This is a genomic window from Natronorubrum amylolyticum, from assembly GCF_052040145.1.
Taxonomy (GTDB): Archaea; Halobacteriota; Halobacteria; order Halobacteriales; family Natrialbaceae; genus Natronorubrum.
This window is the reverse complement of the sequence record NZ_JBPPFW010000002.1, coordinates 619,080-732,016: the sequence shown is the minus strand read 5'-3', so window position 1 is coordinate 732,016 and position 112,937 is coordinate 619,080. Positions and strand designations below refer to the sequence as shown.

Annotated in this window: 103 protein-coding genes and 1 pseudogene (2 of these 104 cut by a window edge); 58 read left to right on the top strand and 46 right to left on the bottom strand. The window is 64.4% G+C overall.

Annotation, left to right across the window (positions count from 1 at the left end; translation table 11 throughout):
* Positions 1 to 554 carry the 5' portion of an electron transfer flavoprotein subunit alpha/FixB family protein gene (locus ACSFDB_RS09830; RefSeq protein WP_440770817.1) on the bottom strand. The gene continues 403 nt to the left of window position 1, outside the view, so only the first 554 of its 957 coding nucleotides appear in the window; its start codon is at positions 552 to 554; its stop codon lies off the left edge, out of view.
* Positions 551 to 1,342, bottom strand: coding sequence for an electron transfer flavoprotein subunit beta/FixA family protein (locus ACSFDB_RS09825; protein WP_090311337.1), 792 nt, complete (start codon positions 1,340 to 1,342; stop codon positions 551 to 553). Before ACSFDB_RS09825 ends, ACSFDB_RS09830 begins: the two co-directional genes overlap by 4 nt.
* Positions 1,343 to 1,568: 226 nt before the next feature.
* Here ACSFDB_RS09825 and ACSFDB_RS09820 point away from each other — a divergent pair, with 226 nt between their 5' ends.
* The 10 genes and pseudogenes from ACSFDB_RS09820 (at position 1,569) to ACSFDB_RS09775 (ending at position 11,859) form a co-directional block, all read left to right on the top strand.
* Complete coding sequence (locus ACSFDB_RS09820; protein WP_440770816.1) at positions 1,569 to 2,066, top strand: TRAM domain-containing protein; 498 nt, start codon at positions 1,569 to 1,571, stop codon at positions 2,064 to 2,066.
* A 118-nt stretch (positions 2,067 to 2,184) separates the two neighbouring features.
* Complete coding sequence (locus ACSFDB_RS09815; protein WP_440770815.1) at positions 2,185 to 3,183, top strand: MBL fold metallo-hydrolase; 999 nt, start codon at positions 2,185 to 2,187, stop codon at positions 3,181 to 3,183.
* 367 nt (positions 3,184 to 3,550) lie between these two features.
* Positions 3,551 to 4,429: an NAD(+) synthase gene (gene nadE / locus ACSFDB_RS09810; RefSeq protein WP_440770814.1), complete on the top strand. Its 879-nt coding sequence runs from the start codon at positions 3,551 to 3,553 to the stop codon at positions 4,427 to 4,429.
* A gap of 192 nt (positions 4,430 to 4,621) precedes the next feature.
* Positions 4,622 to 5,119 (top strand): hypothetical protein, encoded by a 498-nt coding sequence (locus ACSFDB_RS09805; RefSeq protein ID WP_440770813.1) that lies wholly within the window; start codon positions 4,622 to 4,624, stop codon positions 5,117 to 5,119.
* Between the two features lie 111 nt (positions 5,120 to 5,230).
* Positions 5,231 to 5,689: a Tfx family DNA-binding protein gene (locus tag ACSFDB_RS09800; protein ID WP_440770812.1), complete on the top strand. Its 459-nt coding sequence runs from the start codon at positions 5,231 to 5,233 to the stop codon at positions 5,687 to 5,689.
* Positions 5,690 to 5,826: 137 nt separating this feature from the next.
* A complete protein-coding gene (locus ACSFDB_RS09795; protein WP_440771100.1) occupies positions 5,827 to 6,462 on the top strand; it encodes a DUF6517 family protein in 636 nt (211 codons plus the stop codon).
* Between the two features lie 150 nt (positions 6,463 to 6,612).
* Positions 6,613 to 8,634: a bacterio-opsin activator domain-containing protein gene (locus ACSFDB_RS09790; protein ID WP_440770811.1), complete on the top strand. Its 2,022-nt coding sequence runs from the start codon at positions 6,613 to 6,615 to the stop codon at positions 8,632 to 8,634.
* Between the two features lie 27 nt (positions 8,635 to 8,661).
* A pseudogene (locus ACSFDB_RS09785) lies at positions 8,662 to 9,162 on the top strand (transposase domain-containing protein); the annotation flags it as partial.
* Positions 9,163 to 10,042: 880 nt separating this feature from the next.
* Complete coding sequence (locus tag ACSFDB_RS09780; protein ID WP_440770810.1) at positions 10,043 to 10,948, top strand: HFX_2341 family transcriptional regulator; 906 nt, start codon at positions 10,043 to 10,045, stop codon at positions 10,946 to 10,948.
* A gap of 149 nt (positions 10,949 to 11,097) precedes the next feature.
* Positions 11,098 to 11,859: a LamB/YcsF family protein gene (locus ACSFDB_RS09775; RefSeq protein WP_440770809.1), complete on the top strand. Its 762-nt coding sequence runs from the start codon at positions 11,098 to 11,100 to the stop codon at positions 11,857 to 11,859.
* A gap of 28 nt (positions 11,860 to 11,887) precedes the next feature.
* On the opposite strand, the gene ACSFDB_RS09770 is transcribed toward ACSFDB_RS09775, so the two are convergent.
* The 3 genes from ACSFDB_RS09770 to ACSFDB_RS09760 are packed head-to-tail and all read right to left on the bottom strand — an operon-like array spanning position 11,888 to position 15,125.
* On the bottom strand, positions 11,888 to 13,240 hold the full coding sequence (locus ACSFDB_RS09770) for an acetyl-CoA carboxylase biotin carboxylase subunit (protein ID WP_440770808.1): 1,353 nt from the start codon (positions 13,238 to 13,240) through the stop codon (positions 11,888 to 11,890).
* 17 nt (positions 13,241 to 13,257) lie between these two features.
* A complete protein-coding gene (locus ACSFDB_RS09765; protein WP_440770807.1) occupies positions 13,258 to 14,223 on the bottom strand; it encodes a 5-oxoprolinase subunit C family protein in 966 nt (321 codons plus the stop codon).
* Positions 14,223 to 15,125: a 5-oxoprolinase subunit B family protein gene (locus tag ACSFDB_RS09760; RefSeq protein WP_440770806.1), complete on the bottom strand. Its 903-nt coding sequence runs from the start codon at positions 15,123 to 15,125 to the stop codon at positions 14,223 to 14,225. Before ACSFDB_RS09760 ends, ACSFDB_RS09765 begins: the two co-directional genes overlap by 1 nt.
* Before the next feature lie 186 nt (positions 15,126 to 15,311).
* Between ACSFDB_RS09760 and ACSFDB_RS09755 the strand changes: the two genes are divergently transcribed.
* Both ACSFDB_RS09755 and ACSFDB_RS21040 read left to right on the top strand, forming a co-directional pair.
* Positions 15,312 to 15,557 (top strand): acetyl-CoA carboxylase, encoded by a 246-nt coding sequence (locus tag ACSFDB_RS09755; protein WP_440770805.1) that lies wholly within the window; start codon positions 15,312 to 15,314, stop codon positions 15,555 to 15,557.
* An 80-nt stretch (positions 15,558 to 15,637) separates the two neighbouring features.
* Positions 15,638 to 15,940 (top strand): DUF8011 family protein, encoded by a 303-nt coding sequence (locus ACSFDB_RS21040; protein WP_502260887.1) that lies wholly within the window; start codon positions 15,638 to 15,640, stop codon positions 15,938 to 15,940.
* Positions 15,941 to 15,991: 51 nt separating this feature from the next.
* Here the strand turns inward: ACSFDB_RS21040 and ACSFDB_RS09750 are convergent, their stop codons facing one another.
* The 4 genes from ACSFDB_RS09750 to ACSFDB_RS09735 form a co-directional block, all read right to left on the bottom strand.
* Positions 15,992 to 16,864 carry an FAD binding domain-containing protein gene (locus ACSFDB_RS09750; RefSeq protein ID WP_440770804.1) on the bottom strand — a complete coding sequence of 291 codons (873 nt, stop codon included), beginning with the start codon at positions 16,862 to 16,864 and terminating at the stop codon, positions 15,992 to 15,994.
* Positions 16,864 to 19,251, bottom strand: coding sequence for a xanthine dehydrogenase family protein molybdopterin-binding subunit (locus tag ACSFDB_RS09745; protein WP_440770803.1), 2,388 nt, complete (start codon positions 19,249 to 19,251; stop codon positions 16,864 to 16,866). Before ACSFDB_RS09745 ends, ACSFDB_RS09750 begins: the two co-directional genes overlap by 1 nt.
* Complete coding sequence (locus ACSFDB_RS09740; RefSeq protein ID WP_440770802.1) at positions 19,248 to 19,727, bottom strand: (2Fe-2S)-binding protein; 480 nt, start codon at positions 19,725 to 19,727, stop codon at positions 19,248 to 19,250. The genes ACSFDB_RS09745 and ACSFDB_RS09740 overlap by 4 nt, the downstream gene beginning before the upstream one ends.
* A gap of 299 nt (positions 19,728 to 20,026) precedes the next feature.
* Entirely contained in the window at positions 20,027 to 22,630 is a 2,604-nt protein-coding gene (locus tag ACSFDB_RS09735; RefSeq protein ID WP_440770801.1) for an efflux RND transporter permease subunit, read from the bottom strand.
* Between the two features lie 152 nt (positions 22,631 to 22,782).
* Between ACSFDB_RS09735 and ACSFDB_RS09730 the strand changes: the two genes are divergently transcribed.
* Entirely contained in the window at positions 22,783 to 23,418 is a 636-nt protein-coding gene (locus tag ACSFDB_RS09730; RefSeq protein WP_440770800.1) for a DUF8102 family protein, read from the top strand.
* Here ACSFDB_RS09730 and ACSFDB_RS09725 read toward each other — a convergent pair.
* Together ACSFDB_RS09725 and ACSFDB_RS09720 are read right to left on the bottom strand one after the other, a co-directional pair.
* Positions 23,399 to 24,217, bottom strand: coding sequence for a sensor domain-containing protein (locus tag ACSFDB_RS09725; RefSeq protein WP_440770799.1), 819 nt, complete (start codon positions 24,215 to 24,217; stop codon positions 23,399 to 23,401). The genes ACSFDB_RS09730 and ACSFDB_RS09725 overlap by 20 nt on opposite strands.
* A gap of 91 nt (positions 24,218 to 24,308) precedes the next feature.
* On the bottom strand, positions 24,309 to 25,142 hold the full coding sequence (locus ACSFDB_RS09720) for a DUF4097 family beta strand repeat-containing protein (RefSeq protein WP_440770798.1): 834 nt from the start codon (positions 25,140 to 25,142) through the stop codon (positions 24,309 to 24,311).
* 274 nt (positions 25,143 to 25,416) lie between these two features.
* Here ACSFDB_RS09720 and ACSFDB_RS09715 point away from each other — a divergent pair, with 274 nt between their 5' ends.
* Together ACSFDB_RS09715 and ACSFDB_RS09710 are read left to right on the top strand one after the other, a co-directional pair.
* The gene (locus ACSFDB_RS09715; protein ID WP_440770797.1) at positions 25,417 to 28,203 is read left to right on the top strand and encodes a valine--tRNA ligase; all 2,787 of its coding nucleotides are present in this window, start codon (positions 25,417 to 25,419) and stop codon (positions 28,201 to 28,203) included.
* A 283-nt stretch (positions 28,204 to 28,486) separates the two neighbouring features.
* Positions 28,487 to 28,858: a DUF7344 domain-containing protein gene (locus ACSFDB_RS09710; RefSeq protein WP_440770796.1), complete on the top strand. Its 372-nt coding sequence runs from the start codon at positions 28,487 to 28,489 to the stop codon at positions 28,856 to 28,858.
* Between the two features lie 14 nt (positions 28,859 to 28,872).
* Here ACSFDB_RS09710 and ACSFDB_RS09705 read toward each other — a convergent pair whose 3' ends face one another.
* Positions 28,873 to 29,559, bottom strand: coding sequence for a DUF1405 domain-containing protein (locus ACSFDB_RS09705; RefSeq protein WP_440770795.1), 687 nt, complete (start codon positions 29,557 to 29,559; stop codon positions 28,873 to 28,875).
* A 501-nt stretch (positions 29,560 to 30,060) separates the two neighbouring features.
* Here ACSFDB_RS09705 and ACSFDB_RS09700 point away from each other — a divergent pair.
* The 3 genes from ACSFDB_RS09700 to ACSFDB_RS09690 all read left to right on the top strand — a co-directional run bounded on the left by ACSFDB_RS09700 (position 30,061) and on the right by ACSFDB_RS09690 (position 32,751).
* Positions 30,061 to 30,846, top strand: a complete 786-nt coding sequence (locus tag ACSFDB_RS09700; protein ID WP_440770794.1) for an acetoacetate decarboxylase family protein — start codon at positions 30,061 to 30,063, stop codon at positions 30,844 to 30,846.
* Positions 30,847 to 30,963: 117 nt separating this feature from the next.
* Complete coding sequence (pdxS, locus tag ACSFDB_RS09695) at positions 30,964 to 31,875, top strand: pyridoxal 5'-phosphate synthase lyase subunit PdxS (protein ID WP_440770793.1); 912 nt, start codon at positions 30,964 to 30,966, stop codon at positions 31,873 to 31,875.
* 93 nt (positions 31,876 to 31,968) lie between these two features.
* Positions 31,969 to 32,751 carry a hypothetical protein gene (locus ACSFDB_RS09690; protein ID WP_440770792.1) on the top strand — a complete coding sequence of 261 codons (783 nt, stop codon included), beginning with the start codon at positions 31,969 to 31,971 and terminating at the stop codon, positions 32,749 to 32,751.
* Between the two features lie 20 nt (positions 32,752 to 32,771).
* Here the strand turns inward: ACSFDB_RS09690 and ACSFDB_RS09685 are convergent, their stop codons facing one another.
* From ACSFDB_RS09685 to ACSFDB_RS09675, 3 genes are all read right to left on the bottom strand, one after another.
* Positions 32,772 to 33,122: a hypothetical protein gene (locus ACSFDB_RS09685; protein WP_440770791.1), complete on the bottom strand. Its 351-nt coding sequence runs from the start codon at positions 33,120 to 33,122 to the stop codon at positions 32,772 to 32,774.
* A gap of 28 nt (positions 33,123 to 33,150) precedes the next feature.
* Positions 33,151 to 34,032, bottom strand: a complete 882-nt coding sequence (locus ACSFDB_RS09680; protein WP_440770790.1) for a homoserine kinase — start codon at positions 34,030 to 34,032, stop codon at positions 33,151 to 33,153.
* A gap of 328 nt (positions 34,033 to 34,360) precedes the next feature.
* Complete coding sequence (locus tag ACSFDB_RS09675) at positions 34,361 to 37,474, bottom strand: methyl-accepting chemotaxis protein (RefSeq protein ID WP_440770789.1); 3,114 nt, start codon at positions 37,472 to 37,474, stop codon at positions 34,361 to 34,363.
* A 275-nt stretch (positions 37,475 to 37,749) separates the two neighbouring features.
* Here ACSFDB_RS09675 and ACSFDB_RS09670 point away from each other — a divergent pair, with 275 nt between their 5' ends.
* From ACSFDB_RS09670 to ACSFDB_RS09660, 3 genes are all read left to right on the top strand, one after another.
* Positions 37,750 to 39,072 carry an ABC transporter substrate-binding protein gene (locus ACSFDB_RS09670; protein ID WP_440770788.1) on the top strand — a complete coding sequence of 441 codons (1,323 nt, stop codon included), beginning with the start codon at positions 37,750 to 37,752 and terminating at the stop codon, positions 39,070 to 39,072.
* A gap of 256 nt (positions 39,073 to 39,328) precedes the next feature.
* Positions 39,329 to 40,696, top strand: coding sequence for an ABC transporter substrate-binding protein (locus tag ACSFDB_RS09665; protein WP_440770787.1), 1,368 nt, complete (start codon positions 39,329 to 39,331; stop codon positions 40,694 to 40,696).
* Positions 40,697 to 40,857: 161 nt separating this feature from the next.
* Positions 40,858 to 42,219, top strand: a complete 1,362-nt coding sequence (locus ACSFDB_RS09660) for an ABC transporter substrate-binding protein (protein ID WP_440770786.1) — start codon at positions 40,858 to 40,860, stop codon at positions 42,217 to 42,219.
* 219 nt (positions 42,220 to 42,438) lie between these two features.
* On the opposite strand, the gene ACSFDB_RS09655 is transcribed toward ACSFDB_RS09660, so the two are convergent.
* Together ACSFDB_RS09655 and ACSFDB_RS09650 are read right to left on the bottom strand one after the other, a co-directional pair.
* Positions 42,439 to 43,677 (bottom strand): polysaccharide deacetylase family protein, encoded by a 1,239-nt coding sequence (locus ACSFDB_RS09655; RefSeq protein ID WP_440770785.1) that lies wholly within the window; start codon positions 43,675 to 43,677, stop codon positions 42,439 to 42,441.
* A gap of 151 nt (positions 43,678 to 43,828) precedes the next feature.
* Positions 43,829 to 44,422: a DUF6149 family protein gene (locus ACSFDB_RS09650; RefSeq protein ID WP_440770784.1), complete on the bottom strand. Its 594-nt coding sequence runs from the start codon at positions 44,420 to 44,422 to the stop codon at positions 43,829 to 43,831.
* Between the two features lie 270 nt (positions 44,423 to 44,692).
* On the opposite strand from ACSFDB_RS09650, the gene ACSFDB_RS09645 reads away from it, so the two are divergent.
* From ACSFDB_RS09645 to ACSFDB_RS09615, 7 genes are all read left to right on the top strand, one after another.
* On the top strand, positions 44,693 to 45,931 hold the full coding sequence (locus tag ACSFDB_RS09645; RefSeq protein WP_440770783.1) for an NAD(P)/FAD-dependent oxidoreductase: 1,239 nt from the start codon (positions 44,693 to 44,695) through the stop codon (positions 45,929 to 45,931).
* A 157-nt stretch (positions 45,932 to 46,088) separates the two neighbouring features.
* Positions 46,089 to 46,316 (top strand): DUF7979 domain-containing protein, encoded by a 228-nt coding sequence (locus tag ACSFDB_RS09640; protein WP_440770782.1) that lies wholly within the window; start codon positions 46,089 to 46,091, stop codon positions 46,314 to 46,316.
* 839 nt (positions 46,317 to 47,155) lie between these two features.
* Positions 47,156 to 47,566: a DUF7124 domain-containing protein gene (locus tag ACSFDB_RS09635; protein ID WP_440770781.1), complete on the top strand. Its 411-nt coding sequence runs from the start codon at positions 47,156 to 47,158 to the stop codon at positions 47,564 to 47,566.
* Between the two features lie 115 nt (positions 47,567 to 47,681).
* Positions 47,682 to 48,596, top strand: coding sequence for an ArsR/SmtB family transcription factor (locus ACSFDB_RS09630; RefSeq protein ID WP_440770780.1), 915 nt, complete (start codon positions 47,682 to 47,684; stop codon positions 48,594 to 48,596).
* A 155-nt stretch (positions 48,597 to 48,751) separates the two neighbouring features.
* Entirely contained in the window at positions 48,752 to 49,669 is a 918-nt protein-coding gene (locus tag ACSFDB_RS09625; protein ID WP_440770779.1) for an ABC transporter ATP-binding protein, read from the top strand.
* Positions 49,666 to 50,538 (top strand): ABC transporter permease, encoded by an 873-nt coding sequence (locus tag ACSFDB_RS09620; RefSeq protein WP_440770778.1) that lies wholly within the window; start codon positions 49,666 to 49,668, stop codon positions 50,536 to 50,538. Before ACSFDB_RS09625 ends, ACSFDB_RS09620 begins: the two co-directional genes overlap by 4 nt.
* 66 nt (positions 50,539 to 50,604) lie before the next feature.
* The gene (locus ACSFDB_RS09615; RefSeq protein ID WP_440770777.1) at positions 50,605 to 51,141 is read left to right on the top strand and encodes a DUF5815 family protein; all 537 of its coding nucleotides are present in this window, start codon (positions 50,605 to 50,607) and stop codon (positions 51,139 to 51,141) included.
* 61 nt (positions 51,142 to 51,202) lie between these two features.
* On the opposite strand, the gene ACSFDB_RS09610 is transcribed toward ACSFDB_RS09615, so the two are convergent.
* Together ACSFDB_RS09610 and ACSFDB_RS09605 are read right to left on the bottom strand one after the other, a co-directional pair.
* Positions 51,203 to 53,434 carry a PAS domain S-box protein gene (locus tag ACSFDB_RS09610; RefSeq protein WP_440770776.1) on the bottom strand — a complete coding sequence of 744 codons (2,232 nt, stop codon included), beginning with the start codon at positions 53,432 to 53,434 and terminating at the stop codon, positions 51,203 to 51,205.
* A 171-nt stretch (positions 53,435 to 53,605) separates the two neighbouring features.
* Positions 53,606 to 56,494: a PAS domain S-box protein gene (locus tag ACSFDB_RS09605; protein ID WP_440770775.1), complete on the bottom strand. Its 2,889-nt coding sequence runs from the start codon at positions 56,492 to 56,494 to the stop codon at positions 53,606 to 53,608.
* Between the two features lie 236 nt (positions 56,495 to 56,730).
* On the opposite strand from ACSFDB_RS09605, the gene carB reads away from it, so the two are divergent.
* Positions 56,731 to 59,961: a carbamoyl-phosphate synthase large subunit gene (carB, locus tag ACSFDB_RS09600; protein WP_440770774.1), complete on the top strand. Its 3,231-nt coding sequence runs from the start codon at positions 56,731 to 56,733 to the stop codon at positions 59,959 to 59,961.
* Positions 59,962 to 60,000: 39 nt separating this feature from the next.
* Here the strand turns inward: carB and ACSFDB_RS09595 are convergent, their stop codons facing one another.
* Both ACSFDB_RS09595 and ACSFDB_RS09590 read right to left on the bottom strand, forming a co-directional pair.
* Positions 60,001 to 60,657: a hypothetical protein gene (locus ACSFDB_RS09595; protein WP_440770773.1), complete on the bottom strand. Its 657-nt coding sequence runs from the start codon at positions 60,655 to 60,657 to the stop codon at positions 60,001 to 60,003.
* 108 nt (positions 60,658 to 60,765) lie between these two features.
* Complete coding sequence (locus ACSFDB_RS09590) at positions 60,766 to 62,424, bottom strand: hypothetical protein (protein WP_440770772.1); 1,659 nt, start codon at positions 62,422 to 62,424, stop codon at positions 60,766 to 60,768.
* Positions 62,425 to 62,642: 218 nt separating this feature from the next.
* Here ACSFDB_RS09590 and ACSFDB_RS09585 point away from each other — a divergent pair, with 218 nt between their 5' ends.
* Positions 62,643 to 63,431, top strand: coding sequence for an ABC transporter ATP-binding protein (locus ACSFDB_RS09585; protein WP_440770771.1), 789 nt, complete (start codon positions 62,643 to 62,645; stop codon positions 63,429 to 63,431).
* Between the two features lie 73 nt (positions 63,432 to 63,504).
* Here ACSFDB_RS09585 and ACSFDB_RS09580 read toward each other — a convergent pair whose 3' ends face one another.
* Positions 63,505 to 64,158: a DUF3267 domain-containing protein gene (locus tag ACSFDB_RS09580; RefSeq protein ID WP_440770770.1), complete on the bottom strand. Its 654-nt coding sequence runs from the start codon at positions 64,156 to 64,158 to the stop codon at positions 63,505 to 63,507.
* Between the two features lie 161 nt (positions 64,159 to 64,319).
* On the opposite strand from ACSFDB_RS09580, the gene folP reads away from it, so the two are divergent.
* A complete protein-coding gene (gene folP / locus ACSFDB_RS09575; protein ID WP_440770769.1) occupies positions 64,320 to 66,872 on the top strand; it encodes a dihydropteroate synthase in 2,553 nt (850 codons plus the stop codon).
* 122 nt (positions 66,873 to 66,994) lie between these two features.
* Complete coding sequence (locus ACSFDB_RS09570) at positions 66,995 to 67,744, top strand: hypothetical protein (protein WP_440770768.1); 750 nt, start codon at positions 66,995 to 66,997, stop codon at positions 67,742 to 67,744.
* Between the two features lie 93 nt (positions 67,745 to 67,837).
* Here the strand turns inward: ACSFDB_RS09570 and ACSFDB_RS09565 are convergent, their stop codons facing one another.
* The gene (locus tag ACSFDB_RS09565; protein WP_440770767.1) at positions 67,838 to 68,104 is read right to left on the bottom strand and encodes a hypothetical protein; all 267 of its coding nucleotides are present in this window, start codon (positions 68,102 to 68,104) and stop codon (positions 67,838 to 67,840) included.
* A 154-nt stretch (positions 68,105 to 68,258) separates the two neighbouring features.
* Here ACSFDB_RS09565 and ACSFDB_RS09560 point away from each other — a divergent pair, with 154 nt between their 5' ends.
* A complete protein-coding gene (locus ACSFDB_RS09560; protein ID WP_440770766.1) occupies positions 68,259 to 69,365 on the top strand; it encodes an aldo/keto reductase in 1,107 nt (368 codons plus the stop codon).
* 66 nt (positions 69,366 to 69,431) lie between these two features.
* Here ACSFDB_RS09560 and ACSFDB_RS09555 read toward each other — a convergent pair whose 3' ends face one another.
* Both ACSFDB_RS09555 and ACSFDB_RS09550 read right to left on the bottom strand, forming a co-directional pair.
* On the bottom strand, positions 69,432 to 69,701 hold the full coding sequence (locus ACSFDB_RS09555; protein WP_440770765.1) for a hypothetical protein: 270 nt from the start codon (positions 69,699 to 69,701) through the stop codon (positions 69,432 to 69,434).
* Between the two features lie 93 nt (positions 69,702 to 69,794).
* The gene (locus ACSFDB_RS09550; RefSeq protein WP_440770764.1) at positions 69,795 to 70,571 is read right to left on the bottom strand and encodes an SDR family oxidoreductase; all 777 of its coding nucleotides are present in this window, start codon (positions 70,569 to 70,571) and stop codon (positions 69,795 to 69,797) included.
* Positions 70,572 to 70,908: 337 nt separating this feature from the next.
* On the opposite strand from ACSFDB_RS09550, the gene ACSFDB_RS09545 reads away from it, so the two are divergent.
* Together ACSFDB_RS09545 and ACSFDB_RS09540 are read left to right on the top strand one after the other, a co-directional pair.
* Positions 70,909 to 71,049, top strand: coding sequence for a DUF7560 family zinc ribbon protein (locus ACSFDB_RS09545; protein ID WP_440770763.1), 141 nt, complete (start codon positions 70,909 to 70,911; stop codon positions 71,047 to 71,049).
* A 136-nt stretch (positions 71,050 to 71,185) separates the two neighbouring features.
* Complete coding sequence (locus ACSFDB_RS09540; protein WP_006089815.1) at positions 71,186 to 71,644, top strand: NUDIX hydrolase; 459 nt, start codon at positions 71,186 to 71,188, stop codon at positions 71,642 to 71,644.
* A gap of 32 nt (positions 71,645 to 71,676) precedes the next feature.
* Here the strand turns inward: ACSFDB_RS09540 and ACSFDB_RS09535 are convergent, their stop codons facing one another.
* The 3 genes from ACSFDB_RS09535 to ACSFDB_RS09525 all read right to left on the bottom strand — a co-directional run bounded on the left by ACSFDB_RS09535 (position 71,677) and on the right by ACSFDB_RS09525 (position 73,826).
* Positions 71,677 to 73,116, bottom strand: a complete 1,440-nt coding sequence (locus ACSFDB_RS09535; RefSeq protein ID WP_440770762.1) for a ribonuclease FAU-1 family protein — start codon at positions 73,114 to 73,116, stop codon at positions 71,677 to 71,679.
* 52 nt (positions 73,117 to 73,168) lie between these two features.
* On the bottom strand, positions 73,169 to 73,546 hold the full coding sequence (locus tag ACSFDB_RS09530; RefSeq protein ID WP_440770761.1) for a DUF7532 family protein: 378 nt from the start codon (positions 73,544 to 73,546) through the stop codon (positions 73,169 to 73,171).
* A gap of 115 nt (positions 73,547 to 73,661) precedes the next feature.
* Positions 73,662 to 73,826: a hypothetical protein gene (locus ACSFDB_RS09525; RefSeq protein WP_440770760.1), complete on the bottom strand. Its 165-nt coding sequence runs from the start codon at positions 73,824 to 73,826 to the stop codon at positions 73,662 to 73,664.
* Between the two features lie 128 nt (positions 73,827 to 73,954).
* Here ACSFDB_RS09525 and ACSFDB_RS09520 point away from each other — a divergent pair, with 128 nt between their 5' ends.
* The 3 genes from ACSFDB_RS09520 (at position 73,955) to ACSFDB_RS09510 (ending at position 77,888) form a co-directional block, all read left to right on the top strand.
* Positions 73,955 to 74,962, top strand: coding sequence for a PrsW family intramembrane metalloprotease (locus tag ACSFDB_RS09520; RefSeq protein ID WP_440770759.1), 1,008 nt, complete (start codon positions 73,955 to 73,957; stop codon positions 74,960 to 74,962).
* A 91-nt stretch (positions 74,963 to 75,053) separates the two neighbouring features.
* On the top strand, positions 75,054 to 77,438 hold the full coding sequence (locus ACSFDB_RS09515) for a DUF8593 domain-containing protein (RefSeq protein ID WP_440770758.1): 2,385 nt from the start codon (positions 75,054 to 75,056) through the stop codon (positions 77,436 to 77,438).
* Positions 77,439 to 77,537: 99 nt separating this feature from the next.
* Entirely contained in the window at positions 77,538 to 77,888 is a 351-nt protein-coding gene (locus ACSFDB_RS09510) for a hypothetical protein (RefSeq protein WP_440770757.1), read from the top strand.
* A gap of 9 nt (positions 77,889 to 77,897) precedes the next feature.
* Here the strand turns inward: ACSFDB_RS09510 and ACSFDB_RS09505 are convergent, their stop codons facing one another.
* Complete coding sequence (locus tag ACSFDB_RS09505) at positions 77,898 to 78,503, bottom strand: riboflavin synthase (protein WP_440770756.1); 606 nt, start codon at positions 78,501 to 78,503, stop codon at positions 77,898 to 77,900.
* 136 nt (positions 78,504 to 78,639) lie between these two features.
* Here ACSFDB_RS09505 and ACSFDB_RS09500 point away from each other — a divergent pair, with 136 nt between their 5' ends.
* Complete coding sequence (locus ACSFDB_RS09500) at positions 78,640 to 78,927, top strand: DUF7533 family protein (protein ID WP_440770755.1); 288 nt, start codon at positions 78,640 to 78,642, stop codon at positions 78,925 to 78,927.
* A 243-nt stretch (positions 78,928 to 79,170) separates the two neighbouring features.
* Here ACSFDB_RS09500 and ACSFDB_RS09495 read toward each other — a convergent pair whose 3' ends face one another.
* The 4 genes from ACSFDB_RS09495 to ACSFDB_RS09480 all read right to left on the bottom strand — a co-directional run bounded on the left by ACSFDB_RS09495 (position 79,171) and on the right by ACSFDB_RS09480 (position 82,863).
* Positions 79,171 to 80,328 (bottom strand): M24 family metallopeptidase, encoded by a 1,158-nt coding sequence (locus ACSFDB_RS09495; RefSeq protein WP_440770754.1) that lies wholly within the window; start codon positions 80,326 to 80,328, stop codon positions 79,171 to 79,173.
* Positions 80,325 to 82,196, bottom strand: a complete 1,872-nt coding sequence (locus tag ACSFDB_RS09490; RefSeq protein ID WP_440770753.1) for a UvrD-helicase domain-containing protein — start codon at positions 82,194 to 82,196, stop codon at positions 80,325 to 80,327. Before ACSFDB_RS09490 ends, ACSFDB_RS09495 begins: the two co-directional genes overlap by 4 nt.
* A gap of 105 nt (positions 82,197 to 82,301) precedes the next feature.
* Complete coding sequence (locus ACSFDB_RS09485) at positions 82,302 to 82,460, bottom strand: DUF7563 family protein (RefSeq protein ID WP_440770752.1); 159 nt, start codon at positions 82,458 to 82,460, stop codon at positions 82,302 to 82,304.
* Between the two features lie 217 nt (positions 82,461 to 82,677).
* Entirely contained in the window at positions 82,678 to 82,863 is a 186-nt protein-coding gene (locus tag ACSFDB_RS09480; RefSeq protein ID WP_440770751.1) for an HVO_0416 family zinc finger protein, read from the bottom strand.
* 169 nt (positions 82,864 to 83,032) lie between these two features.
* Here ACSFDB_RS09480 and ubaA point away from each other — a divergent pair, with 169 nt between their 5' ends.
* The 5 genes from ubaA (at position 83,033) to ACSFDB_RS09455 (ending at position 88,793) form a co-directional block, all read left to right on the top strand.
* Positions 83,033 to 83,875 carry an SAMP-activating enzyme E1 gene (gene ubaA / locus ACSFDB_RS09475; protein ID WP_440770750.1) on the top strand — a complete coding sequence of 281 codons (843 nt, stop codon included), beginning with the start codon at positions 83,033 to 83,035 and terminating at the stop codon, positions 83,873 to 83,875.
* A 384-nt stretch (positions 83,876 to 84,259) separates the two neighbouring features.
* Positions 84,260 to 86,149, top strand: a complete 1,890-nt coding sequence (locus ACSFDB_RS09470; RefSeq protein ID WP_440770749.1) for a DUF4013 domain-containing protein — start codon at positions 84,260 to 84,262, stop codon at positions 86,147 to 86,149.
* Positions 86,150 to 86,340: 191 nt separating this feature from the next.
* On the top strand, positions 86,341 to 87,006 hold the full coding sequence (locus ACSFDB_RS09465; RefSeq protein WP_440770748.1) for a hypothetical protein: 666 nt from the start codon (positions 86,341 to 86,343) through the stop codon (positions 87,004 to 87,006).
* Between the two features lie 3 nt (positions 87,007 to 87,009).
* Positions 87,010 to 88,137: a PrsW family glutamic-type intramembrane protease gene (locus ACSFDB_RS09460; RefSeq protein WP_440770747.1), complete on the top strand. Its 1,128-nt coding sequence runs from the start codon at positions 87,010 to 87,012 to the stop codon at positions 88,135 to 88,137.
* Positions 88,134 to 88,793 carry a hypothetical protein gene (locus ACSFDB_RS09455; RefSeq protein WP_440770746.1) on the top strand — a complete coding sequence of 220 codons (660 nt, stop codon included), beginning with the start codon at positions 88,134 to 88,136 and terminating at the stop codon, positions 88,791 to 88,793. The genes ACSFDB_RS09460 and ACSFDB_RS09455 overlap by 4 nt, the downstream gene beginning before the upstream one ends.
* A 136-nt stretch (positions 88,794 to 88,929) precedes the next feature.
* On the opposite strand, the gene ACSFDB_RS09450 is transcribed toward ACSFDB_RS09455, so the two are convergent.
* Positions 88,930 to 89,877 carry a hypothetical protein gene (locus tag ACSFDB_RS09450; protein ID WP_440770745.1) on the bottom strand — a complete coding sequence of 316 codons (948 nt, stop codon included), beginning with the start codon at positions 89,875 to 89,877 and terminating at the stop codon, positions 88,930 to 88,932.
* 155 nt (positions 89,878 to 90,032) lie between these two features.
* On the opposite strand from ACSFDB_RS09450, the gene ACSFDB_RS09445 reads away from it, so the two are divergent.
* Both ACSFDB_RS09445 and ACSFDB_RS09440 read left to right on the top strand, forming a co-directional pair.
* Complete coding sequence (locus ACSFDB_RS09445; protein ID WP_440770744.1) at positions 90,033 to 90,812, top strand: endonuclease/exonuclease/phosphatase family protein; 780 nt, start codon at positions 90,033 to 90,035, stop codon at positions 90,810 to 90,812.
* 77 nt (positions 90,813 to 90,889) lie between these two features.
* The gene (locus ACSFDB_RS09440; RefSeq protein ID WP_440770743.1) at positions 90,890 to 91,546 is read left to right on the top strand and encodes a phospholipase D family protein; all 657 of its coding nucleotides are present in this window, start codon (positions 90,890 to 90,892) and stop codon (positions 91,544 to 91,546) included.
* 7 nt (positions 91,547 to 91,553) lie between these two features.
* Here the strand turns inward: ACSFDB_RS09440 and ACSFDB_RS09435 are convergent, their stop codons facing one another.
* The 3 genes from ACSFDB_RS09435 to ACSFDB_RS09425 all read right to left on the bottom strand — a co-directional run bounded on the left by ACSFDB_RS09435 (position 91,554) and on the right by ACSFDB_RS09425 (position 94,243).
* Complete coding sequence (locus tag ACSFDB_RS09435; protein ID WP_440770742.1) at positions 91,554 to 92,339, bottom strand: SDR family oxidoreductase; 786 nt, start codon at positions 92,337 to 92,339, stop codon at positions 91,554 to 91,556.
* Between the two features lie 87 nt (positions 92,340 to 92,426).
* The gene (locus tag ACSFDB_RS09430) at positions 92,427 to 93,902 is read right to left on the bottom strand and encodes a sodium:solute symporter family protein (protein WP_440770741.1); all 1,476 of its coding nucleotides are present in this window, start codon (positions 93,900 to 93,902) and stop codon (positions 92,427 to 92,429) included.
* Positions 93,899 to 94,243, bottom strand: coding sequence for a DUF3311 domain-containing protein (locus ACSFDB_RS09425; RefSeq protein WP_440770740.1), 345 nt, complete (start codon positions 94,241 to 94,243; stop codon positions 93,899 to 93,901). The genes ACSFDB_RS09430 and ACSFDB_RS09425 overlap by 4 nt, the downstream gene beginning before the upstream one ends.
* Positions 94,244 to 94,418: 175 nt before the next feature.
* On the opposite strand from ACSFDB_RS09425, the gene ACSFDB_RS09420 reads away from it, so the two are divergent.
* From ACSFDB_RS09420 to ACSFDB_RS09410, 3 genes are all read left to right on the top strand, one after another.
* Positions 94,419 to 95,285, top strand: coding sequence for an ArsR/SmtB family transcription factor (locus ACSFDB_RS09420; protein WP_440770739.1), 867 nt, complete (start codon positions 94,419 to 94,421; stop codon positions 95,283 to 95,285).
* Positions 95,286 to 95,437: 152 nt separating this feature from the next.
* Positions 95,438 to 96,865, top strand: coding sequence for a DNA primase DnaG (dnaG, locus tag ACSFDB_RS09415; RefSeq protein ID WP_440770738.1), 1,428 nt, complete (start codon positions 95,438 to 95,440; stop codon positions 96,863 to 96,865).
* A gap of 155 nt (positions 96,866 to 97,020) precedes the next feature.
* Positions 97,021 to 97,290, top strand: a complete 270-nt coding sequence (locus ACSFDB_RS09410; protein ID WP_440770737.1) for a hypothetical protein — start codon at positions 97,021 to 97,023, stop codon at positions 97,288 to 97,290.
* Between the two features lie 1,202 nt (positions 97,291 to 98,492).
* On the opposite strand, the gene ACSFDB_RS09405 is transcribed toward ACSFDB_RS09410, so the two are convergent.
* A complete protein-coding gene (locus ACSFDB_RS09405) occupies positions 98,493 to 99,845 on the bottom strand; it encodes a DUF92 domain-containing protein (RefSeq protein WP_440770736.1) in 1,353 nt (450 codons plus the stop codon).
* A gap of 256 nt (positions 99,846 to 100,101) precedes the next feature.
* Between ACSFDB_RS09405 and ACSFDB_RS09400 the strand changes: the two genes are divergently transcribed.
* Positions 100,102 to 100,707: an undecaprenyl diphosphate synthase family protein gene (locus tag ACSFDB_RS09400; protein ID WP_440770735.1), complete on the top strand. Its 606-nt coding sequence runs from the start codon at positions 100,102 to 100,104 to the stop codon at positions 100,705 to 100,707.
* Positions 100,708 to 100,782: 75 nt separating this feature from the next.
* Here ACSFDB_RS09400 and ACSFDB_RS09395 read toward each other — a convergent pair whose 3' ends face one another.
* Positions 100,783 to 101,229, bottom strand: a complete 447-nt coding sequence (locus tag ACSFDB_RS09395) for a DUF7344 domain-containing protein (protein WP_440770734.1) — start codon at positions 101,227 to 101,229, stop codon at positions 100,783 to 100,785.
* A gap of 89 nt (positions 101,230 to 101,318) precedes the next feature.
* The gene (gene uppS, locus ACSFDB_RS09390) at positions 101,319 to 102,275 is read right to left on the bottom strand and encodes a polyprenyl diphosphate synthase (RefSeq protein ID WP_440770733.1); all 957 of its coding nucleotides are present in this window, start codon (positions 102,273 to 102,275) and stop codon (positions 101,319 to 101,321) included.
* 145 nt (positions 102,276 to 102,420) lie between these two features.
* On the opposite strand from uppS, the gene ACSFDB_RS09385 reads away from it, so the two are divergent.
* The 4 genes from ACSFDB_RS09385 (at position 102,421) to hemA (ending at position 106,080) form a co-directional block, all read left to right on the top strand.
* Positions 102,421 to 102,825, top strand: coding sequence for a DUF5778 family protein (locus ACSFDB_RS09385; protein ID WP_440770732.1), 405 nt, complete (start codon positions 102,421 to 102,423; stop codon positions 102,823 to 102,825).
* Between the two features lie 107 nt (positions 102,826 to 102,932).
* Positions 102,933 to 104,024, top strand: a complete 1,092-nt coding sequence (ahbB, locus tag ACSFDB_RS09380) for a siroheme decarboxylase subunit beta (RefSeq protein ID WP_440770731.1) — start codon at positions 102,933 to 102,935, stop codon at positions 104,022 to 104,024.
* A gap of 29 nt (positions 104,025 to 104,053) precedes the next feature.
* Positions 104,054 to 104,710, top strand: a complete 657-nt coding sequence (locus tag ACSFDB_RS09375) for a precorrin-2 dehydrogenase/sirohydrochlorin ferrochelatase family protein (RefSeq protein ID WP_440770730.1) — start codon at positions 104,054 to 104,056, stop codon at positions 104,708 to 104,710.
* A complete protein-coding gene (gene hemA, locus ACSFDB_RS09370) occupies positions 104,707 to 106,080 on the top strand; it encodes a glutamyl-tRNA reductase (protein ID WP_440770729.1) in 1,374 nt (457 codons plus the stop codon). Before ACSFDB_RS09375 ends, hemA begins: the two co-directional genes overlap by 4 nt.
* 81 nt (positions 106,081 to 106,161) lie before the next feature.
* Here hemA and ACSFDB_RS09365 read toward each other — a convergent pair whose 3' ends face one another.
* On the bottom strand, positions 106,162 to 106,341 hold the full coding sequence (locus ACSFDB_RS09365; protein WP_006089840.1) for a hypothetical protein: 180 nt from the start codon (positions 106,339 to 106,341) through the stop codon (positions 106,162 to 106,164).
* A 120-nt stretch (positions 106,342 to 106,461) separates the two neighbouring features.
* Here ACSFDB_RS09365 and ACSFDB_RS09360 point away from each other — a divergent pair, with 120 nt between their 5' ends.
* The 4 genes from ACSFDB_RS09360 (at position 106,462) to ACSFDB_RS09345 (ending at position 108,177) form a co-directional block, all read left to right on the top strand.
* The gene (locus tag ACSFDB_RS09360) at positions 106,462 to 106,743 is read left to right on the top strand and encodes a 4a-hydroxytetrahydrobiopterin dehydratase (protein WP_440770728.1); all 282 of its coding nucleotides are present in this window, start codon (positions 106,462 to 106,464) and stop codon (positions 106,741 to 106,743) included.
* A 22-nt stretch (positions 106,744 to 106,765) separates the two neighbouring features.
* Positions 106,766 to 107,149, top strand: coding sequence for an LWR-salt protein (lwrS, locus tag ACSFDB_RS09355; RefSeq protein WP_440770727.1), 384 nt, complete (start codon positions 106,766 to 106,768; stop codon positions 107,147 to 107,149).
* Positions 107,150 to 107,221: 72 nt separating this feature from the next.
* Positions 107,222 to 107,869, top strand: coding sequence for an HAD family hydrolase (locus tag ACSFDB_RS09350; RefSeq protein ID WP_440770726.1), 648 nt, complete (start codon positions 107,222 to 107,224; stop codon positions 107,867 to 107,869).
* Positions 107,870 to 107,973: 104 nt separating this feature from the next.
* Complete coding sequence (locus tag ACSFDB_RS09345) at positions 107,974 to 108,177, top strand: hypothetical protein (protein WP_440770725.1); 204 nt, start codon at positions 107,974 to 107,976, stop codon at positions 108,175 to 108,177.
* Between the two features lie 115 nt (positions 108,178 to 108,292).
* Here ACSFDB_RS09345 and ACSFDB_RS09340 read toward each other — a convergent pair whose 3' ends face one another.
* The 5 genes from ACSFDB_RS09340 to ACSFDB_RS09320 all read right to left on the bottom strand — a co-directional run.
* On the bottom strand, positions 108,293 to 109,852 hold the full coding sequence (locus ACSFDB_RS09340; RefSeq protein WP_440770724.1) for a glycosyl hydrolase family 28-related protein: 1,560 nt from the start codon (positions 109,850 to 109,852) through the stop codon (positions 108,293 to 108,295).
* Between the two features lie 2 nt (positions 109,853 to 109,854).
* Positions 109,855 to 109,995 carry a hypothetical protein gene (locus ACSFDB_RS09335; RefSeq protein ID WP_440770723.1) on the bottom strand — a complete coding sequence of 47 codons (141 nt, stop codon included), beginning with the start codon at positions 109,993 to 109,995 and terminating at the stop codon, positions 109,855 to 109,857.
* A gap of 105 nt (positions 109,996 to 110,100) precedes the next feature.
* Complete coding sequence (locus ACSFDB_RS09330) at positions 110,101 to 110,364, bottom strand: glutathione S-transferase N-terminal domain-containing protein (protein ID WP_440770722.1); 264 nt, start codon at positions 110,362 to 110,364, stop codon at positions 110,101 to 110,103.
* A 92-nt stretch (positions 110,365 to 110,456) separates the two neighbouring features.
* Positions 110,457 to 111,110: a helix-turn-helix domain-containing protein gene (locus ACSFDB_RS09325; RefSeq protein WP_440770721.1), complete on the bottom strand. Its 654-nt coding sequence runs from the start codon at positions 111,108 to 111,110 to the stop codon at positions 110,457 to 110,459.
* Between the two features lie 127 nt (positions 111,111 to 111,237).
* Positions 111,238 to 112,937 carry the 3' portion of a molybdopterin biosynthesis protein gene (locus ACSFDB_RS09320; protein WP_440770720.1) on the bottom strand. Its footprint extends 184 nt past the window's final position, so the window shows 1,700 of its 1,884 coding nt (coding positions 185-1,884); its start codon lies beyond the right edge, outside the window; the stop codon is at positions 111,238 to 111,240.

Here is a 112,937-nt window from a genome sequence, read left to right as displayed (position 1 = left end):
ACGGTCGAACCGACGGCGTCTTCATCGATCTCGGCGTCAAACGCCTCGACCGAGGCGTCGCCGGTGCCCTCCGCAGCGGGCCACTCGGCGCCCCGGATCGTCGCGACTGCGGGACCCTCGAGTTCGTTGGTCGTCTCGACTTTGCCACCGTACATCTCGCGGGTGGCGATCAGCGTCTCACCGTCGGTCTCGAGGCCGATGGTGTCGGTGACGACGGGGAGATCGAGCGCGTTGGCGATGGCGGGCGCGTAGTCGAGGCCGTTGACGCTGTTGGGCGTCAGGACGTACTGCGGCGCCAGGTCGTCGTACAGTTGGGTGATCGCCTGCGTGTAGACGTCGTGGTTGAACTCCTCACCGTCGGAGACGGTGTGGATGGCGTCGACGCCTTCGCGGTTGAGTTTCTCCGCAAAGTCGTCGACGGTGCCGCTGATGACGGCGAGGTGCAGGTCGCCGCCGGTCTCGTCGGCCAGTTGGCGGCCCGCGGTAATGATCTCGTAGCTGACGTCGCGGAGTTCGCCGCGGCGGTGTTCCGTGACTGCGAGGACGTCCGTCATGGCGCCACCCCCTTGTTGCGGAGCATCTCACCTAACTCGGCGGCGGTCTCTTCGGGGCTCCCCTCCCAGATCGTCGCGTCGCTCTCGCTTTCGGGTTCGTACATGTCCGTGAGCGTGAGGTCGCCTTCGATCTCACCCTCGTCGACGCCGAGGTCTGCGAGCCCCTGCACGTCGAGTTCCTTGCGCTGGGCCTGGCGGATGCCGCGCAGGCTCGCGTAGCGCGGCTCGTTGATACCCGTCTGGATCGTCAACACGGCCGGAAGCTCGATGTCGGTGAGCTCCTCGACGCCGCCCTCGAGTTCGCGTCGGACGGAGGCGACACCATCGTCGAACTCGTGCTCGAGATGGTTGACGACGGCGCCCCACTGGGCGCCGATCTCTTCGGCGACGGAGACGCCGGTCGCGGCGAAGCTGTCGTCGCCGGCCTGGACGCCCGTCAGGACGAGGTCGGGATCCTCTTCCTCGACGACGGCGCTCAGGATCTGGGTCTTCGCGTTGACGTCGAGCAGGTCGACGCCCTCGAGTGCATCGTCCCAGACGCGGACGGCGCGGTCGGCACCCTTCGCGAGCGCCTGACGGATCGTTTGTTCGCAGTCTTCCGGACCGATGGTAACCGTGACGACTTCGTCGGCGACGCCGGCCTCCTGGAGCTGGACGGCCTCTTCGATGGCGTAATCGTCCCACTCGTTGAGGTCGGCACCGAGGTACTGATCGGCGATCTCAGTACCCTCGATCTCGAACTCGTCTTCGACGGTCGCGACTTCTTTGACCGTAACGAGGATTTTCATCATCAATCACTGCAACGTCCGTACCGTAAATCTTTTCGAAACGCGCTTTCAGATGGGAGCCGTTCATTTTCCAGTCATCGACGAGTCACCCGTTACGTATTACGCTCCCCGACGAACAGCTGGGGAGACGTTACCAGCGTTTTCTACAGCGAACTCTTCGATCGGTGAAACGAACGTCGATCTGCGAGACGGAAACGGTTTAACGACGCCACTGGTAGTACGCGCTATGGCAGACTGTCCACTTGCCGACGACTGTCCGAGCTTCTCCGAGCGGATCTCGGGAATGGGGTGTAGCCACTACGGTGATCGGGGTGGCAAGGAGTGGTGCAATCACTACGGCCAGCCGATCCAGGACCTGAAGACCCAGCCCGTCAAAGCGGGCGAGGAAGTCGTCGTCGACGTCGTCGACATGCACGAAAGCGGTGCCGGCGTCGGTCGAACCGAGGACGGGTTCATCGTCATGGTCGACGGCGTCCTGCCGGAGGCTCGCGCTCGCGTCGAAATCACGCGCGTACACAGCAATCACGCCCGCGCGGAGGAACTCGAACTCCTCCCGATGGACCCGGATGCAGAGGGCGAGGAGACCGAAGACGTCGAGGAGAGCGACGATTCCGACGACGATGAGGACGGAGACGCGTCGATGGAGGGAGGAGACGACTCGAGGGAGTCCGCGGCGGAGAAACGCGAACGCCTCGGCAGCCGCGAGAACTTCTGGGGCTCGTAAGCCGCTGTGCGTTTCGATGAGTGGACAGTCATCGAGCAGTCGCCGTTTTCGCCGTTTTCGCCGTTCGTGAACCGCCGCGGTCACAACAGTTTTCTCATCACTCGTGCGATACTATCTCATGGATCGGATTTCGTTGTCGAATTCGGCGTTCGAAGGTGACAACAACGCGTATCTCTTCGCGGACGGGCGGGAAACGGTGCTGATCGATACCGGGGACTGGATGGAGACGACGCGCGAGCAACTCGAGGCCGCCTTCGACGAGCGCGGACTCGCGTTCGCGGACGTCGATCGAATCTTCCTCACGCACTGGCACGGCGACCACACCGGGCTGGCGGGCGTGATTCAGGCCGAGAGCGGGGCCGAAGTCTACGCGCACGAGGCCGACGCGCCGCTGATCGAAGGCGACGAGGACGCCTGGGAGTCGATGCACGACCTGCAAAACCGATACTTCGACGAGTGGGGTATGCCGGAGGAGAAACAGGCGGTGCTCCAGGAGCGGATGGCGTCCGCCGGCGGTACGAACGAGTCGCCGACCGTGACGTCGTTCGAAGACGGCGACCGGTTCTCGCTCGAGGGCTACGACCACGACCTCGAGGCCGTCCACACCTCCGGCCACGCGGCCGGCCTCTCGATGTTCGAGACGACGCTCGAGGGCCGCCGGGAGGTCGTCTCTGGTGACGCACTGTTGCCAGTGTACACGCCGAACGTCGGCGGCGCGGATGTCCGGGTCGACCAACCGCTCGAGAAGTACCTGCAGGCGCTACAGGGGATCGTTGACGCCGACTACGACCGGGCATGGCCGGGCCACCGCGACCCGATCGACGACCCCGCGGGCCGGGCCCAGTACATCATCGACCACCACGAGGAGCGCTCGTTTCGGGTGCTCGACGCGCTGGATCGCAAGGGACCCTGCGACACGTGGACCGTCAGCGCGGACCTGTTCGGCGAACTCGAGAGCATCCACATCCTCCACGGACCCGGCGAGTCCTATGCCCACCTCGAGCATCTCGAGCGCGCAGGAACCGTCGTTCGCGAGGGGGACGAGTACCGGCTGGCCGACGGCGTGAGCGAGGTACTCGCCGCGAAGGACGAGGAGCGCTGGACGCTCGAGTACTGACACCCGTCTTCTTCCGTCCCGTTTTCGGCCCCGGCTTCGCCCCCTATCGTCCCGTTTCGACCCTTATCGTCCCGTTTCGACTCTTATCGTCCCGCTTCGCCGCCTCTCCAGCCGTGCGACCTCGCCGTCATCCAGGTGTATGAATATCATACTAAGTATGGAAACACTGTCCAATTGTGGAATGATGTGGCTAGGAAATGCCTATGTGGTTTGGGGAACGGTGTTCGAAGTGAATGAGCATCTCTTCGACAGTCCCACGGGGGTACGGTCATCGGTTCGTCCGTGATCCCTCTTCGAGTCGCTCGCAACGATCTGCCGACCGCTACGAGGTCGAGCAACCGTCGCAAACACCGCGGGCCGCTCAGCGATGACGGACGACGCCGCTGCGGTTGGTCGCACTCGAGCCGACGGGCTCCCGCGGGACGACGACGGACTCGCGATCGGTTCCGACGCGCTGGCGCGACTACAGGAGGTCGTCCCGGCGTTTATCGAGGAACAGGTCGACGACGCGGGGGCCGACGGCGTCGTGATCGCCCTCGACGGCGAACTCGCGTCGACGGTCACCGCTACGCTCGCCGTCGATGCGCTCGGCTCGGACCGCGTTACCGGTCTCGTCCTGCCGGCCTACATGAATCAGGAGGCGGCGGCGCGGGACGCGGAGGCCATCGCCTCGGTACTGGGTATCGAGTACAGCCGCGTGCCGCTCCAGCCGTTGCTCGCCGCGTTTCAGGAGGTCGTCGGCGCGACCGCTCAGCCGGCCGACGATCTCGTGGCGATGGAGAACGTCGCAGCCCGACTGCGGATGGCCTGTTCGTACTACGTCGCGAACACGACGAACGCGCTGGTCGTCGGGACGGCGACGCGAACCGATCGCTTCCTCGGGACGCTGACGAAACACGCCGATACAGGGGTCGACTGCCTCCCGCTGGGTGACCTGTACGCGACCGAGGTTCGAGTGCTCGCCGACGCGCTCGAGATTCCCACGGATCTCGTCGCACCGTCCGCGTCCCCTGGTGTTGGCGCAGGTCAGTCCGCGGGTGATGAACTCGAGATCGAGCCGAAAACCGTGGACCGCGTCCTCCGATTATCGGTCGACGAGGGAGTGGACGTCGCGGCCGTCGCCGAACGGGTCGGTGTCGACGCTGCGGCGGTCGAACGGATCGCCGACTGGTACGCCAGCATGCGGCACAAACGGCAGCTCCCGCCGACGCCGGCGACTCGAGCGGGGTCCGAACGTCCGTTCTAGCGATCCCGAACAACTCGGCTGGCGCACGTCCTCGCAGGTGTTGGCGGCCTCGAAACCGGTACGACTGCTGGCAGTCGTGCAACTGGTATTTGTGTTCGGCCGGTTCATCTGCCGTCGACTGGGTCGCCTCTCCCCTCTCAGCCATCGAAAAATGACGTACTGTTAACTCGTTTCGCCCGTACCGTCTACTCGATGTCCGATTCGATCTGCCGGCGCTTCGGTCCCGGCCGACTGCCGTACGCGTCCAGACGCGACGTCGGCGCCGGGATCGCGATGGCGGCCACGGGGGTGCTCGCGATCGCCATCTGGTTCGTCGCCACCGGCCTGTTGCTCGTGACCGACGCTGTCCCCGCGCTCACCGGCGGGGGTGACCTCGAGTTCGCCGCCGCGTTCGGGCTCCTCTTCGCCCCGTTCGGCGTGGTGACGTCGTTCGTCGTCGGAACGCTCTGCTGGCGCACCGTTGACACGGATGCACCGAATCCGACTCTCGGCGCACTGCTCGGTGCGTGTACGGCGGCCACCGGGATGGTCGGCGGGTCCCTCGGCGTCTCGCTCGTGTTCACCGTCGTCGTCTCGGTCTCGGCACTCCTGTTCAGCGCGGTGTTTGCCGGCTGGTTGATCGTCCCGCTCGGGGCGTTCGGCGGCTGGTACCACGAGCGGGCGCGGGCGACCGCGACCGACGGCACCTGATCCGTCGGATCGGGAAAGCTTTGATCCCGCCGCCGGCTTAGTGTATCGTATGAGTGCACGCGAAACCGAACTCGGGGGTCTGCGGTTGGTCGAACGGACACGGTGGTCGCCGTGATCGACGAGGTCGAGGAGCTACTCGAGGAGATCGGGTTCGACGCCGAGACGAGCGTGTTGACACGCCGACAGGCGCAGGTGCTCGCGCTTCGCGAGCGCGGCACCTCGCAGGCAGATATCGCCGACGCGCTCGGAACGTCGCGGGCGAACGTCTCCTCGATCGAGTCGAGCGGCCGCGAGAACCTCGAGAAGGCTCGCGAGACGGTTGCCTTCGCCGAGGCGTTGCGAGCACCGGTTCGCGTTCGCGTCCCAGAGGGGACCGACCTCTACGACGTGCCACAGCTCGTTTACGAGGCCTGCGACGAGAAGGGTGTCAAGGTCGACCACACCGCGCCGGACCTGATGAAGGTCGTCAGCGACGCCGCGGGCGCCGCGGTGTCGGGCCGCGAGATCGCGACGCCGCTGATCGTCGGCGTTACCGCGGACGGCACGGTTCGCGTGCGCCACCAGCAGTGACCGGCGTCACTCTCCGACAGCGATCGACGCGAACGGGCTGAGTCTCTCGAGTGCACCCGAATCGCTTACCGTGTGGTGATTCTCTCGATTCGAGACGACCGCCAGAGCGAAAGGCGATGGCCGCGTACGTGGGAGCGATGACGATCGACCTGCCGGCGTCGCTGGCCGACTCGTGGCGAGCGCTGGGAACCCGGACTGGCGAATCGAGCGTGCTTCTCGCGTCGGTCACCGCCGAGACGACGGTGTACGAACCGACCGACGCGGCCGACCGACTGGCGGCGCTGGGCGCGAGCGAGATTCCGGTCCGCTCGCTGTTCACCGTCGAGGTGACGTTCTCCCCGTCGCTCTCGGATCTCGGCATGGCGCCAAAATCGGCCTTCGAGAAGGCCGCACCGAAGGCGAAGTCGCAGTTCGTCACGACCCTCGAGGACGAGGGGCTGCGCGTCGACGGGACGCGAAACACCCTCGAGTTCGAGGCGACGAACGGCGCCGAAGGGAGTTGGTTCGTCCTCGACGCGGACTACCCCGTCTCCCCCGACCTGACGGCGGGCGAGAACGAGTGGCTCGACGCGGAGGCCCACATCGCCGTCTGGCCGACCGAGGCGAGTTTCGGAATGGCGGGCGGAATGTTGCCGCTCGAGGACGGAAGTGACGTCGTCGACGGAGCTGATGCGATCGACGGGGGCGAACTGCCGGCCGAGCTCGAGGTCGATCCGGAATCCGACCGAGAGACGGTCGCGGACCTGATTCGGACGATCGAGCCCGCCGGCTGAGATGAGGCGCCCACCGTAACCACGTGTTTCCCGACTCGGCCGGGTGATTCGACGACTGATTCACTAACTGTTACCGTGTTGAATGATACCGCTATTCAGAAAAGTAATATTACCCGCTACGCTTATTGAGTGGGGCTCACAGTGGCGAACATGGGCGACGAGTGGCGAGCGGTCGAGACCGAATTCGAGGTGATCCCGGACGAGCGGAGCGAACTCGAGGACGCGTTCGCCCGCATCTCCGACGCCGTCTACACGCTGGATGCCGACCTGCGGTATACGCTCGTCAACGAGCGAGCCAGATCCCTCTTCGACCGGTCCGTGGCCGCCACAGTCGACGAACCCGCGGACACAGATGAGGCCGAGGACGGCGTGGGTGTTGGGCCCGTGACCGGCCGCCTCGAGTCGCTGTTCGGCGATGCACACCAACGCGCGTTCGATCGCCAGCGACAGATCACCGTCGACGCACACGACGAACGGACCGACCGCTGGTTCGAAGCGCGGTGTCATCCCGACGAGTCCGGCGTGACCGTTCTCGTCGCCGACGTGACCGAACGCAAGCGGCGCGAGCGGCAACTCGAGGAGGGTAACCGGCGGCTCCGATCGATCTTCGAGGACGCACACGACGCGATCCTCGTCGGCGACGAGAACGAGATCGTCGCGGCCAACCCGGCCGCGAGCGACCTGTTAGGGATCGATCGGTCGGAAATCGCCGGCCGTTCGCTCAAGGAGTTTATCCACGCCGATCACGACGTCAGTTCGGCCTGGGAGACGTTTCTCGAGCGGGGGCGGCTCCGCGGTTCGTTCTCGCTGGTTCGACCCGACGGGACGGAACGGATCGTCGAGTACAACTCCGTCGCGAACGTGTTGCCCGGAACGCACCTCTCGGTTCTCCGGGACGTTACCGAGGCCCGACGGCGCGAAACGGAACTCGAGCGCCAGCGCGAGCGGCTGGCGGCGCTCGATCACGTCAACGGCGTCGTTCGCGAGATCAACGACGCCATCGTCACCGGATCCACGCGGGCCCACCTCGAGCGCGTCACCTGCGAGTCGTTGGCCGACTCGCCGTCCTACGAGTTCGCGTTCATCGCGGACGTCGACGTCAGATCGAAGTCGATCACCCACCGCGTCGAAGCGGGGATCGACGGCTACATCCAGTCGATTTCCCTTTCGACCGCGTCCGACGATCCCGCCGGTCGCGGTCCGGCCGGAAAAGCGATTCGAACCAGGGAGATGCAGGTGTCGAACGACGTCTTCGCGGACCCGGATTTCGAACCCTGGCGCGAGGACGCCCGCGAACACGGCTACGAGTCGGCCGCTGCGATCCCGATCACGTACGACAGCGTGCTGTACGGTATCCTCGGAATCACGAGCGCACGTCGAAACGCGTTTACCGACGAGGAACGCGACGTCGTCGCCCAACTCGGCGAGATTCTGGGCCACGCCATCGCCGCCCTCGAGCGCAAACGGGTCCTGCTCGGCGACGAGCTGATCGAACTCGAACTCGTCATCGACGACGCCGTCGCGATGTTCGACGGGCCCGACATGACCGGCCACTCGGTCTGGTTCGATCGGGTCGTCCGAACCGGCGACGAGCAGTTCCTCGAGTACGGGAGGACGGCAGCCGAGACGTTTCCGCTGCTCGAGGAGATCGTCGAGTGCGTTCCCCACTGGAACGAGGTGTCGGTGCTTCAGCGAACAGCCGGCGACGTGAAGTTCGAGTTATCGATTACGTCTCCGCCGATGTTCGGGGTCATCGACGCCTACGGCGGCTACGTCGAGGCGGCGGCGATCCACGACGGCAAGTACACCACGACGGTCCACTTCCCAACCGGGACGGACGTTCGTGCCGTCATGGACGAGCTAACGGACGTCTATTCGAGCATTCGAACCGTCGCTCGGCGCCGAATCTCCCCCTCGAGCGAGTCGCTGGACCAGCTCCACCACCGGCTCGCGGAGGCGCTGACGGACCGACAGCGAACCGCCCTCGAGATGGCCTACTACGGCGGCTACTTCGAGTGGCCTCGCGACAGTTCGGGTGAGGAGGTCGCCGACTCGATGGACGTGACGGCCGCCACGTTCCACGAGCACCTCCGGGCGGCCCAGCACAAACTCATCTCGATGATCCTCGACGACGCGGAGACAGCGGGGGAGCAGTCGGCTGGCGATCGTTGAGCGTCGAGACCGTGGCATGGACGGCGAAAAAAGCGGCTGTATGCCGCAATCGACACAGAATCGAAGTTATTGCTGGACATCGACGTCTTCAGCCGTCCCCAGAACGCTTTGCGTTCTAGTGTCCGAACGAGACGCTGTGCGTCTCGTCAACGGCGCGGGACCGGCCCTGCGGCGGCGTTCCTACACTGACTCACCGAGAAACACGATCTCGACGAAACAGAGTTTCTCCTTGATACTGGCAGCTATCTGTCTACCCTTGCTCACCATGGATTGAGCGGTCGGATCAACTACAGCGAGCGAAACCATGTCTAAAAGTGGTTTCAGACCGTCTCAATGCGAAATGACTGCTTTCACTCGTTCTTGCGGGGTAGTCCAGCCAGCGCCCGCCAGTAGTTCAGACACTTCAAATACCACTACAACCTTGATCGACCGAATCAGGTGCTGAATGGCCGAAGCCGAGGAGATGCTAAACTAAACAGTGCCGATGGAAGTTCGACGTACTACCCGACAGACACTGTTCTACACTGAAGGGTACCTACCTTCTATTATACGACCGTTGTGGTCACAGTATCATGGATCGAATTCCGCAGGATAAACTTCTTGAATTACTCCACAAGCAACGAGAATTATATTGGACAAGAAATGGTTATTTTTTCTTGTTCCATGGCCTGTTAGGGACGTCCTTGTCGTTGGGGGAGCAAACACCCGTCCTCTACATTATATTTGGCCTGTTTGGAGTGCTATTTTCTATATCATGGCTCACAATAAATATGAGGTCTTATGAGAATATAATCATGTGGATCTATGAACTCAGCAGTGACGCGAACGAAATTCATTCAGATCTGGTATTACACTACCATATTCTCGGAAAAGAGGTCCCGATTGATTCTCCGTTGCCTGCTCTGACACTACTGTTTTGGAGTGTTATTTTGCTGTACGGCCTACTTCAAGCGTAGGTCCTCTACGCTAAAAATGGGGCGGAGGGCTCTGTCTATAGTAACAACTGAAACGATTCACACACTGATCGCACAGCCGTCTTGCAATCAGGTGTGGATTAATTTTCAGTGGCTACTAGAGTTTCACATCACCTAAGCTGGTGTTCTTCTGTTGAGAGATTGGTGTGATTTCTGATGAATATAGTAATACACAAACGGTTCATCCATTTGCGTGCACTTGACAGACTGCCTACCTACGAGTTATGAAAGCGGTTGAGACGAGTTGTGGGGGTATGGAACTACTTTTCAATGAGGTTTCGATCAGTATAGTCCACCGATCGTTCAACTCTCAAACTGGCTCAACTAGCCAATATCGAAAATCCAAGACCGGGGGAAGGGGCAACAATGACGATCTACAATTGTGTGGTCCGAAGTCTGGTAGTTTTTATAACTACCACTACCACGTCCCACACATGCAAACCCACATCGTCCCGGTCGGTTTCGACTACGACCGGCTGATCGCGCCGCTGGTGCGCGATCAGATCGACGTCGACAGCGTCATCTTGCTCGAGGGCGCCGTCGGGAGCGAGGCCAACGTCGAGTACTCCCGGCATCTCTCGGAAAAGCTCGAGACCGACTTCCGGAATCTGCTCGGGGCGAGCACGGAGCGATTCGTCCTCGAGGACGTCTACGACTACGACGCGGCCTTCGAGCAGGCCTACGAACTCATCACGGGCGAGCTCGACGCCGGGAACGAGGTCTGGGTGAACGTCGCCGCGATGCCCCGAACCGTGAGCTTCGCGTTCGCCAACGCCGCCCACTCGCTGATGGTCGAACGCCAGGAGGACCGCGAGGGGATCCACACCTACTACACGGCCCCAGAGAAGTATCTCGAGACCGAGCTCGCCGAAGAGCTTCGCGAGCAGATCGCTATTCTCGAGGATCTAGGGGCGCAGGAAGCGGCTATCGACGGCGATCGGATCGACGCTCGCTTGGAGAGCGCCCGCGACCTCCTCTCGGAGTTCGACGAGCGCGGGACGACTATCGGGGCGAAGGAGATCGACGGCAAACATATCGTCGAGCTGCCGGTCGCCTCCTTCTCGAACGTCAAACCATTCGAGGAGCTCATCCTCTACAAACTCGGCGAGGACGGCGAGTTCGACTCGGTCTCGGAACTGGCCGAAGCGCTGGCCCGCGAACTCAACGAGGAGTACACCGATAGCTTCCGCTCGAAGGTGATCTACAACGTCGACCGATTAGGTCCCGGCGGGAAGGGCTACATCGAGCGCGAGGAACACGGGAAGTCCTACCGCACCAGACTCTCCAGGATCGGCGAGCTGTGGGTGCGAGCGCACTCCGACAGCGGTTCGGAGTCGTAGTACTGCGCGAAGTCGGGCGTTTTCGCGACCGTTCTCGAGCGCTGGTAAGTGTCGATTGCCGTCGCGGACGAGCGGGTCCCCAACCCGGTTCGGCCACGATACCTCAAGTATATTGGCGACGAAAGACGTGATACGGGACCAATCCACCGATGACAGCAATCGACATCAACTGCGACATGGGCGAGAGTTTCGGCAACTGGACGATGGGACGCGACGACGAGGTGATGCCCTATATCACCTCCGCGAACATCGCCGGCGGCTACCACGCGGGCGATCCCCACGTCATGCGCGAGACCGTCGAACTCGCGGCGGAACACGACGTGGGGATCGGTATCCACCCTGGCCTGCCAGATAAGATGGGATTCGGTCGCCGGACGATGGACGCGACGCCCGAGGAGGTGCGCGACTACGTCGTCTACCAGTTGGGCGCGCTATTGGCGTTCGCGAAACGCCACGGGGCGACGGTCCAGCACGTCAAACCCCACGGCGCGATGTACTCGATGCTCTCCGAGAGCGAAGCGCACTGTCGGGCCGTCATGGAGGGCATCCTCGAGGTCGATCCCGATCTCATCTACCTGGCAACCGATATGAATATCTACGAGGTTGCCAAGGAGTACGACGAACTGGACGCCGTCTTCGAGGGCTACGTCGACCTCGACTACAACCCCGACCGCACGCTGATCGTCGAGAAATCGGTCGAGCCGAAGGACCCGGAGCTGGTCGCGGATCGCGTCGTCTCCATCGCGACCCGCGGCGAAGTCGAAGCCGTCGACGGCACGACGATCGACGTCCCCGCGTCGTCGATCTGTATCCACGGCGACGGCCCGAACGCGGTCGAACTGCTCGAGTCGATCCACGAGCGACTCGAGGCGGAAGGAATCGAACTGGCTCGCCTCGACGAACTGGTGTGAGCCGGAGGCGTGGCGACACCCCGGTGGTTCAGGCCTCGTCCAGCCCCTCGAACTGTTCGTCGAGGTACTTCGTCGTGTGCTCGCTGTCGACGAACGCGTCGTCTTCGAGCACCGCGAGGTGGAACGGAATCGTCGTCGAGATGCCCTCGATATCGGTCTCCTCGAGAACCCGTTTACTCCGTTCGAGGACTTCCGTTCGATCCTGTGCAGTGACGATGAACTTCCCGACGAGCGAGTCGTAGAACGGACTGATTCGGTCGCCCTCGTTGACACCGTCGTCGACGCGGACGCCCATTCCCGTGGGCGGTCGGTACGTCTCGAGGGTGCCCGGCGTCGGCGAAAAGTCGTTGTACGGGTCCTCGGCGTTGATTCGGAACTCCATCGCCGCTCCGCGGGTCTCCACCTCGTCCTGCTCGAACGAGATTTCTTCGCCCGCGGCGACGCGGAACTGTTCTTTGACGATATCGATCCCCGTTACCGCCTCGGTGACCGTGTGTTCGACCTGAATCCGGGCGTTGACCTCGAGGAAGTAGAAGTCGCCGTCCTCGTAGAGGAACTCGACGGTGCCGGCGTTGCTGTAGCCGGCTTCGGCGACGCCGGATCGGGCGGACTCACAGAGCTCTTCTCGCGTTTCGTCGTCGAGCACCGGCGAGGGCGTCTCCTCGATGAGCTTCTGCTGACGGCGCTGCACCGAACAGTCGCGTTCGTAGAGGTGGCGGACGTTCCCGTGTTCGTCGCCGATGACCTGCACCTCGATGTGGCGCGGGTTCTCGAGGAAGCGTTCGACGTAGACCGCGTCGTTGTCGAAGTAGGCTTCTCCCTCGCGTTTCGCATTTTTGAAGGCCTCTTCGGCCTCTTCGGGAGTATCGACGACTTTCAACCCGCGACCGCCACCGCCGCCATCGGCCTTGATGGCGACCGGGTAGCCGTGTTCGTCGCCGAAGGCTTTCACCCGTTCCGGGTCGTCGATCGGTTCGTCGGTTCCGGGAACGATCGGGACGCCGGCGTCGGCCATGATGGCGCGGGCCTTCGTCTTCTCGCCGAAGTCGGCCATCGCGTCCGCCGGCGGCCCGATCCAGATGAACTCCGAATCTTCGACGCGCCGGGCGAACGACTCGTTCTCCGCGAGGAAGCCGTAGCCCGGGTGGATCGCGTCGGCGCCGGTCTCGCTCGCCGCCTCGAGCAGCGACTCCTGGTCGAGATAGCTCTTGCCGGCGACGGAGGAGCCGACGTGGGCGGCTTCGTCCGCGCGCCGGACGTGTTTGGCCGTTTCGTCGGCGTCGCTGTAGACGGCGACGGTATCGATTCCGAGTTCGGTCGCCGCTTGCATCACGCGGACCGCGATTTCGCCGCGGTTCGCAACGAGTACTTTGTTGATCATCTATTGGTGAATTCGCACTACAGCGACTCCTGAATGTTCGTAAGTAGTTCGTCTCGCTCGCGACGGATCTCGAGTGCCTCCTCCACGTCGACCGCGTTGAAGTCGACGGTGCTGTGCGTTCGACACTGCGAGAGCGCGCCGCGGTCGGGGCTGACGATCGTTCCGACGGTGGTGTAGCCGCCGCCGGTGACGGCGTCTCGCATCAGGATGATCGGCTGGCCGGCCATCTGGATAGAGCCGACGGGGTAGCCGAGGTCGACGACGTTAGTGACGTCCGTCCCGGCGCCGAACGGCTGCTCGCGCTCCTCGAACATATCCCTGATATCGGGCCCCTCGAACCGGTAGCCGACGCGGTCGGCCTCGTCGGAGACCTTCCAGTCGGCGTCGAGGAAACGCTGTCGGCCCTCGTCGGTGAGCCGATAGTCACAGAGCCCCATCACGACGTTGATCTCGTTCGTCGAGTAATCCGGTCGGTCCGCCTCGTCGATCGAGTTCCCGATCACGTCGTCGACGTCCGCCGACGGCTCGCCGATCGGCAGTTCGTCGCCCGCCTCGAGCGAGCGACCCTCGTGACCACCGATGCCGATCAGGGTGTACGTCGACCGACTCCCCATCACCGGTTCGATGTCGACGCCGCCGGCGACGGCGAGGTACGTTCGCGCGCCTTCCATCGCGAACTCGAGGCTGAGCGTGTCGCCCGCTTCGGCTCGCACGGCCGTCCACGTCGGGACCGGTTCGTCCTCGAGTGTTGGCTCCATATCCGCGCCCGTAACGGCGAAGACGGCGTCGTCCTCGAACTCGACGTCCGCGCCCATGTAGGTCATCTCGAGGGTCGCATCGGACTCGTCGTTGCCGACGAGCCAGTTGCCGACCTTGTGGGCGAACTGATCCATCGCGCCGGAGGGCGGCATGCCGATGTGGTAGTGGCCGTGGCGGCCGGTGTCTTGGACCGTCGTGACGAGTCCGCCGTCGAGAATCCGCATTACTCGAGCACCTCCAGGAGCCGCTCGTTGTAGCCGTCTGGATCCTCGAAGAACGCCTGGGGCTCGAAGTCGACTCGATCGTAGTTGTACTCGTAGCTGCCGTCCTCCACGTCCGCGCGGATCGCGTCGTACTCCTCGCGATCGATCTGGCGGAAGTTGAGGATGTCGCCCGGGTTGGGGAGCACCATCGACTCTTCGAACGCCGACAGCTCTTGGTCGACATCGAGCACTTCGACCGGCGTTCGACCGTAGAGCTGGTAGCCGCCGGCCCCGGGGACGGGGTAGATAGCCGTAAATGCGCCGCCGAAGCCGATCGCTCGGCTCGGCGTCGCCGTCCGCGGCTGTTCGTACTTCGGCACCTCGATCTGCTCGTTGCGGGGCACCATCTGGAAACAGAACGGGAGTCCGGGGACGAAGCCGATCATCGTCACCATGTGCGGCGCGCCCGAGTGGTGGTCGATAAACGCCTCGACGGAGTCGAAGCCGTTGAGCTCCGCGGAGTACTCGAGGTCCGTCGCGTCCGGATCCTGGTGGCGCTCCCGGAAGTCCATCAACGTGTCGTGGGTCCACGGATCGTCGTAAAAGACGGGGATGTCGAACACGCGGGCCTCCCACTGGTAGTCGGAGACGTCGATCTCGTCCTCGAGCGATTTCAGCTCCTCGATCAGTTCGTCGGGGTGCAACACGGCCGGATCGAACTGGATCAGATAGGAGGCGTTCGACGGCGCGACTTCGACGAGTCCCTCGAGGCTGTTCTGGCGGATCTCCTGCGTGATCGCCTGTGCCTTGAAGTTCGCGTCGAAGCTCATCGCCTCGTCGAGTTCGACGAACACCCAGTCGTCCCCGCCGTACTCGTACCGCGGTGACGGTAGCTCCTGTCTCGTGATGGTTTGCTCGCTCATCCTACGTTCAAAGAGAACGGTTACCACTGTATAGGTGCCGACTAGAGTCAGCCGGATCACGTACTAAAACAATTACATGTTTTCGTAAACTATGGTTGATACTGTGTTTACGGTGATGTTCGAGGAGGTATAGGTTTGTCAAAACCTATATGCTCGGAGACCCTATGAAATAGTAAGATTTCATAAATGACGACAGAACGTATCCAATCACCGATGCCCGGCGTCTACTACACGCGTCCCGATCCCGACGAAGCGACCTTCGTCGACGAAGGCGACGAGGTTTCGGAGGGAGACGTCGTCGGACTGGTCGGCGTCATGAAGAACTTCCACGACATCACCGCTCCGGCGGACGGCACAATTACCGAGTTCGTCGCCGAGAACGAACAGGAAGTCGACGCCGGTGACGATCTGCTGGTTCTCGAGACCAACTGACGGCCAGTTCGATCGCGTTCGGTCACCGTCTCGCCGTCGACTCATGCTATTTTTATAGACTGTTCACCGTCTCTAGAGCTGTGTTCACCCGAATCAAACGGTACCTATTCCGCGAGTCGGACGGGAGGTCCGAGGCGCTGCTGTTCTTCGTCTTCTCGCTCGTCTTCGTCGGTCTGTACGTTTCCTTTGGACGCCCGCTACGCGGCGGGTCCGCGAGTACACTCATCGTCGCGGTTGCGTTCGGCCTTGTCGGGTTCGCCGAATCGCTCCCGAAGGATCGCCGAATTTTTTCCGGTGTTTTGCGGATACTCGCTCTCTGTCTTCTCGTCACACTCGTCGCCCTCTCCGTACTTGCTCCGGAGGTGATACTGGGCGAGCGGTAGCGCCGGAACAGTTCTTTCCCTTCTTTCTCGAGCGAAAGTGACGACGATCGGTCACTGACCGACGTCGAGCGCATCGGATAGCGCGCGCTCGGTGTCGATCGTCAGCAGGTGCTCTCGGTACTCTGCGCTGGCCTGTACGTCCGAGACGAACGCGTCGGCGTCCAGCGCGGTGCCCGCCTCGGCTGCCGCTGCGGTGATCGTCTCCTCGCTCACCGCGCTCCCCTCGAGTTCGTCCTCAACCGCCGACAGTCTCGCGGGGGTCGTCGTCGCACCGGTGACGGCGACTCGAGCCGACTGAATCGTCTCGCCGTCGGTGCGGAGCCAGACGCCGACGCCGACCATCGCGTAGCCGGAGAGCGGATCCCGTCGTTTGCGGTAGCCGCTCACGGCATCAGCGTCAGTCGGAATTCGAATCGCAGTGACGACCTCGTCGTCGGCGACCGCCGTTTCGAAGTGTCCCTCGAAGAGTTCGGTGGCGTCGATCGTTCGCTCGCCGTTCGAGCCGCGGACCTCGAGGGTGCCCTCGAGCGCGAGCAGGGCGGCCGGCGGATCCGAGCGCGGGTCGCCGTGGGCGAGGTTGCCGCCGATCGTGCCGCCGTTTCGGACCGGCGGATCGCCCAACTCGGAGGCGGCGTCGGCGAGCGCGGTCGCGTGTTCGCGAACGATTTCGGAGTCGGCGATTTCGGCGTGGGTGGCGAGTGCCCCCACCGAGATGCCGTTCTCGCCGTCCAGTTCTTCGATCGCGTCGAGCCCGCTCAACTGCCCGATGTCGATGAGCGCCGGGGGCGACTCGTCGCCGGTCTTCATCCGCGGCAGCAATCCGTGCGCGCCGGCGACCAGCTCGGCGCCGTCGTGGTCGCCGAGCAGTTCGACCGCCTCCTCGACGCTGTCGGCGCGGTGGTAGTCGAAGTCGTTGGTGTACATCAGTTGTCACCTCCCGTGGCCCGCCAGACCGACTCCGGCGTGATCGGCATGTCGAGGTGGTCGACGCCGAACGGCTCGAGCGCGTCCGCGACGGCCGAGACGATCGTTGGCGCCGCCGCGATGGTCGCCGACTCGCCGACGCCTTTCACCCCGATGGGGTTGTGGGGACTCGGCGTCACCGTGTTATCCGTCTCGAAGTCGGGCAACTGCGTCGCGTGCGGGACGACGTACTCGTCCATCCGGCGGGTTCTGAGGTGGCCGTCGTCGTCGTACGCTGCGCCCTCGTAGAGCGCCGCGCCGATCCCCTGTGCGATCCCGCCGTGGACCTGTCCCTCGACGATCATCGGGTTGATGATCTCGCCGCAGTCGTCGACCGCGACGTAGCGCTCGATCTCGATCTCGCCTGTCTCCGGTTCGACCTCGACGACCGCGACGTGCGTGCCGAAGGGGTAGGTGAAGTTCTCCGGGTCGTAGAAGTTCGTCTCCTCGAGCCCCGGATCCATCCCCTCGGGCAGGTCGTGGCCGAGATAGGCCTCGTGGGCGATGGTCTGGATGTGCAGCGAGCGATCCGGCGCGCCGGCGACGTGGAACTCGCCGTCGTCGAACTCGATGTCGTCGACGCTGGTCTCGAGTTGGTGGGCCGCGATTCGACGGGCCTTCTCTCTGACCTCGCGTGCGCCGCGGGCGATGGAGCCGCCGCCGACCGAGGCGCTGCGGCTGCCGTAGGTCCCCATCCCCTGTGGAATTCGATCCGTGTCACCCTCGACGACCGTGACGTCATCGACGGAGACGCCGAGCTCCTCGGCCGCGACCTGCGCGTAGGTCGTTCGGTGGCCCTGTCCCTGGTCGGCCGTTCCCGCGAGGACCGTCACCGATCCCGTCGAGTCGAAGCGGACGATCGAACTCTCCCAGCCGCCGGCCTGCGCGCCGAGGTCGCCCGCGAGTCCCGAGGGCGAGAGCCCGGCCGATTCGATGAAGCTGCCGATCCCGATGCCGATATATCGGCCCTCGTCCCGAAGCTCGCGCTGGCGCTCGCGCAACTTCTCGTAGTCAACGTGCTCGAGGGCCAGATCCATCGCGCGCTCGTACTCGCCGCTGTCGTAGACCAGCGCGGCCGCCGACTCGTAGGGGAACTCGTCGGGCGGGACGAGGTTTCGCCGGCGCAGTTCGGCCGGGTCCATCTCGAGTTCTCGCGCGGCGACGTCCACGAGCCGTTCGATCACATAGATCCCCTCGGCCCGCCCCGCGCCGCGGTAGGCGTCGACGGGCGTCGTGTTGGTGAACGCGCCGATAACGCGGCAGTGGATGGCCGGAATCGTGTACTGGCCGGAGAGGACGGTCGCATAGAGGTACGACGGCGTCGCCGTCCCGAACTGCGAGAGCTGCGCGCCGAGTCCGGCGTGGGTCTCCACTCGAACGCCGCGGATCGTCCCGTCGTCGTCGAGCGCGATTTCGCCGGTCGTCACGTGGTCCCGACCGTGGCAGTCGGTCAGGTAGCTCTCCGAGCGCGTCGCCTGCCACTTCACCGGCCGGCCGAGTTGCATCGAACACCAGGCCGTCACGGCCTCGTCGGGGTAGTGGTAGATTTTGCTCCCGAAGCCGCCGCCGACCTCGGGGGCGATCACCTGAATCTTGTTCTCCGGGAGCCCGAGCGTCCCCGCCGAGAGCAGCATTCGATGCAGGTGGGGGTTCTGGCTCGTCATCCAGAGGCGGAGCTTCCCCGTTGCCTCCTCCCAGTCCGCGAGGGCCGCTCGCGGCTCCATCGCGTTCGGAATGATGCGGGGCTGTCGGAGGTCGACGCTCGCAACGCGGTCGGCGTCGGCGAACGCCTCGTCGGTCGCGTCGGCGTCCCCGAGTTCGAAGTCGAAGGCGACGTTGTCCTCAGCCTCGTCGTGGACCGGCGGGACGTCGCGCTCGACGGCGTCGACCGGATCGGTGACGTGCTCGAGTTCCTCGTACTCGACCGAAATGTGCTCGAGGGCGTCGTGAGCCGCGTGTCGAGTTTCCGCGACGACGGCGGCGACGGGGGTTCCCTCGTGGCGGACCTTATCTGTGGCGAGCATGCGGTACTGGGGCTGGACGAGCCCGGGGAGGTCCCACGCGGTCGGAATCGTGTTTGGAACGCCGCTTTCGACGACGTCCTCGCCGGTGAACACTGCGAGCACGCCCTCCATCGCTTCCGCGTCGCTCGTGTCTATACTCTCGATTCGTGCGTGAGCGTGGTCGGAGCGCCGAATCGCCAGATGGGTCGTTCCGCGGAGGGAGATGTCGTCGGTGTACTCCCTGGATCCGGTCAGCAGCGGAACGTCCTCGCCGCGTTCGATCGCGGCGCCGAACGCGCCGCTACCGTCGCCGTCGGACGCTCCTCCCGTGTCCGCGTCGCTCATCGCTGCTCACCCAACTGGTCCGCCGTGGCCTCGATCGCGTCGACGATGTTCTGGTAGCCGGTGCATCGACAGAGGTTCCCCTCGATGGCGTCCCGAATCTCCTCGCGCGACGGGTCCTCGTTCTCCCGCAGGAACGTGTCGGCTGACATGAGCATCCCAGGCGTGCAGTAGCCACACTGGAGCCCGTGATTCTCCTGAAACTGCTCCTGCAGGGTCGACAGTTCGCCGTCGTCGGCGAGTCCTTCGACCGTCTCGATCTCCGCACCGTCGGACTGGACGGCAAACCGCGTACAGGATTTGATCGTCTCGCCGTCGACTCTGACGGTACAGGCGCCGCATCGCCCGGTCTCACAGCCGACGTTCGCCCCGGTGTAGCCGAGTTCCTCTCGGAGCGCCGAGACGAGCAGCGTTCGTGGTTCGACCGTCAGTTCGTGGTGTGTGCCGTTGACTGTTACAGAAATATTGTGTTCTGACATTATTACTCCCGGAGCGTTCGGTCGGCTCCGTCCCGAGTATTGTTTCCAACCCTCGTGTTAGAAACTCACACTCTATGCACACCGCATCGAGGTAAATAGGTTTGTGACCGAAATCACCGCTTTTGACCGTCAGCGACCCGAACATATCATTTTATCGTCTCGTACCGCCGCACGAGTCTGCGCCACTCGAGCGCGCGGTCGACGGTGTGGACGACACCCGAACGGTCGGTCACCGTCGACGGGCCGCCGCTAGAGTGGTCGAGCCGCCGAACTGGGGCGAAGACGATCCGCCGCTCTCGTTAGTTCGCTCGAGCGAGCAGCCGCTCCCGAAGCACGAGCAGACACGGCAGGACGGTAAGACAGGCGACGAACGCGAAGATGATACTCATTCCCGTCACCAGCCCGAATCGCTGCAGCGGCGGTGAGAGCGCGAGCGCGAGGACGCCGAAGCCGGCCGCCGTCGTCGCCGCGCTCCCGAGGAGCGCGCCGCCGGTGCCCGTGATCGTTGCGGCGAGGGCCTCCTCGAGCGACTCCCGTTCTTCCTTTTCGGCGATAAACCGCTCGCCGACGTGAATGCTGTAGTCGACTCCGAGACCGATCGCGAGGCTGGTGATGACGGCCGTCTCGCTGTTGAACGGCAGACCGAGCAGTGCCATCGCGCCGAGCAGCCACGCGAGGGCGGCGACCACGGGAGCGAGCGTGACCGCGCCCAGCGAGAGCGCACGGTGGCGAACCCAGTAGAGGACCGTCAGGAACGTCAGGATAACGACCAGTGTGATCGCAAAGGCCTGGACGAGCGTCTCGAGGAGGGCGTCTTGGACGACGGCGGTCGTCACGGGGCCGCCAGCCGCGACTGCGGTGACTGGCCCGTTGCTCTGGATCGCGGCCGCGAGGTCACGAGTGTCGTCGGCGACGGTCTGTGCGGCCGCGTCACCCTGGACGCTGACCAGCAGCCGGGACGTCTCGTAGCTCCCGTCGTCGGTCCGGTAGATTACCTCGGAGGCACGGTCCGAATCGACGTCGAATAACACGTCGTAGAAGCCGTCGACGTCCTCGTTTGGCAGGTCGTCGCCGGTCGTATCGCGCTCCTCGAGGGCGGCCGCGACGGTCTCGTTCTCGGCGGCGAGTTCGCGGATGACCGATGGCGGCCCCTCGATCGCTGCAGCGCCGCCCGGTCGAACGATGATCGTACTGTCGTCGCCGACCCCGCTGATCGCGTCGTCCATCGCGACGAGCGCGTCGGGATCGGTCACGTCGCCACGTATCAGTATCTGTGTTTGACTCCCCTCTCCGCGTTCGGCGAAGTTCGCGCCGAGATAGGCGGCGTCGTCGCTGATCGTGTACGTGTCCGGCGCCAGCGGCCCGGGGAGGAACTTGGCCCACTCGGGGGCATCTTCAGGGAGGAAATCGGCTTGATTGAACTCCGTATCGATCGTCGTCGCGCCGTAGGCGCCGCCGGTCGCGAGCAAGAATGCGACCAGTACGACCGCGAGCGGCGTCCGTCGAGCGAGCGTCACGAATCGCGAGAGGACGCGGTTGACGACGCTCGTTCCCGTTCCGAACGGCTGTTTCGCCCGGTTTCGTCCGAACCGGTTCTCGAGCACGTCGTCGACCTCGACTTTGAGCGCCGGAACGAGGACGGCGAACGCGACGAACGTGGCGAGAATGCCGCCGGCGCTCAGGATCGCGAAGTCCTGAATCGCCGGGAGCGGGCTGACCACGTTCGAGAGGAAGCCGACGCCGGTCGAGACCGTTGCAGCTCCGAGCGCGAGGACGACCCCCGACAGGCCGAGTGTCATTCCGGCCCGCGTCCCGATCACGCCGCCGTCAGTCTTCCCCGACGCGTCGACTGTCGCTTCCCTATCACCCGGTGACTGCGTCTCCTCGAGCTCGCCGGCTCTGGCCTCCCGATACCGCATCACGACGTGGAGCGCGTAGTCGATACTCAGACCGATTAGCAGGAAGGGGACGGCGATCAGCAGTTGACTCGAGGGGATCTCGAGCCAGCCCTGAATACCCGCGAGCCAGGCCATGACGACGGCGATGCCGAAGAGCCCGATGAGGACGTCGACGACGTCGCGGTAGGTGACCGCGAGGACGCCGAGGACGAGCACGAGCGCGACGGGCGTGATGATCGCGAAACTGTCGCCGACGGCACTCGAGGAGGCCGCGTCCGTAATCCCCTGGCCGAAGAGGAACGCATCCTCGAAGCGCTCGTCGACCAGGTTGCCGATCTGGACCTGCGCGTCGTAGGCGGCCTGTGGAACCTCGTTAGGGCCGCTGTCGTCGACCTGAAAAATGAAGGTGATCCGCGACTCGGCCTCGGTCTCGCCCGGCTCGTAGCTGGTCGGAAGGAACTCGTAGGCGTCCTCACCGCCTTGATCGCTGTCTGGATCGAGCACGTCTGCGAGTAGCTCTTCGACCTCCGCGTCCGAACGGGACTCGAGCGCGTCGATCCCCTCCTCGAGCGTCGGCTGGCTCGTGTCCGGCGGGCCGTTCGCCGCCGCGGCGCGATCTTCGAACACCGCGCCCGTCGCGACGATGTTCTCGAACCCGACGAATCCCTGCTCGTCGAGCGTCGCGTTCAGGTCGTCGTCTTCGCGAACCTCCTGCTGGAGGTAGAGTCCCTCGAGCAGCGAGTCGCGCGTCAGCACATCGCCGCCTTCGTCGCGAACGACGAGTTGGGCGACGACCCTGTCGTCGGTGCCGTAGGTCCGTTCGATCTCCTCTAGGGCTTCAGTTTCCTCGGAGTCGACGTCGAACTGGCCGATCTCGCCGTCCTCGCTCTCACCGATCGCCGCGCCGGCCGCGACGACGGCGGTGAGCAACAGGACCAGCACGACGACGAGGCGACTGTGCGAGACGACGAAATCCGCGTACCGCCTCCCCAATCCTCCGCTCATCGACTCTCCGCCCCTCCCCTTTCGCCACGCCGCGCGACTCGGTGACGGCGTGGAACGACGGCCCACGGACTCACGTTCATTGAACCGTATTCGAACCGGGAGAGCCATAGGGGTTCGGATCGAAACCGATGTTGTATAATCCGATACCGATTATGAACACGGATACCGACCGCGAACGCGGCGTGCTCAGCCCGGCCGACCGAGCCTATCTGCTGGGCGATCGGGAGATGGGCCACGAGCAGTCGAAGCGAAACGCCGAGGCGCGGATCCGACGCCGGATTCACGCTTCCACGGTCGATTTCGACCTCCTCCTCCACACGTTGCCCGAGAAGGACCGGAAGCAGGTGTTCGAACAGACCACGACCGACGCGGCGTTTCTGGACGGCCTTCGGGCGATGTTCGCCTTCGTCTACCTCGGCACCGAGCGATACGGTGTCGACTTCGAAGAGATCCTCACACCCGCTGTCAGGAGTTCCGAGGAGTATCTCGCCGCGACCGACCGGGACGAAACCGTCTCCGTCGACGTGACCTTCGACGTCGAGACGACGGTTGAATCGTCGCTCGAGGGAATCACCGAGCGGCTGGACGCGGGCGACCCGGTAACGCCGCGAGAGCTGTTTTCGATCGTCATGCAGGGGACGTACGACGCGACCCGGCACGACCGCATTCGCGTGGTCAGCGTCGACGGCGACGACAGCGGACCGTCGCTCGAGCGACTGGCGACGTACCTCGACGGCGACCTCGAGCGCGTTTCGGACGGGATCGCGGTTATTCGTTTGGGCGAATAGGGTCGTCTGTGGCTTCCGCCGGAGAGCCGAGCCGGCGGACGACGACCGCGAAGGGGTCGTAGCCGTCCTCGAGTGCGAGTCGCGCGAACCGGCCCCAGCCGCGAGCGAGCGCGTTGAGTGCGTGGAACGTACCGAACAGCAGCCCGACGCCGAGTATCGCGACCGCGAGCGCCTGCGGGAGCGTCGTAATCTCCCAGTAGCCGACGGTGAACACGGCGTCGACGCTGACGAGCAGGTAGTCCCAGCCGAGATGCAGCGTCTGGTGGATCTCGGGGGCTCGATCCGACACCGTGCCGACGTACAGTCCCGGCTGGTCGTAGTAGAGCGGGACCGTGAGCATGGCTACCGCGGTCGAAAAGCCGGTACCGACGAGCACGAACGAGACGACGCCGAGCGCGAATTTCACGGGAAGATACAGCACCGATGTCCACGTCTTTCGATGAGTCGCGAGCGACCGAATCTGCTCGGTGTGCGTGTCTCCGTCGGGGCTCGTCCGCGGTTCGATATCGACGTCCAACAGTGCGGCCGTCAGCCAGCGATCGAAGCCGGCGACGGCGAGCGCGGCGACGACCACGGCGGCCAGCAGCGGAATCCCGACGAGGATGATCGAGAGTCCGATGCCGAGTGAAACTCCCGTCACGACGAACACGAAGTAGGCGATGCCCAGCGGAAAGGCGAGCAACAGATAGGCCAGATTCAGGTACGTCCGGCGCTGGAACGGCACCGCGACGAATCGCTTGAGCCCCGCCGCCGCTCGTCCGAGGTGGCCGTCGGTGAGTGTCGTCGCGGTACGCGCCATTCGGTCGTGAGTGCTCCACGCGAAAAAATAAACGTTCGCCATCTGACGGAACGGGATCGAACGCACCGCGACCCCGCCGTTCCTCTCCCGATCAGGACAGCGGCGACACGTCGACCCCACCCGTCGTCGTCTCGAGTCGCAGCGTCGGTCCGCCGTCGCCCAGCGTTCCCGTCACGAGGTCGTCCTCGCGCGTTTCGTCGGTCAACTCGAGCCCGGTGACGTCGACTCCGCCCGTACTGGTACTCGCGTGGAGTTCGGCGTCGAGATCGGGATCGACGGCGGCGGAGACGCTGCCGGTCGTCGTGCTGATCGTCGTATCGCCGTCGATCGCGGGCACGTCGGTTGCGACCCGGCCAGTGGTCGTGTGGACGTCCGCGACCCCCTCGACGTCGCGGATCTCGACCTCGCCGGTACTCGACCGCGCGCCGACCGTTCCGTCGACGTTCGAGACGTCGATCTCTCCCGTCGTCGCCTCGATCGTGGGATCGCCCGTCACGTCCGTGAGCCTGACGCGGCCGACGCTCGCTTCGATTCGCTCGACCGCCAGCGCCTCGGGGATCTCGAGATCGAGGTTCATCGTGGGTTGGCTCTCGAACCAGCCGACGCTTCCCGTCCACTCCGAGCGGATCTCGAGGGTGTCACCGTCGGTTTCGGTTCGGAGTTCGAGCTCCTCGAGGTCGGTTCGGATCGAACTCGCCTGCTTCTCGATATCGAGGTCGATGTCGTCGCGATCGGTACCGACGACCGTGATTTCGCCCACGTTGCCGTAGACGGCGAGTCGGTCCGCGTCCGCCGACGAGAGCGTTTCGTGCTCCTCGACCTGCCGACCGACCAGCGGCGTCATCCCGCTACAGCCCGCGAATGCCGACAGCAGGCTCGCCCCTGCGGCCCCGAGCAGCGTTCGTCTCGACGGCTGCGCGCTCATAGTTCCATTCAGAACGTGATACCACGTTAACCCGATCGGTCGACTGTCGGCGGCCCAACCGGACCCCTACATTTTTATACGAGAATTGGGACGCCGGTTCGATTACTCCGGAGTGGCCACGTTCGCGACGAAACACCTAACACCGTTCCCCGCAGTACAGCCAGGTATGTCCGACACCGTCGCGAGTACGGCCGACACGCTCGACGGCCCGTCCGACGCCGTTTTCGTAGGGGCGGCCTAGCCCCACACCACCCACCCCGTTTCGACGGATGTATTGTCGGCGACCAGCATTCACCGAGCAACGACCGGTATCTCCAATGAACGACCACAGTTTCGACGACACGACGACGCACGGCCGACGCCCGAGACGGGCGGTGAGAGCATGAGCACGGACGCGCCGGAGCAGGAGGGTGATGACGCCCGAGACGGCGAGCCGAGCCTCGAGGGCGGCTACGACCCCGCAGCAGTCGAGTCGCGCTGGCAACGCCGCTGGATCGACGCGGACGTCTACGCGTACGACGGCGATCCGGGTCAGGATCCGAACACGACCTACGCGATCGACACGCCGCCGCCGACGGTCTCGGGCAGCCTGCACATGGGTCATCTCTACGGCTCCACGCTGCAGGACTTCGCGGCCCGTTTCCAGCGAATGGCCGACGGCGATGTCCTTTTTCCCTTTGGCTACGACGACAACGGAATTGCCTCGGAACGGCTGACCGAGGAGGAACTCGACATCCGCCACCAGGACTACGAGCGACGCGAGTTCCAGGAACTCTGTCGGGAGGTCTGTGCGGAGTACGAGGCCGAGTTCACGGAGAAGATGCAGTCCCTCGGGACTTCGATCGACTGGAACAACACCTACAAGACGATCGAGCCGCGCGTCCAGCGCATCTCGCAGCTCTCCTTCCTCGATCTCTACGAGAAAGACCGCGAGTACCGAAAGAAGGCCCCCGCGATCTGGTGTCCCGAGTGCGAGACTGCCATCTCGCAGGTCGAGACCGAAGACGACGAACGTCACTCGCACTTCAACGACATCGCGTTCGAACTCGTCGGCGAAAATCCACCTCGAGACGAGTTCGTCATCTCGACGACCCGGCCCGAACTGATTCCGGCCTGCGTCTCCGTCTTCGTCCACCCCGACGACGAGGCAAATCAGGATCTCGTCGGCGAGACCGCTCGCATTCCGCTCTTCGGCCACGAGGTGCCGATCATCGCAGACGAGCGCGTCGACATGGAGAAAGGCAGCGGCGTCGTCATGTGCTGTACGTTCGGCGACCAGAACGACATCGAGTGGTACCAGGCCCACGACCTCCCGCTGCGCGTCGCGATCGACGAGTCCGCGACGATGACCGACCTCGCCGGCCCCTACGAGGGGCTCTCCACGGAGGAGGCCCGCGAAGAGATCGTCGAGGACCTCGAGGAGGAGGGCTACCTCCGCGACCGCTGGGAGATCACCCACGCCGTCGGCGTCCACGAGCGCTGTGACACGCCCGTCGAGTACCGCGTCTCCAAGCAGTGGTACGTCGAAATTCTGGATCACAAGGAGGAGTACCTCGAGGCCGGCCGGGAGATGGACTGGTACCCGGAGAAGATGTTCACCCGCTATCAGCACTGGATCGAGGGCCTCGAGTGGGACTGGCTGATCTCCCGCCAGCGCGACTCGGGAATCCCGTTCCCGGTCTGGTACTGCGAGGCGTGTGACAACGAGATCATGGCCGAGCGCGAGGAGCTGCCAGTCGACCCGCTTTCGGACGAGCCGCCGGTCGACGCCTGTCCCGAGTGCGGTCACGACGAGTTCGTCCCGGAGGAGGACGTCTTCGACACGTGGGCGACCTCCTCGCTGACGCCGCTGATCAACGCGGGCTGGGACTGGGACGCCGAGGCCGAAGCGTTCCGGATGGACAACCCCGAACTCTACCCCTTCGACCTGCGACCGCAGGGCCACGACATCATCTCCTTCTGGCTGTTCCACACGATCGTCAAGTGCTACGAGCACACGGGCGAGGTGCCGTTCGACGCGACGCTGATCAACGGCCACGTGCTGGACGAGAACCGCGAGAAGATGTCCAAATCGCGGGGCAACGTCGTCGAACCCGACGCGGTGCTGTCGGAGTACCCCGTCGACGCGGTTCGCTTCTGGGCCGCCAGCGCCGCCGTCGGCGACGACTTCCCCTACCAGGAGAAGGACCTGACCGCCGGCGAGAAGCTCCTGCGCAAGCTCTGGAACGCCTCGAAGCTCGTCGACACCCTCGCTCCCGCCGAACCCGAGGAGCCGGCCGAACTCGAGGCGATCGATCGCTGGCTGCTCGCGGAACTGGACGACGCCGTCGAGACGCTGACCGACCACCTCGAGAACTACGAGTTCGCGAAGGCCCGCGACCGGCTGCGAACGTTCTTCTGGAACACGTTCTGTGACGACTACCTCGAGATCGCGAAGGGCCGCGAGGACAACCCGTCGACGCAGTACGCGCTTCGAACCGCCCACCGCACGTTCCTCGAGCTGTGGGCGCCGTTCCTGCCACACGTCACGGAAGAGATCTGGCAGGCGGTGTACAGTGGTACCGAGGGGAGCCTCGCCGAGACCAGCATCCACACGCGCGACTGGCCCGCACCACGGGGGTACGAGGCCGACCTCGAGGCCGGCGAGACCGCGATGGAGGTCATCTCGGCGCTGCGACGCTACAAGAGTCAGAACCAGTTGCCGCTGAACGCCGATCTCGAGTCGGTGTCGGTCTACGGTCCCATCGAGGGCTTCGAGGACGCGATCCAGAACGTGATGCACGTTCAGGAGTTGACCGTCCTCGAGGACGAACCCGAGGTGACGACCGAGGTCGCGAAGATCGACCTCGACTACTCGACGCTCGGCCCAAAATTCGGCTCGAAGGTCGGCGAGATCGACGCCGGGATCGACAGTGGCGAGTACGAGATCGACGACGCCGGTGTGCTCCGGGTCGCCGGCGAAGAACTCGAGGACGATCTGTTCGAGGTCGAACTCGAGCGCACATACTCGGGTGCCGGCGAGATGATCGAAACCGAGTCGGCGGTCGTCGTCCTCGAGTAACGCTACGGCTCGTTACCGTTCTCCGCTCTGTCATATCTACGTCCAAAAGCGCTGACTGCGCGGACGCTCGAATATTGTACACTCAGCTATTCGTGTAGATCAAAACAGCTGATTGTCATTGAATCTTTGGAAATCATGCCTCATTACTCAAAACATTCTGGAAATTAGTACGGTAGTAACAGAACGTTTATGGTACAGTTCACCCATTCGTGAGGTGTGCTCTGCTGAAGTTGTCGTTCGACGACAGGTCGTGAGCAGCCGTGTAAGCCGAGTACAGAGCACTATGAAGACAGAAACCTCGAACGTGAAATCTTCGAACAGCACCGCATCCCTCTCCACGAACGCTGTCTTCGACATTCTACTCGAAGAACAGCGACGGGACGCGTTGTCGTACCTCTCACAGAAAGTTGGGGCAGTGTCAGTCGACGAACTCATCGAAGGGATCGCCCACCGCAACGGCGACCTGACACCGGAACGACTCGAGGCGGTCTCGACTCGATTCTACCACGCCCACCTGCCGAAACTGATCGACGCAGCCGTCGTCAGATACGATTCGGCGACCGAGACGATCGAACGTCGCGATGCGGCTCGAATCCTCGATCCGTACCTCGAACTGGCCTCGCTCGAGGACGGACGACAGCCACGGTCGGCCTAGTGTCGCTTGGGGATTCAGGACGTACGCGACGATTGGACCTTTTTCACGCAGGTCGCGAGCGCGAGAAACAGCGCGAGCAGCGTAAACGTCACTTCCCCGGCGGCGACGACGCCGAGCGCGTCGGCACCGAGAGACATCGGTTCGTCTCGATCGACGGGGATCGAGGTGTGATGCGGGTCGCCGACGACCGGGACGAAGTAGTCGACGATCAGGTTGCTCGCATACCAGACGAGCGCGACGGCGACCGCCCAGACGGGGAAGTCGGTGATCCGGTGGAGGACGAACGCCTGGACGACCATCGCGAGGTGGCTCCAGAAGAGGAACTGGAACATCAGCGGATGCAAGTAGCCGTAGGCGTCGGAAAACGCGAGCAGCGTGTACGGCGTCCAGAGCCCGAGGATGATGTTCCCGAAGAAGGCCAGCGACGTCAGCCACGGCTGCTCGTAGCCGAGTTTCCACGCGGCGATCGCGAGCGCGATGAACAGCGTCGCCATCGGGCTGTCGGGCACCCACGGCCACATTACCGCCGGCGTCTCGGCGAACTGTCCCGAGTAGTACCAGAACCCGAAGGCCGTCCCCGCGAGGTTGATCGCCACGACGAGCCAGGCGAACCGAAGGCCGAGATCCTCGAGTCGCTTCGGAACGGGTGCGAGATACGTCGGCAACGGGTCACGGTCGGGCAGCCGGGTCGTCGCGGACATCGTTTCACCTGTCGTGAGGGTCGACACCCGCAAAACAGTAGCGGTTGACGGCTCTCGACCGTCGAGTATCGATCCGTCGGTGGGACTCGAGTCCCGTCTTCAGTCGTTTCCCGTTCGACAAGTGTCTCTCGCGCGACTGCTGTTCACTCGTTTGGCGTAGTGAACGGATGTAATCATCAAATATCTTCACGGAGTGACAAAACGCCGACCAGTATGGCCGCTCCAGCCGCAGTACAGAAGAGAGCTGTCAGAAACGAATTTATCACTTCAAAATCGAGCTGATACGCACAAAGGCGGCCTATTGTTCCACCAATAGCAATCGCAGAATAAAATTCCAGTCTACTGAGGGCGGATATGTGATACGAACTCATACACCCAAAATAGATTGATATCATGATAGCTTCTCCGCCTCTACTGAACACCGAATACGTCTCGATACCGTCGCGACCGGTCGATCGCTCCACCCGAGCCACTATCCACTATCGCGTCGTCACGTCCCGTATGAACCCCGAAACCGACGGTCCGACTCGAGTGACCCTCTCGACCGGCCACGAGATCGCCCTGCCGCTCGACCTCGAGTTCGCGTTCGGCGGCGTTACGGTCCCAGCTCGGCGTGATCGACTCGAGGCGCTGTTGCCGTCCGGTCTCTCCGCGCTCGCGATCGCACCCGGGGTCGGTTGCGTGACGTTCGTCGGGATTCAGTATCACCGCGTCGGCGGCGGACGAAACGAGGGCGAGGGTGCGAACGACGACGAAACCGGCCTTGAGCCCTACGACGAGTTCGCGGTCATCGTCCCGGCCGTTCGCGGGAGTCGGACGGCGCTTCCGTTCGCCCAGCTGGCCGACGGCGAGGTCGGCGGCTATGTCCACTGGCTGCCGGTGACGACCGACGCGTCGGTCGCGCTGGGGCGCGAGATCTGGGGCTACCCGAAGGAGCGGGCCGAGATCACGGTGACGGACGGGCCGCAGGGGCTGCGCGCCGTCGTCGGTGATGGCGAGACCGGGACGTCAGCCGTTCGCCTCGAGGTCCCGCGCCCGCGAACGCGAGTCGCCACCCGCGAGCGCGACTGGACGATGTGGAGTTATACGACGTTGAACGCCGACCTGCTGCGGTCGCGGGCCGAAATCCGCGGCGAGATTGCGCTCGGCTCGCCGGTCGGGACGGGACTCGAGATCGACTCCGAGCTACAGGCGACGCTCGGCTGTTGGAATCGTCCGATCGCGCGTTTGTACGGCTCCCGGGCTCGTGCTCGGCTTCACGCCGGCGCTCCGGTCGATGCATTGTGAGTCTTCAGTTAGTATTGCGAGAGCGATTCTGCTGATCAACCTCGCAGCGTTTCGGTTCGTCAACCAGTCGTATCCGGAACGGATACGCGTAAGTGTGGTGGCTCCTAACGGCGCAGTATGACCGAGACTGAGACCGATCTCGAGGAGCTCCGACGCGGAACCGACCTCGTCAAGCGCGGATTCGCCCGGATGCAGAAAGGCGGCGTCATCATGGACGTCGTGAACAAAGAGCAGGCCCGAATCGCCGAGGACGCCGGCGCCGTCGCCGTCATGTCGCTCGAGGCCGTCCCCGCGGATATCCGCAAGCGGGGCGGCGTTGCCCGGATGGCGGACCCCGCGGACGTCGAGGAGATCGTCGACGAAGTCTCGATTCCGGTGATGGGCAAGTCCCGCATCGGTCACACGAAGGAAGCTCAGATTCTCGAGGCCGTCGGCGTCGATATGATCGACGAGTCGGAGGTGCTCACCCCCGCCGACGACGCCTACCACATCGACAAGCGAGACTTCACGGCGCCGTTCGTCTGCGGCGCTCGGAACCTCGGCGAGGCCCTCCGACGGATCGACGAGGGCGCGGCGATGATCCGAACGAAGGGCGAAGCCGGCACCGGCGACGTCAATCAGGCCGTCCACCACCAGCGCACCATCAAGGGCGCGATCCGCGAACTCGAGGGCATGAAACACGAAGAGCGTGAGGCCTACGCCCGCGAGATCGAGGCGCCCGCGGAACTGGTCCACGAGACCGCCGAAATGGGTCGACTCCCCGTCGTCAACTTCGCGGCTGGCGGCATCGCGACGCCCGCGGACGCGGCGCTCATGATGCACCACGAGTGCGACGGCATCTTCGTCGGCAGCGGCATCTTCGGCGCCGAGAACCCGCCGGAGATGGCCGAAGCGATCGTCGAGGCGACGAACAACTGGGACGACCCCGAGACGCTCGCCGAAATCTCGAAGCACCTCGGCAAGGGGATGAAAGGCGACGCGAACGCGGATCTCGCCGAGGAGGAGAAGCTGCAGGGTCGGGGCGTCTAATCGCTCGCGGGCGAAAATCGCTTCTCTGTTACCTCCGACTCGCGACCGTTCGGCAAGCACCTCCGTTTTCTCCGTACGTCGCCTACGGTCCGTATGAGCCAGGCACCGTCTTCGTCCACGTTCGAGCAACTGTCCGAGAACCTCAAAATGGGTGCCATCCGGCTACTCGAGGAAACCACCACCGACGGGTCGGACGAGACGCTGTCGACGACGGCGGCCGAACTCTGGGACGTCGTCGAGGAAGTCGAAGACCTCTTCGGGACGATCGACCTCGAGAAGTTACCCGACGTCGTCGAGGTGTCGGCGCTGCCGGATCTCCTCGACCTGGACGAACTCCCGGAGGCGATTCGCGAGCGGGATCCGGCCGTAGCGTTGGATCTCAGCACGATCCGGCACGTTATCCACCTCCGAGAGCTCTGGAACACCGTCGACCTCGTCGATTTTCAGAAAGAACTGCGACAGCTCAAAGCCGAACTCGAGGACGTCGTCGGCCCGGATCTGCTCGACTCCTCCGGCGACTCCGAAGCGGCTGCCGACGTCGAGTCGTTCGTCGACGACGTGAAAGCCGATGCGCCGGATGCAGCGCTCCAGCAGCAGGCGAAAAAGGCGTCGAAGGCGGCTCGGAAGGGGGTTCTCGAGGGCCACTCGACGTTCGAAGACCTGTACGAGTCGAAACAGCGCGGCTCCGGCTACGCCGGCCGACGACCGGTCTCGAACAATCCGACGACGGTATCGTTGGTTCCCGCGGGTCCGCTGCCAGCCAGCGTCTCCACGCGCGTGTCGACCGTCCCGAGCAACGTTCGCGGGGCGAAGGTCGATGCACTCCCGCGGATCTACGGCCGGCGCTGGAAGACGGCCCGCGGCTCGAAGCGGTGAGCCGACGCGACCAGCGGGCCTCACCACCACGTCCGCGGTGGTGGAACGAGCCCCGTACCGACCAGTCCGAGAAACGCGAGGTACGTTATCGCTCCGCCACAGAACAGCGATAGCACCACGGTTGGCGCGATCCAAGCGCCGACGGCCACGACGAGCAACGCGAGGACGACGGATACTGCCTGTACCGCCGGCCGCTCCCAGTACTCTCGAACGGTTTCGACGTCTCGAGCGGCGACGAGTTCGAACGCAATCGTACCGAGTCCGCCGAGGGCGAGCGCGAGCGGCGACAGCGACGCGTCGACCAGAACGACGGCGATGCCGACGGCAGCGAGAACGAGTATCGTGAGTGCGGCGTCGGTTCGGGCTCCCATCGGTGGCTACTCGAGGTGATGGTGACGATCAGTCCCGGTAGAGCCGCGCACCCTCGCCGACGTGAGTCTGGTAGGCGCGGCAATCGATACCGCTCGCCTCGAAGGCGTCGACCATCGCGCCGGCGATCTCGCGTTGATCTTGCTGGTGACAGACGGCGAGGATTCCCGGGCCGGCCCCGCTGACCGTGACGCCGGTCGCGCCCGCCTCGAGGGCGGCCTCGCGGACGTCGTCGTAGCCGTCGATCAGCGCGGTGCGCCGGGGCGTGACGATGGCGTCGTTCATCCCGCGGCCGACGAGTTCGGGGTCGTTTCGGGTCATGCCGACGGTGAGCGTGGACGCGTTGCCGACGGTGTCGACGACGTCCTCGAGTGTAGCGGAGTCGGGGACGACCCCGCGCGCGTCGCGTGTCGACACGGACTGTTCCGGGAGACAAGCCACGACGGGGATCTGCGCGTCGACCTGGGTGACGTTGTCGTCGGTGACGACGGTAAAACCGCCCAGCAGCGAGGGGGCGACGTTGTCGGCGTGGGCCTCGCCGGAGACGAGGGCCTCCCCTTCGGCGGCGATCGGGACGAGTTCTTCCCGCGAGAGGCCGCGATCGTAGAGCGCGTTGAGCGCGACGGCCGCTGCGGCCGCGCTCGCGGCGGACGAGCCGAGCCCCGAGGAGGGGCGGACGCCTTTGTCGATCTTGATGTGGGCCGGTGCGTCGAGCGCGTCGGCGACCGCGCCGACGGTGTTCTGGTTCGGATCCTCCGGAATGTACTGGCTGCCGGCGCCGGTGATCGAGATGCGCGTTTCCGGCGCGCGTTCGACCCGAACCACGTCGGCGGGCGTCTCGAGGGCGACGCCGAAGACGTCGAAGCCACTCCCGAGGTTCGCACTCGTCGCCGGTGCCCGCACGGTGAGCATGCCGATTGCTTCCGAGACTGCAGGCAAAAAGGTAGCGGACCGCGACGGCCCGGTGGGTGATCGATCCACCGGCGGGGCGACGATCCAGTCGAACGGCGAACGCACGAACCGAACGACGACGCGTTCTCCCGTCCGCTGCTCGAGATGGACTCGACCTGCAGAACAGCCGCCGCCGACGCTCTGTAACGGTGCTCGAGGCGGTCTCTACTCGACAACTGATCGCGAAAACAGCGACCACGGATTTCGGACGCATTCGACGGATCGCCGACGGTGAACCCCACCGAAGGTGATCGGGTAACGCGGTTCGATTCGACTCGAGAGCGGACCGTTACTTGTCGTCCGTGTTCCCGAACGTGAACACGTCGTCGTCGTTTTCGACGCTATCGTCCGCGTCGTCCGGGCTGCTGGTGTTCTCGACCTCGTCCTGACTGCCAGTGTTCTCGGCGTCGGTCGCTTCGGACCCTGCGTCGGTCTCGGTTTCGGTCTCCTCGACTGGTTCGAGCGGCTCTGCGGTTTCGTCACCGAGCGGTGCTGCACCGCTGTCTCCGAGCGGATCCGCTCCGTCGTCAGCGGCTGGGTCGGTCTCCGACTCGGATGCCGGTTCGCCGGCTACGTGGTCCGCGTCGGTCTCCTCGTCGATCCCGAGAATCTCCTCGGCACCGAGTTCGGTCGCGTCACCCGCCGGTGTCTCCTGCTCGGTATCGGCTGCTGCCATCGGTTCGGCGTCGGGTTCCGGTGCGGCCACCGGCTCCGTATCCTCCGATGCTGGGGCAGGATCCGAATCGAACGTCGGTGTGGATGCCGTTTCGGTGTCGGCAGGCTCCGACTCGAGCGCGTCGGTGGCCGATGCCGTGCCGGCCGACGTCTCGTCGCCGATTCCTGATGGGGCCGCTGTTTCGGTCGACTCGGCCTGGAACGTTTCGGTCGACTGCTCCGAATCCGAATCGGTTGATTCGACGGAGGCACTGGCCTCGGACTGGCTCGACTCGAGCGTGATCCCCTGGCCCTGGCTCCGTTCCGCCGTCGTTGCGTCCGTCTGCGGTTCGGACGCTTCGTCGTCGGTCTCGGGTCCCGGCAGGTCCGGATCGTCGTCCTCGTCGAAGTCCAGTTCGAGATCCGCGCGGTCGGCGTCGGTATCGAACCGGTCGAGCGCCTCGGAGAGCTCTGCGGCCTGCCCGGAGAGGTTCGAAGCGGACTTCGTCACTTCGGTCAGTGCGGTGGTCTGCTCTTCGGCCGCTGCGGCGACGTTCTCGGCTTCGGAGGTCGTTTCCTCGGAGACCGTCGCGGCGTCGTCGACCATCGCGACGACTTCCTGCGTCGAGGCGGCCTGCTCTTCGGTCGCCGCGGAGATCTCCTGGACACCGATGTTGGTCTCCTGGGCGAGATCGGCGATCTCCTCGAGTGCCTTCACGGCTTCTTCGACCTGTTCGCCGGCGTCTTCGATGTTCTCGCTGGTTCCTGCGACTTCGTCGGCGGACCGTTCGGTCCGCTCGCGGATCGCCTCGAGGCGGTCTTCCGCCTCGTCGGCCGCTTCCGCGACGTCCTCGGAGAGGGCCTTGACCTCCTTCGCGACGACGGAGAAGCCTTCGTCGTCCTGTCCGCCCGCCGCGGAGCGAGAGGCCTCGATGTTGGCGTTCAGTGCCAGCATGTTCGTCTGACGAGCGATCTCGGAAATCGTCGCGATCAGCTCGTCGATCTGCTGGACCTCCTCCTCGAGCCGGCGGATCTCGTCGACCGCACCGCCCGCTTCCGTCTCGATCTCGTTCATCGCGGCGATGGCCTCTTGGGCCGCCTGCTGACCCTCTTGGCCGGTGTCGACCGTCCGTTCCGCGATGTCTGCAACCTCGTTCGAAGAGGCGGCGATCTCTTCGGTCGTCGTCGAGAGGCCGCTCATCTCCTGGTTGACCGACTGGAGCGACTCGTTCTGTCGCTCCGCACCGTCGGAAATCTCCTGGATCGATTCGGTGACCTGCTGGGAGGCGGATCGGACCTCCTCGCTCGAGGCGGTCACCTGTTCGGAGGCGGTCGCGACGTCGGTCGCGAACCGGTTGAGTTCGGCCACCGTCTGCTCGATCTCCTCGAGCATCTGGTTGAACTCGTCGGCGATCTCCGCCATCGCCTCGTTGTCGCTTTCGGCATCCATCCGAGCGGTCAGATTACCGTCGGCGGCCGCCTCCATGACGTCGCTGTACTCGTCGGCTTTCTCCTCTAAGTGGCCGTTGATCTCTTCGACCCGCTTGCGTTCGCGTTCGGCGTCCTCGCGGGCAGCTTCGGCCTCCTCGATCTGTTCGCGGAGGGCGTCGCGCATCGAGTCGAACCCGTTGTAGAGTCGGCCGATGTTGTCGACCCGCTTGGTCTCCAAGTCGACGTCGAGGTCTCCCTCCTCCATCTTGCTCGCCTTGCCGGTGAGCCGATCGATCGAGACGGCGGTGTTCCGACCGAGCACGGCGCCGATCAGCCCGATCATGAGCACGCCGGCGAGTGTCGCGTAGATCCCCCAGTCGTTGACCGTGTTGACGAACCCGTACGCCTGGCTCTCGGGTTCGTGGGTCACGACCACCCAGTCGGTCCCCAGTACGCGTGCCGAACTGACGACGTAGTCCTCGTCGTCGCTGAAGTCGTAGGCTGCGGTGTCGAAGCTCAGCGCGGAGCCGGGGACCTGATTCGTCCCGGCGCCCTCGGTTCGTGCCGGCTCGACGATTGTGTCGGCGTTCTGATCGCCGTAGGCGAGGCCGAGCGTTTCGTGGTCTTCGCCGTAGCCCTCGTTGTCGGCCATGACGTCGTTGTTCCCGTCGACGACCATCGTCGTGATCCCGTCGTCGTCGGCGAGGCGGTTCGCGTGTGCCTCGAGTTCGGCCGTGTAGACGATCGCTCTGTCCTCTGCGTTCGGGACGGACAGCACGTAGGTCATCACGGTCACCTGCTCGTCGCCGAGTTCGCGGTCGACGGTGTAGGCGTCGGAGACCCACGGCACACCCTCCGTTCCGGCGGCTTCGTCGTAGGCTTGGGCGGGGACGGCTTCGATATCGTCGATCGTTGCCGGCTCCGCTCCGCCGGTATCGAGGTCCGTACTCGCGAGGACGGTCCCCTCGTCGGTGTCGACGTAACTTATCGCGTGCGTGTCCGCATCGAGGTGTTCCTCCCAGTCGAGGAACCGCTCTTCGATCGCGTCCGGCTCGTCACTGGCGACGACGTCCGACCAGGCGATCACCCCGATGGTGTGTTCGTTTTGTTCGTTCCACATCTGCAGGTTCTGTGCTTCCTGACTGGCGAACGACGTGTGGTCGTCCTGCACACGATCCTCTACCTGATTCGTGATTCCAGCGGTCGCACCGAACCCGACCAGCCCAACCCCCAGACCGAGTATCAATAGCACGATCCCGAACTTGACCGCGTATCGACGGCGGATAGCTGATGGCACCAATCGTCGAAAGACGTCCATAGATACAGTAGGGGTGAGAGTGTCCCTACATAAATTGTCAGCCGCCGTTATCGGTGCTGATAATCGGTTATGGAAGTGGTATTTTCACCGAACGGAAAGATAGCTCACCGTTCGGTCGAAAAACGCTCCTGCTGTGGTGAAATTTATTCTGAGGCGTCGTATCCGGGAACATCTTCCAATCCGTACGATTCGTCAAAGCTGTGCTCACGCCGTTCGACCGTCGTGAGACACTCTCCACAACTGTTAAGAAACGGAGGTCGAAATCTCGAGTTAGTATGACCGAAGAGAGGTGCAGGGATGCACGTACTTTGCCGACCGCGTCTTCTACACTGGAGCGCCGTACACTCCTCAAAGCGGCAGCGGGTGGGGCGGCCGGTGTCTCGGTAGCAGGATGTCTCGATGCGTACGAAACCGTCGCCGGTTCGAGCGACGACGAGGAACCGATCACGATCGGGATACTGACGCCGGATCCGAACAGCGACTTCATCGGTCGATCGATCGAACAGGGAGTCGAACTCGCCGTCGACCAGCTCAACGACGAGGACGGCGTGCTCGGTCGAGAGATCGAGACCGTCGTCGGCGACACGAACGGTAGTCCGCTCGAGGCCCGCCGCCAGTACGATCGCCTCGTCCTCGAAGAAGGGGCAGACGTCACGATCGGTATGTTCGCGACCGAAGCGCTGCAGGGGATTATCGACAAGATCGCCGAACAGGAGACGATCCACATCACGGCGGGCTCCGCGACGTCGTCCGTGAGCCGGCTCGTCCACGAACAGTACGACGACTACAAGTATCATTTCCGTGCCGGACCGGTCAACGACGTCACGCTGGGCGAGGTGCAACTCGACTTCTTGGACGAGATGGGTCCCGAGATCGGGTGGGACTCGGTCGCGATGCTGGCCGAAGACTACGCCTGGAACGACGGCGTGTGGGAGACGTTCGAGGAGAACCTGCCGACCGACACGACCGACGTGACGATGTGGGACCGGTACTCGCCAGCGACCAACGACTTCACCGACATCTACGACGCCGTCGCGGAGTCGGGTGCGGACGCCGCGTACATCTCGACCGCACACACCGGAACGGACGCGATACTGGACTGGGCGACGGACCAGCGAGAGTTCGCCTTCGGTGGGATCCACGTCCCGATGCAGCTTCCGGAGTACTACGGCATGGTCGGCGGCGCCTGTCGGTACGGGGTCGGGTACGCCAGCGCGACGGCGACGAGCGAGCTGACCGAGCACACCCAGCCGTTCGTCAGCGACTACGAGGCGTTCCACGACGGGAGCACACCGGTGTACACCGGCTACATCGCCTACGACGCGGTGAACCTGTTCGCCGAGGCCGTCGAGCGGGCCGACTCCCTCGACAGCGACGTCCTCGTCGACGAACTCGAGGCCACCGAACACACCGGGACGACCGGGACGATCGAGTTCTACGATCGGGATCATCCGCACGCTCACGACGTCGTGTACGGCGAAGACAACGTCCACCCGGTCTTCTTCCAGTGGCGAGAGGACGGCGGGGAGGGTGTTCAGGAGACGATCTGGCCTCACGGCCAGGCGACGGCCGACTACGTCGACCCCAGCTGGTTGTAGGCGAGCGACGCCCGCTCGAGTCGGTGCGACGAATCGATCTGGCTCCGTTTCGGTTCGATCGGTATCGTCAGTTCGGTGCGGTTTCGTCACTCTTCTTCGCAATCGGAAATAATCTATCTAAACGGAAATAAACCAAACGAACATTTCCACTACCGCGGTAACTCTCGTCGAATCTCCATCGATCGTTCCGTATTCACTCGGCCTGTATCATTTGCCCACAAACATTAAGGAACTGAGGAGATAACAACAGTATGGTATGAATAAACGTGGGTGCAGTGGAGCGAGCGACCTCGGTTCGAACGCGCAATCCGGGTCGCTAGACCGGCGGTCGCTGCTCAAAATGACTGCCGGCGGGACAGCGGGAATCTCTCTCGCGGGCTGTCTCAGTTCCTACGAGTCCATCACCGGAGCCAGCGACGACGAGGAGACGATCACGATCGGGATGCTGGCCCCCGAGCCCGAAAGCGACTTCGTCGGCCGATCGATGGCCCAGGCAGCCGCGGTCGCCGTCGACGAACTCAACGAGAACGGCGGGATCGACGGCACGGAGGTCGAACTGGCCGTCGGCGATACGAACGGGAGTCCGCTCGAGGCCCGACGCCAGTACCAGCGGCTCATTCTCGAGGAAGGGGCCGACGTGACGATCGGCATGTTCGCGAGCGAGGCGCTCGTGAACATCATGGACGACATCGCCGAGCAGGAGACGATCCATCTCACCGCCGGCGCGGCGACCCAGATCGCGAGTCGACGGGTGCACGAGGAGTACGATCGCTACAAGTATCACTTCAGGGTCGGGCCGACGAACGACGTCGACCTCGGTCGGGCACAGATCAACTTCATGAACGATATCGCGACCGATATCGGCTGGGAGTCGATCGCGGTGCTCGCGGAGGACTATCCCTGGGCTGACGAACCGTGGCGCATCTATCAGGACCAGCTCGCTGATACTCCCGTCGACGTCGTGATGGACGAGCGCTATCCCCCGGCAACGAACGATTTCTCGGAGATGTACGACGACGTCGCCGAGGCGGGCGCCGACGCGGTGTTCATCTCGACGGCGCACACGGGCACCGACGCACTCCTCGACTGGTCGTATCCGAACCGACCCGATTCCCAACCCCAGCCGCAACCGTTCGCGTTCGGCGGGATCCACGTCCCGATGCAGATTCCGACGTACTACGAGGACACGAACGGAGCGTGTCGGTACGGGCTGGGCTACTCGGCCGCGACGGAGGAGAGCGAAATCACCGAGGTGACACCGCAGTTCGTCGATCGCTATCACGACGCGTTCGACTCCTACCCGCAGGATATGGGCTACTACACGTACGATTCGGTCGCGCTGTTCGCCGAGGCCGTCGAGCGAACCGGGACGACGGAGACCGACGAACTGATCTCGGAACTCGAGGGGATCGAGTACACCGGTGCGACCGGGACCGTCAAATTCTACGATACGGATCACGCTCACGCACACGATCGAGTGTACGACGTGGACGACGACTCGACGGTCGGTATCTACTTCCAGTGGCAGGAAAACGACGACGGCGAGGGCGTCAGAGAGGTCATCTGGCCCGAATCGTACGCAACCAGCGAGTACGTGACGCCACCGTGGCTCGCGGACGGCTGACGATCGCTTCGCCGCTTCCGTCTCCGTCACCCCTGTGAGTCCGTCGACGGCGGTATCGGTCGTCGCCCTCGAGACTCGTTTTCCAGTGGCGACGCTCAAAAAATCAGTTCTGATAGTCGCTTGCCAACTATTATCATAGGTGTCTGTGAACGGGGTGCAGTATGACCGGGGCCGAGGGCCACGATACGACGGGACGGACGCACTCGAGTACGAGAGGCGGACGGCGACGATTGAATCGGCGGACGCTTCTGAGAACGACAGGGGGCACCATCGCCGGCGTCTCCCTCGCAGGCTGTCTTAGCTCCTACGAGACTGTAGTCGGGAGCAGCGCCGAAGAGGAGTCGGTGACCATCGGGGTGTTGGCCCCGGATCCGGACAGCGACTACATCGGCCGGTCGATCGTCCGAGCCGCGGAGGTCGCCGTCGACGAACTCAACGAGAACGGCGGGATCGACGGTCAGGACGTCGATATGGTCGTCGGCGATACGAACGGGAGTCCGCTCGAGGCCCGACGCCAGTACCAGCGGCTCATTCTCGAGGAAGGGGCCGACGTAACGGTCGGCGTCTTCGCGAGCGAGGCGCTCATGAACATTATGGACGACATCGCCGAGCAGGAGACGATCCATCTCACCTCCGGTGCGGCGACGACGGCGGCCAGCGGACTCGTTCACGACGAGTACGACCGGTACAAGTACCACTTCCGCGTCGGGCCGAACAACGACTCGGACCTCGGGCAGATGCAGATCGACTTCATCGACGACATGGGCCCGGACCTCGGCTGGGAGTCCGTCGCGCTCCTTGCGGAGGACTACCAGTGGACCGAAAAGCCGTGGGAGGTGTACCAGGAGCAGCTGGCGAGTACGGGCGTCGAAATCGCCATGGAAGAGCGATACTCTCCGGCGACGAGCGATTTCTCGGATCTCTACGACGAGGCCGAGGCGGAGGGAGCCGACGCGGTCTTCATCACGACGGCCCACACCGGGAACGAGGCGCTCCTGGACTGGTCGTACCCGAATCGACCCGACCCCCAACCCCAGCCGCGACCGTTCGCGTTCGGCGGGATCCACGTTCCGATGCAGTTGCCGGCGTACTACGACATGGTCGGCGGTGCCTGTCGGTACGGCGTCGGTCAGACGAGCGCGACGGCGACCAGTACGATCACCGACAAGACCCAGCCGTTCGTCACGGCCTATCAGGACGCCTTCGACGGTGCGAACCCGGTCTACACGGGCTATCACACCTACGACGCCGTCATGCTGTTCGCCCACGTGGTCGAGGAATCGGGGACGCTCGATGCCGACGACCTCGTCGAGGCTGTCGAGGATATCTCGTTTACCGGTGCGGCCGGCACCGCCGAGTTCCACGACCCGAGCCACGAGTTCGCACACGACCTCATCTATCAACGGGAGGATACCCTTTACTTCCAGTGGCAAGAAAACGACGACGGCGAGGGTGTCCAGGAGGTCGTCTGGCCCGAGGAACAGGCCACCGCCGACTACGTCACGCCGCCGTGGCTCGAGTAACCGTCGCGACAGACTGCGACGCTAAACCGGCTGCGACGCCGAACTAACTATGGCCCTGAATCGGCTGGCCGTCGACGGACTGCCGTCGGTTTCGTGACGACGAACGCGAGCGACGGCCGAATCGGAGCAAACTGCAAGCACAGCGACGCGACACGGACTGTCGGTGCAGTCGGTGCGAAAAGACCGCGATGCGGAGCGCGAGCGGCAACGAACTCCGCGTCAGAACAGGTAGCGTTCCTCTAAATCCTGCGGGAGAATAATCTCGATGTCACCGTTCGACTCGTACCTGTGGACCGTCTCGACCAGCGTCTCGAACGCCTCGAGATCCTCGTCCTCGAGACGGTGGTAGAACATCGACGTAATGCCGCCCATCTCGGCCGTCCGCTCGAGCGCTCGCTCGACGCGCTCGACGTCGGGTTCGCCGATGCGGGACGCCAGCCGCGTGTTCGTGTTGTATCCCTGGACGGGCGGGCCGCCGGCGAAGCCGATCGAGTGATACTCGTCGACGAGTTCGATCGTCGTCTCGTCGTACTGGCCGAACGGGTACGCGAAGTACTCGGCGTCGTCTTCGAACCCCTGGTCGATGAGCCATTCCTTCCCGTCGCGGATCTCGGCTTCCTGCTCCGCCGCGCTGAGTTCGGGCAACTGGGGGTGGCTCATGGTGTGATTCGCGACGCACCAGCCGGCGTCGTGGAGTTCGTGGAGTTCGTCGGTCGTCACCCGCGGATCCCCGCCGGCTTCGCCGCGTTCGACGTAGTTGGGGTTGATGAACGTTACCGCCGGATAGCCGTACTCCTCTAAGATCGGCAGCGCCTTCGTGTAGTCCGTCTTGTGCGCGTCGTCGAACTGGATCATCACCTTCCCCGTCTCCGGACGAGGGGTGAAGTGGAGGTCGTCGAACCAGATCGTCCGCTCCTGGCCCTCACCCGTACTTATCTGGAGGTGCACCTCGTCGACGCTCCCCGCGTCGAACCCGTCGTCGACGTCGGTCACGCCGAAGTTGTACCGCTCGAGGGGCAGGTCGGCGGTGATCCCGCGCCGGTACTCGATCGAGTTGCGTTCGCTATCGACCAGTCGAAGCCACGGGACGACGAGGTCGTCCGACGCGACCGCGACGCCGGGAACGACGTCCGTCAACTCGCGCGATTCCGAGAACGTCTTCGCGAGTCTGGCACTCCCCGATGTCACCTCGAATCGAGCGCTCTGCGAGCCGACGAGCGCTCGGTTCTCGTCGGCCGTCAGCGTGCCGCCGGAGGCGTCCCAGCGGTCGAGGTCTTCGAAGTCGTCGTCGGTTCCTGCGGCGTCGGGGTAGTCTCGCGACTCGTCACCGTTTCCGGTCGAGGTCGATCCGGTGTCGTCGCCGTTCCCCGAATTCGAGTCGAGAAACGTGGCGTCGGTGCAGCCGGCGAGACCCGCCGCTGCTGACGTCGCGACCGCGAGGTACGTTCGTCGGTTCATTGACGAGGAAACAGGTCAGCTACCACTATTGTTACGGAGGCGTTACTGTCCCTCTCCGGAAAGAAATCAAAATCTAAACGCTTGCTCGGCGACCGTTTCACTCGCCGAACGGCCGGCCGAATGGCGGTCTACAGCCGTTACGCGGGACGGCTCAGTCCTCGAGGTCGTCGTCGCCGACCCCGACGGCCTTCGAGACGTCGGCGTCGTCGGGCTCCGTTTGTCCACCGACGACGAGCTCGCCGTCTTCGGTTTCGACGTAGACGTCGTCCGCGAACCCGCCCTCCGCGTGAGGGTGTTCGGGGTCCTCGAGTCGTTCGGGCGTCGACGGTGCCTCGGGGAGCCCCTCCGGCGGCGCGAACTGGCCGAGCGGGTCGTCGATCGTGATATCCCAGCGTCCGAAGAACTCACCGTAGCGCTCGTGGTGGGCCTCGAGTTCGTCTACGGGAATCTCCATCATCTCAGTCCAGCCGTGGTTGTAGAAGTCGAAGTTAGCCTGAATGTGGGTGATTTCGCGGGCTTCGGCCTCCGTGTAGCCCTCCTGGAGCGCCTTCAGATAGCTGTCCATCGTCGCCTCGAAGAGCCCGTCGAGGTGGTCTTTGCGTTCGTCCGCGCGCTCGGGGTCGGCTTTCCCGAGGAAGATCTTGGTGTGCATTCGAACCAGCCCCGAGACCGCGACCGATCGAACGACCGGCGTCTCGAGTGCCTTTCGAGAGGCGAAGTGACGGGCGTTTTGACGAAGTTTCATGTGCCGGTTTACGCAGGGGGAGGTCAATAACGGTTTGGCTAACGACGTACCTCGGTCGGGCGATCGGCGGACGACACCCGCTCGGGTCGAAACTGTCAGAGATAACAGCAAACCTTGCAATATTCAGAATTGGAACGAAGGCAGCGTGGTTTCGCTACCGATCGTTACAATATTTGGCCGATATATCACGATCGTTGTCTTCGATCTGGTAGCTGGACGAAATAGACGAGATAGCAACCCACTTTAACCCGCATTACGAACGTTCCGGATATGACCCAGTACGTGATCATCGGTGACGGGATCTCGGGCAGTTCGGCTGCCGAGACCCTCCGGGAAGAAGACCCGGACGCGAAGATTACCGTCATCACCGATGAGGGGGAGCCACTGTACAATCGGATTCTCATCAAGGAACACGCGAAAGGAAAACTCCCCGAAGCCCCCATCTCGATCCACGAGGAAGAGTGGTACGAGGAACGCGACATCGACCTCTCGCTCGACACGCACGTGACGAGCGTTGATACCGACGAAAACATCGTCCACACCCACGATAGCGGTGACATCCCCTACGACAAGCTGCTGGTCGCGACCGGCGGGACGCCGACCCAGTTGCCTGTCGACAACAGCGATGCAGACGGGATCCACCACTTCTGGACCTTCCAGGACGCACGCGGGATCCGCGAGAGCGCTGAAGCGGCCGACAACGCCGTCGTCGTCGGTGCCGGTCTCCTCGGCATCGACTTCGCCGCCGTCTGTGGTGCACAGGGTGTCGACGGCAAGTATCTGATGCGCGGCGACCGCTGGTGGCGCTACGCGCTCTCGGCTGAGGGCGCGGAGATCATGCACGAGGGCATGCGCGAGGTCGGCGTCGAACCCGTCTTCGACAGCGGCGTCGACCACTTCGAAACCGACGACGACGGTGCCGTGACCGCGGCCGTCGATCCGAACGGCGACCGGTACGACTGTGACTTCGCCGGCGTCGCCATCGGACTGACGTTCAACACCGAGTTCCTCCGCGGAGCAGGTCTCGAGCAGGACAACGGTATCCTTGTCGACGAGTACATGCAGACCAACGTCGACGACATCTACGCGGCCGGCGACATCACGCGCTTCTACGACGTGTTGCTTGGCGAGCAGGCCCAGAACGGCTCGTGGGGCTCGGCCAAGGAACAGGGGCGCGTCGCTGCGGTGAACATGGCGGCCGACGCCGAGGAAGAGGTGTTCCAGTGGGTCTCATCCTACTCGATCACCCACTTCGACTTCCCGTTCCTCTCGTTTGGCCATCCCACCCTCGGCGACGAGCACGCCGAGCGCAAGTACAGCGACACCGAGTGGCGTCGCGTCGCGTTCAAGGACGGCAAGATCGTCGGCGGCGTCCTCATCGGCGATCTTTCGCCACAGAGCAAGTTTAAAAAGCTGATGCGCAACCAGCGTGTCGTCTCCGACCAGGCAGAGGTACTCCTCGAGAAGCAGGTCGATCTCGACAACCTCGCGCCGGAACAGGAACAGTAGTCTCGCTACGAGCGGTCGATCGACACTGACGGTTTTCACCAATTTTCTCGCCACTTATCGATTGGTACCGCCTGCAGAGCGTTCGCTCACCGAGTCGATCCCCTGCATGCTTCGGGTCGTCCACAACGGTTAAATAGGGATAAGGCATTTGGTAACAATGAACATGGCCACCAGTGAAATCCTCCGGCGATCGCGACACCTCGAGCGAGTCGAATCAGTGACGGCGGATACGACCGTCCGTCACGTCGATCAACTCGATACGGAGACGCTGGACGCATTTTATAGCGCACTGACGGCCGACCGGCCGGTTTCGGAGGCCGACGTCGACCTCGAGCCCGGCGAGGTGATCGTCTTCACCGACTACTACCGCGTCGCTCGCGCCTGATACGGACGAACTACTGAGACGGCGAATTCGTCGGACCCACTTCGTCAGATAGCCAGTTTAGTGGACTTTCCGTACACTACAGAAGCAGAGGTACCTTTTTTCGCCTCGGAGTTCCTCACGAAGTGAGGAACCCCTCTCTGCTCGCGGGCCAACGGCCCGCTCGCACGGCTCGAGGGACGCAAAGTCCTCGGCTGGCGCAACAATCTACGCCAAAACGGCTGCTCACTCGCTTCGCTCGGTCGCGGGTGCTTCGCTTACCCTCTGACTGCAGCGGTACCGCCTTCGTCTGTATGCAACACGACGGCCCGTTTTATTCCGCTCAATCTACTCTGCGCTACTCGAAAAAGAAGCGTGCAACCGTTGTTTGGGTTCCTCGATACAGTTGGAAAGTCAACGACCTGTGTCAGTGAGACCATCGGTTTCGCCCCCTATTATATTCGCTAGCAGGAAGGCGGTGACGATGCCCACAAAGGCACCAAACACGGTAATTTCAAACAGACCAAGCAAGACACCTAATAGAATCCCTGCGCCGGCTCCCCCCGCGATAATCGCGGAGAAACGTGTTCTATCATTCACAGGTAGTATACGGAAGGCGACAATAAATGCACATTGGGATTGTGTGAGCCGCGTTGTTTCCTCAGCCTGTACTTACCGCTACGGGTAAAACCGGTATTCGATACCCATCTCGAGCAGGGCGAGTGATCAGTTTCGGCCCACCGTTCGAAGCGCTTCGGTGACGTTTGCCCAATCTATAGCTGTCGTCGTGTCGATCGGTCACCGTCCCCCAGCTAGTCGGAAGTATCGAAGCCGTTTTCCCCCGTGCGCGTCTTCGCTCTGGTATGAACGGCGGTAGCGACATGACCCTGGCGTTCGAACTCGAGGCGCTGAAAGAGCTCGCGTCGCCCGAGAGCGTCTTCGAAGACGCGAGGGGCTGGACCGAGTACATCGGCGTCGTCTCCGAGAAGCCCACCTACGTGGTGACGAACTTCACGCGCAAGAACCGCATCCGACAGGACTTCTTCTCCGGCCCGCGCGGCAAAGCCGAGAGCCTGGAGGGCGTCAAAGATCAGTTCGACACCGACCGCTACGTCCTGATCGCCTCGAGCGAGGAAGACGAACAGCTCGCCGAGGAGGTCGGCTGGGAGTATCTCGACGTCGAAGACGCCGCCGAGGCCGCCGACTGGATCGTCGCCTCGAGCGTCGACGACGACGCGGACGACGCCGAACCGGTCCGCGACGACTGGCCGTAGATCGCCGATAGCGGCGATTTCGAACCTGTCGACCATCGGTTTCGGTTTTCGGTCGCTCGAGGAGCCCGTATCTGAACGATTATCGTCTTTCACGGCGTTCGGTGCATATCGACCAATGAGCTCTGCACTCGAGTCCCACGTCGATGACGATATCGTCGACGCGATCGGATCGCTCGGCAACCGCACCCGCCTCGAGATTCTGTTCGCGCTCGTCAAGAAAGAAGACGAGTGTCTGGAGCAGTGGGCGACGATGTCGTTTACCGAGCTGTACGAGGCTGTCGACCTCGAGAGCACGTCCCAGTTCTCCTATCATCTCGATCGACTGACCGATACGTTCGTCGTCGAGACGTCCGGTGGGTACCGGTTGACCTACGGCGGCGACAAACTCGTTCGGACGATCCTCTCGGGAGCCTACGAGAGTACTCGCTCCTTCGACGACGTCGAGGTGGACGGAATCTGCGTGTTCTGTGAGACGTTGGCGCTCGTCGCGACGATGGATACGGAACGGTTCGTCGTTCGGTGTGGCGCCTGTGAGACGACCCTGTTGAACGATATGCTTCCCCGGAGCCAGACCAGACACCGCTCGACGGCAGCCATCGTCGACAGCGTCGGCACCCGAATCTGGAGTACGTACACGCTGGTCAGGGGTGGCGTCTGTCCGGAGTGTTACGGACCGATCGACACCGCCGTCGACACCCACGAACCGGATACGGGTGAGTACGACGGGCGGTCGTTCTACGCGCTCTCGCACACGTGCCGGGAGTGCTGGCTCGCGATCCACATGCCGATCGAGGTGACCGCAGCGTTCCACCCCGCCGCCGTCGGCTTCTTCTGGGAGCACGGTATTTCCCTGCTGGAGTGTCCGCTCTGGGAGTTCTTCGAGTACATGGTAAACGAGACGGTTTCGACGCAGGTCGACAGCGTCGACCCGCTCGAGGCGATCGTCGACATTACGCTCGAGGACGAGACTCTCCGCCTCGAAATTGACGACTCCTTGACCGCCACTCCTGAGCCGAGCAGCGGTGACTGAGTTCGACTCTCACTGGCGGTTTCTCAAATGTCTTTGAGTTATCCGACTGACAATATGTAAGCTTAACAACAATATTTATCGCGGTTGGTTCGCATGAGTGTGTATGCGTTCCGATCTACCGACCGATACCACGGCGGCGCTCCGGAGGCTCGAGTATGGCAGCGATTGAACTCGACGGGTTGACGAAACGCTTCGGTGACGTCGTCGCCGTTGACGACCTCGATCTCACCATCGAAGAGGGCGAAATCTTCGGATTTTTGGGGCCGAACGGCGCCGGCAAGTCGACGACGATCGACATCTTGCTGGACTTTCTGCGTCCAACTAGCGGCACCGTGACCGTCCTCGGCCACGACGCCCAGTCGGACGGGCTCGCCGTCCGGGATCGAATCGGCGTCCTGCCCGACGCCTATCACGTCTACGACCGACTCACCGGCCGCCAACACGTCGAGTTCGCCATCGAGATGAAAGGCGCCGACGACGACGCTGAGGCGCTGCTCGAACGGGTCCGGGTCGCCGACGCGGCGGACCGGAAAGCCGGCGGCTACTCGAAAGGGATGCGCCAGCGGATGGTTCTCGCGATGGCGCTCGTGGGCGATCCCGACCTGCTCGTGCTCGACGAGCCCTCGACGGGGTTAGACCCCAATGGGGCCCGCGAGATGCGCGAAATCATCCGCGAGGAGAACGAACGCGGGACGACCGTCTTCTTCTCGAGTCACATCATGGAGCAGGTCGAGGCGGTCTGTGACCGCGTGGCGATCATCAACCGTGGCCAGCTGGTCGCCGTCGACACGATCGACGGGCTCCGTGATTCGACGGAAACCGGCGAGACGCTGTACGTCTACGTCACGGACCTCGACGAGCGCGTTCTCGAGTCCATACGGGCCCTCGAGGGCGTCGGTAGCGCGTCGATCGACGACGGCCGCTTGCGGGTATCCGTCGACGGCGTCTCGAAGTTCGCCGTCCTGCACGCGATCGACGAAGTTGCCGCCGTTCAGGACTTCTCGGTCGTGGAATCCTCGCTCGAGGACCTGTTCGTCCGCTACACGAACGCGGGCCAGGAGGCCGAAGCGTGACGTGGCTCACCGTCGCGAAGAAGGACTTCCGCGACGCCGTCCAGTCGCGAGCGCTGTGGTCGCTCGTCGGCGTCTTCGTCGTCCTCTCGATCGTCTCCACGTACGCGTACGTCGAAGCGCCGGCGTTGTTGGGATCGCAGGCGGGGGCGACGTTCGGCGGCCTGATCTTCTTCACGATCGGGCTCACTGGGCTGTTCGTTCCGCTGGCGGCGATCGTCGTCTGTTACAAATCCCTCGCGGGCGAGCGCGAACTCGGGGGCATCAAGCTCTTGCTCTCCCTGCCGACGACTCGCGGCCAGGTCTTCGTCGGAAAGGTGATCGGCCGAGCCGCCGTTCTCGCGTTCGGGCTCAGCGTCGGTCTCGTGGTCGGTATCGGTTTCGGCTCCGTCCTGCTGGGCGAGTTCGACGCCCTCGCCGTGCTGGTGTTCGTCCTCGTCACGCTTTCGTTCGCGGCGATCTACGCGACGATCGTCGTCGGGATCTCGGCGACGACGGGATCGACCTCGCGCGCGACGACGCTGGCCCTCGGCTTCTTCGTCGTCTTCGAACTGCTCTGGGACGTGGTTCCGATGGGGATCCTCTACGTCGTCGAGGGCTTTTCGCTCCCGGCGACGATTCCCGACTGGGTGTATCCCGTGATGCAGGTCTCGCCCTCGTCGGCGTACTTCACGACGGTCGTCGCCCTGTTGCCAGACCTCGCAGAGACGGTCGGTGCCGACCCGTCCGGAGCCGGAGCCGGCGTCGAGGTGAGCGCGACCGAGGCCGAACCGTTCTACGCGACCCCCGAGGTTGGCCTCCTCGTTCTCGCCCTGTGGCTCGTCGTCCCGCTCGCCGTTGGCTACTATCGATTCGACGCGGCCGACCTCTGAGACGCAAGCGGCGTCGGGTTTTCTCGAGTCGTCGCGCTTATGCCCGGGCCGGCCGAAAGGCGGCCAATGGCAGAGCCCCGCGTCCCGGGTTCCGGCGGCGATCGAACGCTCGAACTTCCCTGCGGGAAGTCCCTCGATCCACACCAGATCGACCTCGGCATGCGCGAGTACTCTTGTAGCTGTGGCGACACCCACGCCGTCGTCACCGACGTCCATCCCCCCTCTCGATTCTTCCCCGAATCGCTCGTCGAGATTCTCCAGGAGACGATCGAACCCGCCGACGAGTTCGAGGAGTTCGGCACGCCCCACCTACTGGGCGTGGTCATGGAGGAGTTCCCCGAAAAGGTCGTCACCTACGACGCGAGCGACGACGGCGCCGTCGGCTACGCGATGCTGTGGGTGACCGACTTCGACTCCCGTCGCCTCCACGAGATCGTCGTCGAACTCGTCGTCGAACTCATGGACCACGCGATCAGCCACGCCGAAGATGACAACGCCGTCACCGACTTCGAGTCCCAAATGCTCGAGTTCGACGTCAGCGAATTCGTCGAACAGTACCGTCGCCAGCGCGACTTCGAGAGCGAACACGACCGCGCGTTGTGAGCGGTCGAGCCGACGGCGGTCTCGCTTGCGGGAACTGGTTTGCAGTCCGAACCGATAACCGTCAGCGGCGAGTTTCGGCGCCGCGGAACTCGAATCGTGCGCCACCGACGTCGCTATCGGTAACCGCAACGCTCCAGCCGTGGGACGTGGCGATCCGGTCGACGATCGCGAGTCCGAAGCCGGTCCCGTCGGCCGCGGTCGAGTAGCCGCTCTCGAGTACGCGCTCGCGGTGGTCGCTCGGGATTCCGCGGCCGTCATCCTCGACGAAAAACCCCTCCCCGTCAGGGAGGTCGCCGATCGTGACGGTTACGCCGACGTCGATGGGGTCGCCACCGTTAGCAGTGGGTTGTCCCCGTCGGTCGGCACGCACCACGCCGTGCTCGATCGCATTTCGAATCAGGTTCTCCAGCAGCCGTTCGAACCGGCGCTCGTCGACCCGAACAACGGCGTCCGTCGGCGTCTCGAGGGCGGCGGATCCCGTTTCGACGTGTCGCCAGCACCGTCTGGCGAACACCGCGAGTTCGACCGGCTCGTAGTCCGTAATCGGTTTTTCCTCGCGTGCGAGCGTCAGAATGCCGTCGATCAGTCCCTGCATCCGGTCGTGCGCCTCGGCGACGGTTTCGAGGCGGTCGTCGCCGCGTCCCTCCCGCACCAGCGAGAGCTGTCCCTGGGCGACGTTCAACGGGTTGCGAAGATCGTGAGAGACGACGTTGGCGAACGACTCGAGGCGCTCGTTCTGTCGTTCCAGCGTTCGCTCGCGTTCTTTGCGTTCGGTGATATCGCGGAGGACGCCGACGGTCCCTCGAAACTCGTCGTCGTCTTCCGTCGGGAGGAGCGCGAGGTGATTTTCGGTCGGAACTCGGTCGCCGTCTTTCGTGTGGAGCGTGATCTCGTAGGAGTCCCGCTCGCGGTCGTCGTTGGCCAACAGCTCTGCGATTATCGCTTCGCCAGTCCTGATATCGTCGTCGTCGATGACGAGCGAGACGTGTTCGCCGATCTGTTCGCCGGGGCTGTAGCCCACCGTGGTCAGATCGGCGTCGACCGGCGGAATCACGTTCGTGAACCGACCGTCGGCGTCCAGTACGTACACTTCGTCGGGGATCGCCTTCAGAATCGTCTCGTACTGCTCGAGTTCCCGCTTGCGTTCCGTCCGAACGGTGATGTCGCGAACGACGCCGGCGGCACCGCGATACTGGCCGTCCTCGAGCGGGAGCAAAGAGACGTTGTCCTCGCACTGAATCCGCGTCCCGTCGCTCGTTTCGACCGTGATCTCGTAGGTCTGTTGGGTGCGCTCGGACCCGCTGGACAGGAGCTCTCGAACGACGTCCGTCCCGCGCTCGACGGACGGTTCGTCGAGCAGAAACGAGACGGGTTGCCCGATGATGTCGCGCTTCGCGTAGCCGGTTATCTCGGCGTAGGCGTCGTTGACGAACGCGTAGCGCCCGTCCGAATCGATCGTGTAGACCGGATCGCCGAGCGCTTCGACGATCGTCTCGTAGCGTTCCAGATCACGTTCGCGATCCCGGTGATCCGTGACGTCTCGAAGGGTACAGATGAGTCCGTTCCGATCGGTCGTCGAGAGCGTGTGATCGACGACGATCCGGCTGCCGTCCGCTCGAACGCCGGTCGACTCGTCGTGCCAATAGCCCTCCGCACGCACCGTCGGGAGCACCTCCTCGCGTACGGTTGCGGCGTCCTCGTCGGTGTACAGGAGTTCCCAGTGCTCGCCGATCAGCGCCGCCGGCTCGTAGCCGAAACACTCCGCGTACGCCCGGTTCACGTAGACGAACGTTCCGTCCGGATCGAGCAGACTGATCCCCTCCCGTGCGGTTTCGATCGCCCGACGCTGACGTTCGTGGTGGCGCTGGCTCCGCGCCGTCTCGACCGCGTTGACGAGCCGGTTTGCGAGCACCGGATACTCGTCGCTTGCGGTCTCCTTCCGCACGTAGTCCGTGACACCCGCCGCGATCGCGTCGCTGGCGAGCGCTTCGGACCCGGAGTCGGTACACAGCACGAACGGCACGCGCTCGTCCTGATCGCGAACGCGTTCCAGCAACGCGAGTCCGTCCGTATCGGCCAGATCGTACTCCGAGACGAGGCAGTCGATTCGATCGGTCTCGAACCGCGCAAGCCCCTCTCGTGCGGTCGTCACGGTGGTCGTCTCGAACCGGTCGTCTTCCCGCTCGAGTCCCGCTGCGAGCTGTGTCGCAAACTCCGGGTCGTCGTCCACATGTAAAACGCGGATTCGCTCCGGCCGGTCGTCCGCGCGTGGTGAGTCACCGGTCGGTCTCATGACCCCCCTTTTGCCAGTACGGAGAAATAGATTGGGTCCGCTCTCACGGACAGACCGCGTTGCGATACTGTCTCTGGCGACTGAATCAACTGGAACGGAGCCGAACGAATCGGCTGGGAAACTACTGTATCGCTCGCTTGAATCCGCGCTGACGAACCGGTTGGATCACGGCTACGGCGTTTCGACCGAGACCGCTATCCGCAACCCGCCGCTCGCGCTCTCCTCGAGCGCGATCGACCAACCGTGAGCCTCGACAACTTCGGAAACGATCGCCAGTCCGAACCCGGTTCCCTCGGCCGCCGTGCTGTATCCCCACTCGAGGGCAGCGTCGCGCTCGTCGGCCGGGATTCCTGGCCCGTCGTCCTCGATCGCGAACCCGTCTCCGGTCGCGGTCACCGTCACTGTCACGTCGTCGCCGACGTGTTCGCGGGCGTTACGCAGGACGTTTTCGAAGAGCGCACGGAGTCGACTCTCGTCGCCGTCGACCGTCGGCAGCGAGCCCTCTTGGACCACCTCGAGCGTGGGATCGACCGCGCGGTGAGCCTGATCGAGAACGGCGTCGAGGTCCACCGCGGCCGTCTCGGTCAGCCGCTGGCCGCTCCGGGCGAGTTCGAGCACGTTCTCGACGAGTTCGTCCATCCGGTCGAGCGCCCACCCAATCTCCTCGAGGTGTCGTTTTCCGTCTTCGTCGACGTGTTCCGCGACGTTTTCGAGCTGGCCCGCCGCGAGCGTGAGCGGGTTCCGGAGGTCATGAGAGACCGTGCTCGCGAACGCCTCGAGGCGATCGTTCTGGCGCTCGAGTTCGCGGCTTCGATCGGCGAGTTCGGACTCGCGGGCGGCGCGGTCGAGGGCCGCCTCGGCGTTCGCGGCGAGGATTCTGGCGAGCGTGAGCGCCTCGGGGTCCAGGTCGTTGACCGCGAGCGAGCTCACGATGAAGATTCCGTGCTCGCCGAGGGGAACGTGGGCCTCGCTTCGAACCGGCGTCTCGGGGTTGCGAACGTTCGCCGCGCGACGGACGTCGCCGTGGACGATCGCCTCGCCGGCTTCGTAGGCGTCCCAGGCGATACCGCCGCCGGATTCGATGTAGCCGATGTTCCCGAACAGCTCGACGGCTCGGTCGCTCATCGCCGCGGGAACGAGTCCGTCGTTCGCCTCGTCGACGGACGCCGTTTCGGTGTCGGGAGTCGATCCGCCGTCCGACCGGCCGCTCCGCGACGCTGCGGCCGACCGTGTCGTGATCTCCGGTTCGTAGAGAAACACCGAGTTGAGGTCGAGATCGAGCGCCTCGCTGGCGATGGTGGTCATGATACGGGCGATCTCGCTGCTTCCCGTCGCTGCCATCAGTCGTCGCGTTCCGTCGTGCAACTGTCGGATACGGCGCTCGTGTTCTTTCCGGGCCGTAATGTCGCGTATCGCACCGACGCTACCGAGTAACTGGCCCTCGTCGTCGAGCACCGGCGCGATGTTGTCCTCAATGTGGTGTGTCGATCCGTTCGGTGATTCGACGGTCGTTTCGATGGTGGCACTCCGTCGGTCGTCGCTCGCCTGAATCTCCTCGATGAGCGTCCACCGCTCCGCGAGTTCGGCCTCGGTGATGAACTCGGTGACGTGCTCGCCGACGATCTCGTCGCGCGGTTCGCCCAAGTAGTCGGCCATCGCCTCGTTGACGATCTCGACGTGTCCCGTCGAATCGAGGACGTACATCGAGTCGCTGACGGTCTCGACGAGCGTTCGGTACCGCTCGAGTTTGCGCTCGCGACGTTTCTGCTCGCTCGTATCCGTGTAGATCGCGTACTCGTGGATCTCGCCGTCGATTTCGGTCGCAAAGCCGCGAAAGAGGAAGTCCCGTGGACCGTCGGTCGTACAGCGCTCGACCTCGGCCGTGACGACGGACTCGAGACCGACCGACTCGTAGACGTCGATCTCCTCGCTTCCCGCCGGGACGAGCAGTTCGTCGATACCGTACTCGGTGAGCGTCTCGTGACCGTACCCGAACAGTTCCTCGAACGACGGATTGACCGCGACGACGCGGACGCCGTCGGTACGGTCCAGCACTAAGACCGCGTCGGGGACGCTCTCGAACAGCGCGGCGAAGCGGTCGCGCTCGTTTCGGCGCTCTCGTTCCGACTGAATTCGCGAGACCGTCGAGGCGACGGTCGCGGCGACGAGTTTGACGATGCTGACCGCGCGGCCGTCGAACGCGTTCGGCGCCGTCGAAATCGTCTGTAAGACGCTGTCGGCGTTGACGGGAACGCTCACGACCGAGCGAACGTCGGCTGCGGTCGGCTCGCCGCCAGAGTACGTCGTCGGATCGATCACCCCTGTCGTATCGGTTCGAAGCGCTTGCTCGACCAGACCCTCGCAGGTCGGTTCTCGAAAGGCCGCCGTCGCATCGTCGCCGCCGGTGACCGAAACGGGGGCGAAATCGGCGCTGATCCGGCTCGTGTCGGGGTCGTCCCGTTCGACGAACATCGCCGTCGCGTCGGTCTCGAGCAGCCGGTCGACGGCGTCGATCGCCAGTCGGTACGTCTCCTCGATCGACGAACAGGACTCGAGCGCGCGGACGGCGTCGCGGGTCTCCTCGAGACCGAGCCCGAAGTCGTCGGTGTGGGTCGTCGGGAGGGCCTCGTTGTCGGCCCGCAGAATCGCTCGCAACTGCTCGGCGAGCAGGTCGCTCGAGTCGGTCCGCCCTTTCGGGACGTACCCCGAGAGTCCGGCCGTGATCGCGTCGCTCGCGAGCGTCTCGTCGCCGTCGGCGGTGTAGAGCACGACTGGGGCGGTTGCGAGACCGGCCGCTCGGAGCGAGTCGTACAGCGAGAACGCGTCGGTTTCCTCGAGGTGGTACTCCGTGACGACACACGCGTACTCGCTCGCCTCGTCTGCGAGCGCATCGCGAAGGGCCGTCGTCGTCGCCACTGCTTCGACCGTGGGCGCGTCCTCGTCCGCCTCGAGCGCCCTCACCGTCTGCGTTCGATCGGTGGCATCCGGATCGAGGTACAGAACGGGGCCCAATGCCGCGTCACCGCAACTCCCGGACTCTGGCATTTCGTCGTCTTCCATCAGTAACGGTAACCTGATAAGATGTTCGGCCGTTTTCGAAACGCGTCTGTAGTCGCCCGAGCGTCGAAGCGAGCGACTCAGTGGAGTCGTTCCGCGGCGTGTGTGCGGTCTCGCGACGGTTCCGGTTTTCGCGCCGACGGATCGCGCCGCCAGTTCGAATTTCGAAAATCGATTTCGAGATTCGTACTGTATCGTGGGGCTTATTACGATGTACGAACTCCGATTCGACAAGCAAAATGAGCACGGACCATCAGGGCGAGGGCGACACAGGGGACGGACGCACGATCCTGTTGATCGGGAGCGGACCGATCCAGATCGGACAGGCAGCCGAGTTCGACTACTCCGGTGCGCAGGCCTGCCGAGCGCTCCGGGAGGAGGGTGCCCGCGTCGTGCTCGTCAACTCGAACCCCGCGACGATCATGACCGACCCGGAGATGGCGGACGAGGTTTACATCGAGCCGATCACCACCGAGGCCATCGCCGAGATCATCCGCAAGGAACGCCCCGACGGCGTCATCGCCGGACTCGGCGGCCAGACCGGGCTCAACGTCACGGCCGAACTGGCCGAGGAGGGCGTCTTAGAGGAGTACGACGTCGAGATCATGGGGACGCCGCTGGACACCATCTACGCGACGGAGGACCGCGACCTCTTCCGCCAGCGCATGGAGAAGATCGGCCAGCCCGTGCCCCGGTCGACGACCATCTCGCTCGAGGAGGGCGAAGAGGTCTCGGAACTGACCGAGGAGGACCTGAAAGAGCGCGTCGAGGCCGCCGTCGACGAGGTCGGCGGACTGCCGGTCATCGCCCGCACGACCTACACGCTCGGCGGGTCGGGATCGGGCGTCGTCCACGAGATGGACGAACTGCTGGCCCGCGTCCGCAAGGGACTGCGCCTCTCGCGTAACAGCGAGGTCCTCATCACCGAGTCCATCGCGGGCTGGGTCGAGTACGAGTACGAGGTCATGCGCGACGCCGACGACTCCTGTATCATCATCTGTAACATGGAGAACATCGACCCGATGGGGATCCACACCGGGGAGTCGACGGTCGTCACCCCCTCACAGATCGTCCCCGACGAGGGCCACCAGGAGATGCGAACCGCGGCGCTCGACGTCATCCGCGAACTCGGGATTCAGGGCGGTTGTAACATCCAGTTCGCCTGGCGCGACGACGGCACGCCCGGCGGCGAGTACCGCGTCGTCGAGGTCAACCCGCGCGTCTCCCGCTCCTCGGCGCTCGCCTCCAAGGCGACCGGCTACCCGATCGCCCGCGTCACCGCGAAGGTCGCCCTTGGCAAGCGCCTCCACGAGATCACGAACGAGATCACCGGCGAGACGACCGCTGCCTTCGAGCCCGCGATCGACTACGTCGTGACGAAGGTCCCGCGTTGGCCCAAGGACAAGTTCGACGACGTCGACTTCGAACTGACGACTGCCATGAAGTCGACCGGCGAGGCGATGGCCATCGGCCGCACGTTCGAGGAGAGCCTGCTGAAGGCCCTCCGCTCTTCCGAGTACGAACCCGACGTCGATTGGGCCGAGGTCTCGGACGAGGAACTCGAGGAACGCTACCTCGAGCGCCCCTCGCCCGATCGTCCCTACGCGCTGTTCGAAGCCTTCGAACGCGGCTACACGGTCGACGAGGTCGTCGAACTGACGGGCATCTTCGAGTGGTACACCGAGCGCTTCAAGCGCATCGCGGACTCGACGCTGGCCGCACAGGAGGGCGACTTCACCGAAGCCGCCATCGCCGGCCACACGAACGCCACGATCGCTGCGGCGGCGGGCGGCGATGTCGACGTCGATACCGTCGAGCAGGCGGTTCCCGGCCGCACGTACAAGCAGGTCGACACCTGCGCCGGCGAGTTCGAAGCCGAGACGCCGTACTACTACTCCTCGCGCAAGAACGAGTTCGAGTCCGGTCCGCTGGTGGGCGACGCCGCATCGGGCGAACTCGAGGTCGATTTGGACTTAGAGAGCGTGATCGTCGTCGGCGGCGGCCCGATCCGCATCGGGCAGGGCGTCGAGTTCGATTACTGTTCGGTCCACGCCGTGCAAGCCCTGCGCGAGATGGGGATCGACGCCCACGTCGTCAACAACAACCCCGAGACGGTCTCGACGGACTACGACACCTCCGACGGGCTGTTCTTCGAGCCGATTACCGCCGAGGAGGTCGCCGACGTGGCCGAGGCGACCGGCGCCGACGGCGTGATGGTCCAGTTCGGCGGCCAGACCTCCGTGAATATCGGCGAACCGCTACAGGACGAGATCGACCGCCGTGGCCTCAAGTGCTCGGTCATGGGAACCAGCGTCGAAGCGATGGACTTGGCGGAGGACCGCGACCGCTTCAACGCCCTGATGGACGAGCTGGGGATCGCCCAGCCGGAGGGCGGCACCGCATTCTCCAAGACGGAGGCGCTCGAACTCGCCCACGACATCGGCTACCCCGTCCTCGTCCGTCCCTCCTACGTGCTGGGCGGCCGCGCGATGGAGGTCGTCTACGACGACGAGGAACTCGAGAAGTACATCGAGGAAGCCGTCCGCGTGAGCCCGGAGAAACCGATCCTCGTCGACGACTTCCTCGAGGATGCGGTCGAACTCGACGTCGACGCCGTTTCCGACGGCGAGGACGTCCTGATCGGCGGCATCATGGAACACGTCGAGGCCGCCGGGGTCCACTCCGGCGACTCCGCGTGTATGATCCCGCCGCGCTCGCTCGACGACGACACGCTGGCTCGCGTCCGCGAAGTCACCGAAGAGATCGCCGACGCGCTCGACACGGTTGGCCTGCTGAACGTCCAGTTGGCGGTGCGTGACGGCGAGGTGTACGTCCTCGAGGCGAACCCGCGCTCTTCCCGTACCGTTCCGTTCATCTCGAAGGCGACGGGCGTGCCGATCGCCAAGATCGCCGCGAAGGTCATGGCCGGAACCTCGCTCGCCGACCTCGAGATCGACGAGCAGATCCCCGAGCAGACCTCCATCAAGGAGGTCGTCCTACCGTTCGACCGCCTGCCGGGCTCGGACCCGCGTCTCGGCCCGGAGATGAAGTCCACCGGCGAGGTCATGGGTAGCGCCGACAGCTTCGGCAAGGCCTACGACAAAGCACAGGACGCGACTAACAAGCCGATCCCCGAGTCGGGGATCGCCATCGTCGACCTCTCGGCGGACAAGTTCCCCGATCCGGACACCGAGGCGGGCGACGCGCTCGTCGACGGCTTCACCGACCACTTCGACCTCTGCGAGGAGGTCGACCTCCCACAGGCCGTTCGCGAGGGCAAGGTCGATCTCATCGTCTCCCGCGACCGCAATCTGCTCGAGGTCGCCGTCGAGGAGGAGATTACCTACTTCTCGACGCCCGCCAGCGCGTCGGCCGCGCTCGAGGCGCTCGAGGCCAAGGCCGAACCGATCGACGTCCAGTCGATCACCGACCGTCCCAAACGCTCCGGCGAGTGGGGCCGTTCGGACTGAGTTGGCCATCGGTGGACGCCGAGCTTTCGGTCGGATCGATCACGCGGTCCCGGCGAACTGGGCGACCATCGATCCCTGATCGGCGGCACCGCCTAGCGACGTGCCGACGAACTCCATCGCCCCCTCGATCTGAGTGCCGCCGTGGAACTGTACGTCGACGACGCCGCTTCCAATTTCGTAGAGCGGCGCGACGATTCCGCCTCGAGGCGTGAAGATGTTGACCTGCAACCCAGCGGAGACGCCCGGCGGGAGGTCGACGCCTAGATCGGCGATGTGTTCGGCTCGGAGCAGCCCCGACGCGTCGTCCGTCTGCACGGAGCCGATCGGTACCGCCGCATCGTTGAGCGTCGGGTCGCCCCCGGTGTTCAATGCGGTTCGAAGCGCCGTGTTGGTGTAAAACGCGATCGCCCCGCTCTCCGGTGCTCCCTGCGGATTTCCGGAGATAAGGGCGACGTCTCTCGGCCCGGCTGAGGTCTCTCCGACGGGCGGGGTGACGAAAAACTGCCCGTCCCGGTCGAACGCCTCGAACGACGTCTCTCCGACCATACGGATCTGGTACAGCGTCGGCTCCGTCGGGATGGCCGATTCCTGTGCGCGTGTTCGACCCGCGATACCGACGCCGCCGAGACCGAGTACACCCGCCGCTTTGAGCACGGTTCGACGCGAGAGTTCACTACCGACTTCTGTGGTTGTCATTCTCTTTCACTATTCCACGAGGAACGAGGAGAATAGGTCGTCGACCGGCTTAAAATACTGTCACGAACGGCTGGAACCTCCATCGGACAGGGGTCTCCTGCTCGACGCTCACTCGAGCGTGTACCAGTCGAACTCCTCGATCGCGAACAGATACGAGACGGGGGGTGCGAGGAGCCCGACGACGAGGAGGGTCCACGCGGAGATGGTGATGCCGCGAGCGGAGACCGCCAGTTCGGGTCCGGGCGTCCACGCCGTAACTGCCGTAAACAGGTCGGCGATCAGGCCGGGCGCGTCGACGTAGAGGACGGTAGCGGCGATCGCGGTCAGGATGATCGCGGCCGAGTAGACGATGAACGCGGTCTTGCTCGGCATCACCGCCTCGCGGTTGTTCGTCACCTTGACGCTCCCGTATCGGGGGAAGGCGGCGCCGACGCCGGTCGCGAGCGCCGGCGTCGCGACCGCGCCGACGGTGGTGGCGACGACCAGGACAGCGGTGTGCTCGAGCGAGAGCGGACTGAGCAGGCCGAGGGTGAGCGAGCCGAGGAGGGCGACTGGCCCGGCGACGAGGGCGCCGGCGACGACCAGTCCCGTGATCGCCTGCCGGCCGGCGAGGGGCGAGGCGACCACGGCGGGCAGCGCGCGCCCGAGGTCGCCGAGCGGGTTGAGGGTGAACAGCGCGCCGGCAGCCCAGACGACGTACAGCGAGAGGATCACGGCGACGTGGGTCGGCACGGCTCCGGTTCGGGCGATCTCCTGGACGAACGCGATCGATCCCAGCAACGGATAGCCGACGTACACGAGTCGGATCGGTGCCCGTTTCGTTCGGCGAATCGCGGTCGTCGCAACCGTCCGAACTGGACGCGAGAGACCGTACGACAGCAGTCTCGCGAGTCGGTCCGACGAGTCCGTCACCGACTCCTCGGGCTCCTCGAACCGCGCCGGATCGGCGAACCAGTGTCGTCGCGCGGAGGCGATGCCGACAGCGACGGCGACCGCGCCGAGCCCCGCTGCGCCGAGCAGTGCCCCGAAAGCGGTGGGACTCGAGGCGGCGACGTTCGGGACGCCGAGCAACAGGAGGTGGCCGGGCCAGCCGAGAGGGCTGTCCTGGAGCGCGTAAAACAGTTGATCGATGACCAGATTGAACCGCCCCGTGGCGATGGCGCCGAAGTAGAGCACCCAGAACGCGATGAAGATCACCATTCGGTACCGGGCGATCGGTTCGTAGACGGTGACCAGGTGGCGGACCCAGACGCCGACCACGAAGCCGACGGGAACGGCGGTACAGAGGGCGAGGACGACGACGAGCGGCACGAGCACCACGGGAAGTAGTGTCCCCGCTCCGGAGGCGAACGCGATCGAAAGGACGACAGCCGGCGGAAGGAGCCAACTTCCGAACAGGAGTATCTCGGCACCGACGACGCCGATGACGACGTTCCGCAGCGGCGTCGAGGTGAGCAGAAAGGCCGGTTTGTCGACGGTCGCGGCCGCCGTAAACGCCCGAATTCCCGCCATAAACACCAGAAATAGCCAGGCGACGGCGACGCCGCCCGTGACGAGTTCGGTCGCCGTCGTCGCCTGGGACTGGGTGATTCCCTCCGCGAACTGCTCGCCGAGCATCGGCAAGAGGTAGCCGCCGGCGACGATGATCGAGCCGAACATGACCGCCGCGAGCAGCCCCATCATGAACAGCTTCGAGCGTTCGTTCGACACCGCTCGAACCGTGCGCCGGAACTCCATCGTGGCGACGAGGAGGGGAACGCGCGACATCAACGGGCACCACCGCAGCGGTGACGACTGCACATCAGCGGGGAGGGACGCGGCAGTTCGGGAGCCATACTCGATAGCGCGTCATCCATCCAGTAAATCATTTGGATCCTGTCATTCGTGAGGTCGACATCGTTCGACGAGCGTGTGGTAACTCGTCGGCACCTCGAGCACCGTCGAATATGTCACACATTTACATCGAGGGCGACGAAACGAGACGTATGAGCCCCGCCGACGCCCCCGCGATCGAAACCGAGGCCCTCACGAAACGGTACGGCGAGACGACCGCCGTCGCCGGGCTGACGATGACCGTCGAGCCGGGGACGGTCTACGGCTTCCTCGGGCCCAACGGCGCGGGGAAGACGACGACGATGCGGATGCTGACGACGCTGACGAAACCGACCTCGGGGACGGCCCGAGTCGCCGGCCACTCGATCACCGACCGCGAGGCCGTCACGCCTCACATCGGCTACCTCCCCGAGGAGCCGCCGATCTACGACGAGCTGACGGGGCGCGAACAGCTCGAGTACGCCGCCGGCCTCCGGGACCTTCCCGACGCCGACGCCACCGAGCGCATCGAGTCGCTGCTCGAGCGGTTCGACCTGCTCGACGACGCCGACAGACGGATCGAGGGCTACTCGAAAGGGATGCGCCAGAAGGTCGGCGTCATTCAGGCCGTCCTCCACGAACCTACGGTCGCCTTCCTCGACGAGCCGACGAGCGGCTTGGACCCTCGCGCGGCCCGGACCATGCGCGAGACCATCGCCGACCTCGCGGACCGAGAGATGACCATCTTCCTCTCGACGCACATCCTCCCCGTCGTCGACGAACTGGCCGACGAGATCGGGGTGCTTCACGACGGCAAACTGGTCGCACAGGGGGATCCCGAGACCCTGAAGTCGCGCGCCGAGACCGGCGAAGCCCGCAGTCTCGAGGATGCCTTCCTCGAGGTCACGCAGGAACACGGCGAGGAGGCGACGGGCCGGTCGGCCGAAGCGTCGATAGAGTGACGACCGTATCCAAGCCGAGCGAATCGACCGGTGTCCGGCCGTCACTCGTCGCTTGCACAACCCCCGATAGCGCTCATCGAGAGCGCGGTTCGTAGACGTACGAGTGGCGGATATCTACGTCGTACATGAGCGTTCCGCGGGGCATCCGCCCGACTCGCCAGAGTGCATAGAGATCTCCGACAGCGCCCGCCGTGTTGAGAATCAGCACGAAGCCCGCCGTGATCGCGATAATCGGTACCGGAACGGCGAGCAAGGGGACACAGACGGCCGTAATGACGAGAAGCGGTGCGAGGGCGACGCGAAGGAGGTCGTCCCGGTTTTGAAACTCGCCGAAGACTGCGGCGTAGAACGCACCCAGCGCTGGAACGGCGCCATACTCTGGGGTGTGGCCGTACCATCGGAACACGAGGCCGTGAATCAATTCGTGAACGACGGTCGTTACGATCAGCGCCACGAGGAACGGGACGGCGATTGCAGTCAAATCCATCGTCCACGTCGTCGTCTCGCCCTCGACCGTTACTTCGTAGAACGTGAACAGTTCCAGCCCGTGAATTTGCGATAGCAGCCCCACGACGACGACGGCCGAAAGGAGACCAAGCAGTCCCGATCCGATCAGGAGCACTCCCATCGGATACGTGAACTCGTACGGTTCGGCGTACCCGTCTGGCGTGGCAGGTAACCCCGACGGCCTCGCGGAATCCGAGTTCGCCGCTAGCTTCTCTGACATGCGTATCCCTCTGCAGTACATACGTTTATATTCGCATTCTGTGACCGAGTGGAACCGAAACCGAAACCGGCCGTTGACAAGTGACCGGAAAGCGGACGGAGCGTTCCGACGCGTAGCGTCGAGTCCGACATTCCTAAGCGCGCGGACTCTGTGATTCGGGTATGGAGTATTACGAGGCGGCGGACTTTTTATTCGATCTGCGGCGGTTCCGCCCGAAACCGGGGACGGAATCGACGGCGCGGCTGCTCGCCCACCTCGAGAACCCCCACGAAGGCGTCGAGTTCGTCCAGATCGCCGGCTCCAACGGGAAGGGGAGTACGGCGCGGATGGTCGAACGGAGCCTTCGCGAGGCCGGGCTTTCGGTCGGCCTCTACACCTCGCCACACCTCGAGGATCTGCGCGAACGCGTCCGCGTCGACGGCCGTAAGATCCCGCGGTCGGCGGTCCGTGACTACGTCGAGGTCGTCCGCGAGTACATCACCGAGCGCGGGGCCGACGGCGAATCGCCGACGTTCTTCGAGACGATGACCGCGATGGCCATCTGGCACTTCGGCCGCGAGGACGTCGACGTGGCCGTCCTCGAGGTCGGCATCGGCGGCAAGTACGACGCCACGAGCGTCGTCGATCCGATCGCGAGCGCCGTGACGAGCGTCACGCTCGAGCACACGGGCATCCTGGGCGACACCGAGGAAGCGATCGCCCGCGACAAGGCACACGTCGCCCCGGCCGACGCGCCGCTGGTGACAGGCGTTTCAGGGGATGCACTCGAGGCGATTCGCGACGTCGCGGGCGAGGTGGTGACCGTCGGGAGCGCGTCTGCCGCGCGGGACGGCGAGGCCGACCCCGACGTCACCGTCGCGTACGGGGGACGAGCGAACCACACCGAAGCCGCCGTCGCCGTCGAGCGCGACGGGTGGACTCTCGAGACCAATATTCCCCTTCTCGGCACGCACCAAGCCGAAAACGCCGGTATCGCCGCTGCCCTCGCGAGGCAGGTAACCGACATCGCGGACGACGACCTCGCACGGGGGCTGCGAAGCGCCCACTGGCCGGGCCGCTTCGAGGTGATCGACACGGCGCCGCTGGTGATTCTGGACGGCGCGCACAACCCCGGCGCCTGCGAGCAACTCGGGGAGACGCTTTCGACGTACGCCTACGACGACCTCCACCTCGTCTTCGGCGCGATGCACGACAAGGACCACCGCGAGATGGCCGCGACGCTCCCGACGCCGGATTCGGTACTCGTCGCCGAGCCATCGCTCGACCGGGCCGAGGATCGAGACGTCCTCGCGACGGTGTTTTCCGATGCCGGTGTCGACGACGTCCGGACGAGCACGACGGTACAGGGTGCACTCGAGACCGCACTCGCCGACGCTGAGCCCGATGACTGCGTGGTCGTCACCGGCTCGCTGTTCGCCGTCGCGGAGGCCCGCTCGCGCTGGACTGCTGCCGGCGTGCCGAAGCGGATTCGGAACCTCGCGGACGCCCGCGACGCGCTTGCGACGGCAAACGTCCCCGAAGCCGAGAGCGATCGATCACGGGCCGACGCCGTTCATCGCGTTGTTAAGCTGACGGTCGACTCCGGTCAGGCGACCGCGTTGAAAACCGAACTGGTCCGCCTCGGCGGCGAGTGTGCACTCTCCGGTCTCCAGCAACACACCGAGGCGGTCGAGACCGTCCTGATGGGCACCGTCAGGCAGTTCGAGGCGCTCGTCGCGACCCTCGAGTCGGACGCGGACGGGCAGTCGAGCGGGCTGGGCGACGTCGCTCGAGAGATTCGAGAGATCCTCGAACTCGACGCGGCTACTGCAGCGGCGAACGAGGCGGCATCGGACGATTCGGACTCGAAGGGGCCAAACGCACAGGTCTCCGACTCGACTACGGAACGCAGCGACGACCGCTACCCCTGGCACGACCGCACCGCCGTGATGGGCATCCTGAACGTCACGCCGGACAGCTTCCACGATGGCGGGGAGTACGACGCGCTCGAGGAGGCCCTCGCCCGAGCCGAGGCGATGATCGAAGCCGGCGTCGACGTGATCGACGTCGGCGGCGAGTCGACCCGTCCGGGTGCCGACCCCGTCTCGGTCGAAGCGGAGATCGACCGCGTCGTCCCCGTGATCGAACGGATCGCGGATCTCGACGTCCGGATCTCCGTCGACACGCGCAAGGCCGCCGTCGCGGAGCCGGCACTCGAGGCCGGTGCCGACATCGTCAACGACGTCTCGGGGCTCGAGGATCCCGAGATGCGCTTCGTCGTAGCCGACCACGACGCGGGGCTCGTGGTGATGCACAGCATCGATGCGCCGGTCGTTCCGGGTCGGGACATCGAGTACGACGACGTTGTCGAGGACGTGATCGACCAACTCTCGGAGCGCGTGCTGCTCGCCGAGAAGGCCGGGATCGATCGCGACGATATCGTCGTCGACCCCGGTATCGGGTTCGCCAAATCCGCCCGCGAGAGCTTCGAGATCCTCGGTCGGCTCGACGAGTTTCGCGCGCTCGGCTGTCCGGTCCTGTTCGGCCACTCCCACAAGTCGATGTTCGATCACGTCGGCTCGGCGGCCGGCGACCGTGGTCCGGCGACGGTCGCGGCGAGCGCGCTCGCGGCCGACCGCGGCGCGGACATCGTTCGCGTTCACGACGTGCCGGAGAACGTCGCTGCAATCCGGACGGCGCTCGCGGCGCGCGAACCGGACCGATTCGAGTGGTAACGGACACAACCGTTCTGTGCGCGTTCCGCCCCGTTTTGAACGAGCGTTCAGGTGCCGGTCCAACCTTCAACCGTCCGGCCCGTGTAGCTCCACCGAGCGCAGCGTGCGCGACGGACCAACTCATGTCTGAGGAACACGACTCCGACCTGGCGGCGAACATTCCGACGGAGAAACTCGAGGAGTACGACGTCGAAAAACCGGTCGAGACGGCCACGTCGATCGTCGACAACCCACAGCGCGTGTTGCTGCCGTTGCTCGGCGGCGGTGCGTTGCTTCTCTCTGCTCTGCGGTCGCTCAAACGAGGGCAGTTCCGCGCGATCCCCAAGGGAGCCGTCGGTGCCGGACTGCTGAGCTACGGCCTCCGAAACCAGCGCTCGAGCGAGTCCCCCACGTTCGAGACGAGCACGGTCGAGATCGAGGAGGGAACCGACGGGAAGGAGACCTCGGACGAGGCCAGCGCCGCCGCCGAGCGCACCGACTCCGGGCGAGCGTCACAGATCGATGCGGAGGGTAACATCGACGACTCGGCACAACTCGGCGAGGAGGGGGAGACGGGCTCGCGGATCGAGTTCACCGACGACGGGGAGCAGGACGAGCCGCGAACGAAACCGGAGCGCGCGGGAGATGAAGCGGACCCTCGTCGTAATACCGACGACGATGACGAGCCAGTCGAGGTCGACGTCTCCGATACGGCGATGGCCGAAGAAGTGGCCGAAGCGACCGGCCCCGACCCCGAGCAGGCAGAGCCGTCCCAGACCGACGCGACCGAACCCGAAGAGACACCCGAGGAGGACGCCTCGGACATGAAAGTCGAACCGGACGAGGACGCCGATTCGACGGGCGACGAGGACGACGAAGACGACGACCGGTAACCCCGGTACCGCTCCGACGACACACCGGCTTTTCGAGAGCGACACGCGATCGTTCGCGAGGCTCGAGCCTCTCGAGCGGTTCGTTAGTCCGAGCTACGGGCGCCGCTCTCGGCCCGCCTCCTCTTGGGCCGACTGCCAGCCCGAGAGCACGTATGCGGGCAGCGCGATGGCACCGACCACGAGCAGCGTGCCGGCGACGATCGTCCCGACGGTAACGTGGCGCGGACTCAGGGTCAGCGACGTCGGGGGATCGAACTCGAGGTACGTGAGGGCACCGAGAGCGGCGACGCTCGCGAGGGCGACGACGGCGATCACGAGCAACGGGAGTGGAGACTCGAGCCGACGAGACTGGTCGTCCATACGATGGCTCGTCAGCGACCGGCCATGAGTCATTCGCCTCGCGGACCGAATCCGCGCCGCGATCCCGGTTCTTGGACCCGATACCGAACACGTTCCCGTCCGGCCTGCGACGCGTTCCGCACGCAATAAGTCCCCTCGCTTCCAAGGGCCGGACATGCACTATCAGGAACTCGGCGACTCCGGCGTCGAGGTCAGCGAAGTCGGCTTCGGCGCGTGGGTCGTCGGCACCGACTGGTGGGGCGACCGCTCGGAAGACGACGCCCTCGAGATGGTCCGGTACGCTATCGATCAGGGAGTGACGTACATCGACACGGGCGACGTCTACGGCCACGGCCGCAGCGAAGAGCTCATCGGTGAGGCAATCGCGGACGTTCGCGACGACGTGACGCTCGCCACCAAGGTCGGCTACGACTTCTACAACAACCCCCAGGCCGGCCACGGCGAGTTGCCCAAAGAGATGGACCCCGACTACCTCCGGGACGCCGTCGAACAGAGCCTCGAGCGCCTCGGCGTCGAGCAGATCGACGTGCTTCAGCTTCACAACGCCAACGTCGAGGAGATCACCCCCGACGTGCTCGAGTTGCTCGACGAACTCGAGGAAGAAGGGAAGATTCGTGCCCGTGGGCTCGCACTCGGTCCTTCGATCGGCTGGCTCGCGGAGGGCGATCTCGCGATCGAAGAGGAGTTTGACTCCCTCCAACTCGTCTGGAACGTCCTCGAACAGGAGGTCGGCAACCACTTCCTCGAGACGATCGAGCGGACGGGCTCGTCGACCAGCCTGATCCCCCGCGTCCCCCACTCCTCGGGCATCCTCAACGAGCAGGTGACGCCCGAGACCGAACTCGGCGAGGGCGACCACCGCGGCTTCCGACCCGACGCGTGGTACGAGACCGGCTGGGAGAAACTCGAGGCGTTGCGGTTTCTGGAACGCGCGGAGCCACGGTCCGCGAACGACTCGAGCGGGCAGAGCCCGCGAGAGCGCGATGGCGAGCGAACCATGGGCCAGGCGTCCATCGCGTGGCTCCTCTCCCACGAGCCGGTCGCGTCCGTCACGCCGACGTTCCGCACGAAAGGCGACATCGACGAGTGGGCGGCCGCGAGCGACGTGCCGAAACTCTCCGGCGAGGAGCTGGCTCGCGTCGAGGAGCTGTACGAGAACGACTTCGACATCGACCGCGACGACGGCATGGACTCGCTGCGCTCGTCGATCGGCGGCGAGGACATCGAGTCGGCGGGGCTCGACAAGCTCGCGGCCGACTGACGGATCGTCGTCCCCGTTCTTCGCGTCCGGCGGCCGCTCGACGGACGCGACTCTTTTATCGACGACTCACTCCGCGTCGGTCGTCGTCACTCTGAACTCGAACTCGAGCTGACCGCTCGTCTTCACGTTCACGCCGCCGAGTTGCTCCGAGATCTGTTCGCGCGCTCGAGAGCTCGGCTCGATAGTAACGGAGACGCTGTCGCTGTTCGTGTTGTAGGAGATGTTGCCCACCGTCACGTCGAACTCGAAGAGTGTCGGCACCTCTGCTCTGAGCTGTTCGCGGACGTCTTCGACCTCCGAGCGGACGGTCGCCATCTCCTCGTTTAACGTCGTCATCGGCGGAGGTAGCTGCTAGTCGCGCTTAACCGTGTCCCTTGCCCACGTACCGCATTCATACGCTTGAGGCCGTTCGAGGGCGGCGGCCGTCGGTTAGCCCCGCTGCGTCGCCAGCCACTCCTCCCACGTTATCGTTCCGACAGCTCGGTCGGGACAGGTCGCTTCGCCCGCCCGAAACCCGGAGGCGACCGCACCCAGAATCGGAACCCGGACGACGGGACGGCGACTCCCTCGAGCGTCGCGGTACGCTCGAGCTAAGTTCCCGACGGTTCGGCTCTCGGGACCGCCGATGTCAGGGACGCGACCGGACGCCTCGAGCGTCGCGTAGTCCACGATCGCGTCTGCGACCTCACCGACGTCGATCGGTTGGAGTGGGACCTCGGCCGGAACCGGCCAGATCGGGAGCCAGGAGATCGTCTCGAGCAACTCGAAGACGAACGAGTGAAACTGCGTCGCGCGGACGACCGTCGACGGAACGGCGCTCGCTTCGACGGCCCGTTCGGCTGCCAGCTTGTGCTCGTAGTACGTGTACGGAATCTCGTCGACCCCGACGATCGAGACGTAGACGAAGTTTGTGACGCCGGCGTGGGCAGCCGCCTCGAGGAGGCGCTCGGTGCCGCGGAGATCGACGCTCTCACTGTCGCCGCGGGGAGCGGTTGCCGCGTGGACGACCACGTCGACGTCCGCGAGGGCTGTCCGAACCCCCGTTCCGTCTGCGAGGTTCGTCGCGACCCACGCCGCTTCGTCGTCGGTGTCCTCCGGTGGGGATCGACTCGCCGCGCGAACCTTGCGTCCCGCATCGAGCAGTCGGGACCGAAGGGCGCTGCCGAGCGTTCCGGTCGCGCCGGTGAGGAGAGTCCTATGAGTCATTCTGTGTGACATTTCGACCCTCCCGTTCAAATCTGTGTTGACGGATTCGTTCGTGAAGTTATGTCGGGCGAAGGGTGACACGCGCGAAACACGCGGCCCGAAACGGTGACGGGGAGAGACCGGTACCCGCCCAGGCACAACGTTCTCGTTGGCGGGCGGGGACCTCAGTTAAGTGAGTCCCAAATACCGGATTTTCCGGCGGTAACACTCCACGGTATTGAGGGCTGTCTCGAGCCGTTTCCGGCGGTGATCCGATCACACCGTATATACGTCCCTCTATATCTGGGTACCTCCCCTATCCTGACCAAGTGCGTACGTTGTAACAGGAGCGAGACCCATGTCCACCCAAACCTACGAGTTTACCTGTCCGGACTGCCAGCGAGCGATTCCCGTGACCGGCCCGATGCGCGAGGCGACGCTGTCGAGCGGGTGCCCGATCTGTGGTCGGTCGGTGGCCGACGTTCACTTCGGAACGTGACCCCCGACGCGTTCGACTCCTCACAGCGTATTGGGGGAATCACGGGCCGATCGAACCGGAGCGGAAAGACCCTTAGTCCCATTTAACACCTTTTGGGAGTGGCTTTTTATATGGCCTCGATGTGTATCTCTACGTCATGAATAACGTTACGTACGTCCAGAAAGCGTGTGCGTACATCACGCGCCAGACGGGCGAACTACTGGTCTTCGACGGACCGGGCCACGACGGGTTACAGATTCCGAAGGGAACGCTCGAGCCCGGCGAATCGCCGCGTGAGGCGCTGTTTCGGGAGGTAATCGAGGAGAGCGGTCTCGGAACGCTGAGTTCGACGAGCCATCTGACGACTGACGTCTGGACGCGCCGCGAGTCGCCGCCGAAGCGCTACGTCCGCCATTTCTTTCACTCGACGGTTCACGAACCTCGAGATCAGTGGACCCACACGGTGACCGACGGCGGTGAGGAACACGGGGCCGAGTTCGATCTCCACTGGGTCCAACCGACGACCGCCCGGGAGTTCGCGCTCGACCTCGACGACTACGTCCACCTGCTGCCGAACGTGACGCCGGCCAACGACGTTGCGACGGTCTCCGACTGAGGTCGTTCTGTCTTTCGTTTGCCCGTTCTCCGTCACTTCGAGAGCGCGCGCTCGACGGCTTCGGCGACGCCCTTTGCCTTCTCGGCCAGTTGCTCCGAGACCTGCCCGTCCACTACCGCGGCCTCGAGTTCGTCCGCGTCGACGATCTCGACCGTCCCGTCGGGGGTCCGGACGACGTCGATGTAGAGGTCGACGTACCGCGCCGTATCGGGGAAGAGTTCGACCGGCGTACAGACGTTGACGTAGGTCCCCTTCGCGGTACCTTGCTCGTCTTTGTACGTCGTCGGATACCACCACCGGCCCTCTCTGAACTTCGTGACGGCGACGTCGCCGTCCTCTTTAGGGACGCCGAGCGCGTCGTACGTGCCGCCGCCGCGCATCGAGCGCTCGAGGGTCACTGAGCCGTCGCCGTCCCAATTGGTCACCTCGCCGCGACCCAGCGAGATCAGTCGGCCGTCGGGCTTCCCGTGGCCGATCCCGATCCGATCGCCCGCTACCGGGCCGAACTGTTCGGCGACGGCAGCGAACGGGAACTCGCCGTCGGCGAGATCCGTCTCCGAACCGGTGGAGCCACAGACGGCCTCCGCGAAGTCGACCGCCGCGCTCGCGGCTCGATCGGCAGCTTTGGTTCGGTGGTGGCCCGGCATCGTCGTCTCCACCTCGCGGCGAACGGCGTCCAGTGCAAAGCGCGTTTCCCGGCCGAACCAGCACCACATCGTCGTCCGCGGTGTAGCGAGCTCTCCGGGCTCGTCCGGCTCTTCGGGCGTCTCTGCGAGCGTGTCCTCGAGCGCCTGCACCCGTTCGACCGCCTGCTCGAGCGCGGTTGTCATCGCCTCGAGGTCGGCGTCGGCGGCCGCGTGCTGCCAGCGCAGGCCCCAGCCGTCGGGGATATCGACCGAGAGCAGGTCGGTCATGCCGACGAGTTCGTCGGCTCGCTCACCCCGGAGTGCCGCAGAAACGCCGGTCCGATCGCGCGAGAGCGTACAGAGTCCGCCCTGCACCTCGAGCGTCGGGACGACTCGCGGATCGTCGTCGCTCCACGGGGGCGTGGGCTCGCGGACCTGCACGCGGTAGCAGTTCCCCGCATCCACGTAGCCGTCGACGTCGTCGTAGTGGAGGTAGCCGCGTCGACCGTTTCCGAGGTCGACCGTCGCGCCGCCTCCGCCCCCGGCGTCGAGCACCTCGCAATCGAAGACCGCGCCGCGCGAGACGGCGTCCGGCCAGCGAAAGGCGTCAATTGCGAGCCCCTCGAGTTCGTTCGCGACCGCATCGACGGCGTCGGACTCGCCCGACACCTCGACGCCCTGTCTGTCTCGCGTCGTCTCGATCGTCACGTCCGCCGGCGCGGTGTCGAACGAGTCGTCGAATCGCTCCCGAATCGGCTCGGAAGCCTGTACGACCTCGGCCCCGTTCTCGCCGAGCAGTCGCGTGATCGCGGTGGTGTAGATGCCGCGGACTCGGACGGTCGTCATCGGGCCCCTCCGCGCGGTGTGTCGAAAGGTTCCTCACGTGCAGACACGGCGATCACTCCAGCGTCTCGCGGTCGGGTGCGAACCGCACTCGAGCGTTGATCGTCGGACCCAGCGTCAGTTCGACCGTTTCATCCGGCAGCACTCGGCCGTCCTCGACGGAGACGCCCCACGTGTCGAATCGGAGCCAGCCGCGCATCTCGTCCGCGTGCGTCGTGAGATCGAGGTAGTCGACCGCGTGTTCGGGGTACTCCGAGGCCGAGTGGGCCATGTCCATATCCGAGTAGACGGTGTCGTGGGCGTCGAAGAACTCCTCGAGCGCCGCTGCATCGGTTTCGACCGCTTCGACGACCGCCTCCGAGGCGGCCCGAAGATCGTCGGTCTCGAGGCCGACGTCCCGGAGCGCCTGCTGCGTTCGCTGATCGAAGTGCATAGCCGTCGGTTGGGCGGGGAGGCCTTTGTGGATTCCGAGTCCGCGCCGGCGCGACGGCTCGGCGGGAGTTCGGCTCCGGGTGACAGAAATACGTTGCTCGAGTTCGGTAATCGGCTCAGTCGTCGGCCGCGAGACTCTCGGTGCTCTCGGCGGACAGCACGGCGTCTTCGGGGTCCGTGCTGGTGTTCGTGGCTGTGGCGTCGCCCTCGGATCGATTCTCATCCGTCTCGTCCGGTCCCGGCGGCGCGGTGTAGAGGATCCCTCGGCTCGAATTGTACATGGTTGTCGGTCGAGTATCGCAATCGGACACTGATAAGCACGATCCTTATATGGATCTTGACAGTGAATATCATACTAGGTGCGTTTCCCCGCCGAACGCTTACCGGAGCCGACGTTGTAGTGGCGGGCATGGATCAGCGACGGGACTTGGTCGAACGGGCTGACGAGCAGTCGCGGGACCTCCAGGAGGTCTCGACGTGGGAACCGCGAACGGTAGTTGATCGACTCGCGTGCGTGATCTACGACGCGATCAACTACGGGTTACAGACGATCGTGCTCGCCGTCGCGCTGGGGATCACCCTCCTCTTGCTCGTTCAGCCGGCAGTCCTCGTCCTCGAGGATCCGTCGCTTTCGCTCTTCTTCGGGCTCTCGGTGGTCCCGGCAGCGTTGCTCGCGGGATTCATCTGGTACACGGACATCACCTCGAGCGAACCGCTGTCGCTGCTGGTCGCGACGTTCGTCCTCGCCGTGCTCTTCGCGACGTTCGCGGCGGTCGTGAACTCCACCGTGGGACCGGTTCTGCAGGCGATACCGGTGATCGGCACCGTCCTCTTTTTCTACCTGATCGTCGGCCCGGTCGAGGAGGCGGTGAAGCTCCTCGCGGTTCGCGTCTTCGCCTACCGCAGCGACACGTTCGACGCGGTCATCGACGGGGCGGTGTACGGCGCGATCGCCGGACTCGGCTTCGCCGCGATCGAGAACGCCATCTACATCGCCAGCACGGTCGCGACGGCGGAGGTCGGGACGATCACCGCCGCGACCGGCATCGCGACTGTTCGGGCGCTCGTCGGTCCCGGTCACGTCATCTACTCCGCTATCGCGGGCTACTATCTCGGACTCGCGAAGTTCAACCCGGAACACGCCGGTCCGCTCGTCGCGAAGGGGCTCCTGATCGCCGCGTTCGTCCACGCGACGTACAACACCACGGTCGGCATCGTTCCCGGCCTCGTCGCGGAGACCTACGCCGTCTCCTTCGAACTCGCGTTCGTCGGCTACGTTATCCTGTTTGACCTCGTCGTCGGCTACTATCTCTACCGGAAGATCGCGCGCTATCGCCGGACCTACCGCGCGGTCAGGGAGGACACGGGTGCACCCCCGAATCCGGAACTGACCGAGTTCGACCCACCACGCCGCTGACGGCCGATTTCGGCCGCGATATTGTCTGCCGCGCTCGTTGCCCGCTGGTGCAGGCAGCACCGGCTTGTCTCGCAGTGGCGCACTGTCTGGTATGAGCGCGACCTTTACAGACGACGATCTCGAGAAGTCCGTCGAGAACGCCAACGGCGAGGTGATCGGGACCGTGAGGGAGATCGAAGCGGATACCGCCCGCGTCGAACCCCGTGCCGGCCTCGTCAACTCGATCAGAGCCGCACTCGGCTGGAGCGAGAGCCACGAGGAGACCCTCGAGGTCCACGAGGATTCGGTCGACGAGATCTCGAGCGAGGTGATCCGACTCGAGTCGGAGTCGATGACGGATCTCGAGGACGGATCGATCGAAATCGACAGCGAGACGGGCCAGTCCGAAGCACAGGATCCTGTTGGCGAACAGGACACGGCTGCCGAGCGGGATACGACGGAGGAACTCGACGACCCGCCGACCCACGACGCGACCGATCGATCTGCGGAAGCCGACCGGACGGTCCCGGTCGAGGAGATGGATCAGCCCGCCCTCGACGAAGAAGCGGCAGCCGAGACGCCGGACGAACTCGAGGAAACGGAGACGTCCGACGATCCGTATCAGGAAGATCCAACTGACGCGTTCAAGGATCCCGAGGAGATTCCGACGAGCGGAATGACGGGGGAGGACGGCAGCGACGACACGAGCGACGCGCTCGACGAAACGGCTGGAGGAACCGAAGCGGAATCGTCGGCCGGAGCAGGCGACTGGGGCGACGCTGAACCGGAGACCGGATCGGCCGAACCGGACGAACGGTTCTCGCCGGACGCGATGAGCGACACTCGATCGACCGAGCCGCCCGGCGAGATGGACCGCGCTGGCGTCCAGGACGAACCGGCGGGCGAAACCCCGGAACCGATCGACGAGGAGGAGTTACTCGACGATATGGCACCGAGCGAGGATTCGAACGCCGACGCTACCGACGCTACCGACACTACCGACGGTGCCGACAGCGCTGACGGGGGTCCAAGTACGGAACGGGCCGCAGATTTCGAGACCGCCGACGACGTGGACGCTGACGACGCGAATACCGACGGTCAAATCGAGACCGCAGAGACCGAATCCGAAACCCCAGGGACTGATTCGACCGACGAGACGGATTCGACCGACGAGTCCGATCTAACCGACGAACTGGACGCCGGCACCGACCTCGAGTCGGTCGCAGACGCCGACGATTCGGACGGACTGGACAGCGACGAGTCCGATGGACCAGACGACGGCGAGATGGGCGGTCCGAGGGAAACGGATGACGTGGCCGACGAGATGGATCCGGGCGTCGATCTGGCGGCGGCCGCGGAGCTGGACGATACCGACGATCTCGAGTCCGTTGGCGGAGAGGACGAGACCGACGAGATGGATCCGGGCGTCGATCTGGCGGCGGCCGCCGAGTTGGACGATGCTGACGACCTCGAGTCCGTTGGCGGAGGGAGCGAAACCGACGAGATGAATCTGGCCGACGAACTCGACACCGGCACCGATCTCGAGTCGGTATCGGAGTCGGACTCCGGTGGAGCGAGCCCGAGAGCGGAATCGAGTGCGGACGGGCGGCCGGAGACGGAACTCGATCCCGACGTCGACGACCACGCCTCGAGCGAGGCGGACCCGCGGCCGGAAACCGCACTCGAGTCGTCGGAATCGGCTGCGAGCGACGAGTCGATGGACCCCGCTGTCGGCGAGACGGCAGCGATCGAGGAACGCGAGGAGGCGGCCAGCGAAATCGTCCCGAGAGTCGATATCGAATCGGCCGTGGAACCGGACGACCAGCCGACGGCCGACATCGACCCAGACGCGCTCGTCGGTCGAGACGCCGATGACGAATCGGCAGCCGACGAAGTCACTCGACAGCGAGTCTCCGAAGACGAGGTCGACTCGGATACGCCCGCAGATCGGGCCGCACGAGAGCGAGTGGACGACGACGAAACGGCTACAGCGACCGACGCGGAGAGCCGCGATCGAGATCGGTCCCGATCGAGTGCTCCACTCGCGGCCATGCTCGCCGCACAGCGGGCGACGATGACGGGTGGCCAGGAACTGGTCAAGCAGGGCCTCACCGCCCAGCAGCGAGCCGCTCGAGCCGCGATTGAGGCGCCGCTGCTCGCCCAGCGTCAGGGAGTCGAGAACGCCCAGACGGCTACGCAGCGCTACTTCGACGCCGTTTCCGGGCTGATGGACGCGGAATCCGGTGACTCCGGCGAACAGCAGTCGCTGAGCGAGGCGATCGACGAACTCGAGGCGGCCCACGGGGGGCTCCCCGACGAGGACCTCGCCCAGCAGCTCGTGGACCACCTCGAGGAGCTCCGATCGCTGCAGGAGCAGTTCGGCGACGAAGTCGAACGGGAGAACGAGCAGGTTGCGGAACTGCTCGAGCAACAGGCGAACCTGCTCGAGGCCTGTCGGGACTCGATCGAGACGGACAGCGCGCAGACGGACCGGTAGGACGGCGACGGCCGGTCGAACGCCGAACGCGACGGAGACGATCGGCCGCGGGGGCCCGTTGCGCAGTATATATCCCGGTACGAAGTGTACGCTTTCGTGATGGTCGCAATTATTGGATCGGTCGTCGCGTTCGTCGTCGCACTGCTCGTCGGTGGATTGGCAATTTACGCGGGAGCATCGATTATCGCTGACGTCGACGACTACTCCTACGCCGTTGTGACCGCACTCGTCGGTGCGATCGCGTGGGCGTTAACGGCCTGGATTCCGCTGTTCGGGCCGCTGTTCGCGCTGCTCGCCTGGATCTGGGTCATCAACTGGCGGTACCCCGGCGGCTGGATCGACGCCGCCCTCATCGGGCTCGCGGCCTGGATCTCCGCCCTGGTGATCCTCTTCGTGCTCAACGGCGTCTTCGGCCTCGGCGTCGGTGCGTTCGGCGTTCCGGGCACGTAGACCCGTTTCTCAGTCGAACCGTGCCTCGAGCAGCCGTTCGACGTACTTCGCGAGCACGTCGACCTCGAGGTGGACCGGATCGCCGATATCCTTGTCGGCGAGCGTCGTGAGGTCGTACGTCGTTGGGATGATCGCGACGGTGACCCGACCGGTCTTCTCGTCTAGGTTGGCGACGGTCAGACTGATTCCGTCGAGCGTGATCGATCCCTTCTCGACGACGTAGCGGCCGTACCCCTCGGGAAGTTCGAACTCGAAGAACCAATCCTCTTCGACGGATTCAACGTTCGAGACCGTCGCGACTGCGTCGACGTGGCCCTGCACGACGTGGCCGTCGAACCGGCCGTCGGCCGGCATCGCGCGCTCGAGGTTGACTCCGTCGCCCTCCTCGAGATCACCCAGATAGGTTCGTTCGACCGTCTCGGTGGCGAGGAAGACCTCGAACCACGCTCGCTCCTCGAAGCGCTCGACGGTGAGACAGACGCCGCTAACGCTGATGCTCTGGCCGTGCTCGAGTCCCGCCGCGACCTCGTCGGCCCCGATTCGAAGCCGAAGGCCGTCTTCGGTGCGCTCGCGCGCGACGATCTCGCCGGTCTCTTCGACGATTCCCGTGAACATACGTTGACGTACCAGCCGATGGATAAAGGCGTTCTGAACCCGTCATGCGTTCCAATTCTGAGATGAGGTCTTCTCGAGTACTGATGGACGAATCCAGTCGCCGTCCTTTTGTCCGCACCCGCGCTATCACCGCGCAATGACCGGTATCATCGACACGATCAAACTCGCGGGAACGCTCGTGCTCGCGATTCCCGCCGCGCTCGCCGGCCTCGAGTTCCTGCTCGTTCGCGGAGAGACCGCGACCGGGGCGATTCTGCTCGTCCTCGCCGTCACGCTCGTGATCGTCCAGCAGCGCGTGACGCTCCCGTCCGATATCCCCGGTCTCGTCGCTAAACGAGTCGCAGGATCGGTCACGAGCGATTCGGACGCCGAGCAGGACGACTCCCAGGAGGTTCCGTCCGAGACTCGAGACGACCGCTCGTAGCATTTTAGTGGATTGATTTATGTTGGTATGCGTGAAAGAACTGACGGAAGGAGAGACTCGTGGCAGACGTCATCATCGGTATTCTCAAAGTGGGGTGAAGTAGTAATCGACGGTCTCGTCAGCGTCTACGGTCGGTTTACGGGTTCGGATGGGGCCGAAGACGAGAACGGAGACGAAGACACAGACGAGTCCGAGCCGATCAGGTAAACCGCTGTTTCGGTCCCGACACGGTCCCGCTCCACGTCAGTCCTCGAGCACCGCCGACGGCTCGAGCGACCGCGACGGCGCCTCGAGATACGTCGCCCGCTCGCCGTCCTCGGCTTTGACCAGCAGGTCAGCGATCCGAAGCCACGCCCCGTCGCCGACGCGAACGGCCGACTCGAGTCGGACGACGCTCCCGGGTTCGACCGTCTCGCCGCCCTCGAGCGGGCGTTCGCAGGGCTCGAGACCGACGCCGAACGCTCGCGTCCGGACGTCGTCACCCTCACCGAAGCCGAACGCGCGGACTTCGGCCTCGAGATCGGCTTCGACGGCGGTGACCGACTCCGTGTCCGCGGTCAGCATCGCGGCCGCGGAGCGAAACGACTGCGTCGCGCCGACGTGGGCGCGGCGCTCGCTGCCGCCGTCGCCGTCGACGACGAGCGTGCGGGCGAGCCCGGCGTGATAGCCGTCGGGGCCGCGAGGGGCCGTCTCGAGGACGATCGGTTCGCCCGCTCGAAGGGGTTCGTGTTCCGTATCCGGAGTCGAGGGGGTGTGCCCCGGATCGGGGTTGACGACCGTGTTGCCCGCGGGAAACGAACCCGCTGAGACGATGGCCTCGTCGACGGTCGTTCGGAGCCGACTCGGCGTTACCGGCTTGCCATCGGCCAAGAGTCGACCGTCGTCGATCACCGCGCTCGCGAGCAGCGACGCGGCCCGTCGGATTCCAGCGCTCGCGGCGGCCTGTGCATCCGCTATGCGGTCGCGCTCGGCGTCCGTTTTCCTCGCTCGAGCGCGCTCGAGGACGTCCGTCGAGGCGAGATCGAAGCCGGCCTGTTCGAGGTAGAGCGCGGCGTCGTGTGGCACTCGTGCGGGCGTGAGTATCGTGCCCGATTCGAGCCGTTCGGCCAGTCGAGTCGCGAGCGCTTTCGCGGGGTGGGTCGCCGCGTCCCGACTCGAGTCGACGAGCCACTCGTCCCCGTCGAACGCGATAGCGAACGTGGGACCGGCCGCGGCGCGGTCGACCGTCGAACCGCCTTCGAGGGCCGACCGGCAGTACCGAATGGACGCATCGTCGCGGGTCCCGACGTGAACGAACGCACCCGCGTCTCGGCGCTCGAGCGTGTCGCGAACCGTCGACTCGAGGTGCGAACCGACAGTCTCGCTCTCGAAACCGTCTGCAGATAGTTCCGCGTCAGTCACGGCGCTTCGGCTTCGATCTCCTCGCCGTCGGCGTCGGTGTCGACCGGCTGCTGGGCCTCCTCGATCAGGTCCTCGAGCGGCGTCTCGAGGCGTTCGTTGTGGAGCAGGACGTCGATCGGAAGCGTCGGTGCGCCGTCGACGAGGTTCTCGAGCAGGACGAGTCGTTCACGAGCCCGGGACATGCCGACGTAGAAGACGCGGCGTTCGTTGTCCGTGAGGACGGGAACCGGCGAGGTCGTCTTGGTAAACTCCTCGCAGCCGGGGATGGCCGTCGGGTCGTCGACGGTCGCGACCATCTGCTCGACGACCTTCTCGGTGAGGTCCGTGCCGACGATGACGTGGTCGGCCTCACGTCCCTTCGCGGAGTGGATGGTGCCGACGCGGACGCGGTCGGTCTCCATCTTCGAGTACTCGCCGATGGCGAAGTAGGATTTGACGCTCTTCTTTTGGAAGTTGGTGACCTTTCGGAGCATGTCCGAAGCGGATGCTGGACCGGGCATGAACGGGACGTGATCCTGGATGACCTCGGCGGGGATCATGAGGTCCTCGAGATCCTCGATTCCGGACTCCTCCTGGCGCTCGTCGATCTCGTCGAAGAGCGCGTCGCGGTCGTTGGTGCCGAAGGCCGACTCCTGGAGCATATCGGCGAGGCGTCGGGCCTGCAGGCCGGTGACGTCCTCGCCCGCGTCGATCGCCTCGATGGCTCGGACGTACTGGGTGAGTCGGTCGGTCCACATTCGCTGGTCGGTCAGGGACGTAAACGGCATCCCTTCGGTGATGAACTCGTCGATGAACTGGAACATCTGGTAGCGCGCTCGGAAGAGCACCATGACGGTTCCCTCTTCGACGATGGATCGCCGAACCAGGCGCACGACGTCGAGCATGGAGGCGTTACGTCGAGCCTCGACGGCCCCGCCTTCCGTGCGCGGTTTGAGGTCCTTGTCCTGGCGCTTGTCGATGTGACGGATCTCCTTGTTGACCGCGTTGAGCACGTTCGAGGGGAGCCGGTAGGAGTTCGGCAGAATCACGTCGTCGTCGACCTCCTCGTCGAGCAAGAGCGCGGGGTCGGCGCCCTGCCAGGAGTAGACGACCTGATCGTCGTCGCCGGCGATCAGGACCTGCCTCATGTGCGGTTTCCACTCCTCGTATACGTCGTACTGCAGCGTCGTGATGTCCTGAAACTCGTCGATCACGAGGTAGTCGACGCTCGGGAGCAGTGAACGCTGTTTCACGCGCTCGAGCATGTCCGCGAAGCCGATCTTCCCGTTCTCGCCCTTGTAGGCGCGCCAGGCGCGAATCGCTTCGGGGACGTCGATACGGTCGTCGTCGGAGGGCCACGTCGGGGTGTACTTGTTGCCCTCCTGGGCGTTCGGATCGATTTCGGGTGGGAGTCGAACCTCCTCTTCGTCCCACTGGAAGGGGACGTCGTACCAGTCGGCGACGTCGCGACTGGTCCGCTGGAGCCACTGACTCGTCGCGATAACCTTGTTCCCGATCGTGGTCGACCGGGCCGTCCGCCGGCCGGCGCCGCTGTACTCGTCTTCGTACTCGATACCGAACTCGTCGCAGAACTCCTCCTTGTCGGACTCGCCGATGACGTCGCTTCGAGAGAGATCGAGCAGCTCGTAGGCCTTCGCGTGCATCGTACAGACGTTGCCCTGCAGCGCGCGCGGACTCTCGTCGAGTCGCTCGGCCAATCGTTCGCGAACCTCCTGTGCAGCCGCTCGCGTGTACGAGACGACGAGGATATCCCGGAACGTCACGTCATCCTGTTCGAGGATCTCTTCGACGTGGTCGAGCAGGGCAGTCGTCTTGCCGCTGCCCGGACCACCGAACAACCGGGTCACCTTCGTCTCCGTGGTAGCCATTGTAGCTGTTCAAGGGCGCAATACCCATAAGTCACGTGGATTATCGTCGGCAAAAATGCCGATGCAGGCACCGATTTCGCCTGCGAGCGACCGAAGCTAACCGTTTCAGGGGTTTCGCGGAGAGCGGGCGGTTCGTACCTCGGCACCGTCGCGAATCTTGTCCTGGCAGTCCGGACAGACTCGCGGGTTCTCGACACCGCGTGGGGTGAACACGCGAGCGTACGCGTCGGTGACGAACGCGTCGCAGTTTTGGCATTCCGGCATAGTGGTTCTCACTGAACTGTTGGGAAGCCGCACATTATAATTCTATCGTACGTTCGATAAGGAAAATAGTACGGGACAGCCGATGATCGCCGGCATACTGATACCACGGTGGCGTCGACGAGACTGTTTTCGAGGCCGCGGTCTCGTAGACCGAGCGACGGCGTTCGCTCTTGGGCTCGAGTGCGCTTGATACTGCGTGAAAACGAGCTGCGGTCGTTCAGACCGTGGGCTCCCAGCCGCAGACGGTGCAGGTGCTGGCGGACGTATCGTGGAGGCCGCCACAGTCGGGACACTGCTTCTTGTTATACTCTTGGTCCCACCCGACCCGTTCTACCGTGTGACCGCGGTCCGTGAGGAATTGGTCGATGACGTCGTCACCGGCGTCAGTGGGTGAGGTTGCCATAGGTGTGTCAATACCACCCACACTATTAAACTGTGTGGTCGCCCCATATTTCTGCCTCGACCCGATCGACGCAGCTCACCGGGGCGCTTTCCCCCACGACTGCCCGCTCGATACCAGCGTCGCTGTGCCGACCAGCGGACTTTTCTCGGTCTCGGCCGAATAGCTACCCATGAGCGACCTGCGCCTCGATGCGACCCAGCTCGATCGCTACTCGAGACACGTGATTATGGACGAAATCGGGCCCGAGGGCCAGCAACGGCTGCTCGAGAGTTCGGTGCTGGTCGTCGGCGCGGGCGGACTCGGCTCGCCGGCGATCCAGTACCTCGCGGCGGCCGGGATCGGCCGTCTCGGGATCGTCGACGACGACGTCGTCGAACGGTCGAACCTGCAACGACAGATCGTCCACGGCGACGACGACGTTGGCCGGCCAAAAGTCGAGAGCGCGGCGGACTACGTCGCGGCGCTCAACCCCGACATCGACGTTGAGCCACACGAGACTCGCCTCACGGCGGATAACGTCGCGGCGCTGGTCGACGACTACGACGTCGTCCTCGACGCCAGCGACAACTTCGGGACCCGCTACCTGCTCAACGACCACTGCGTGCTCACCGGGACGCCGCTCTCCCACGGCGCGATCTACCGCTTCGAGGGGCAGGTGACGACGTTCACGAACGAACGCGGCACGGAATCCGATACTGATTCGCCGTGCTACCGCTGTATCTTCCCCGAAGCGCCCGAGCCCGGAACCGTCCCCGACTGCGCGACGACGGGCGTCCTCGGCGTCCTGCCCGGCACCGTCGGCTGCATTCAGGCCACGGAGGTCGTCAAGTACGTCCTCGGAAAGGGCGAACTGCTCGAGGGGCGGCTCCTCATGTACGACGCGATGGACATGACCTTCGAGACGGTCGACGTCCTGTCGAACCCGTCCTGTCCGGTCTGTGGCGACGAGCCGGATATCGAATCCGTCGAAGACGTGAGCTACGAGGGTAGCTGCGAGATTTCGGCTGACTGAACCGTTCCGCTCTCGGGAATACAATCGATCGATCTGCATATATCTGGTAGCCGGCAGGTCGTTATCGCCGGAGAGAGTAGTTGATACGATAATCCACATCACACTTGATGACTGCCGGATTGATTTAAGGCAGTTGATGACGTATATTACCTGGGACAACTCGGCGACGACAGTCGACGTATTGATTCGGGTCTCTGGAAGCGCCGTCCCGGTGAACCAGGTATGAAAGATACTTCTCAAAACGTAGGTGAGCGGGGTCGCACCACCAACGCAGCGACGACCCGGACCGCCTCGGACCAGTCGGACGCGGAGCTGCACAAGCTAATCACCGTAAGCACGGTCGAAGACGCGCTGGGCCGCGTTCTAGACCAGCGTTACACCCAGTTGCTCGGCGTCGGATTACGCTATCCGCTCACGAACCAGAATCCGCTGAAAACCGTCTTTCTGGGTGGCTCCCTACTCCTCCCGTTCGTCATCGCGATCTATCTGCTGATCAGCCCTGTCTCCCATACCGGCATGCTCGAGCAACGCGTTGGCAGCGCCGTCGTGATGGTACCCGCACTTGCGCTGTTCTTGCTCGCTGGTCTCTCCCTTCCCGCGATCGGCTATCTCGTCTACGTCGTGCAACGGTCGGCGACCGGCGATGACGTACTGGGGGACTTTCCAGACCGTCAGAACCGAGCCGAGTGGAAGAAACTGTGGATCGTCGGCTCGAAAGGGGCCGTCATCGCCGTTTTCTGTTTGCTGGCCCCGTTCGCGTTCCTCTCCAATACCATCGGGGGCGTAATGAGCAGTGCCATCTCCCATCTATTAAGCTTGACATTCTCGCAGTCGTATGTGTATGCGCTGGGCGCGGTCATCCTCCTCTCTGTCTATCCAGCGATCATCGGCGGGTTCGTTAAACATGGCCGCGTCTCGAAGGGGTTAAACGCAACCGAGCGGCCGGTGTTGATGAGTCGGAAGTATCTGCGTGGTGTCGTCGTACTGATCACGCTGCTCGCGTTCATGCTGGTTAGTATTCAGGTCACCGTCGACCTCTTCGGTGTCTCCGCACTCGCCGTCATTGGTCCAATCGCCTTCTATTTTCTCCTGGCGATCCACCACGTGATCGGGCTCATCTGGCGGGAACCGACCGACGAAGGCGCGACCGAACACGAACGGCCAGCGGTACCGATACTGACGCCTGACGAACCCCAAACGGACCCCGTGGCGGATGTCTTCGGAGGGGACCCAACAACAAACCTCCACGAAGTCGCCGTCTGGGAGGCTCGGACGCGGTTCGATCGGTTCGTCCTCCGCACTTACGAGGGCGTCCGAAAGCAGTCCTTGCTGCTGGTTTCCGCATACCTCGTAGTCGCGTTACTCATCATGCTGGCAGGCTGGTATCAGTCGGCGATCGTGTACGGATTCGATCGTATGTTCTTCGTGTCAATCCTCCCGGCTGCGCTACTCACCGGCTACATCTGGTACAGATACGCCACCCCGGGATCATCGTTCAAATCCATCCTCATCACCTTTATTCTTGGAGCCGCGTTCTCCGCCGGTGTCAGCGAAATCATCAGCATCGACGCACCTCTCGGGGCCCTCGCGAATTCAGGAGTCGTTGGTACCTTTCTGTACACATTCCTGTTTTTATCACCGGCGCATTTGCTTGCCTCGATGGCCGCGGTCGCCATCTACGCCTATCGGAGCCACGACATGAGTGCAGTGATCGACGGCGCGGTCTACGGAGCGATTGCTGGACTCGGTGTTGTCGCGATGACGAATTTCACGTGGTATATTGGTGACTCGCTCCCCCAGAGCGACTTCGCGTTCCGTCTCGTTCTGGCGATATGCGTCGTCGGTATCGCATCGTTTGGGGGGTACTATCTCGGTCTCGCGAAGTTCAACCCCGAGTATCAGGGCCCAATCGCGATCAAGGGGTTCGTTCTCATCGTGTTACTGATAGGAAGCTATGAGTTCAGCGTCCGAGTGTTAAATTATTTAACAGTTGGCGCGATGTATCCCGATCCCGAGGTGGCCGGGTCGATGACCCCGCAAACGATCCTTACCACCGCGTTTGCGGTCGCACTGCTGGTCATGCTCTACCGGAAACTGTCAGTGTACAGTGCCGCATACGCCAAGGCAACCGACCAGCGCCAGACGGCCGAGACAACTACTGGCGATGGCATCGTCGTCGACCGCATCCACGACTACCTCGAGGAACTGGTCGCGTTGCACGAACGCGGCGTCATCAGTGATACCGAGTTGTACGAACTCTCGAACCGGCGGTAACTCGTTCACGTTCGTTCATACTGGCGGTTCAGTGATTCGGATCAGCCCCACTATCTCAACTCGTCTGCGTTTGTCCGTCGCTCTCGCGGTGCCAGCCGCATCGAATCTAATACCTATCCATACAATCAGTATTTTCATAGAATTATGTCCTTTATGGATTGTATTATATTCCCTCGAGTCGTAATACCCCTATGGATCCACCGCAAATGCGACGACGATCGGTTTTGCTGGCAGGCGCTTCGACGATCGGACTCCTGTCGGGTTGTGTCGCGTGGCCCGACGGAGACGGCGGGCCGGGTGAAGAAGTACCACCGGAACCGCCTGAACCACCCGTGACCCAACCCCCTGGTGGCGATGAGGGCGACCCACTAATCGATGATCCACCGCAGAACCCGGATGGGCCGGGTGTCGCCGGTAGCGATCTCGCTCAGTATAGCAACGCGCAGTACCAGTATACCGTTCTCTACCCCGAGACATGGGTCGTAGACGAACAAGACCCTGCCGCGGTGACTTTCGTTCCCGACACCGACATTGGATTCCAGATCGCAAGCGTGTTCGAGAGCCAGTCCGAATCGTTGGAAGAACTCATCAACAGGCATATTCAGGCGAAACGCGAGCTCGCACCCGACGCGGAGGTTCTCAATCAGCAACAGATCACACTCCCCAGCGGGCAAGCCGCAGCGCTCGTCGATTGGAGCGCCACCTTTGAGGGCCTGTCAGTTCGGGCGAGAGCCGTTATTACGAACGCAGGGTCGATTGGCTACAGCAATGAGAACATCATGCTCGCCGACGCCTATACCGACGAGTTCGACGCTATTGCCGAACGGATCGCCGCGTCGCTGACCATACAGGGATAACAGATGGCCGACGACACGCGTTCAACTGATTGGTTCGAGCCGACCGACGACACCTCAGAAACGACCGACCCGGTCGCTCGAGCGACCGGGACGGAACGAGACCTCTACGGGATTTCAACGTGGGAAGAACGAACGGCGGTCGACCGTCTCTCCGCGACCGTCTACGAGACGCTCTGCTCGAACGTCCAGGCGACGATCGCGGCGCTGGTGTTGTTGATCACCGTTGGGACCATGCTGGGTATCCTGTTGCCGTTTTTGCTCATCTCGGATCTCCGGCCGTTCTTGCTGCCGGTGCTCTATCTGACTGGACTCTCTATCGTTCCCGCTCTGCTAATCGTCGGCTTCATCTGGTTCAGCGACGGAACGCTCCGTGAGCCGATCGTCCCCCTGCTGGTGACGTTCGTTCTTGGCGCGCTGCTCGCGGGGTTGGCAGCGATGACCAACGGCGTGTTCGTATTTCTGAACCTGCTGGGAATCGTCGGTGTGTTCTTGTTGTATTACCTCATCGTCGCGCCGGTCGAAGAGCTCGTCAAACTGGCAGCAGTCCGGGTGTTCGCCTACCGGACGGCAAACTTTTCTGCGGTGGTCGACGGCGCGATATACGGTGCCGTCGCCGGTCTCGGGTTTGCAACCATCGAGAATTTTACGTACATCGGCAACTTCGCGCTGCTGATCGGCCCGGATACGATTACTCTCATCCGGTCGTTCTCAGGCCCTGGCCACGTCATTTGGTCTGCAATCGCCGGCTACTATCTTGGGCTCGCGAAGTACAATCCCGAACACGCTGGTCCGATCATCGTCAAAGGCCTGCTCATCGCCGCGTTCTTTCACGCGACACACAATTTCGCCGCGGTCTTTATTGCGCCGCTCGGACTGGGTGTCTGGTGGACGTTCCAACTCTCGTGGCACGGCATCGCTCTCGCCTATCTCTGCATGCTGATCTGGCGCTACCGCAACGCCTACCTGCAGACCTATAGCGAAGAGCCAGCCCCCCTCGAGCCAAAAACTGAGCTGGCCGACACCGTCGACATCGACAGGCAACTCGAGCGGCTGACATCGCTTCATGAGCACGGCGTGTTCACCGACGAAGAGTTCGAACAGAAGCATCGGAAGATACGTGGACAACTATGAACCGCCGAACGTACCTCACGGGAATCGCCACGGGAGCGACGGCGTCGCTCGCAGGGTTTGCTACCACCAAGTCGGCCGAAGGCTCCGAACAGTGGCACGGAACGTACGAGGGTCCGGCTTCGGTATCCACCTACGAAGTGCAGTACGCAACCGACGAAATCAGCGGCTATCTCCCAGAAGAGTCCGCAACAGTTCCAGCAACCGTAAGCGTGACACCACCGCTCTCGACCGATGAAAACACCGAGACGAACCCGGTTTATGTCCAGGCTATTGGCCTCACGGACCTACCTGGCGGGGAAGGGGAATTCGTAATCACGTCGAGTGGAATATTCTCGACCCAGGATTATCCGGCCCCAGCGGTCGTTCAGGCGTGGAATTTTCGTTTAGAGGGCGAGACGCTCGCCGGGACGCTCAAGCAGAACGCGACGATCGTTTCCAATTTCTTTTTCACACGGGTGCCACCGCCACCCGGCGATGTCGTCGATCTGGGTATCCCAGTTCCGTTCAGCCTTCTGTATGCGACGCAGTTTCGAGCAACTCGTACGTCCGGCGGCCTATCCGTCGTCGTCGACACGCCAGTGATCGGAACGGAGACCAGGCCAGCGGATCAGCGGGCGTTTGCCGTGCGGATGGGGATGGAACTACGACGCCAGTGACCGGACCAGTGGATCACAGCCGTGAGGAGATGGACGCTAGTATGGACCGCTGTACGTCACTGCGGGCGCAATCACGACCGGCCTGCGATTGCACCGAGAAACCGGTACAGCAAACCGTCTGACCAGGGATGGTCGATCAATCCGAGACGGTCCCGTATATCTCTACTACCCCGATGAGTGCGATACAGGAGACGAACGCGATCGTCCCGAGTTTTCCCCCGGAGCCGCCGAACGCCGGGGTGACTAGCAGAAAGACGAGTCCGGAGAGTCCGCCAGCGACTCCGATCTGAACCAGCCCGGAGAGCCGTTCCGTACTCGACATCCCGACGAAGGAGGCACAGAAGGCGACTGCGGCCAGCGTCGCCCCGAACGCTGGAACGGCGAGCGGGAACACGACACTCGCGATCACGCCGACGACACCGGAGCCGACGACGGCACCCCACTCGAGACGAACGCTCAGGACGACCGTCGCGATGGCTCCGGCGACGGCCACCGGGACGATGAGGTGGGCGAGTTCCCACTGTGGGGCGCCCGGAGTGGCGAACTCGAGCCCCAGCAGCGCCGCGGTCGCGAGACAGCCGAACATGGCGAGCGTCCCCAGCTTGCCGCCGACGCCGCCGAACGACTCCGTCGTCGCGACGAATCCGAGTCCCGCGACGACGCCGGCGAGGGCGACGGACTCGAGCGACCCGAACACCGCCGGCGAGGCCATGCCGACGAACGACCCGCAGTAGACCGGCGCGCCGACCTTCGGAACGGCGAGCCCGGCGGCCAATCCGACGAGCGCGGAGGCGAGCACAGGTCCAACGCCAGCGTGGACGCTTAGCGCGTAGGTGACGACGGCACCGATCACGACTGCGACGGCGTTGACGGCGTCAGTTCGGCCGAAGGCGGTCGGTTCGAACGCCTCGAGTTCGCGTCGGTGTTCTATCACGCCGGCGACGGCGGCGGTAAACAGGATTCCGAGCTGGATTCCGATCGTTCCACTCGGCATCTCGATCGGAGCGAGTACGGACCCTACGAGCAACGCGCCGGCCGTCAGAAGCAACGCGAGGTAGCCCGCAAGCTGTGCCGGACGGTACACGAATCGAGAGACGAGAAGGTGAATTGAGAGGGTTACGGTTCGACTCGAGACCAGCGTCGGAGAACCCGACGCTAGTATCCTCGGAGAAATAGTTATATCGGATACCCCCTGAGTACGACCGAACGAGCGGTCGATACGTCCGACCCTCGACGCCTATGAAAATCCTCTCCTGTAACGCCGGCTACCTGCTCGGATACCAGAACGTCCTCTGGGGGTACCTTCCGCCGCCGATCACCTCGCTGTTCGGCGACACCGACGTGGAACGACGAAAGCTCGACCAACTCGTCTCGCTCGTCGAGCGCGAGCGTCCCGACGTGGTCTCGCTCGTCGAGATCGATCGAGGCTCGCACCGAACGGAGACCGACGGCCAGTTTCGCACGCTCGTCGAATCGCTTCGCGACCGGAAGCTCGCCTACGATGGCGACGTCGCCAACAAGTACGGCAACGGCGGGATCGTCGACTCGCTGCCGTTCTACGGCCACCTCGGGAACGCCGTGCTCTCCCGTTCGGGCCGTCCGACCACCGCTCACTACCTGTCGACGGGACGAAAACGGCTCGTCCTCGAGGTGTCGCTCGCGTCCGACATCGTCCTCTTCGTGGTCCACCTTTCGCTGCGCGCTCGAAGCAGGACGCTGCAGTTGCGGGAACTCGCCGCGCTGATCGACGAACGGGCCCGTGGACGGGACATCGTCGTGACCGGCGACTTCAACACCTTCGACGGCACGGACGAATTAACCGAACTGACCGATCGAGCGGGACTCGAGCCGCGAGTTCCCGGCGAGACCGTCCCGTCGCGACCGCTCGACGAACTGTTCGTCGACTCGCGGAGCCTCGACCTGTTCTGTTGTTCGCCGACGATCGACGTCGCACGTTGTGACGTACTCGACGTCCAGCTCTCCGACCATCGCCCAGTCGTCCTGGAAATCAACCGGTAGCCGGGCCGCGAACCGCCCGTTCTAGGGACCCCCCAACGTACCCGCCATTCAATAGCGACTCGATAGTGTAACCACCGATGAGCGAGTTTCAGACCGAACCGGCCGTTTCGTTGTTGGGAACCACCGACTCCAACCGGCGGGTTCAGGAGGCGCTGGCCGATCTGTTCGCCGGCAACGGGACGATATACATCGTCAGCGGCTACTTCACCTATCAGGGGTATCTGGCGATACGGGACGAGATCGTCTCGTTTCTCGAACGCGCTCGCGAGAACGAACTGGTGGCAATCGTCAGCCCGGCTTCCGACCAGTTTTCGGCCCGAATCGCCCACGACCTCTGGGCGCTCGACGACCACGAGCAGGTGCGGCTGTACAAACAGCCTCGAGGACTCCACGCGAAACTCTACGTCCGCGACGGTCCGAACCCGCGCTGCATCCTCGGCTCGGCGAACATCACGCAGGTCGCCTTCGAGTACAACATCGAACTGGGTCTCGAGATGACCAGAGAGAGCTGCGATCACCCGGACTTGCGGCCGTTCCTCGAGTGGGTCGACGAGATCGTGGCGATGTCCGAGCCGTTACGACGGCGAGACCTGTTCGGTCCCGTGCAGATCGGTTGCTCGTTCGTCAACTGGTCGCACAAGGCGCGGTTGCTTCCGACGCGTAACGTGGTGCTCAGAGTGGTTCCCGTGCTGATCAGTATCGTGGTGCTCGCGAGCCTCTTCCGATTCGTCTGAGCCGTCGCTAGCTCCGTAACAGTCCGCCGTCGATGGGCACGGCGACACCGTTGACGAAACTCGAGCGCGGACTCGAGAGCACGGTCACGATATCGCCCAGTTCCCGGGGTTCGCCGATGCGGTCCATCGGAATCTCGCTCGCGAGGTCGGTCAGTCCCTCCTCGTAGTCGTCGTAGACGCCGCGCTCGATGTTCGCCTCGATGAGTTCCTCGATACGGGGCGTCTCGATCGTTCCCGGCAAGACGGCGTTGACGCGAATTTCGGGAGCGAACTCCCGCGAGACCGTCTTGACGAGGCCGATCACGCCCCGCCGAACAGCGTTCGACAGCAACAGACCGTCCGCGACCTCGCGGACCGTTCGAGACGTGATGCAGGTGATCGAGCCGTAGTCGGACTCGAGGAGGTGCTCGTGGGCTTCCTCGATCGTCCAGACGGCGCTCATCACCAGCAGATCGTAGGCCTGGTACCAGTCCCGTTCGTCGGTCTCGAGGAAGGTCGTACTCGGCGGGCCGCCGGCGGACGTGACGAGGTGGTCGAGCCCGCCGAAGGCATCGACCGTCTCGCTCACGAGATGGGAAACATCGTCCGGATCGGTTATGTCAGTCGGAGTCGCTCGGACCTCCCCCGCAGCCGTCTCGCTGATTGCCTCGCGGGCGTCCTCGAGTCGGCCCTCGTCGCGACCGCAGAGCATCACGTTCGCCCCCTCTTCGGCGAGCGCTTGGGCGCTCGCGTAGCCGAGGCCGCTCGAGGAGGCCGTTACCAGTGCGCCGTTCCCGTCGAGATCGAGATCCATGCTCGAGTACACGCGGACGTGGTACTAAGTCTCAATGTCACTGGCAAGGCGGTCGTGAGGGGGGGTCGACCGAGGTGGACTCAGCAATCAGTCCGCGCCCAGTCCGTCGAAGTAGATCGTCCGGCGTTCGTCGTCGGCCGGCGTCGTCACGAGCGAGACGCCGACGGTGACGAGCAGTCCGAGCCCCATCCCGACGAGTCCGGCCGTCCAGCCGGCGTACGCGCTCGGGACGGTCGCGAAGAAGAGACTCGAGAGGTAAAAGGCCTGACTGACGACGATGCCGGCGGTGATGCCGGCTCGAGTCGTCCGTCGCCAGTAGAGCGCGACGAGCACGGGCAGGGCGAGTTGGGCGAAACCGCTGAACGCCGCGTCGCCGAGTTCGAACAGCGTCGCGGGATTCCAGAGGCTGGCGACGAAGGCGGCGGTCGCAAAGCCCACGACGCCGACTCGAGCCAGCAGGTCCTCGCGGCGATCCGAGACGTCGCGGTCGACGAACGGGCGGTACAGATCACGCGTGAAGTAGGACGACCCTGACAGGAGCATCGAGTCCGACGAGGACATCATCGCGGCCATCGCGCCGGCGATGACGAGCGCGGCGAACCAGACCGGCGTGTACTCGGCGAGAATCACCGGCAGCACGTTCTCGCCCTCCGGAATCGCCACGTCGAGCCCGCGAGCCCACGCGCCGAGCATGAACGAGGGGACGAACAGCAACACGCAGAGGATCGGCCACAGCGCGAACGAGCGCTTGAGCACCGTTCTCGAGCCCGCGGCGAAAAAGCGCTGGTTCACCTGCGGGAACATCGCGACGCCGAAGCCGATCGTGATCGCCGTCGAGAGCATCCACTGTGGCGTGTAGTAGGCGCTGCCGAGCGAGAGGAACTCCGCGGTCGCCTCGTTGGACGCCAGCGCGTCCGTCGCGGCGCCGGGACCGCCGACGACGGCGAGCACCCAGAGCAGGGCGACCCAGGTCGCGACGAGCATGAACGCGCCCTGCAGGGTGTCGGTCCACGCGATTCCCCGAAACCCGGCGACGACGACGTAGAGGATCATGAACACGGTGATCAGCCCCGCACCGGCGGCGTACGGAACGGCGCCCTCGGTCAGCGCCTCGAGGGCGGTGCCGGCGCCGACCTGCTGGAGCATGACGTACGGAAAGAGCCAGAGCAGGCTGATGCCCGCGACGAGCCCGCGGAGGCGTTTCGAAGCGAACCGGTCGCCGAGCATCTCGCCGAGCGTGACGTACTCGTAGCGTTGGCCGAGCAACCACTGCTTGTAGCCGATGACGTACCAGAGGACGGCGAAGATGATCCCGTCCATCAGCCCCATGACGAGGATCCACTCCGGTCCCTGCGCGTAGGCGATGTTCGGGCCGGCGAAGAACGTAAACGCCGAAAGCAGCGTCGCGAAGGTCGTAAACAGCAGCACGATCGTTCCGACCGTCCGACTGGCGAGGTAGAAATCCTCCGCCGTCCGGTCGGTCAGCCGGTAGGCGACCAGCCCGACCGCCAGCGCCAGGAGCAGGTAGCCGACGATGATGCCGAGTTGGAGGGCGAGGCTCACGGTCGGTCACCTCCGGCGGCCGACCGCGATGGTTCGTTTCGTTCGCCCTGCCCGTTTCGTCCTGCCTGCCCATTTCGTCCCTGCCCGCTCCGCCCGTCCCCATCGTTCGAGTCCCCCGCGCTCGAGTCTCCCTCCGATCCGGTTTCGATGCCGATCCCCCACGCTCTCCGGGTGAACAGGTAGAAGACGACCGACGCGAGCCCCATCCAGCCGATATGCCACCAGAGCCACACCGGCAGCCCGGTGACCACCGTCGCGTCCCCCCAGAGGAACCACGGGATCGCGAGCGCGCTGAGGACGACCGCGACCGCGATCCAGCCCACGAGTTCTAGCCGACGCATATCCGGAGGTTGGGATCGACGCTGATACTCGTTTCCATTCAACAGCCCCGATTGAAGAGAATCCGTTATCGATCCCTCGAGCCCCGCTCAGTCGCACGCTTTTCCAAGGTGAAATCGCTCTTTCAGGGAGGAGAAAACGTATAGGTACTGCCAGACGAATGCAACTCGAACTGATATGGCCCGGCTGTTCCCGTTCCGTTCCGAACCCGCAGAACACGAGGGCCAGCCACGTATCGTCGACCTCGAGGGCGAGGACGCCGACGCCGTCTTCAGCGCGCTCTCGTCGACGACTGCGCGCCAGATCTACGCCCGACTGGACGAGGAGCCCGGAACGCCGAGCGACGTCGCCGAGGCGATCGACTCCTCGATTCAGAACGTCCGCTATCACTTGGAGAAACTCGAGGACGCCGGCCTCGTCTCGGTCGTCGATACGTGGTACTCCTCACGTGGCAACGAGATGAGCGTCTACGCGGCGACGGACGGTCCCCTGATCGTTACGGGCGACGAGTCGGCAGCGAGCCGAATCCGTGAGGCGCTCTCCCGGTTCGTCGGCGGGATCGGCGCGCTCGCCGGCGGGAGCCTGTTAGTCCACCACGGACTCACCCGGTGGGCCGAGTCGGCGACGGACTCCTCGGGGGCGGGGACGGCCCCGGCGGGGGCAGAAACGGATGATACCGACGGTCGAGACGCCGACGAATCGGAGGACGGTGCAGACACCGAATCGGACGACTCGACGGACGACGCAGCCGACGACGATTTCGGCGCACAACAGACGGATGCGGAAGACGAGGAGATTGACGAGGCCGACGAGGCGGAATCTGACGACGCCGACGTCGCGTACGACGAGGAGGGAACCGGCGAGACCATCGACGCCGACCCGACGGCGGGCGACGGCGCTGTCGAACCCGCGGGCGACAGTACTGCGGCGGTCGCCCAAACGCTGTTCGAGACCGTTCCGCCGGGGCTCCTCTTTTTCCTCGGTGGCCTGCTCGTGTTGACCGCGGTCACCCTCTACTGGTACTGGTACCGACCGGCGTACTGACGGCGTACCACCAGTCGGTTGCCGTGGTACCGAGCAGCGTACCGGCGAGAGACGAGGTCCCAACAGGTCAACAGCTATTTCCCCGTCACGATCCAAAATCTACATAACCGACCGCGGCACCGCGTCTGCGGTGCCCCTCGAGGGGATTCCCCATGGAAGACACGTCGAAATACCTCATCCACGCGAACGTTACGGCTGACGGTGTCGTCGAGCGGAGCGACGTCGTCGGCGCGATCTTCGGCCAGACCGAAGGCCTGCTCGGCGACGAACTCGACCTCCGCGACCTCCGCCAGTCGCAGAAAGTCGGCCGTATCGACGTCGAAATATCCAGCACCGCCGGCCAGTCACACGGCCACCTCACCATCGCGACCAGCCTCGACAAGGTCGAGACCGCGACGCTCGCCGCCTCGCTCGAGACCATCGACCGCGTCGGGCCGTGTCGGGCCGACCTCGAGGTCACCGAGATCGAGGACGTCCGCGCGGCCAAGCGAAAGGAAGTCGTGAATCGAGCGAAAGAACTCCTGCAGACGGGGTTCGACGACAGCGTGATGAGTTCCGAGGAGATCCTCGCCGAGGTCCGCCAGCACGTCCGCGTCGAGGATATCACCGAGTACGAGGGGCTACCGGCCGGCCCCCGTGTCACCGACAGCGACGCGATCATCGTCGTCGAAGGTCGCTCGGACGTGCTCACCCTGCTGAAGTACGGCGTCAAGAACGCCATCGCGGTCGAAGGGACGAACGTCCCCGACGCGGTCGCGGAACTGACCCGACACCGCACGGTCACGGCCTTTCTCGACGGCGACCGCGGCGGGGACCTCATCTTCGAGGAGCTCTCGCAAGTGGGCGACATCGACTACGTCGCGTTCGCACCCTCCGGCACCTCCGTCGAGGATCTCGACCACCACCAGCTGTTCGCGTCGCTGCGCAACAAGGTCCCCTACGACAACGTCTCCGGATTGAACAAGCCTCGAGAGGCCGTCGCGGCGACCGACGGGAGTTCGACCCCCGCCCCGGCACCAGACGCCAGACGCACGCACGGATCCGAAGCCGCATCCCCGACGTCGATCGACGAGACGTCCGGTTCGACCGACCGATCGACGGGGACGGCGAACGCGGCCGCCGACGCGACGGTCGCTGGCGAGGCGGCGGCCGAGAGGGAGGTTGCCGGTCCGTCCGACAGTTCCTCGAGCGCGCAGTCGGCCGCGAGCACCGACGCGGGGTCGACACCAGCGGCGGACGCCGACACGACGGCCGAACCCGCGGGCCCGGAGACCGTCTACGGCCACGCATCGGCGATCATCCGAGACGGCACCGACCGCGTTCGATTTCTCGACGCCGATGGCGACACTATCGACGAGACCGACGCGAACGACGCCTACGACGCGCTCGAGGACCTCGAGTCGGCACCGACGACGGTCGTCTTAGACGCGATCCTCAGCCAGCGACTGCTCGATTTAGCGGCCGACCGGGGCGTCGATCGGATCGTCGCGCGCTCGCTCGGCCAGTTCACCAAACGGCCGACGGACGTCCGGATTCACGCAATCGACGACGTGGCGGCGGAACGCCCCGATTCGGGCTGAGCGGAGACTGGCTGACGGACCGATTGCGAGTTGTGGGGAGGCGGTTCAGCAGCACTACGTATTGACGTGCGTGCGTTCCGCTCGCAAACGCGGCTCGGACCGAGATGTTGATAATCGGCTCCCCTCGAGTTCCGCTCGAGATGTCACCTCCTCCAATGGCAGCACTCGTCCTCCTCGCCGGCTGGGTGCTCGTGTTGTTCGCCGCGACGAACGCGGCGGCGTACAGTCAGTGGCGAGCGACCCGCGGGTACGATGCTGTCGACTCGACGGGTCCGTCGTCCGACGACGCGGCGGATCCGTCGTCCGACGATTCGCCAGGCCGGATCGGTATCGACTCTCAGCAACCGGAGTCGGCGGAGCGGGCTCGAGACGATCGACGGGCGTACGGGAGGCGGGACGACGCCGGTGCGGTCGCGGACGATTAGTCGGCCATTTGTCACCGTTTTGAATATCGTCGGTGCGGGTTGTCCGGTTACTTGTTGAGCGAACTGATGGCTCTACTATTCACTCAACTGTCAGCAACACTTGAGAATCGTGCTGAATTCAGGATGCGAACGTGGCACGAGCCGAGGGTCACTTTCCTCAGGGTGGTGAACGGTCAGTACGGGTAGTACAGTTCCCGAACCCTGCAAAATGAGCTACGGCTGAACGGGACGATTGCGAACGGTACACCGAAGTTGCAGCTAGAACCACGAGATATTTTGAGAGAGACCGCTGCAAACATGAGGTCGGCTTGCGCTATGATAAAAGGTTATCCGGGTAGACCTGTTACCTTTGAGTAATGATGTCCGGCTTGTCGGAGGGGTGGAACCGACTGCGGATTCGGAGCCCACGGACGACCGACTGGATCGTCAATTTTTTTCTGGGCCTTTGTGTTCCTCAGTGCCATTAGCTGGATCCCACAGGGAAGTACTGCGTTCCGAGGCGACGTTCTGGGTGCGGTTTACTTGCTCGGTGTGTTGTTCGGACTCGGAATGAACGTCCTCATACACCGTAGACAACGACTTGGCTTAATTGGAGGATTGCTTTTTATCGGCGTTAGCTTCGCTGAAACCACAGTAACCAACCCAGGATATTCAACAGCGGGTGAATTAGCCGGTGTCACCACCCTGTATCTCGTCGGCTGTGGCGTCGTCCTTCTGTGTCGTGACGAGTTTTCACCTGATGACGGTCAGTGAGTCAACCATCGGTTCGTCGAAATTCGTATTAACTGTCAACAGCAGACGATAGTGTCGTTTCATTATTCAGAGTTAACTGTAACACGCACGTCCAGTATTGGGATATCTCACTCAAACGTATCCTTCAATATCAACGGATACCGTCTCTGTGACCCCGTTTTTTCACCAATAGTATGATGTCCTGGGGGTGGGTTATAAGATTATTATCAACACCAAACCTTGGGACCCTATTGACACTCCAATCTTGATTCATCGCAATGGGTTTAATTGCACCCGACGCAAGGGCTGTCTCTGATTGTATTCCATTTGAATCGTCGTGCTGCATCCATCCGCTGCATTCAGCAGGCCGTTTCTGACGCCTATCCAGGAGCTAGGTGGCTACTTCGTAACGCCTGCCCGGTACGTACCGCCGACCGTGATACTCTCACAGCTCGGTCCCAACACGCTTGCTAACCGAATATTGTGAACGACAGCACCACGAGCGCACAGAACAGCGCGCCCGACAGCGTCGCGAGGAAGTTTACGCCCTGATTGCCGAGGACGTGGCCCTCGAGCGTCGCGCCCAGCAGGCTGTCGACGGTCATGCCGACGATGCCGGCGGCGACGATGACCGCCGCGCCGACGACGCCGACCTCCGGGAAGAGGACGTAGGAGATGCCGGCGACGACGGCGGCGCCCGCGATACCGGCGATCTCCCCCTGCCAGGTGACGCCGCCGTCGGTGCCGGGTTCGACGGGTTCTAAGGTGGTGATCAGCCGCGGGGTGTCGAAGACGCTCCCGATCTCGCTCGAGAGCGTATCGCTCATCGCGGTCGAGACGGAGCCGGCGAAGGCGAACAGAAAGAGCCCCGGCTCGGGATTACCGGGCAGTATCGTCGCCGAACTCGCTGCATAGCCCAACACGGCGACGATCGCGACGGCGGCGTTGCCGAGTACGTTGCCGCTGCCGCGGGCGCCGTTGTTGTCCTCGGCGACGCCCAGTTCCTCCTTCTCCTCGTAGCGGAACTTCGAGGAGAGCCCGCCGATGGCGAAAAAGGAGATGAGGACGACGAACCAGCCGTAGCCGCCGAGGACGATGGTCAACAGCCCCAGCAGGATGCCGGTGAGCATCCCCGCGATCGAGGCCGTTTCGAGGGCGTACGAGGCGTAGCCGAGGGCGATGGTGATCCCCAGCGCGGCGACGATCTCCACGCCGTCGAGCGTCAGCGCCGGCTCGAGTTCCGCGAGCAGCCAGCCCAGCAGGCCGACCGAAAGCATGACGATGGGGTCGTCGCGGGCCAGCAGGACGTCCCGGAGCAAGGCGGCGAGCAAGGCGGCGCTCGCGCCGAGAAAGAGCATCGTCGGGACGGTGGTTCCGATCGACTCGAGCGAGTCGGCGCCGTCGGTCAGCGACTGCGTGATCGCCTGCCCGCCGACGGCCGCGACGGTCGCGACCAGACAGAAGACGGCAACGAGGACGACGTCGTGGTCGGTCCGACGGCTGGCGAGTTGCTCCGCGGCGTTTCCGTAGCCGACGAGGAGCACGGCGGCGACGAAGACGGCGACCGACATCGAGGCGGTGACCGCGATGAGACCGAGCGTGACGGCTGCGAGGACGAACGTGATGAGTCCGTAGAGGCGACCGTCCTCGTAGTCTCCCGGATACGCGAGGAGGTCGAAGAGCGGACCGTCGGTCACGGCGAACGCCCCTCCGATCACGACGGCCGCGATCGCGGCTCCGACCCAGGGGCCGCCGAGGGGCACGGCGAGGACGAGCGTACAGAGGAGCGCGAACGCTCCTGCTCGCCGAACGGGTGCTGTCACGATACCGAGTCCTTTCTGTGGCGTTTACTTGAAGGTTCGTGAACCGCGCCGCGGCCGTTCTCACCGTCTTCAACGGCGCTACCCGGAGAACATGTAACTGCAGAGAGAGACCATCAACTCCGTCTGGACGACTGTCTCGGGCCGAATACACTCGCCGTAACCGGCAGGAAACGCGAGCGTCATCGGTTCCACCGAAGCGGGGCGACCCCGTCGACGCTTCGTAACCGGTATACCAACGCGTCGGAAACGCAAGGCTGTGGGCCTGTACGAACGGTACCTCGCGTTGCGAATCCGCCGCCACGACGGCACGCTGCCCGACCACGTCGCGCTCGTCATCACCGAGCGCGACCTCCTCGAGCGCGGCGCCTACGAGACGCTCACCGAGTTTTTCGCGTGGGCGTTCGAGTACGCCTCGCAGGTGACGGTCTACGTGAGCGTCCTCGACGCCGCCGCGGTTCCGGCGCTGCGACGCGAACTCGAGACGATCGACGCGCCGCGAGCGGTGGCGGTTCGAGGGCCGGACGATCAGACCCGTGCGGACGCGCCGATTCGAATCGGCATCGGACTCGGTGGCAAACACGAGTTCACTAGCGCCGTCCGGACGCTCGCGGAACGCGTCGACGACGGTGAACTCGACCCCGACGAGATCGACGACGAGCGGGTCGAGGAACACCTCATCTTCCCGACCGAACCCGACCTCGTGATCAAGACCGGCGCCGAACGGCTCTCGGACTTCATGATCTGGCAGTCGGTCTACTCCGAACTCTACTTCACGGACGTCAACTGGCGGGACTTCCGCAAACGAGACTTCCTGCGGGCCGTCCGGGAGTACTGTAACCGATCGCGACGCTACGGCCAGTGAACGATCCCACCCCGTTCTCTCGCCCGACGAATCCGAACCCCCGTCTCGGCCACCGATAGCAGGACGACCGAACGGCTACTTTTTCGGGTCGCAGGCGTCGATCGATCCGGGTCCGTCGCTGCCAGTCGTCGGCGTGCGACTCCCGCTCCTTGTCGCCGGTCCACGACCCTCGTCAGCCGTCGCCTCCGGGGCCGTTCCGATCGGCTCTTCGAGGCCGACGATCGGGCCGTCGAGATGCACGCTCTCCTCTCTCAGTTCGTACTCGAGTACGCCGTTCGCCTCGAGTTTCGGCAGGACGACGTGGACGAGCGAGATCCGGGCCGCCGTCGGCGAGCCGTCGGGGTCCAATCGGGCGACCGCCGTCGCCAGTCGCTCGAGGGAGGGGCGTGGTCCCGACGCCGAGAGGACGTGCAAGACGATTCGGGTCCGGGTACTCGCGAGGAGCGCGTAGGCTGTCTCGGTCGAGACCTCGGCGACTCGCGTGAATCGATCGACGTCGACAGGGATGCGAGGTGGTGGCATACCAACTACACGTGCGGGAATGATCGATAAAATCCTTGTGGTGAATAAACATGTTCGGCCGACCCCGTCGTCGCTGCTGGTCGTCGCGCTCAGTCCGCGGCCCGTCCGCTCGAGTCGAGGTCGTCCACCTGTCCGGCGTCGACGCCCTCGAGGTCGTCGGGATCGGGCTGTTCGGCCGATGGCAGCGAGTCGCGGAATCGCTCGACGATCGACTTGGCTTCGACGAGTTCGGGATCGCTGACGGCGCCGAGCAGGGCCATCGCCCGCCGGGCGCGGGTTCGTCGCCAGGACTCCTCGCGGTGTTCGTACGTTCGAATTCCTCGAAGGAAGTCGGTCTTCGAGAACTCCGGCCAGTAGGGCGTACAGAAGAAGACGGCGGCCTCGTTGCCGTTGGCGTGCCACGGGAGGAAGTTCGACGTCCGCTCGTCGCCGCCGGTTCGGATGATCAGGTCGACGTCCCGAACCGGCTGGTCGTAGAGTCGGTCCTCGATCGTCTCGACGTCGATCGCGTCCGGCTCGAGGGTGCCCGTTTCGACGTCGGCGGCGACGCCCTGTGCCGCCTCGAGCAGTTGCGAACGTCCGCCGTAGGCGAGCGCGATGTTGAGGACGAACCGATCGTAGCCGCGGGTGCGACGCTCGGCGTAGCCGACGACGTCGCGCACTCGTTCGGGGAGGCGCTCGACCTCGCCGATCACTCGGATGCGGACCTCGTTCTCGTGGACGCGTTCGGCGTCGGCGAACTCTCGAAGCTTCTCACAGAGGAGGTCGAACAGCGCCTGATTCTCTTCGTCCGGGCGGTCGAAGTTTTCAGTCGAGAACGCGTACAGCGTCAGCTCCTCGACGCCGATGTCCTGACACCACTCGAGGACGCGCTCGGTCGTCTGGGCCCCCTCGCGGTGACCGTCGGTCGCGTCGCCTCCCTTGCGGCGAGCGTATCGTCGGTTGCCGTCCTGAATCACCGCGACGTGCGTCGGTGCGCCGGATATCTCTCTCGAGAGCACCTCCTCGTAGACCGCGTCGACGCGCTGCCGGAGCCACCGCTTCATTGCTCGGTAAAAGGTCACCTATCCCTATGTGTCTTGTGTGGTGTGTACCACCATGAGAATCCGGGTGTCGCGCCGCGAACGTGGAGTGCGGCCGGTCTCCCGGAAATCGTGACGGCTATCCGTTCGGACGCCGTCGACTCGACCAATGGCAGACGCGATCGACGACGACCTCTATCAGCGGACCAAACGGCTCCTCGAACCGGGCGAGATCGAACTCAACGGCGCGATCGTCCACACCGATCACGACGGACAGGAGGACGTCCAGATGATGCAGGCCACGCTCGACGTCGGCGACATCATCGCCGAGCACTCGGGACACGAGCCGGAGGACTGCTACGTCTACTCGGGCAACGACGACCCCGACTTCTCCTCGAACCAGCACCAGGGGCTGACGCTCGAGGACGAGTCGTTCGTCTGGGAGTGCCAGCAACTGCTGCGTCAGGGGAGTTTCGACATCGTCATCTACTACCGGGCGAGCGCCGATCACGAGGCGATCCTCGAGGACGTCCGCGACCTCGGCTACGAGGTTACGGGCGTCGAGGGCGACTGACGACCCCGCCTCCGTCGGACCATCCTTCTCGGCGGTCGAACGTTCGAACGGGCCCTCGAGCGGACCGTCCCGGTTCGCTTATGCCACGGGACTCCCGAACGGCTAGTATGAACACGGACGTCGACCTGTCGGAACGCGAACGGGCGGTCGTCAACGCCTTCCAGGGCGGCTTTCCCGTCGTCGAACGCCCCTTCGAACCCGCCGCCGAAGCCATGCGCGACCGCGGGGTCGACATCGACGCGACCGAACTACTCGAGACGATTCGCGACTTGGACGAGCGGGGCGTCCTCTCGCGCTTCGGCCCGCTGGTCAACGCCCAAGAGATCGGCGGCGCGGCGACGTTAGTCGCCATGCACGCCCCCGAGGACCGCTTCGACGAGGTCGTCGACGCCGTCAACGCCCACCGCGAGGTCGCACACAACTACGAGCGCGCGCATCCGCACTTGAACGTCTGGTTCGTCGTGAGCGTGGCCGACGAGGACCGTGTGGAGGAGGTGCTCGCCAAGATCGAGGCCGAGACGGGTCAGGAGACGTACAACCTCCCCAAAGAGCAGGAGTTCCGCGTCGAGGCGAAGTTCTACGTCGACGGCCCGCTCGACGGTTCCGGAACCGGTGACGAAGCGAAGCGGGCCGGCGTCGACTGCACCGATCTCGGCCCCGACGTCACCCCAACCGACGAATCGACGCTAACGCCGGCCGAGCGGGATCTGGTCCTCGAGATCCAGGACGGCCTCCCGCTGACCGAGACGCCCTACGCGGACGTCGCGGCGGCCATCGAGCAGGACCTCGAGTGGGTCCTCGAGACGATCAAGCGGTTCGAGCAGGAGGGCAAAATTCGGCGCATCGGCGTCGTGCCGAACCACTACGCGCTCGGCTACACGGAAAACGGGATGACGGTCTGGAACGTCCCGGACGACCTCGTGAGCGAGGTCGGTCCCGAAGTCGCGGGTCTGTCGTTCGTCACGCACTGCTACCGGCGGCCGCGCCACGAGGGCGTCTGGCCGTACAACTTCTTCGCGATGACCCACGGCCGCAGCGAGGAAGAGAGCCAGCGCCGGATCGAGCAGGTTCGCGAAACGATGGCCGACTACTGGGACGTCGGCGACGACGACTGGGACTCGCTGTTCTCGACGCAAATATTGAAGAAAACGGGTATCCGTATGGCGGAGCGCGCCGAAGCCAACACCGAATCGCGGTAACGAACGGCGTTCGAAATCCAACTCACAGGATGATTCCACTCTTGCACGATTTTACGGGTGCGACGGTGCTCGTCTTCGGCGGCGGCCCGGTCGGGGCGCGGAAAGCGCGTCGCTTCGCCACCGAAGCCGAAGTGCTCGTCGTCAGTCCCGAGTTCGCGGACCGAGAGTTTGGTGACGCGGCGCTGATTCGAGCCGCCCCAGACCCCGCCGAGATCGACGATTGGCTCGAGCGAACCGGCCCCGCGCTGGTCGTCGCCGCCACGAGCGACGAGGCGATCAACGAGGCCGTCGCGACGGCCGCTCGAGACCGCGGAATCCTCGTCAATCGCGCGGATCGATCCGGCGAGCGCGACCCGGGAAGCGTCGTCGTGCCCGCAACCGTCCGCGACGATCCCGTCGTCGTCTCGATTTCGACCGGCGGGACGGCGCCCGCGTTGAGCAAGCATCTCCGGCAGGAACTGGAGGAGACGCTCGCCGGGGCGGGCGAGATGGCACGTGTCTGTGGCGAACTGCGGACGGAGCTGAAATCGCGGGACGTCGATCCCGCCCGACGACGCGAGATCGTCATCGATGTCGTCAATTCTCCGGCTGTTTGGACAGCTTTACGTACGGGTGCTTCCAACTGTGGTCAAGTGATCGAGGACGTGCTGGACGAGGAACTGCCTGCCGGGGGTGACCCACCGTGATTCCGGCAGGGGTCGTGACTGCCGGACGAGTAACGCACGAAAGCGGGAGCGTCGACGATCTCGCCGACGCGAGCCCCGAGAGCCAGCGGGCCGGCGTCGCCGACCTGCTCACCGTTCCGGCGGTCGAGGAGGCGTACGTCCTCTCGACGTGTAACCGAGTCGAGGCCTATGTCGTCGCGACCGACGCCGCCGTCGGCCGGGCCGCACTCCAGGAGTTTTTCGCGAACGTAGCCGACGACGCGGTCGTCGTCACCGACCACGACGAAAGCCTACGCCATCTCCTGTCCGTTGCGAGCGGCCTCGAGTCGGTCGTCCTGGGTGAGGACCAGATCCTCGGACAGGTACGGACCGCCTACGAGGATTCTCGAAGCGCCGGCGGCATCGGCGAGATGCTCGAGGCCGCCGTCACGAAGGCGATTCACGTCGGCGAACGCGCCCGAACCGAGACCGAAATCAACGAAGGCATCGTCTCGCTGGGCTCGGCGGCGACGAAACTCGCTGCCGAGAGCATCCCGCTCGAGAACGCGACCTCGCTCGTCGTCGGCGCCGGCGAGATGGGCCGACTCGCGGCCCGCAGCCTCGCCGACGCCGGCGTTGAGGAAGTCGTCGTCGCGAACCGAACCGTCGCCCACGCCGAACACCTCGCGAGCGAACTCGAGACCGACACCAGTGCGGCACCGCTGTCAGCACTCGACCAGTTCGCGAGCGATGCCGACGTCGTCGTCACGGCGACCGGCAGCGAGGACCCGATCCTCGAGGCGCAGGATTTCGAATCGGACGGCGGTGCCGAGCCCGGCGATGGAGACGTGGACGGGACCGACGGTGGTTCCAACCGAGTCGTCGTCGATCTCGGCCAGCCACGCGACGTCGCGCCGACGGCAGCCTCGCTTCCGACCGTGACCGTCTACGATCTGGACGATCTCGAGTCGATTACGGCCGAAACTCGCGAACAGCGCGCCGACGCGGCCCGTGAGGTCGAATCGATGATCGACCGCGAGTTCGACCTGCTCTGCGAGCAGTACAAGCGCGCCAGAGCGGACGAGGTCATCGCCGCGATGTACGAATCCGCCGAGCGAATGAAGAAGCGAGAACTCGAGACCGCGCTCTCCCGGCTCGAGGGGGAGGAGTTCTCCGCGGAACAGCGCGAGGTCGTCGAGTCGATGGCCGACGCGCTGGTCAACCAGTTGCTCGCCCCGCCGACCAAGAGTCTGCGGGAGGCGGCCGCGGAGGACGACTGGAGTACGATCAACACGGCACTCCAGTTGTTCGATCCCGACTTCGGCGGCGACGACGGCCCGATCGCACCGCCACTTCCCATCGGCGGTGCGACGGCCACCGAGACCCACCTCGAGGCGACGGACGACGATTAGTCGGCTCGAACGAGCACGGAAAGTACGGTATCACGACGGTTTCTGACGACGCTTCCAGACGAGTCGGTGCTAACGGCGGCGTCAGTGCCAGAGCTTCGTCGCGTCGACGACCTCGAGGTCGTCGTCGGCTTCGACTTCCCAGATCCGGACGACGAGGTGTGCCTTGCAGTAGTACTCGGTGGTCTCGATCCCGGTGTGCCCGTTTCTGAGGACGAGCTGGCAGGTATCGTCGTTCGAACAATCGCCTGTCCGATCACACATTACACTGCCAGCACGTACTCCGCTCGTCGATAAGTCCCTGTCGGTGGGGTGGGTCCGTGTTCCGGCCGGACGACCTCGCGCGGCACAATCATTATTTAATTGGGTTACGTTCGGCCGACTATGGCTGATCTGCTTTCCGACGACGAAATCGACGACCAGCTTCCCGACGAGTGGACCCAAGAGGGCGACGAGATCGTTCGACAGTACGGGTTCAGCGACTACCTCCGCGGCGTCAACTTCGCCCAGATGGTCGGCGAAATCGCCGAGGCGCAGGTTCACCACCCCGAGATCATCATCCGCTACGAGGAAGTCGAGATCCGGCTCACCTCCCACGAGGAAGGCGGAATTACGGACAAGGACACCGAGATGGCGGAGCTGATCGAGTCCGAGAAAAACGCCTAAAAAGATACGGACACGGTGAGCGATGGAAGCCCGATACGTCTTCCGCGCGGAGATCCGCCTCGAGCCCAACCAGCCGTCGGTTCGGCTCGACCCGTCGACGGCCGAGACGACGGTCACCGTCTTTCACGAGGCTCCCGAGCCGGAGACCGAGGGCTGGCTGTTCTTCCGGGATACGCTCTGGCGCGGCGAGGTGAGCGACGCGGCCTACGGTCGCGGACTCATCGAGGAGTGGCTCGAGCAACCCGTCGAGTCGGTTTCGTTTCGCGAACTGCAGGTCGACCAGGAGTACTTCGCGGCCATGAAAGACGCCATCGCGGCCGACCTCGAGGCGTTCAACGCCGAGAACGTCTCGGAGGTGCTCTCGAAGTATCTGGGCTCGAGTATCCGAGTTACCGACAAGGAGTGAACGAGTGATTCCGTGACCGACGAGTCGACAGACGATACATCTTTAGTTGAGACGCACGTATATCGGGGTCCGATGGACGGCGAGATGGACGACGACGATCCGTACGATTTCTGGCTGCTCGACCTCGACGGGACGCTCGTCGACGTCGAGTGGTCGTACACCCGCGACGTGTTCGACCGGGTCGGCGACCGGGTCGGCCACGAGTTCACCGACCGCGAAGCCGACATCATTTGGAGCGGCCTGACCGGCTCTCGAGACCGCCAACTCGTCGAGTGGGGCCTCGATCCGCAGGCGTTCTGGGAGGCATTCCACGACGAGGAGGATCCGCTGGTGCGGGCCGAACAGACCTACCTTCACGAGGACGCCGAGTTCGTCACCGATCTCGACGTGCCGGTCGGTCTCGTCACGCACTGCCAGCAGTTCCTCTGTGATCCGGTTCTCGATCACCTCGACATTCACGACTGGTTCGACGCGCGACTGTGTTGTACCGAACAGACCGGCTGGAAGCCCGACCCGGGGCCCGTCCAGTCCGTAATGGACGACCTCGGAGTTGCGAACAACGGCCATCAGGGCGTCCTCGCGGGCGACGGCGCCAACGACGTCGGCGCGGCCTGGAACGCCGGCCTCGACGCCATTCACGTCGAGCGCGTCGGCCACGACCGGCGCGGGCGCTGCGTCCTCGGCGATTACCGAGTCCAGTCGTTCGACGAGCTGTTCTAACGTCGCCCATCGACTCCCGTACGTCTCGAATCGGGTCGGTTCTCGAGTCATGCAATACCAAAAAAGATTCATCAGGCGACTCTAAGCTGGAACCAGAGACGCGAATGAAATACTGCCTCACCTGCGACTGGCACACGAGCGAGACCGACGAGCCGTCCAGCAGCGCTCGCTCGCGCCGGGCGATCGAGCACTACGTCGAGACGGGGCACACGATCGACTCGAGCGACGGGGTCGTCCCGCCACAGCTTCCCGACCTCCCCGACGAGGTGTTCGTCCGGGATCTGCTCCCCTCACCCTCGGGCGACTGATCGACGGCTCGTCGGTCGCGCTACCCGACACGGCTTTTTGCGGTGGTAGTAGGGACGCGTGCCCTCGAGCCGACAGGGTGGTTTGCGACTATCCCGACGAGGCTGTCGACGACGATTACGACGATGTCCACTCCCGAAGTTCGCCGTCGACGACGACCTCGCTGCCGACGCCGTCGAACGTGACGCCGCCGTAGGCGACGCGGCTTCCGGGGCCCGAGTAGATACCCGCAGTGCCACACTCCGCTGCGCGAGCGGTCGTGAGCGTCGCATCGACGTTCTCTCGGAATCGGAACGCTTGATGTCTGGCTCCCGTTGCGGTGACGGTACTCAGTTTCAGGTCGTCCATGTCGTCGAACACCATCGCGTTCGTAAACGCGCCGTCGACGATGACGTTCGAGATTTTCGCGCCGCCGAACCCGCTCGCGTAGAGTCCCGATCCGGCGGCCAACCCGTTGTCGTCGGTCCTGATCGTGACGTTGTCGATGGTCAACTCTCGTCGACCGCTCTCGACGTGGCCCAGCGAGATTCCCCTCGCGTTTTCGATACACGAGACCCGGTCGATCGTCAGGTCCGCGATCAGGTCGCCAGTGTCGGCCCTGATCGCCGAGTGCCGGCAGCCGGTGATGTAGCCGTCGCTGACGGTGATCGACTCGTTTCCGTCGCGGTGGATGTGAACGCCGTAGTCGGGGTCGTTCTCGGGATCGATCTCGAAGTTCGTCAGGCGGCAGTGTTTCGTCGGCGTGTCGTCGGCCGTCGCGGGGCTGTGATCTTTGCCGTTCCAGACGCTGTTCCAGCCCGTTCCCGCGTTCTGGTTGTCGAACTGAATCGGAGCGTCCGAACTCCCCTCGCCGCCGCGGGTCGCCCAGTAGCCGTCGACGACGACGTTCTTCGAGGAAACGATATCGATGTGGTGGTAGTAGACCGCGTCGCCGTAGATATTCTCCAGCCGGACGTTTTCCGCGTGCGCGGGCATGATTCCGTTCGACGCCGGTGCGTCGATGCGGACGTTGCAGACGCCCCAGTTCGACGCCCCCTCGTAGCCGGTCGCGTCGTACCCCCTGTTGGAAAGGAGCGCCCGTCCCTCCTCACCGTCGGGGCGCGGCCCCTCGAGGACGGTCGACCGACCGGCACCCAGCAAGAGCGTATCGTCACCTACCAGCGGCGTCCGCTCGAGGAGATACCGGCCCGGCGGGAAATAGACGATCCCGCCGCCGGCGTCCGCGACGGACTCGAGGAGTTCGTGGACGGCCTGTCCGACGTCGGTCGTGCCGTCGCCTGCGATGCCGTGTGCCTCGACGTTCCAGACGGGAGTCTCCGCCGTCCGTGCGTGGACGAGGGTCGCTGCGTCGACGCTCGCCGTGTCGACGGTTGCTGCATCGATCGTTGCCGCGCCGACGTGCGTCTCCTCGAAGTGACTCGTTCCCGGCACCGGCTGATCGGCACTGCCCCGGCCGCCGAAGTACACCCAGTCCTCGCTCGAGTCGTCCCAGCGCCAGGTGATCCCCTGGTCGGTCGCGTGGAACAGTTCGTCGTCGTACTCGCCCGTCGTCGGACGGTCGGCGATCGGGCCGCGGACGATCGCGTGCTCGTCGAGCGCCTCGACCGTGTCGGTGTGATCCCACTCGTCGCCCGGTTCGTACGTCCCCAGTCCGAGCCGCGGCGTTTCGTCCGCCATGCTCAGTCGGTTCCGTAGCCGTAGCCGTAGGCCGTTCCGTAGCCGGAGTTGGCGGTCCTGATTTCAGAACACCCCGCGAGCGTAATGCAACCGCCGGACACTGCGACGAGGAGGTCCCGCCGTCGCAGCGCTGTACTATTCATATCACCCGACTATCCCGATACCGTATAAAAATGATCATGCAGCGAGCAGATCTGCGAACTGTCGAATACGTCCAGCGTAGACGGATCGTCTGTACCGCACCGACCTCACGCGTAGTGATTCTCGAGGTAGTCGACGATCTCCTCGCTCTCGTAGAGCGCCTCCTCGCGGTCGGTGTCGACGAGAAACGGGATTGAGTCCTCGCCGCCCAGTTCGGTCATCACCCGGAGAGCCTGTTCGTTGAGCACGTCGCCGCCCTCGCTGCCGGGCTGTCGCGGATTGTGGATCACGTACGAGACGCCGAGATCGGTCAGCTTCTCGCGAACGTCGGCGCTGTGCGGACAGCCTTCCGCCTGATAGAGTTCGAGCATGCCACGAGGATCGTCGCCGCTGGCGGGCATAACCGTTGGCCGCGCACACTCAGTTGGAGATCGCATTCGATGACTCGACTAGGTGCTCGCACTTACCGAACGTTCGACTGCTCGCTTGCGGGCTGTAGCTCGTCGTCGACCAGCGTCTCGTAGGCGCGTCGGAACCGCTCGGAAAGCGCCTGGTGGGAGATTCCCAGCTCCTCGGCCAACTCCTCCATCGAGATGCCGCGGGGAATCTCGAAGTAGCCATGCTCGAGCGCCGCCTCGAGCGCCTCCTGTTGCTGGGGTGTCAGTCGCGTCTCCTCACCAGTGACGCCGCTGACGTCGCTCACTCGGCGCAGATCGACCGAGATTCCGGACGCCTCGAGGCGGTCGTACGCCTCGACCAGCGTCTCCCGATCGGGAAATCGGACTCTGACCTGCCACCAGCCGTCGGTGCCCCACATCTCGAGGACGGAGCCGCCGTTCGCGAGCAGTTCGTCCCGGAGTCGCATCGTCCCCTCCACGAACGTTACGTCGAACAGCAGCCGCGACTGGGTTTCGACGAGCAGTTCGTACTCCGCGACGGAGGGATCCGTCTCGAAGGCCGCCACGGCCGTCTCGCGGCCGACGTCGGAGACCCAGAGCGAGGGGCACGTCTTCGAGACCGACGACTCGAGCTCGAACGTGGCTTCGGGTGCGTATTCGAGTGCCGTTCCCAGTGTCGTCTGCGCTGCAGGTAGCCGGAACTCGGCTATCGTCGACATCAAGACCTGTACATCACACTGACGTAAAAAGCGCTGTTCTGGCGGTACTGACTGTCTGGCGGGCTGATATCGGTTCGGAATCGGTCGGCGGTCACCGCCGATCCGTCATTGTACCCGGTTGCCGAGGTCAGCGTTCGGTCTCGGTTCGAGTCTCGTCCTCGAGCACCGTCTCGAGTTCGCGGACGCTCGCCTTGCCCGTTCGATCGGGGTTCGCGAGCACACGGACGGGCTGTTCGCCGAGGGAGACGAACGCGAGATCGAGTCGCTCGGCGGTCTCGCGCAAACCGAGAGCGACATCGGCGTCGCCAGCGATGACTTTCCGGGGGGGACTCTCGTGGGCACGAAGCCCCAGATCGAAGCCGTCGATCGACTCGCGGAGGTCGTGGGAAGCGACGTCTCGCTCTTCCGCGAGGTCGTCAACTGCGGCCTCGAGACTCGACCGCAGCCCCGAGTCCGTCGTGCGGTTGACGAACCGCAGATCGCGCTCGACCAGATCGGCGAGTCCCTCCACATCGTCCGGGTTGCCGGGCCGGACGATCAGCCCCCACTCGCGGCTCCAGCCGCCGAGTTCGTCGGCCTCGTGTTTGCGATCGGTCGGTCCCGCGACGACCGCGACGTCCGGCACGCCCTCGCGCAGTCGGCGCAGTCCCGGCCGGGAGCCGACCGGCAGATAGCGCGGGTTCTCGAGGCGGTCGAGCAGCCGATTCAACGTCGGATCGTCCTCGCCGACGCCGAGCAGCGTGGGTGGCCGAACGTCCGGCGAGAAGAGTTGGACGGTGACGGGTTCGCCCTCCTCGAGGTAGTCGGTCTCGGGGCCGACTTCGACGACGCCGTCGGCTTCGGCGAGACTGGTCGTCGCGCCGGAGCCCTTGTCGACGGGGTAGACGAGCGGCTCGTCGTCCGCGTTCTGAACCAGTCCAACGGGCATCAACCGAAGCCGACCTTCGCCGTAGCGTTCCTGTCTGGCCATCCGTCCCGAGACGGTCGCCGCCTTCGGCTCCGGCAGTCCGGCGGCCGCGCGGATCGCGGGCGCGACGAACGTCCGGAAGACCATCATCGCGGAGACGGGGTAGCCGGGGAGGCCGATGTAGGCGGAGCCCTGCAGCCGGCCGACGAGCATCGGCTTTCCGGGTTTGACGCTCACGCCGTGGAGCAGCAGTTCGCCTTGTTCCTCGATCACTCGGTAGATGACGTCGACCGCGCTCGCGCTGGTCGACCCCGAGGAGAGCACGAGGTCGCAGTCGTCTGCCGCCTCACGGAGCACGCGCTCCATTTCGTCCTGTTCGTCGCCGGCGTGGGGGTAGAGCACCGCCTCGCCGCCGGCGTCCTCGACTCCCGCGGCGATCGTGTAGCTGTTGACGTCGTAGATTTCGCCGCGCTCGCTCTCGAGATCCCCGCCCGGCCGAACGAGTTCGTCACCCGTCGAGACGATGCCGACCGTGGGCCGTCCGCGGACGGGCACCTCGTCGATCCCGAGCGCCGAGAGCAGTCCGATATCCCGCGGCGTGATTCGGGTCCCGGGACCGAGCGCCCGCTCGCCGGCCGCGACGTCGGCACCCGCGAACATGACGTTGTCGCCGGGGGCAACCGAGGTGCGGATCAGTACGTCGTTCGCCCCACCGCCGTCGGTTTCGTCCATATCCGTGCGTTCGACGGGAACCATCGCGTCCGCGCCGTCGGGCATCACCGCCCCAGTCGAAATTTCGACGGCCTGCCCGTCCTCGAGTTCGACATCGGGCTTCTCTCCCGCGTGGACTGCGCCCACGACCTCGAGTCGCGCCGGGTCGGCCTCGTCGGCGCCGAACGTATCCTGCGCCCGGAGGGCGT

Excerpts from the sequence above, each read along its gene's own strand:
- ACSFDB_RS09725 (WP_440770799.1), bottom strand. The coding sequence starts at position 24,217 with ATGGCGCGTACCGCGACGACACTCACCGACGGCCACCTCGGACGAGCG.
- ACSFDB_RS09635 (WP_440770781.1), top strand. The coding sequence starts at position 47,156 with ATGAACGGCGGTAGCGACATGACCCTGGCGTTCGAACTCGAGGCGCTG.
- ACSFDB_RS09330 (WP_440770722.1), bottom strand. The coding sequence starts at position 110,364 with ATGCTCGAACTCTATCAGGCGGAAGGCTGTCCGCACAGCGCCGACGTT.
- nadE (WP_440770814.1), top strand. The coding sequence starts at position 3,551 with ATGACGGACGACGCCGCTGCGGTTGGTCGCACTCGAGCCGACGGGCTC.
- ahbB (WP_440770731.1), top strand. The coding sequence starts at position 102,933 with ATGAACACGGACGTCGACCTGTCGGAACGCGAACGGGCGGTCGTCAAC.
- ACSFDB_RS09425 (WP_440770740.1), bottom strand. The coding sequence starts at position 94,243 with ATGCGTCGGCTAGAACTCGTGGGCTGGATCGCGGTCGCGGTCGTCCTC.
- ACSFDB_RS09730 (WP_440770800.1), top strand. The coding sequence starts at position 22,783 with ATGAACACGGATACCGACCGCGAACGCGGCGTGCTCAGCCCGGCCGAC.
- ACSFDB_RS09825 (WP_090311337.1), bottom strand. The coding sequence starts at position 1,342 with ATGAAAATCCTCGTTACGGTCAAAGAAGTCGCGACCGTCGAAGACGAG.
- ACSFDB_RS09700 (WP_440770794.1), top strand. The coding sequence starts at position 30,061 with ATGAACCCCGAAACCGACGGTCCGACTCGAGTGACCCTCTCGACCGGC.
- ACSFDB_RS09565 (WP_440770767.1), bottom strand. The coding sequence starts at position 68,104 with ATGGACGACCAGTCTCGTCGGCTCGAGTCTCCACTCCCGTTGCTCGTG.
- ACSFDB_RS09515 (WP_440770758.1), top strand. The coding sequence starts at position 75,054 with ATGAGCGCGACCTTTACAGACGACGATCTCGAGAAGTCCGTCGAGAAC.
- ACSFDB_RS09605 (WP_440770775.1), bottom strand. The coding sequence starts at position 56,494 with ATGGAAGACGACGAAATGCCAGAGTCCGGGAGTTGCGGTGACGCGGCA.
- ACSFDB_RS09480 (WP_440770751.1), bottom strand. The coding sequence starts at position 82,863 with ATGGCAACCTCACCCACTGACGCCGGTGACGACGTCATCGACCAATTC.
- ACSFDB_RS09630 (WP_440770780.1), top strand. The coding sequence starts at position 47,682 with ATGAGCTCTGCACTCGAGTCCCACGTCGATGACGATATCGTCGACGCG.
- ACSFDB_RS09815 (WP_440770815.1), top strand. The coding sequence starts at position 2,185 with ATGGATCGGATTTCGTTGTCGAATTCGGCGTTCGAAGGTGACAACAAC.
- ACSFDB_RS09520 (WP_440770759.1), top strand. The coding sequence starts at position 73,955 with ATGGATCAGCGACGGGACTTGGTCGAACGGGCTGACGAGCAGTCGCGG.
- dnaG (WP_440770738.1), top strand. The coding sequence starts at position 95,438 with ATGGAAGACACGTCGAAATACCTCATCCACGCGAACGTTACGGCTGAC.
- ACSFDB_RS09765 (WP_440770807.1), bottom strand. The coding sequence starts at position 14,223 with ATGCGGATTCTCGACGGCGGACTCGTCACGACGGTCCAAGACACCGGC.
- ACSFDB_RS09550 (WP_440770764.1), bottom strand. The coding sequence starts at position 70,571 with ATGACTCATAGGACTCTCCTCACCGGCGCGACCGGAACGCTCGGCAGC.
- ACSFDB_RS09820 (WP_440770816.1), top strand. The coding sequence starts at position 1,569 with ATGGCAGACTGTCCACTTGCCGACGACTGTCCGAGCTTCTCCGAGCGG.
- ACSFDB_RS09805 (WP_440770813.1), top strand. The coding sequence starts at position 4,622 with ATGTCCGATTCGATCTGCCGGCGCTTCGGTCCCGGCCGACTGCCGTAC.
- ACSFDB_RS09665 (WP_440770787.1), top strand. The coding sequence starts at position 39,329 with ATGAATAAACGTGGGTGCAGTGGAGCGAGCGACCTCGGTTCGAACGCG.
- ACSFDB_RS09325 (WP_440770721.1), bottom strand. The coding sequence starts at position 111,110 with ATGTCGACGATAGCCGAGTTCCGGCTACCTGCAGCGCAGACGACACTG.
- ACSFDB_RS09755 (WP_440770805.1), top strand. The coding sequence starts at position 15,312 with ATGACGACAGAACGTATCCAATCACCGATGCCCGGCGTCTACTACACG.
- ACSFDB_RS09540 (WP_006089815.1), top strand. The coding sequence starts at position 71,186 with ATGAATAACGTTACGTACGTCCAGAAAGCGTGTGCGTACATCACGCGC.
- ACSFDB_RS09690 (WP_440770792.1), top strand. The coding sequence starts at position 31,969 with ATGAGCCAGGCACCGTCTTCGTCCACGTTCGAGCAACTGTCCGAGAAC.
- ACSFDB_RS09790 (WP_440770811.1), top strand. The coding sequence starts at position 6,613 with ATGGGCGACGAGTGGCGAGCGGTCGAGACCGAATTCGAGGTGATCCCG.
- carB (WP_440770774.1), top strand. The coding sequence starts at position 56,731 with ATGAGCACGGACCATCAGGGCGAGGGCGACACAGGGGACGGACGCACG.
- ACSFDB_RS09360 (WP_440770728.1), top strand. The coding sequence starts at position 106,462 with ATGGCTGATCTGCTTTCCGACGACGAAATCGACGACCAGCTTCCCGAC.
- ACSFDB_RS09770 (WP_440770808.1), bottom strand. The coding sequence starts at position 13,240 with ATGATCAACAAAGTACTCGTTGCGAACCGCGGCGAAATCGCGGTCCGC.
- ACSFDB_RS09745 (WP_440770803.1), bottom strand. The coding sequence starts at position 19,251 with ATGAGCGACGCGGACACGGGAGGAGCGTCCGACGGCGACGGTAGCGGC.
- ACSFDB_RS09650 (WP_440770784.1), bottom strand. The coding sequence starts at position 44,422 with ATGAAACTTCGTCAAAACGCCCGTCACTTCGCCTCTCGAAAGGCACTC.
- ACSFDB_RS09660 (WP_440770786.1), top strand. The coding sequence starts at position 40,858 with ATGACCGGGGCCGAGGGCCACGATACGACGGGACGGACGCACTCGAGT.
- ACSFDB_RS09570 (WP_440770768.1), top strand. The coding sequence starts at position 66,995 with ATGTCTGAGGAACACGACTCCGACCTGGCGGCGAACATTCCGACGGAG.
- ACSFDB_RS09720 (WP_440770798.1), bottom strand. The coding sequence starts at position 25,142 with ATGAGCGCGCAGCCGTCGAGACGAACGCTGCTCGGGGCCGCAGGGGCG.
- ACSFDB_RS09440 (WP_440770743.1), top strand. The coding sequence starts at position 90,890 with ATGAGCGAGTTTCAGACCGAACCGGCCGTTTCGTTGTTGGGAACCACC.
- ACSFDB_RS09535 (WP_440770762.1), bottom strand. The coding sequence starts at position 73,116 with ATGACGACCGTCCGAGTCCGCGGCATCTACACCACCGCGATCACGCGA.
- ACSFDB_RS09675 (WP_440770789.1), bottom strand. The coding sequence starts at position 37,474 with ATGGACGTCTTTCGACGATTGGTGCCATCAGCTATCCGCCGTCGATAC.
- ACSFDB_RS09395 (WP_440770734.1), bottom strand. The coding sequence starts at position 101,229 with ATGCCACCACCTCGCATCCCTGTCGACGTCGATCGATTCACGCGAGTC.
- lwrS (WP_440770727.1), top strand. The coding sequence starts at position 106,766 with ATGGAAGCCCGATACGTCTTCCGCGCGGAGATCCGCCTCGAGCCCAAC.
- ACSFDB_RS09375 (WP_440770730.1), top strand. The coding sequence starts at position 104,054 with ATGATTCCACTCTTGCACGATTTTACGGGTGCGACGGTGCTCGTCTTC.
- ACSFDB_RS09595 (WP_440770773.1), bottom strand. The coding sequence starts at position 60,657 with ATGACAACCACAGAAGTCGGTAGTGAACTCTCGCGTCGAACCGTGCTC.
- ACSFDB_RS09545 (WP_440770763.1), top strand. The coding sequence starts at position 70,909 with ATGTCCACCCAAACCTACGAGTTTACCTGTCCGGACTGCCAGCGAGCG.
- ACSFDB_RS09530 (WP_440770761.1), bottom strand. The coding sequence starts at position 73,546 with ATGCACTTCGATCAGCGAACGCAGCAGGCGCTCCGGGACGTCGGCCTC.
- ACSFDB_RS09775 (WP_440770809.1), top strand. The coding sequence starts at position 11,098 with ATGACAGCAATCGACATCAACTGCGACATGGGCGAGAGTTTCGGCAAC.
- ACSFDB_RS09365 (WP_006089840.1), bottom strand. The coding sequence starts at position 106,341 with ATGTGTGATCGGACAGGCGATTGTTCGAACGACGATACCTGCCAGCTC.
- ACSFDB_RS09685 (WP_440770791.1), bottom strand. The coding sequence starts at position 33,122 with ATGGGAGCCCGAACCGACGCCGCACTCACGATACTCGTTCTCGCTGCC.
- ACSFDB_RS09610 (WP_440770776.1), bottom strand. The coding sequence starts at position 53,434 with ATGAGACCGACCGGTGACTCACCACGCGCGGACGACCGGCCGGAGCGA.
- ACSFDB_RS09555 (WP_440770765.1), bottom strand. The coding sequence starts at position 69,701 with ATGACGACGTTAAACGAGGAGATGGCGACCGTCCGCTCGGAGGTCGAA.
- ACSFDB_RS09580 (WP_440770770.1), bottom strand. The coding sequence starts at position 64,158 with ATGTCAGAGAAGCTAGCGGCGAACTCGGATTCCGCGAGGCCGTCGGGG.
- ACSFDB_RS09350 (WP_440770726.1), top strand. The coding sequence starts at position 107,222 with ATGGACGGCGAGATGGACGACGACGATCCGTACGATTTCTGGCTGCTC.
- ACSFDB_RS09560 (WP_440770766.1), top strand. The coding sequence starts at position 68,259 with ATGCACTATCAGGAACTCGGCGACTCCGGCGTCGAGGTCAGCGAAGTC.
- ACSFDB_RS09670 (WP_440770788.1), top strand. The coding sequence starts at position 37,750 with ATGACCGAAGAGAGGTGCAGGGATGCACGTACTTTGCCGACCGCGTCT.
- ACSFDB_RS09780 (WP_440770810.1), top strand. The coding sequence starts at position 10,043 with ATGCAAACCCACATCGTCCCGGTCGGTTTCGACTACGACCGGCTGATC.
- ACSFDB_RS09385 (WP_440770732.1), top strand. The coding sequence starts at position 102,421 with ATGGCAGACGCGATCGACGACGACCTCTATCAGCGGACCAAACGGCTC.
- pdxS (WP_440770793.1), top strand. The coding sequence starts at position 30,964 with ATGACCGAGACTGAGACCGATCTCGAGGAGCTCCGACGCGGAACCGAC.
- ACSFDB_RS09455 (WP_440770746.1), top strand. The coding sequence starts at position 88,134 with ATGAACCGCCGAACGTACCTCACGGGAATCGCCACGGGAGCGACGGCG.
- ACSFDB_RS09340 (WP_440770724.1), bottom strand. The coding sequence starts at position 109,852 with ATGGCGGACGAAACGCCGCGGCTCGGACTGGGGACGTACGAACCGGGC.
- ACSFDB_RS09735 (WP_440770801.1), bottom strand. The coding sequence starts at position 22,630 with ATGAGCGGAGGATTGGGGAGGCGGTACGCGGATTTCGTCGTCTCGCAC.
- ACSFDB_RS09460 (WP_440770747.1), top strand. The coding sequence starts at position 87,010 with ATGGCCGACGACACGCGTTCAACTGATTGGTTCGAGCCGACCGACGAC.
- ACSFDB_RS09445 (WP_440770744.1), top strand. The coding sequence starts at position 90,033 with ATGAAAATCCTCTCCTGTAACGCCGGCTACCTGCTCGGATACCAGAAC.
- ACSFDB_RS09645 (WP_440770783.1), top strand. The coding sequence starts at position 44,693 with ATGACCCAGTACGTGATCATCGGTGACGGGATCTCGGGCAGTTCGGCT.
- folP (WP_440770769.1), top strand. The coding sequence starts at position 64,320 with ATGGAGTATTACGAGGCGGCGGACTTTTTATTCGATCTGCGGCGGTTC.
- ACSFDB_RS09795 (WP_440771100.1), top strand. The coding sequence starts at position 5,827 with ATGACGATCGACCTGCCGGCGTCGCTGGCCGACTCGTGGCGAGCGCTG.
- ACSFDB_RS09615 (WP_440770777.1), top strand. The coding sequence starts at position 50,605 with ATGGCAGAGCCCCGCGTCCCGGGTTCCGGCGGCGATCGAACGCTCGAA.
- ACSFDB_RS09500 (WP_440770755.1), top strand. The coding sequence starts at position 78,640 with ATGACCGGTATCATCGACACGATCAAACTCGCGGGAACGCTCGTGCTC.
- ACSFDB_RS09465 (WP_440770748.1), top strand. The coding sequence starts at position 86,341 with ATGGATCCACCGCAAATGCGACGACGATCGGTTTTGCTGGCAGGCGCT.
- ACSFDB_RS09345 (WP_440770725.1), top strand. The coding sequence starts at position 107,974 with ATGAAATACTGCCTCACCTGCGACTGGCACACGAGCGAGACCGACGAG.
- ACSFDB_RS09680 (WP_440770790.1), bottom strand. The coding sequence starts at position 34,032 with ATGCTCACCGTGCGGGCACCGGCGACGAGTGCGAACCTCGGGAGTGGC.
- ACSFDB_RS09625 (WP_440770779.1), top strand. The coding sequence starts at position 48,752 with ATGGCAGCGATTGAACTCGACGGGTTGACGAAACGCTTCGGTGACGTC.
- ACSFDB_RS09505 (WP_440770756.1), bottom strand. The coding sequence starts at position 78,503 with ATGTTCACGGGAATCGTCGAAGAGACCGGCGAGATCGTCGCGCGCGAG.
- ACSFDB_RS09420 (WP_440770739.1), top strand. The coding sequence starts at position 94,419 with ATGGCCCGGCTGTTCCCGTTCCGTTCCGAACCCGCAGAACACGAGGGC.
- ACSFDB_RS09710 (WP_440770796.1), top strand. The coding sequence starts at position 28,487 with ATGAAGACAGAAACCTCGAACGTGAAATCTTCGAACAGCACCGCATCC.
- ACSFDB_RS09750 (WP_440770804.1), bottom strand. The coding sequence starts at position 16,864 with ATGTACACCAACGACTTCGACTACCACCGCGCCGACAGCGTCGAGGAG.
- ACSFDB_RS09510 (WP_440770757.1), top strand. The coding sequence starts at position 77,538 with ATGGTCGCAATTATTGGATCGGTCGTCGCGTTCGTCGTCGCACTGCTC.
- ACSFDB_RS09585 (WP_440770771.1), top strand. The coding sequence starts at position 62,643 with ATGAGCCCCGCCGACGCCCCCGCGATCGAAACCGAGGCCCTCACGAAA.
- ACSFDB_RS09760 (WP_440770806.1), bottom strand. The coding sequence starts at position 15,125 with ATGAGCGAGCAAACCATCACGAGACAGGAGCTACCGTCACCGCGGTAC.
- ACSFDB_RS09485 (WP_440770752.1), bottom strand. The coding sequence starts at position 82,460 with ATGCCGGAATGCCAAAACTGCGACGCGTTCGTCACCGACGCGTACGCT.
- ACSFDB_RS09525 (WP_440770760.1), bottom strand. The coding sequence starts at position 73,826 with ATGTACAATTCGAGCCGAGGGATCCTCTACACCGCGCCGCCGGGACCG.
- ACSFDB_RS09590 (WP_440770772.1), bottom strand. The coding sequence starts at position 62,424 with ATGTCGCGCGTTCCCCTCCTCGTCGCCACGATGGAGTTCCGGCGCACG.
- ACSFDB_RS09490 (WP_440770753.1), bottom strand. The coding sequence starts at position 82,196 with ATGGCTACCACGGAGACGAAGGTGACCCGGTTGTTCGGTGGTCCGGGC.
- uppS (WP_440770733.1), bottom strand. The coding sequence starts at position 102,275 with ATGAAGCGGTGGCTCCGGCAGCGCGTCGACGCGGTCTACGAGGAGGTG.
- ACSFDB_RS09655 (WP_440770785.1), bottom strand. The coding sequence starts at position 43,677 with ATGAACCGACGAACGTACCTCGCGGTCGCGACGTCAGCAGCGGCGGGT.
- ACSFDB_RS09435 (WP_440770742.1), bottom strand. The coding sequence starts at position 92,339 with ATGGATCTCGATCTCGACGGGAACGGCGCACTGGTAACGGCCTCCTCG.
- ACSFDB_RS09640 (WP_440770782.1), top strand. The coding sequence starts at position 46,089 with ATGAACATGGCCACCAGTGAAATCCTCCGGCGATCGCGACACCTCGAG.
- ACSFDB_RS09740 (WP_440770802.1), bottom strand. The coding sequence starts at position 19,727 with ATGTCAGAACACAATATTTCTGTAACAGTCAACGGCACACACCACGAA.
- ACSFDB_RS09410 (WP_440770737.1), top strand. The coding sequence starts at position 97,021 with ATGGCAGCACTCGTCCTCCTCGCCGGCTGGGTGCTCGTGTTGTTCGCC.
- ACSFDB_RS09705 (WP_440770795.1), bottom strand. The coding sequence starts at position 29,559 with ATGTCCGCGACGACCCGGCTGCCCGACCGTGACCCGTTGCCGACGTAT.
- ACSFDB_RS09335 (WP_440770723.1), bottom strand. The coding sequence starts at position 109,995 with ATGAATAGTACAGCGCTGCGACGGCGGGACCTCCTCGTCGCAGTGTCC.
- ubaA (WP_440770750.1), top strand. The coding sequence starts at position 83,033 with ATGAGCGACCTGCGCCTCGATGCGACCCAGCTCGATCGCTACTCGAGA.